This window comes from Streptomyces sp. BK208, from assembly GCF_004364245.1.
In the GTDB taxonomy this organism is placed as follows: Bacteria; Actinomycetota; Actinomycetes; order Streptomycetales; family Streptomycetaceae; genus Streptomyces.
The window spans coordinates 57672-171722 of record NZ_SOAV01000012.1; the positions used below are offsets into that span (position 1 = coordinate 57672).

At 72.3% G+C, this 114051-nt stretch carries 101 protein-coding genes, 3 pseudogenes and 1 riboswitch (2 of these 105 running past the window's edge); of the genes and pseudogenes, 29 read left to right on the top strand and 75 right to left on the bottom strand.

Translation table 11 applies throughout. The features are described 5' to 3' along the window. The 3 genes in view from EV562_RS26665 to EV562_RS26675 are tightly spaced (at most 27 nt apart) and all read right to left on the bottom strand, a layout consistent with a single transcriptional unit that may run on beyond the window. A protein-coding gene (locus EV562_RS26665; protein WP_133889414.1) for a carbohydrate ABC transporter permease crosses the window boundary here: on the bottom strand, positions 1-61 show its beginning. Its footprint begins 911 nt before the window's first position; only the first 61 of its 972 coding nucleotides appear in the window; its start codon is at positions 59-61; its stop codon lies beyond the left edge, outside the window. Further along, on the bottom strand, positions 58-1092 hold the full coding sequence (locus EV562_RS26670; protein ID WP_133889415.1) for an ABC transporter permease subunit: 1035 nt from the start codon (positions 1090-1092) through the stop codon (positions 58-60). Before EV562_RS26670 ends, EV562_RS26665 begins: the two co-directional genes overlap by 4 nt. A 27-nt stretch (positions 1093-1119) precedes the next feature. Next, positions 1120-2805 (bottom strand): extracellular solute-binding protein, encoded by a 1686-nt coding sequence (locus EV562_RS26675; RefSeq protein WP_133889416.1) that lies wholly within the window; start codon positions 2803-2805, stop codon positions 1120-1122. Positions 2806-3148: 343 nt separating this feature from the next. On the opposite strand from EV562_RS26675, the gene EV562_RS26680 reads away from it, so the two are divergent. After that, positions 3149-6019 (top strand): glycoside hydrolase family 3 C-terminal domain-containing protein, encoded by a 2871-nt coding sequence (locus EV562_RS26680; RefSeq protein ID WP_133889417.1) that lies wholly within the window; start codon positions 3149-3151, stop codon positions 6017-6019. A 47-nt stretch (positions 6020-6066) separates the two neighbouring features. Here EV562_RS26680 and EV562_RS26685 read toward each other — a convergent pair whose 3' ends face one another. Then, positions 6067-6777, bottom strand: a complete 711-nt coding sequence (locus tag EV562_RS26685) for a response regulator transcription factor (protein ID WP_133889418.1) — start codon at positions 6775-6777, stop codon at positions 6067-6069. Continuing rightward, a complete protein-coding gene (locus EV562_RS26690; RefSeq protein WP_133889419.1) occupies positions 6774-7988 on the bottom strand; it encodes a sensor histidine kinase in 1215 nt (404 codons plus the stop codon). The genes EV562_RS26685 and EV562_RS26690 overlap by 4 nt, the downstream gene beginning before the upstream one ends. Positions 7989-8133: 145 nt before the next feature. Here EV562_RS26690 and EV562_RS26695 point away from each other — a divergent pair, with 145 nt between their 5' ends. Both EV562_RS26695 and EV562_RS26700 read left to right on the top strand, forming a co-directional pair. Continuing rightward, on the top strand, positions 8134-9261 hold the full coding sequence (locus EV562_RS26695; protein WP_243860196.1) for a glycosyltransferase 87 family protein: 1128 nt from the start codon (positions 8134-8136) through the stop codon (positions 9259-9261). Then, positions 9258-10436: a glycosyltransferase family 4 protein gene (locus EV562_RS26700; protein ID WP_133889421.1), complete on the top strand. Its 1179-nt coding sequence runs from the start codon at positions 9258-9260 to the stop codon at positions 10434-10436. Before EV562_RS26695 ends, EV562_RS26700 begins: the two co-directional genes overlap by 4 nt. A 58-nt stretch (positions 10437-10494) precedes the next feature. Here the strand turns inward: EV562_RS26700 and EV562_RS26705 are convergent, their stop codons facing one another. The 3 genes from EV562_RS26705 to EV562_RS26715 form a co-directional block, all read right to left on the bottom strand. Continuing rightward, positions 10495-11940: an aldehyde dehydrogenase family protein gene (locus EV562_RS26705; protein ID WP_133889422.1), complete on the bottom strand. Its 1446-nt coding sequence runs from the start codon at positions 11938-11940 to the stop codon at positions 10495-10497. Positions 11941-12249: 309 nt separating this feature from the next. After that, positions 12250-13908, bottom strand: a complete 1659-nt coding sequence (locus EV562_RS26710) for a PucR family transcriptional regulator (RefSeq protein WP_133889423.1) — start codon at positions 13906-13908, stop codon at positions 12250-12252. Between the two features lie 371 nt (positions 13909-14279). Further along, positions 14280-16406: an ATP-binding protein gene (locus tag EV562_RS26715; RefSeq protein ID WP_133889424.1), complete on the bottom strand. Its 2127-nt coding sequence runs from the start codon at positions 16404-16406 to the stop codon at positions 14280-14282. A 295-nt stretch (positions 16407-16701) separates the two neighbouring features. Here EV562_RS26715 and gabT point away from each other — a divergent pair, with 295 nt between their 5' ends. The 3 genes and pseudogenes from gabT to EV562_RS26730 all read left to right on the top strand — a co-directional run bounded on the left by gabT (position 16702) and on the right by EV562_RS26730 (position 19290). After that, positions 16702-18036: a 4-aminobutyrate--2-oxoglutarate transaminase gene (gene gabT, locus EV562_RS26720; RefSeq protein WP_133889425.1), complete on the top strand. Its 1335-nt coding sequence runs from the start codon at positions 16702-16704 to the stop codon at positions 18034-18036. Between the two features lie 156 nt (positions 18037-18192). Then, a pseudogene (locus tag EV562_RS35710) lies at positions 18193-18362 on the top strand (phosphoesterase); the annotation flags it as partial. A gap of 214 nt (positions 18363-18576) precedes the next feature. Beyond that, a complete protein-coding gene (locus tag EV562_RS26730; protein ID WP_166662007.1) occupies positions 18577-19290 on the top strand; it encodes a phosphatase PAP2 family protein in 714 nt (237 codons plus the stop codon). Here EV562_RS26730 and EV562_RS26735 read toward each other — a convergent pair. The 8 genes from EV562_RS26735 to EV562_RS26770 form a co-directional block, all read right to left on the bottom strand. Beyond that, a complete protein-coding gene (locus EV562_RS26735) occupies positions 19229-21046 on the bottom strand; it encodes a glycoside hydrolase family 18 protein (RefSeq protein WP_133889427.1) in 1818 nt (605 codons plus the stop codon). The genes EV562_RS26730 and EV562_RS26735 overlap by 62 nt on opposite strands. Before the next feature lie 96 nt (positions 21047-21142). After that, positions 21143-21601, bottom strand: coding sequence for a hypothetical protein (locus EV562_RS26740; protein WP_133889428.1), 459 nt, complete (start codon positions 21599-21601; stop codon positions 21143-21145). A 123-nt stretch (positions 21602-21724) separates the two neighbouring features. Next, positions 21725-23152: an FAD-dependent oxidoreductase gene (locus EV562_RS26745; RefSeq protein ID WP_133889429.1), complete on the bottom strand. Its 1428-nt coding sequence runs from the start codon at positions 23150-23152 to the stop codon at positions 21725-21727. A gap of 34 nt (positions 23153-23186) precedes the next feature. Beyond that, complete coding sequence (locus EV562_RS26750) at positions 23187-23987, bottom strand: ABC transporter permease (protein ID WP_133889430.1); 801 nt, start codon at positions 23985-23987, stop codon at positions 23187-23189. Further along, positions 23988-24917: an ABC transporter permease gene (locus EV562_RS26755; protein WP_133889431.1), complete on the bottom strand. Its 930-nt coding sequence runs from the start codon at positions 24915-24917 to the stop codon at positions 23988-23990. Beyond that, positions 24917-26110, bottom strand: coding sequence for an ABC transporter ATP-binding protein (locus tag EV562_RS26760; RefSeq protein WP_133889432.1), 1194 nt, complete (start codon positions 26108-26110; stop codon positions 24917-24919). The genes EV562_RS26755 and EV562_RS26760 overlap by 1 nt, the downstream gene beginning before the upstream one ends. 5 nt (positions 26111-26115) lie before the next feature. Beyond that, positions 26116-27363 (bottom strand): spermidine/putrescine ABC transporter substrate-binding protein, encoded by a 1248-nt coding sequence (locus EV562_RS26765; RefSeq protein ID WP_133889433.1) that lies wholly within the window; start codon positions 27361-27363, stop codon positions 26116-26118. A gap of 63 nt (positions 27364-27426) precedes the next feature. After that, complete coding sequence (locus tag EV562_RS26770; protein WP_133889434.1) at positions 27427-28962, bottom strand: gamma-aminobutyraldehyde dehydrogenase; 1536 nt, start codon at positions 28960-28962, stop codon at positions 27427-27429. Between the two features lie 202 nt (positions 28963-29164). Here EV562_RS26770 and EV562_RS26775 point away from each other — a divergent pair, with 202 nt between their 5' ends. After that, positions 29165-29779 carry an NADAR family protein gene (locus tag EV562_RS26775; protein WP_208298430.1) on the top strand — a complete coding sequence of 205 codons (615 nt, stop codon included), beginning with the start codon at positions 29165-29167 and terminating at the stop codon, positions 29777-29779. Between the two features lie 160 nt (positions 29780-29939). Here the strand turns inward: EV562_RS26775 and EV562_RS26780 are convergent, their stop codons facing one another. Both EV562_RS26780 and EV562_RS26785 read right to left on the bottom strand, forming a co-directional pair. Further along, entirely contained in the window at positions 29940-30398 is a 459-nt protein-coding gene (locus tag EV562_RS26780; protein WP_133889436.1) for a DUF4190 domain-containing protein, read from the bottom strand. A gap of 58 nt (positions 30399-30456) precedes the next feature. Beyond that, positions 30457-31170 (bottom strand): DUF4190 domain-containing protein, encoded by a 714-nt coding sequence (locus tag EV562_RS26785; protein ID WP_133889599.1) that lies wholly within the window; start codon positions 31168-31170, stop codon positions 30457-30459. Positions 31171-31327: 157 nt separating this feature from the next. Between EV562_RS26785 and EV562_RS26790 the strand changes: the two genes are divergently transcribed. From EV562_RS26790 to EV562_RS26800, 3 genes are all read left to right on the top strand, one after another. After that, positions 31328-32389 carry an adenosine deaminase gene (locus EV562_RS26790; protein ID WP_133889437.1) on the top strand — a complete coding sequence of 354 codons (1062 nt, stop codon included), beginning with the start codon at positions 31328-31330 and terminating at the stop codon, positions 32387-32389. A 14-nt stretch (positions 32390-32403) separates the two neighbouring features. Further along, positions 32404-33111: a glycerophosphodiester phosphodiesterase family protein gene (locus EV562_RS26795; protein ID WP_133889438.1), complete on the top strand. Its 708-nt coding sequence runs from the start codon at positions 32404-32406 to the stop codon at positions 33109-33111. A gap of 156 nt (positions 33112-33267) precedes the next feature. Continuing rightward, entirely contained in the window at positions 33268-34434 is a 1167-nt protein-coding gene (locus EV562_RS26800) for a serine hydrolase domain-containing protein (RefSeq protein WP_133889600.1), read from the top strand. 40 nt (positions 34435-34474) lie between these two features. Here the strand turns inward: EV562_RS26800 and EV562_RS26805 are convergent, their stop codons facing one another. From EV562_RS26805 to EV562_RS26815, 3 genes and pseudogenes are all read right to left on the bottom strand, one after another. Next, the gene (locus EV562_RS26805) at positions 34475-35014 is read right to left on the bottom strand and encodes an HXXEE domain-containing protein (RefSeq protein ID WP_133889439.1); all 540 of its coding nucleotides are present in this window, start codon (positions 35012-35014) and stop codon (positions 34475-34477) included. A gap of 12 nt (positions 35015-35026) precedes the next feature. Then, positions 35027-36217, bottom strand: a pseudogene (locus tag EV562_RS26810) (extracellular solute-binding protein). 294 nt (positions 36218-36511) lie between these two features. Then, positions 36512-37951: a gamma-aminobutyraldehyde dehydrogenase gene (locus tag EV562_RS26815; protein ID WP_133889440.1), complete on the bottom strand. Its 1440-nt coding sequence runs from the start codon at positions 37949-37951 to the stop codon at positions 36512-36514. A gap of 164 nt (positions 37952-38115) precedes the next feature. Here EV562_RS26815 and EV562_RS26820 point away from each other — a divergent pair, with 164 nt between their 5' ends. The 7 genes from EV562_RS26820 (at position 38116) to EV562_RS26850 (ending at position 45064) form a co-directional block, all read left to right on the top strand. Then, a complete protein-coding gene (locus tag EV562_RS26820; protein WP_133889441.1) occupies positions 38116-38631 on the top strand; it encodes an Lrp/AsnC family transcriptional regulator in 516 nt (171 codons plus the stop codon). Positions 38632-38633: 2 nt separating this feature from the next. Then, on the top strand, positions 38634-40007 hold the full coding sequence (locus EV562_RS26825) for an aspartate aminotransferase family protein (RefSeq protein ID WP_133889442.1): 1374 nt from the start codon (positions 38634-38636) through the stop codon (positions 40005-40007). Positions 40008-40260: 253 nt separating this feature from the next. Continuing rightward, positions 40261-41037: an ATP-binding cassette domain-containing protein gene (locus EV562_RS26830; protein ID WP_133889443.1), complete on the top strand. Its 777-nt coding sequence runs from the start codon at positions 40261-40263 to the stop codon at positions 41035-41037. Then, positions 41019-42485, top strand: a complete 1467-nt coding sequence (locus EV562_RS26835; RefSeq protein WP_133889444.1) for a hypothetical protein — start codon at positions 41019-41021, stop codon at positions 42483-42485. The genes EV562_RS26830 and EV562_RS26835 overlap by 19 nt, the downstream gene beginning before the upstream one ends. A gap of 117 nt (positions 42486-42602) precedes the next feature. Beyond that, positions 42603-43010 (top strand): VOC family protein, encoded by a 408-nt coding sequence (locus EV562_RS26840; RefSeq protein ID WP_133889445.1) that lies wholly within the window; start codon positions 42603-42605, stop codon positions 43008-43010. A gap of 74 nt (positions 43011-43084) precedes the next feature. Then, positions 43085-44203 carry an LOG family protein gene (locus EV562_RS26845; protein WP_166662022.1) on the top strand — a complete coding sequence of 373 codons (1119 nt, stop codon included), beginning with the start codon at positions 43085-43087 and terminating at the stop codon, positions 44201-44203. A 156-nt stretch (positions 44204-44359) separates the two neighbouring features. Continuing rightward, positions 44360-45064 (top strand): LAETG motif-containing sortase-dependent surface protein, encoded by a 705-nt coding sequence (locus EV562_RS26850; protein ID WP_133889446.1) that lies wholly within the window; start codon positions 44360-44362, stop codon positions 45062-45064. Positions 45065-45126: 62 nt separating this feature from the next. Here the strand turns inward: EV562_RS26850 and EV562_RS26855 are convergent, their stop codons facing one another. The 7 genes from EV562_RS26855 to EV562_RS26885 form a co-directional block, all read right to left on the bottom strand. Further along, positions 45127-45963, bottom strand: coding sequence for a maleylpyruvate isomerase family mycothiol-dependent enzyme (locus tag EV562_RS26855; protein ID WP_133889447.1), 837 nt, complete (start codon positions 45961-45963; stop codon positions 45127-45129). A gap of 25 nt (positions 45964-45988) precedes the next feature. Next, entirely contained in the window at positions 45989-47017 is a 1029-nt protein-coding gene (locus tag EV562_RS26860) for an ABC transporter ATP-binding protein (protein ID WP_133889448.1), read from the bottom strand. A 1-nt stretch (position 47018) separates the two neighbouring features. Beyond that, positions 47019-48620, bottom strand: a complete 1602-nt coding sequence (locus tag EV562_RS26865; RefSeq protein ID WP_133889449.1) for an iron ABC transporter permease — start codon at positions 48618-48620, stop codon at positions 47019-47021. A gap of 92 nt (positions 48621-48712) precedes the next feature. Beyond that, positions 48713-49840 (bottom strand): thiamine ABC transporter substrate-binding protein, encoded by a 1128-nt coding sequence (locus EV562_RS26870; protein ID WP_166662009.1) that lies wholly within the window; start codon positions 49838-49840, stop codon positions 48713-48715. 78 nt (positions 49841-49918) lie between these two features. Further along, positions 49919-50024, bottom strand: a riboswitch (TPP riboswitch). A 38-nt stretch (positions 50025-50062) separates the two neighbouring features. Then, positions 50063-51169 (bottom strand): 23S rRNA (adenine(2503)-C(2))-methyltransferase RlmN, encoded by a 1107-nt coding sequence (gene rlmN / locus EV562_RS26875; RefSeq protein ID WP_133889450.1) that lies wholly within the window; start codon positions 51167-51169, stop codon positions 50063-50065. Positions 51170-51381: 212 nt separating this feature from the next. After that, positions 51382-51672, bottom strand: coding sequence for a hypothetical protein (locus tag EV562_RS26880; protein ID WP_133889451.1), 291 nt, complete (start codon positions 51670-51672; stop codon positions 51382-51384). 36 nt (positions 51673-51708) lie between these two features. After that, positions 51709-52191, bottom strand: coding sequence for an ArsI/CadI family heavy metal resistance metalloenzyme (locus tag EV562_RS26885; RefSeq protein ID WP_133889452.1), 483 nt, complete (start codon positions 52189-52191; stop codon positions 51709-51711). Positions 52192-52270: 79 nt separating this feature from the next. On the opposite strand from EV562_RS26885, the gene EV562_RS26890 reads away from it, so the two are divergent. From EV562_RS26890 to EV562_RS26900, 3 genes are read left to right on the top strand one after another with little or no spacing between them, the layout of a single operon-like run. Then, the gene (locus tag EV562_RS26890) at positions 52271-52678 is read left to right on the top strand and encodes a metalloregulator ArsR/SmtB family transcription factor (RefSeq protein ID WP_133889453.1); all 408 of its coding nucleotides are present in this window, start codon (positions 52271-52273) and stop codon (positions 52676-52678) included. Then, positions 52675-53775 (top strand): ACR3 family arsenite efflux transporter, encoded by a 1101-nt coding sequence (gene arsB, locus EV562_RS26895; protein ID WP_279588514.1) that lies wholly within the window; start codon positions 52675-52677, stop codon positions 53773-53775. The genes EV562_RS26890 and arsB overlap by 4 nt, the downstream gene beginning before the upstream one ends. Continuing rightward, on the top strand, positions 53768-54232 hold the full coding sequence (locus EV562_RS26900) for an arsenate reductase ArsC (RefSeq protein WP_133889454.1): 465 nt from the start codon (positions 53768-53770) through the stop codon (positions 54230-54232). Before arsB ends, EV562_RS26900 begins: the two co-directional genes overlap by 8 nt. A gap of 433 nt (positions 54233-54665) precedes the next feature. Here the strand turns inward: EV562_RS26900 and EV562_RS26905 are convergent, their stop codons facing one another. The 5 genes from EV562_RS26905 to rpsB all read right to left on the bottom strand — a co-directional run bounded on the left by EV562_RS26905 (position 54666) and on the right by rpsB (position 59396). Next, positions 54666-55841, bottom strand: coding sequence for a phosphatidate cytidylyltransferase (locus EV562_RS26905; RefSeq protein ID WP_133889455.1), 1176 nt, complete (start codon positions 55839-55841; stop codon positions 54666-54668). After that, positions 55841-56398: a ribosome recycling factor gene (gene frr / locus EV562_RS26910; protein WP_133889456.1), complete on the bottom strand. Its 558-nt coding sequence runs from the start codon at positions 56396-56398 to the stop codon at positions 55841-55843. The genes EV562_RS26905 and frr overlap by 1 nt, the downstream gene beginning before the upstream one ends. Before the next feature lie 177 nt (positions 56399-56575). Next, complete coding sequence (gene pyrH / locus EV562_RS26915) at positions 56576-57334, bottom strand: UMP kinase (RefSeq protein ID WP_133889457.1); 759 nt, start codon at positions 57332-57334, stop codon at positions 56576-56578. Positions 57335-57540: 206 nt separating this feature from the next. Then, positions 57541-58377: a translation elongation factor Ts gene (tsf, locus tag EV562_RS26920; RefSeq protein WP_133889458.1), complete on the bottom strand. Its 837-nt coding sequence runs from the start codon at positions 58375-58377 to the stop codon at positions 57541-57543. Between the two features lie 95 nt (positions 58378-58472). After that, positions 58473-59396: a 30S ribosomal protein S2 gene (gene rpsB / locus EV562_RS26925; protein WP_133889459.1), complete on the bottom strand. Its 924-nt coding sequence runs from the start codon at positions 59394-59396 to the stop codon at positions 58473-58475. A gap of 474 nt (positions 59397-59870) precedes the next feature. Here rpsB and EV562_RS26930 point away from each other — a divergent pair, with 474 nt between their 5' ends. Then, a complete protein-coding gene (locus tag EV562_RS26930) occupies positions 59871-60413 on the top strand; it encodes a M23 family metallopeptidase (protein ID WP_133889460.1) in 543 nt (180 codons plus the stop codon). On the opposite strand, the gene EV562_RS26935 is transcribed toward EV562_RS26930, so the two are convergent. From EV562_RS26935 to EV562_RS27015, 17 genes and pseudogenes are all read right to left on the bottom strand, one after another. Continuing rightward, a complete protein-coding gene (locus EV562_RS26935) occupies positions 60367-60924 on the bottom strand; it encodes a TetR/AcrR family transcriptional regulator (protein ID WP_133889604.1) in 558 nt (185 codons plus the stop codon). The genes EV562_RS26930 and EV562_RS26935 overlap by 47 nt on opposite strands. A 129-nt stretch (positions 60925-61053) precedes the next feature. Beyond that, positions 61054-61896 (bottom strand): RNA polymerase sigma factor WhiG, encoded by an 843-nt coding sequence (whiG, locus tag EV562_RS26940; protein WP_133889461.1) that lies wholly within the window; start codon positions 61894-61896, stop codon positions 61054-61056. Positions 61897-62177: 281 nt separating this feature from the next. Beyond that, complete coding sequence (gene dprA / locus EV562_RS26945) at positions 62178-63347, bottom strand: DNA-processing protein DprA (RefSeq protein ID WP_133889605.1); 1170 nt, start codon at positions 63345-63347, stop codon at positions 62178-62180. Positions 63348-63556: 209 nt separating this feature from the next. Further along, positions 63557-65182, bottom strand: a complete 1626-nt coding sequence (locus EV562_RS26950; RefSeq protein ID WP_133889462.1) for a YifB family Mg chelatase-like AAA ATPase — start codon at positions 65180-65182, stop codon at positions 63557-63559. Next, a complete protein-coding gene (locus EV562_RS26955) occupies positions 65182-65544 on the bottom strand; it encodes a YraN family protein (RefSeq protein ID WP_133889463.1) in 363 nt (120 codons plus the stop codon). The genes EV562_RS26950 and EV562_RS26955 overlap by 1 nt, the downstream gene beginning before the upstream one ends. 170 nt (positions 65545-65714) lie before the next feature. Continuing rightward, positions 65715-66023 (bottom strand): DUF2469 domain-containing protein, encoded by a 309-nt coding sequence (locus tag EV562_RS26960; protein WP_005311352.1) that lies wholly within the window; start codon positions 66021-66023, stop codon positions 65715-65717. A 56-nt stretch (positions 66024-66079) separates the two neighbouring features. Further along, entirely contained in the window at positions 66080-66604 is a 525-nt protein-coding gene (locus EV562_RS26965) for an NUDIX hydrolase (RefSeq protein WP_166662010.1), read from the bottom strand. Next, positions 66594-67370, bottom strand: a complete 777-nt coding sequence (gene lepB, locus EV562_RS26970; protein ID WP_133889464.1) for a signal peptidase I — start codon at positions 67368-67370, stop codon at positions 66594-66596. The genes EV562_RS26965 and lepB (EV562_RS26970) overlap by 11 nt, the downstream gene beginning before the upstream one ends. Positions 67371-67515: 145 nt before the next feature. Then, on the bottom strand, positions 67516-68568 hold the full coding sequence (gene lepB, locus EV562_RS26975) for a signal peptidase I (RefSeq protein WP_243860183.1): 1053 nt from the start codon (positions 68566-68568) through the stop codon (positions 67516-67518). Continuing rightward, positions 68462-69541 (bottom strand): annotated as a pseudogene (gene lepB / locus EV562_RS26980) (signal peptidase I); the annotation flags it as partial. The pseudogene lepB (EV562_RS26980) and the gene lepB (EV562_RS26975), both read right to left, overlap by 107 nt. Further along, positions 69534-70298, bottom strand: coding sequence for a signal peptidase I (gene lepB / locus EV562_RS26985; RefSeq protein ID WP_133889467.1), 765 nt, complete (start codon positions 70296-70298; stop codon positions 69534-69536). The pseudogene lepB (EV562_RS26980) and the gene lepB (EV562_RS26985), both read right to left, overlap by 8 nt. A 45-nt stretch (positions 70299-70343) precedes the next feature. Continuing rightward, a complete protein-coding gene (gene rplS / locus EV562_RS26990; protein ID WP_016432403.1) occupies positions 70344-70694 on the bottom strand; it encodes a 50S ribosomal protein L19 in 351 nt (116 codons plus the stop codon). A gap of 136 nt (positions 70695-70830) precedes the next feature. Then, positions 70831-71664 (bottom strand): tRNA (guanosine(37)-N1)-methyltransferase TrmD, encoded by an 834-nt coding sequence (trmD, locus tag EV562_RS26995; RefSeq protein WP_133889468.1) that lies wholly within the window; start codon positions 71662-71664, stop codon positions 70831-70833. Then, positions 71664-72284, bottom strand: a complete 621-nt coding sequence (gene rimM / locus EV562_RS27000; RefSeq protein WP_133889469.1) for a ribosome maturation factor RimM — start codon at positions 72282-72284, stop codon at positions 71664-71666. The genes trmD and rimM overlap by 1 nt, the downstream gene beginning before the upstream one ends. Positions 72285-72412: 128 nt before the next feature. Then, positions 72413-72652 (bottom strand): RNA-binding protein, encoded by a 240-nt coding sequence (locus tag EV562_RS27005; protein ID WP_005479813.1) that lies wholly within the window; start codon positions 72650-72652, stop codon positions 72413-72415. Positions 72653-72654: 2 nt separating this feature from the next. Further along, positions 72655-73074, bottom strand: coding sequence for a 30S ribosomal protein S16 (gene rpsP / locus EV562_RS27010; protein ID WP_007444852.1), 420 nt, complete (start codon positions 73072-73074; stop codon positions 72655-72657). A 255-nt stretch (positions 73075-73329) separates the two neighbouring features. Further along, positions 73330-73926, bottom strand: a complete 597-nt coding sequence (locus tag EV562_RS27015) for a hypothetical protein (protein WP_133889470.1) — start codon at positions 73924-73926, stop codon at positions 73330-73332. Positions 73927-74597: 671 nt separating this feature from the next. On the opposite strand from EV562_RS27015, the gene EV562_RS27020 reads away from it, so the two are divergent. Beyond that, positions 74598-75506 carry an SAM-dependent methyltransferase gene (locus EV562_RS27020; RefSeq protein WP_133889471.1) on the top strand — a complete coding sequence of 303 codons (909 nt, stop codon included), beginning with the start codon at positions 74598-74600 and terminating at the stop codon, positions 75504-75506. A gap of 252 nt (positions 75507-75758) precedes the next feature. Then, positions 75759-76364, top strand: coding sequence for a hypothetical protein (locus EV562_RS27025; RefSeq protein ID WP_133889472.1), 606 nt, complete (start codon positions 75759-75761; stop codon positions 76362-76364). Between the two features lie 12 nt (positions 76365-76376). Here EV562_RS27025 and ftsH read toward each other — a convergent pair whose 3' ends face one another. From ftsH to EV562_RS27055, 6 genes are all read right to left on the bottom strand, one after another. Beyond that, complete coding sequence (ftsH, locus tag EV562_RS27030) at positions 76377-78323, bottom strand: ATP-dependent zinc metalloprotease FtsH (RefSeq protein ID WP_133889473.1); 1947 nt, start codon at positions 78321-78323, stop codon at positions 76377-76379. Positions 78324-78441: 118 nt separating this feature from the next. Continuing rightward, positions 78442-79992: a signal recognition particle protein gene (ffh, locus tag EV562_RS27035; protein ID WP_133889474.1), complete on the bottom strand. Its 1551-nt coding sequence runs from the start codon at positions 79990-79992 to the stop codon at positions 78442-78444. Positions 79993-80118: 126 nt separating this feature from the next. Continuing rightward, complete coding sequence (locus tag EV562_RS27040) at positions 80119-82566, bottom strand: [protein-PII] uridylyltransferase (protein ID WP_166662012.1); 2448 nt, start codon at positions 82564-82566, stop codon at positions 80119-80121. A gap of 26 nt (positions 82567-82592) precedes the next feature. After that, a complete protein-coding gene (locus EV562_RS27045) occupies positions 82593-82931 on the bottom strand; it encodes a P-II family nitrogen regulator (RefSeq protein WP_133889476.1) in 339 nt (112 codons plus the stop codon). Next, positions 82928-84274 carry an ammonium transporter gene (locus tag EV562_RS27050; protein WP_133889477.1) on the bottom strand — a complete coding sequence of 449 codons (1347 nt, stop codon included), beginning with the start codon at positions 84272-84274 and terminating at the stop codon, positions 82928-82930. The genes EV562_RS27045 and EV562_RS27050 overlap by 4 nt, the downstream gene beginning before the upstream one ends. A gap of 308 nt (positions 84275-84582) precedes the next feature. Continuing rightward, on the bottom strand, positions 84583-86079 hold the full coding sequence (locus tag EV562_RS27055; RefSeq protein ID WP_133889478.1) for a hypothetical protein: 1497 nt from the start codon (positions 86077-86079) through the stop codon (positions 84583-84585). Between the two features lie 445 nt (positions 86080-86524). On the opposite strand from EV562_RS27055, the gene EV562_RS27060 reads away from it, so the two are divergent. Next, entirely contained in the window at positions 86525-87196 is a 672-nt protein-coding gene (locus tag EV562_RS27060; RefSeq protein ID WP_133889479.1) for a bifunctional DNA primase/polymerase, read from the top strand. Positions 87197-87313: 117 nt separating this feature from the next. On the opposite strand, the gene ftsY is transcribed toward EV562_RS27060, so the two are convergent. Continuing rightward, positions 87314-88522 (bottom strand): signal recognition particle-docking protein FtsY, encoded by a 1209-nt coding sequence (gene ftsY, locus EV562_RS27065; RefSeq protein ID WP_166662013.1) that lies wholly within the window; start codon positions 88520-88522, stop codon positions 87314-87316. 183 nt (positions 88523-88705) lie between these two features. On the opposite strand from ftsY, the gene EV562_RS27070 reads away from it, so the two are divergent. Continuing rightward, positions 88706-90157, top strand: a complete 1452-nt coding sequence (locus EV562_RS27070) for a cytosine permease (protein ID WP_133889481.1) — start codon at positions 88706-88708, stop codon at positions 90155-90157. A 169-nt stretch (positions 90158-90326) separates the two neighbouring features. On the opposite strand, the gene EV562_RS27075 is transcribed toward EV562_RS27070, so the two are convergent. The 4 genes from EV562_RS27075 to EV562_RS27090 all read right to left on the bottom strand — a co-directional run bounded on the left by EV562_RS27075 (position 90327) and on the right by EV562_RS27090 (position 96666). Next, the gene (locus tag EV562_RS27075; protein ID WP_133889482.1) at positions 90327-91745 is read right to left on the bottom strand and encodes a sugar porter family MFS transporter; all 1419 of its coding nucleotides are present in this window, start codon (positions 91743-91745) and stop codon (positions 90327-90329) included. Between the two features lie 194 nt (positions 91746-91939). Then, positions 91940-95494 (bottom strand): chromosome segregation protein SMC, encoded by a 3555-nt coding sequence (gene smc, locus EV562_RS27080; protein ID WP_133889483.1) that lies wholly within the window; start codon positions 95492-95494, stop codon positions 91940-91942. A gap of 299 nt (positions 95495-95793) precedes the next feature. Next, positions 95794-96006, bottom strand: coding sequence for a hypothetical protein (locus EV562_RS27085; RefSeq protein ID WP_003973418.1), 213 nt, complete (start codon positions 96004-96006; stop codon positions 95794-95796). Positions 96007-96384: 378 nt separating this feature from the next. Continuing rightward, the gene (locus tag EV562_RS27090; RefSeq protein ID WP_007444898.1) at positions 96385-96666 is read right to left on the bottom strand and encodes an acylphosphatase; all 282 of its coding nucleotides are present in this window, start codon (positions 96664-96666) and stop codon (positions 96385-96387) included. Between the two features lie 176 nt (positions 96667-96842). On the opposite strand from EV562_RS27090, the gene EV562_RS27095 reads away from it, so the two are divergent. Beyond that, on the top strand, positions 96843-98057 hold the full coding sequence (locus EV562_RS27095) for a CAP domain-containing protein (protein WP_133889484.1): 1215 nt from the start codon (positions 96843-96845) through the stop codon (positions 98055-98057). 84 nt (positions 98058-98141) lie between these two features. Continuing rightward, positions 98142-98546, top strand: coding sequence for a helix-turn-helix domain-containing protein (locus tag EV562_RS27100; RefSeq protein ID WP_166662014.1), 405 nt, complete (start codon positions 98142-98144; stop codon positions 98544-98546). On the opposite strand, the gene mutM is transcribed toward EV562_RS27100, so the two are convergent. The 9 genes from mutM to EV562_RS27145 form a co-directional block, all read right to left on the bottom strand. Next, a complete protein-coding gene (gene mutM, locus EV562_RS27105) occupies positions 98536-99396 on the bottom strand; it encodes a bifunctional DNA-formamidopyrimidine glycosylase/DNA-(apurinic or apyrimidinic site) lyase (RefSeq protein ID WP_133889486.1) in 861 nt (286 codons plus the stop codon). The genes EV562_RS27100 and mutM overlap by 11 nt on opposite strands. A gap of 130 nt (positions 99397-99526) precedes the next feature. Further along, positions 99527-100357, bottom strand: a complete 831-nt coding sequence (gene rnc / locus EV562_RS27110; protein WP_208298432.1) for a ribonuclease III — start codon at positions 100355-100357, stop codon at positions 99527-99529. Positions 100358-100364: 7 nt separating this feature from the next. After that, the gene (gene rpmF / locus EV562_RS27115; protein WP_003951102.1) at positions 100365-100538 is read right to left on the bottom strand and encodes a 50S ribosomal protein L32; all 174 of its coding nucleotides are present in this window, start codon (positions 100536-100538) and stop codon (positions 100365-100367) included. A gap of 2 nt (positions 100539-100540) precedes the next feature. Further along, positions 100541-101194 carry a YceD family protein gene (locus tag EV562_RS27120; protein WP_133889488.1) on the bottom strand — a complete coding sequence of 218 codons (654 nt, stop codon included), beginning with the start codon at positions 101192-101194 and terminating at the stop codon, positions 100541-100543. A gap of 166 nt (positions 101195-101360) precedes the next feature. Further along, a complete protein-coding gene (locus tag EV562_RS27125; protein ID WP_133889489.1) occupies positions 101361-102482 on the bottom strand; it encodes an ATP synthase F0 subunit B in 1122 nt (373 codons plus the stop codon). Positions 102483-102603: 121 nt separating this feature from the next. After that, positions 102604-103083 (bottom strand): pantetheine-phosphate adenylyltransferase, encoded by a 480-nt coding sequence (gene coaD / locus EV562_RS27130; RefSeq protein ID WP_133889490.1) that lies wholly within the window; start codon positions 103081-103083, stop codon positions 102604-102606. A gap of 26 nt (positions 103084-103109) precedes the next feature. After that, positions 103110-103697, bottom strand: a complete 588-nt coding sequence (gene rsmD / locus EV562_RS27135; protein ID WP_133889491.1) for a 16S rRNA (guanine(966)-N(2))-methyltransferase RsmD — start codon at positions 103695-103697, stop codon at positions 103110-103112. Positions 103698-103752: 55 nt separating this feature from the next. Then, positions 103753-105990 carry an ATP-dependent DNA helicase RecG gene (gene recG / locus EV562_RS27140; protein ID WP_133889492.1) on the bottom strand — a complete coding sequence of 746 codons (2238 nt, stop codon included), beginning with the start codon at positions 105988-105990 and terminating at the stop codon, positions 103753-103755. A 60-nt stretch (positions 105991-106050) separates the two neighbouring features. After that, positions 106051-107772, bottom strand: a complete 1722-nt coding sequence (locus EV562_RS27145; RefSeq protein ID WP_133889493.1) for a DAK2 domain-containing protein — start codon at positions 107770-107772, stop codon at positions 106051-106053. A gap of 266 nt (positions 107773-108038) precedes the next feature. Here EV562_RS27145 and rpmB point away from each other — a divergent pair, with 266 nt between their 5' ends. Then, positions 108039-108224 carry a 50S ribosomal protein L28 gene (gene rpmB / locus EV562_RS27150; protein ID WP_003993230.1) on the top strand — a complete coding sequence of 62 codons (186 nt, stop codon included), beginning with the start codon at positions 108039-108041 and terminating at the stop codon, positions 108222-108224. A gap of 383 nt (positions 108225-108607) precedes the next feature. Here the strand turns inward: rpmB and thiD are convergent, their stop codons facing one another. Both thiD and EV562_RS27160 read right to left on the bottom strand, forming a co-directional pair. Next, a complete protein-coding gene (gene thiD / locus EV562_RS27155; RefSeq protein ID WP_133889494.1) occupies positions 108608-109405 on the bottom strand; it encodes a bifunctional hydroxymethylpyrimidine kinase/phosphomethylpyrimidine kinase in 798 nt (265 codons plus the stop codon). Beyond that, positions 109402-110370 (bottom strand): thiamine-phosphate kinase, encoded by a 969-nt coding sequence (locus tag EV562_RS27160; RefSeq protein ID WP_133889495.1) that lies wholly within the window; start codon positions 110368-110370, stop codon positions 109402-109404. The genes thiD and EV562_RS27160 overlap by 4 nt, the downstream gene beginning before the upstream one ends. Before the next feature lie 245 nt (positions 110371-110615). Between EV562_RS27160 and EV562_RS27165 the strand changes: the two genes are divergently transcribed. Further along, entirely contained in the window at positions 110616-110849 is a 234-nt protein-coding gene (locus EV562_RS27165; protein WP_133889496.1) for an Lrp/AsnC ligand binding domain-containing protein, read from the top strand. 192 nt (positions 110850-111041) lie between these two features. Here EV562_RS27165 and EV562_RS27175 read toward each other — a convergent pair whose 3' ends face one another. The 3 genes from EV562_RS27175 to EV562_RS27185 all read right to left on the bottom strand — a co-directional run. Then, positions 111042-112211, bottom strand: a complete 1170-nt coding sequence (locus tag EV562_RS27175) for a D-alanine--D-alanine ligase family protein (protein ID WP_133889497.1) — start codon at positions 112209-112211, stop codon at positions 111042-111044. 115 nt (positions 112212-112326) lie between these two features. Beyond that, positions 112327-113337, bottom strand: a complete 1011-nt coding sequence (locus tag EV562_RS27180; RefSeq protein ID WP_133889498.1) for an NAD(P)H-dependent glycerol-3-phosphate dehydrogenase — start codon at positions 113335-113337, stop codon at positions 112327-112329. After that, on the bottom strand, positions 113334-114051 hold the 3' portion of the coding sequence (locus EV562_RS27185; protein ID WP_133889499.1) for a lysophospholipid acyltransferase family protein. It continues 71 nt past the right edge of the window; only the last 718 of its 789 coding nucleotides appear in the window; its start codon lies off the right edge, out of view; its stop codon occupies positions 113334-113336. The genes EV562_RS27180 and EV562_RS27185 overlap by 4 nt, the downstream gene beginning before the upstream one ends.

Sequence of the window (114051 nt, forward strand, 5' to 3'; positions counted from 1 at the left end):
CCGGTCCGTCGGCCGCGGGGGCGGTCTCGCGTGCGGCGGTCGCTTCGGGTACGGCGGTCACTTCTTGTACACCCCCTGCTCGCCCATGAGGTGGGCCACCTTGTTGGCCGCGAGGACCAGCCCGAGACTGATGACGCCCTTGACGAGGCCGGCCGCGGCCGCGTAGCCGAAGTCCTGGTTGCGTACGCCGTTCCACCACACGAAGGTGTCCAGGACCTCGGCGGCGCCCGGTCCCACGGCGTCGCGTTGCAGGAGGATCTGCTCGAACCCGACGGTCAGGGCGTCACCGACGCGGAGCACCAGGAGCAGGGCGACGACCGGACGCAGGGCGGGCAGGGTGACGTGCCACATGCGGCGCCACCGGCCCGCGCCGTCCATCGCGGCCGCCTCGTAGAGGTCGGGGCTGACCGAGGCGAGGGCGGCGAGGAAGACGATGATCCCCCAGCCGGCGTCCTTCCACACGCTCTGCGCGGTGATCAGGAACTTGAAGGTCTCGGGGTCGGTCATGATGTCGAGCCCGTCGTACCCGTGCTGCCGCAGCAGCTGGGAGAGCAGCCCGGCGCCGCCGAGCAGCTGCTGGAAGACGGCGACCACCAGCACCCACGAGAAGAAGTGCGGCAGGTAGAGGATGGCCTGCGAGACCGCGCGCACCCGGGGCCTGACCACGCTGTTGATGAGCAGGGCGAGCAGGATCGGGATGGGGAAGTACAGCAGGAGCTGGAGGACGAAGAGCACGAGGGTGTTCCGGACCGCGTTCCAGAAGGCGGAGTCCTCGAAGATCCGCTGGAAGTTCTCCAGGCCCACCCACGGGCTGTGCAGGATGGAGACGACGCCGTTGTCGCTGAGGTAGGGGTCGTACTCCTGGAAGGCCACCACGTTGCCGAGGATCGGTACGTAGTTGAAGACCAGGAGCAGCACGACGGCCGGCAGCGTCATCAGCAGCAGGACGCGGTCGCGCCGGAACCTCAGCCGCAGGCTCAGCTTTCCGGCGGCCGGCTTCTTCGATGCCTCCGGGCCGCCGCCCCGCGCCTTCGGGAGCTTCTTCTTGACTTCGGCCTCGGTGTCGGTCCGAGGCACCGTGCTGTGGGACACGGCGGTTCTCCTTGCCTCGGTACCTGGTCAGCCGGCCGCCGGACCGTTCTCGTCGAGGATCTTCCGGTACCAGTCGCGCAGCTTGTCCCCGCCCTTGCTCTTCCAGTCGGAGACGGCCTGCTGCACGTCGCCGATCTTCTTGCGGCCGCGGACGACGTCGTCCTCCAGCTGCTCGAAGTCGTTGGAGAGGTTGGTCCAGCGGGCGGGCTCGGTGATCTGCATGCCGTAGAACGAGGGCTTCTTCGTGACGGCGCCCATCCGCTGCTGCCACTCGACCTGCCCCTTGGCGACCTCGGGGAAGTCGGGGTGGGCGATGGTCGCGGCGGGGCTCGCCACCATCACGTAGGCGTTCATCACGTCGATGTTGCCCTGGTCGGTCTTGGTGGGCACGCCGTCCTTGACGGTGTAGTGGGTGCCCTCCAGGCCGTAGTTGGTGGCCATGTACTCCTTGGTGCCGTACGGCGCGGCGGTGACGTTGGCCACGGCCAGCACGTCACGGACGACGGACTCGGACGCCTTCTTGTTGACGAAGGCGAAGATGCTCGCCGGGTTCTGCGCCCACAGGGTGGGGGCGCCGCCGTCGTGCCCGAAGAAGTCCATGCCCCAGATCTTGAACTCGGGGTTCTGCGTGGCCTGTTCGGCGGTGCGGCTCCACCACTGGGAGATGTCCTGGTTGTAGATGATGAACTCGCCGGCGGCGAACTTGGGTCCGGGGTCGGCGGCGTTGCTCTTGCCCAGCATGGCGTCGGGGTGCACGACGCCGGCGGCGAACAGCTTGCGCGTCCACTCCAGGGCCTCGAGGTACTCGTCGGTCTCGATGCGGTGGACCAGCTTGCCGTCGACCTCGTTCCAGCCGAGGGACTTCTCGTTGCCGGAGAGCACACCGAAGGCGTTGAAGGCGGTCCACTTCATGTCCAGGCAGGCCCAGCGCTTGGCCTTGGCGTTGGTGGCCTCCTTGGCCAGTGCCATGAACTCGTCGCAGGAGCGGGGGACCTCGTAGCCCTCCTTCTCGAAGACGTCCTGGCGGTACAGCGGCAGGATGCCGGACACGTACGAGGACGGCATCGGCAGGCCGCGCAGCTTGCCGCCGAAGATCGACCGCTGCCAGGCGTCGGTGGGGATCGCCGCGAGGTTGGGGTACTCCTTGACCGCGTCGCCGGAGAGGTAGGGGCCGAGGTCGGCGAACTTGCCGATGATGGCGCTGGGGATCTTGCCGGTCATGTTCCAGCCGGGCACGACCACGACGTCGGGCACCTCGCTGGAGGCGAGGACGGCGCCGAGCTTCTGGTCGTAGGTGTTGCCGTCCTGGTTCTGCCAGACCACGTCGACGCCGATGAGGTCGTTCATCGCCTTGTAGTAGGCGTTGCCCTCCTTGGGCGGCGAGCCCCAGAACGGCGACATGACGGTGACCTTGCCACCCTTGCCGAGCTTCTCCGGCACCGAGGTCTTCAGACCGGCCAGGTCGAGCTTCCCGGTGAAGCCGACCGCGGAACCGTTCTTGCTCGGGATGTCGGGCGTGACCACGTTGCTCGCCACGTACGCCGGGAGAATCCTCTTGGCGTCCTTGCCCGACGTGGTGCCGTCGCGCGAGCCTCCGTCGGATCCGCCGCAGGCGGAGAGCAGCGGCATCCCTCCGGCCACCGCTGCGGTGGCGACCGCGGTGGAGGCGAGGAAACTTCTCCGGCTGGGTCCGGAGGCGGCGTTCGGCGTCATTTTGCGTCAACCCTTCGTGCCTTCGTGGCGCACCGGAACGCCGACGGGGGCCGTCGGCCGCGGTGACTTGAGGGAACTGCTGAACTCGGCTCGCGTCGAAGCGTCGAAGCGCTTCGATGTTGCAGCGAGGTTAAGTTAACCCCTCGGGGGGCACAAGAGCCGTCCACAAGATTCCTGCACGGTCCCGCCGCGAACGACCTTGGCCGAACTCCTCCGTTCCACGTTGCAATGCTTCCGGTGCCGGATCGCGATCCACCGCAGCGTCTTGACACTCACCTGGCCCTGCGCCGAGCATCGAAGCGCTTCGACGTCCTGACCCGCTCCATCGCAAGGGGACTTCCACGTGACCGCACCCACGCCGCCGTTCCGTGATCCGCACCTGCCGTTCGCGAAGCGCGTCGACGACCTGATGTCGCGGCTCACGCTCGACGAGAAGACCGCCTTCCTGCACCAGTTCGCCCCCGCCGTCGAGCGCCTCGGGATCGCCGCCTTCCGCACCGGTCAGGAGGCGCTGCACGGCGTGGCCTGGATGGGCCCGGCGACCGTGTTCCCGCAGGCCGTCGGGCTCGGCGCCACCTGGAACGAGGACCTTGTGCGCCGGGTCGGCGAGGCGGTGTCCAGGGAGGCCCGGGCGATGCGGGCGCGGGACGAGCGGATGGGTCTCAACGTCTGGTCCCCGACCGTGAACCTGCTGCGCCACCCCCTGTGGGGCCGCAACGAGGAGGGCTACTCCGAGGACCCGAAGCTCACCTCGGCCATCGCCACCGCGTACACCCGGGGGCTGCGCGGCAACCATCCGACGTACTGGCGCACCGCGCCCGTCCTCAAGCACTGGCTCGCGCACAACAACGAGACGGCCCGGGACACCACCTCGTCCTCCGTCCGCCCGCGCGTGCTCCACGAGTACGACCTGCGGGCCTTCCGCGAGACGGTCGAGGCGGGCGCGGTGGCCGGGGTGATGCCGGCCTACAACCTGGTCAACGGCCGCCCCAACCACCTCTCCCCGTACCTCGGGCGTCATCTGCGCGCCTGGACGGAGGACGACCTCCTGGTCTGCTCGGACGCGGGTGCCCCCTCCAACCTGGTCGACTCGGAGCACTACTTCGACACCCACGAGGAGGCGACCGCCGCCGCCCTGCGGGCCGGGGTGGACAGCTTCACCGACCACGGCACGGACTCCTCGAAGATCGTCGCGCGGGTCAGGGGCGCGCTGGAGCAGGGTCTGCTGACGGAGGCGGACGTGGACGCGGCCGTACGGCGGCAGCTGTCGGTCCGCTTCCGGCTCGGCGAGTTCGACCCGGAGCACGACCCGCACGCGGTGCACGACGGGGGCGCCGCCGGAGCCGACTTCGACACGCCGGAACACCGGGCGCTCGCACGGGAGTCGGCGGAGCAGGCGGTGGTCCTGCTGAAGAACGACGGTGTCCTGCCGCTGGCCCCCGACACGCACGTGGCCGTCGTCGGGCTGCTCGCCGACGAGTGCAAGCTCGACTGGTACAGCGGCACGCTCCTCCACCGCTCCACGCCCCTGGAGGGCCTGTACGAGCGGTTCGGTGCCGACCGGGTGAGCTTCGCGGAGGGCGTGGACCGCATCAGGCTCCGCCGGACGGACGGTACGTACCTGCACGTACTGCCGTCGGACGACTCCCCCGCCCGGCCGCACGGCACGGAGGGCGCCCTCGACCCGGCCCTGCTCGCCGGGCGCACCGACCTGCCGCCCCTGACCACCGACGCCGTCGGGACCGAACTGGCGCTCGTCGACTGGGGCGAGGGCGTCCTCACCCTGCGCGCACCCGACGGCCGCTACCTCTCCGTCGCCGAGGACGGCTACCTGCGCGCCTCCGCCGACCAGCCCGGCGGCTGGGTCGTGCAGGAGACCTTCCGGCTGGAACCCCATGCGGGCGGTCACCTCCTGAGGCACACGGGAACGGGTCGCCTCGTCCAGGTCGCCGCCGACGGCGTGAAGGTTGCCGCGGACACCGAGGACGGCACCGTCGCCGCGGACCCCGAGGTCTTCGAGGTGGTCGTCACCGAGCGCGGCGAGGACGCGGTGGCCCGGGCGGCGGCCGCGGCGGACGTGGTCGTGGTGGTCGCGGGTAACGACCCGCACATCAACGGCCGGGAGACCGAGGACCGTACGACGCTCCGGCTGCCCGGCCATCAGGAGCGGCTGCTGCGCGCGGCCCGCGCGGCCAACCCGGCGACCGTGCTCGCGCTGGTGTCCGCCTACCCGTACGCGGTCGACGTGGACACGCTCCCCGCGGTGCTGTGGACCGCGCACGGAGGTCAGGCGGCCGGCACCGCGCTGGCCGCGGTCCTCGCCGGCGACGTCTCCCCCGCCGGGCGGCTCCCGCAGACCTGGTACGCCGACGACGCCGACCTGCCCGGGCTGCTCGACTACGACGTGATCGGCGGCCGCCAGACCTACCTGTACTTCGAGGGGACGCCGCTGTTCCCGTTCGGGCACGGCCTGTCCTACGCGTCCTTCGGGTACGCGGACCTGACCGCGCGGGTGCGGGACGAGACGGTGTCCGTGTCCTTCACGGTCACCAACACCGGCGAGACGCCCGCCGACGAGGTGGCCCAGCTCTACGTCCGCGCCGAGGCCCCGTCCGTCCCGCGCCCGCGCCGCGAGCTGCTGGCCCACCGCCGGCTCCCGCTCGCCCCCGGCGCGTCCGCCCGGGTCTCCTTCGAGGTCCCGCTGTACGCCCTCGCGTTCTGGGACGTCGCGCAGGACCGGTGGCGGCTGGAGCCGGGCCCGTACGCCCTGCTGGTGGGTGCTTCGAGCGAGGACGTGCGCCTGTCGACGACCGTCACCCTCGACGGCGAGCCCGCTCTGCCGCGCCGGGTCCGCGAACACGGTCTGGAGGCGGTCGACTTCGACGAGCAGAGCGGCACGGCGATCGTCGACCGCACCAAGACGGCGGGCGACGCGGTGACGCCCGATTCCGACGCCACCGGCGAACTGCTCTACCGCGACTGCGACTTCGGCGCCGGGGTCCGCGGGGTGACCGTGTCGGTGGCGGGCGGGGGCACGGTCGAGCTCTCCCTGGACGGCGGCCCCGCGGCGGCGCTGCTGTCACCGGACGCGCCCACGGCCGGCCCGTACGACTACGTGGACCTGCACGGCGCCTTCACCGCGGAGGGCGTCCACGACCTCCGCATCGGACTGCGCGGCTCACTGCGGCTCGCGCACGTCGGCTTCTCCGGTTGAGGGTCCGGAGAAGCCCGGCCCGAGGACGGGGCCCGGCACCGGTGTGCCTACCGGTACCGGGCCCCCGACTCACCGCCCGCCCTGACCAGGCCCAGCTCGTAGGCGACGATCACGGCCTGGGCCCGGTCGCGCAGCCCCAGCTTGGCGAACAGCCGGTTGATGTGGGTCTTCACGGTGTGGTCGGTGATGGTGAGACGCTCCGCGATCTCCGCGTTGGACAGCCCCCGCGCGATCAGGGTCAGTACCTCCGTCTCCCGGGCGGTCAGGTCGCCGGCGGCGGGGACGGGAAGCCGCGAACCGCGCGCGTGCACGAACTCGGCGATCAGCCGTTTGGTGATCTCGGGCGACAGCAGGGCGTTCCCGCTCGCCACCACCCGCACGGCGTGCAGCAGTTCGGGGAAGGTGGCGTCCTTGAGCAGGAAGCCGCCCGCTCCGGCCGCGAGCGCGTCGTACACGTACTCGTCGAGGCCGAAGGTCGTCAGCATCAGGACCTTGGTGGCGCCGCCCGAGGCGGTCAGGATCTCGCGGGCCGCCTCGATGCCGTTCTTGTGCGGCATCCGGATGTCCAGGAGCGCGAGGTCGGGCCGGGTCGTGGCGGCCGACAGCACCGCCTGCACCCCGTCCTCCGCCTCGGCGACGACCTCGATGTCCTCCTGGGTGCCCAGGAGGTTCACGAAGCCGGTGCGGACGACCGCCTGGTCGTCCGCGACCAGTGTCCGGATCACGCGCGCCTCCTCCCCCCGCTCCACGGCACTCATCCGCTCCCCCACGGAAGCACCGCCTCCACCACGAAGCCGCCGTCCGGACCGGTCCCGGCGCTGAGCCGGCCCCCGACCAGGGCCGCCCGCTCCCGCATCCCGGTCAGGCCGTGCCCCGTGCCCGTACCGGGACGGGAGCCGGGGCCGGTGACGGCCCCGGCACCGGGACCGTCGTCGCGGACCCGGAGGGTGAGCAGCCGGCCGGCGCCGTAGTCCACCTCGACCACGGTACGGGCGCCGGGGGCGTGTTTGCGGGCGTTGGTCAGCGCCTCCTGCGCGATCCGGTAGGCGGACAGCTCCCACGCGGCGGGCAGCGCCACCCGCTGTCCGGTGATCCGCAGCTCGGCCGTACCGCCCACGGCCCGGTGCTGGTCGACCAGTTCGACCAGGTGGTCGAGGGTCGGCTGGGGGGCGGTGAGGGCGGTGTCGCCCCGGGGCGTGCGCAGGACACCGAGGAGGCGGCGCAGTTCCGCCATCGAGGAACGGGCGGTGGCGGCGATCTGCTGGAAGCCGTCGCGGGCCTCGGCGGTGAGGCCGGGCGTGGTGTACGTGGCACTCTCGGCCTGGACCGCGATCATCGACACCGAGTGCGAGACGATGTCGTGCAGTTCACGGGCGATCGCGGCGCGCTCCGCCTCGGCGGCCTGCTGCCGCTCCATCGCTATCAACTGGGCCTGTGCCAGCGACCGTTCGGTGCGGGTCTCCTCCCGGGAGCGGACCGCGTCGCCCATCATCACCGCGCCGAAGAGGACCACGGTCAGCAGGAAGGACTCGGCGAACAGGCTGAGCGACCCCCGCTCCCACAGCGCGGGCACCGGCAGGTCCATCCGCGACCACGTGTTGATGTGCACCAGGTTCACGCACAGCGCTCCGAGCGCGCCGCCCGCGACGGTGAGGGCCGGGTGCAGCACCCGGTTGCGGCCCAGCGCGTAGCAGCCGGTCAGCCCGCTCACCATGATCGAGACGTACAGGTTGACGTCCCCGGCGAAGCCGATCAGCCCCGCCGCGACCGTGAGCACGGCGACGGGCGGGAAGGAGCGCCGCCACATCAGCGAGGCTGCCGACAGCAGCGCCCCGGCCGTGGTGGTCACCCCGCCCGGGACGACGACCAGCTCCACGACCGCGCCCGCCGTCACGGCGGCGCCGGTGATCCACGGGTAGGCGGGCGCCGCGAACCAGTCGCGCAGCCTCTGTTGGGGCGACGTACTCATCCCCCCATGATCCCGATCGGGGCCGGAGCGCGCGTCGCCGCCCGGGTGGAGTCTGCGGGCCGCCGTCGTACCACGGGTTGACTCCCGGGTGCGGAGCCTCGGTTGACGCCCTTCGACCTGCGGATTCCTAACGTCGACTGACATGATGAAGAGCTTTGGGGAGCGGGTCGCGCCGACCACCCGGCGGCCCGTCGAACGGTATGCGTGGGCCGGGTGTGCGGTGGCGGCGGCGGGTTTCGCGTCGGTGTCCGACCTGGCGGCGCATCAGGTGTGGGGGTGGTCGGCCGGTGCGGGGTACGCCCTCGCGGCGTTACTGGCGACGGGGTCCGCGCCGCGTCCGGCCGCCCGGGCGGTGGCCTTGGCGGGGGCCGCCCTGCTGCCGCTCGTCGGCATGGTGCTGGCGGGGCTCGGACAGTCCGAGGTGTCCGTGGTCGAGCGGTCGGCGCGGCTGCTGACCGCCACCGGCAGCCCCTACGTCACGACGCCCGCGACCGTGGGCGACTTCAACCCCTACCTGCCGGGGATGGCGCTCTTCGGACTGCTGCCCGGAGACCCCCGCTGGTGGCTGGGCGGCGTGTTCACCGCGTCCCTCGTCGCCGCGGGGCTGCGCCGCGTCGGGCTGCTGCTCGCGTGCCCCCTGGTCGCGTTGCCCCTCGCGGTGGGCGGCGTCGACCTGCCGGTGGCCAGCCTGATGTGCCTCGGTCTGGCGCTGGCGGGGCGGGGGCGTCCGGGCAGGTCCGGCCTGGCGCTCGGGGCCGCCGCAGCCCTCAAGTGGACCGCCTGGCCCGCCCTGCCGGTGGCGCTGGCCCTGGTCGCCGTACGGCAGGGCGGCCGGCCCGCGCTGCGGTGCGCGGGCGTGGGCCTGGGCGCCGTGGCGGCGGTGGTCCTGCCCTTCGCCCTCACCGACCCCGCCGGCTTCCTCCGCAACGTCGTCGCCTTCCCCCTCGGGCTGACCGCCACCGCCTCGCCCGCCGGCAGCCCGCTGCCCGGGCACCTGCTCGCGGCTCACGTCCCCGGCGGCACGGTGATCGCGCTCTCGCTCCTGACGGTCGGCGCACTGCTGGTCGGTGTCTCGCTCGCGGTACGCCCTCCGCGTACCCCGGAGGCGGCGGCCGGCCGGCTCGCACTCGGCCTGGGCCTCGCGACGGCCCTGATGCCGGCGACGCGCTTCGGCTACCTGGTCTACCCGCTGGTCCTGGCCGCCCTGGCGCACCGTACGACGCACCGGGGACCCCAGGTCACCGGCCGTCCGGCCGAGAGGACTTCCGCATGACGCGCGACGCCGGTGCCGGTGCCGGTGCCGGTGCCCGCACGCTGATCGTCACCAACGACTTCCCTCCCCGGCAGGGCGGCATCGAGACCTTCGTCCGCGAACTGGCCGACCGCTTCCCGCCCGACGAGGTGGTCGTCCTCACCTCCGCGCCGACGGCCGCGGTCGAGGACGAGCAGCCCTTCCCCTACCCGGTGGTCCGGCACTCGGCCCGCACCCTCCTGCCGACGCCCCGGGCGACCGCGCACGCGGCTGCGGTGGCCCGCCGGTACGGCTGCGACCGGGTGTGGTTCGGAGCGGCGGCGCCCCTCGCCCTGATGGCGGGGCGGCTGCGGCGCACGGCGGGGATCCGCACCGCCGTCGCCACCACCCACGGCCACGAGGTCTGGTGGGCCCGTACCCCGGGCACCCGCGGCCTGTTGCGCCGCGTCGGCGCGCAGGTGGACACGCTGACCTGGCTGGGTGAGAGCACGCGGGGCCCGATCGAGGCGGCCCTCGCCCCGGGCGCCCGGACCGCCCGCCTCGTCCCCGGCGTGAACACCGAGGCCTTCCACCCAGGCGCCGACGGCACCCGGATCAGGACCGGGTACGGCCTGGGCCACCGCCCCGTGATCCTGTGCACGGCCAGGCTGATCCCGCGCAAGGGCCAGGACACCCTGATCAGAGCGCTGCCCTGGGTGCGCAGGGCGATCCCGGACGCCGTACTGCTCCTGGTCGGCGACGGCCCCTACGCGGCCGGGCTCCGGCAGCTGGCGTTGCGCGAGGGCGTCATGGACGCGGTCTTCTTCGCCGGCGGCCACGCCCACCACGCGCTGCCGTCCTTCTACGCCGCCGCCGACGTCTTCGCGATGCCTTGCCGCACGCGCAGGGCCGGTCTCGAGGTGGAGGGCCTCGGGATCGTGTACCTGGAGGCCGCCGCGTCCGGGCTGCCGGTCGTCGCGGGTGACTCGGGCGGCGCTCCGGACGCGGTGCGGGACGGCGAGACGGGGCACGTCGTCGACGGCCGCTCGGTGGCGGCGACGGCGGACCGGCTGATCAGGCTCCTGCGCAGTCCCCGTCTCGCCCGCGCCATGGGCGGCCGGGGCCGCGACTGGGTGCGTACGGCATGGTCCTGGGACCACTCGTACGCGACGCTGCGGGACCTGCTGGCAGCCGGCCCGAGGTCGCTCGGCCCCTGACAGGAGAGTCGCCGAGCCGCTGTCCCGAAGGCACGGCTCGGCGACGGGTGGGGAGGGATCAGAGCGCGAGGTCCGTCAGGACCAGCACGCGCTCGTAGGTGTAGTCGTCCATCGCGAACCTGACGCCCTCGCGGCCGACGCCGGACTGCTTGGCACCGCCGTAGGGCATCTGGTCGGCGCGGTAGGAGGGGACGTCGCCGATGACCACGCCGCCGACCTCCAGGGCGCGGTGGGCGCGGAAGGCGGTCTGGAGGTCGTGGGTGAACACGCCTGCCTGGAGGCCGTACTTGGAGTCGTTGACGGCGGCGAACGCCTCGGCCTCGCCGGTCACCCTCTGCACGCTGAGGACGGGGCCGAAGACCTCCTCGCGGGCGAGGGTGGTGCCGGCGGGCAGGTCGGTGAGGACGGTCGGGGCGTAGGAGGCCCCGTCGCGCTTGCCACCGGTGAGGAGCTTCGCGCCCGCGGCGACGGCCTCGTCGACCCAGGACTCCACCCGCTCGGCGGCGGCCTCGCTGACCAGCGGGCCGACGTCCGTCGCGTCGTCGTTCGGGTCGCCGGTGACCTGGGCCTCGACGGCGGCGACGATGCGCGGCAGCAGCCGGTCGTAGACGGCGGCGTCGGCGATCACACGCTGCACCGAGATGCAGGACTGGCCGCCCTGGTAGTTGGAGAAGGTCGCGATGCGCGCCGCGGCCCGGTCCAGGTCCTCGTCGCTCGCCCAGTCGGCGAGGACGACGGCCGCGCCGTTGCCGCCCAGCTCCAGCGTGCAGTGCTTGCGGGGCACCGAGTCCATGATCGCGTAACCGACCGTCTCGGAGCCGGTGAAGGAGATGACCGGAAGGCGCTCGTCCTGGACCAGGGCGGGCATGCGGTCGTTGGGCACCGGGAGGATGCTCCAGGAGCCGGCGGGCAGCTCGGTCTCGGCGAGGAGCTCGCCGAGGATCAGGCCGGACAGGGGGGTGGCGGGGGCGGGCTTGAGGACGATGGGCGCGCCGGCGGCGATCGCGGGGGCGATCTTGTGGGCGCAGAGGTTGAGCGGGAAGTTGAAGGGCGCGATGCCGAGGACGACGCCCTTCGGGAAGCGGCGGGTGAGGGCGAGGCGGCCCTGACCGCCGGCGTCGGTGTCCAGGCGCTGGGCCTCACCGCCGTTGAAGCGGCGGGCCTCCTCGGCGGCGAAGCGGAAGACCGACACCGCGCGGCCGACCTCGCCGCGGGCCCACTTGACCGGCTTGCCGTTCTCGGCGGAGATCAGCCGGGCGATCTCCTCGGTGCGCTCCACCAGGCGGCGGCTGACGTGGTCGAGGGCGGCGGCCCGCACGTGGGCGGGGGTGGCGGCGAACTCGTCCCGTACGGCGTACGCGGCGGCCACGGCCTCTTCGACCTGGGCGTCGGTGGGGAGGCTCACCGTGCCGACGGTGCTGCCGTCCCAGGGGGAGGTGACGTCGAAGCCGGACTCGCCGGTGGCCTGGCGGCCGGCGAGCCAGAAGGCGTGGGTGGAAGTCATTGTCGAGTCCCGGCCCTTCCGCGTTGAGGTGGAGTGGTGTGCACGGTGCGGGCTCCACGGTAGGGCGGGGCGGGGCAGCGGGCGTTTGTCCGGCGTGTAGTGGTGCGGGGACGGTGTTCGACGCGGCGGCCAGGTGCGCGGGCCGCGACCTCACCGGTCGCAGAACGGGCCGCGACTTTGCCGGTCGGCGGGCGGCGCCTCGACCTCACCGGCCGGTGAGCGGGCCGTGACCACCCCGGCAGGTGGGCCGGACCGCGACCTCACCCGCAGGGTGAGCATGGCCGCGACTCCCCCGGTCGGTGGGCGGGACTACTCGGATGCCGTGGCCTTCAGGGCCAGCCACAGCTCCATGCGGACGTCCGGGTCGTCCAGCGAGCGGCCGAGGATCTCCTCCACCCGGCGCATCCGGTAGCGCAGGGTGTGCCGGTGGACGCCCAGGTCGGCGGCGGCCGCGTCCCACTGGCCGTGGCGGGAGAGCCAGGCGCGCAGGGAGGCCACCAGGTCGCCGCGGCCGGTGGCGTCGTGGTCGCGCAGCGCCCGCAGGAGGCCGTCGGCGAAGGCGCGGACCGCGTCGTCGGCGAGCAGCGGCAGGACGGAGCCGGCCGCCAGGTGCTCGTGCTCCACGCAGACCCGGCCACGTCGGCGAGCCACCGACAGGGCCTGCTCGGCCTGCTTGTAGGCGGTGGTCGCGGCGATGGGCCCGGACGGTGCCGACAGTCCGACGACCAGGCTCTCCTCGTCGCCGCCGGTGCGGGGCTCGGGCGCCGGGCGGCCGGCCTCCAGCGCCGAGGCGTGCTCGACGCAGGCGGCGACGGCCGCGCCCCCGTCGGTGGCCAGCACCACCAGGCGTTCGCCCTCGGGGACCACCAGAACCGCCTCGCCGGCCCGGGCCGCGGCGGACTCCGCCGCCTCGGCGAGCGCGTCGAGGGCGCCGAGCGGGTCGCCGCCGGTGTCGCCGCCCTGGTCTCCGGTGGCCTGGGCGGCCGTGCCGTTCCTGGCCCTGGTCCCCGCCGACTCGGCGACGATGATCCGGAACGGCGCGTCCAGCAGCCCGCCGTACAGGTCGCCGGCGACCGTCCGCGCGTGGTCGGGTTCACCGGCCAGCAGCATGCGCAGTACGGCCCTGTCGATGCGCAGCCCGGCCTCGTGCAGGGAGCGGGAACGCTCCGTGGTGAGGGTCAGCAGGGCGATGGCGGAGTGGACGGCGTACCGCTCGGCGGTGCCGGGGGCGGCGGCCGTACCGACGGCGAGCGCGGAGCGGGGCCTGCGGGAGGTGCCCAGGGAGTGCAGCTCGACCCGGTCGGCGTTCTCGGGCTGCTCGGGGCTGTGGCCTCCGCCGACCACGGAGGAGGCCGGGGCGGGACGCTCGCGCAGCCGCTGTACGTCCGCCGTGAGCCGGGCCGCCCTGCGGCCCGCCCACTCCGGTGCGGTGGCGACGACGGCGCCCGACGCGTCGTACAGCGCCGCCCAGCCGTCGACCTGCGCGGCGAGCGCGGCCAGCAGGCCCTCCGGACCGTCGGCCAGGGCCCGCCGGGTCAGCTCGCGCTGGGCGGCGAAGCCCGCGGTGACGGCGCGGTACTGGTCGGCGGCGATGGCGGCGGAGACGGCCTTGCTGATGGCGAGGAAGGGGGTGCGCCGCGGCACCTCCAGGAGCGGCAGCCCTTCCTTGCGGGCCGCGTTCACCAGAGCCTCGGGGACGTCGTCGTAGTTGACCCCGACGGCGAATCCGAGGCCGATCACTCCGGCGCCCGCCAGCCGCTTCACGTACCGGTGCATCACCTCGGGGTCCTCGGCGTCCAGCTTGAGGGCGGTGATCAGCAGCAGTTCCCCGCCCTCCATGTAGGGCACGGGGTCGGCGAGTTCGCTGACATGGGCCCAGCGCACCGGCACGTCGAGGCGGTCCTCGCCGGCGCGCACGGTCAGCTTGAGCGCCGAGTGGTGGACGAGCGAGGCGAGCGTCGGGGGCATGGGGCCTGGGCCTTCGGGTCTGCGTCAGGGGCGGGGAGGCTGCGCGTGAGGGCGGGCGGTGGCAGGTGGTGGCGGTGGAGCGGTGTGGCGTGGCGTGGTGTGGAGCCGCTGTGATCTTTTGGCCGCCGCGTATGAACGGCCTGTGTCGATTCTGCCTCACTGTACGGTCCCCGGCTGCCCGCCCGGGGACCGAGGGGCCACTCGCCCGGCTGCGTCGCCCGCCCTGAACGAGCGGATACGTCGCCCGCCCGGAGCCGGCGAGTACGTCGCCCGCCCGGAGCCGGCGGATGCGTCGTCCGCCCGAACCGTGGATCACCCGCGCGGGCCCGCCGCCCGTCCGGCGTCCGGGAAGCCGCCCGAACCCGCGCTCCTCACCCGCGCAGGTCCACCAGCAGCGGCGGCGCGTGCTCGCCCTTGACGCTGGTCAGCGACAGCACGGCGTGCCCGGCCGGTACGGCGTGGGCCAGCTCGGAGGCCGACCAGCGTTCCCGCTCGACCTGCCGGACGGTCACCGCGCGCGCGGTGGGCGCCTTTCCGGTGATCACCCGGCGGAGTATGTGCACGGCCTTGCCCGCCGGGGTCTCGGCGATGATCTGGCGGTCGGTGACGTCGCGGGCCTCGGTCCACTCCTTGCCCCACACCTCGGCGAAGTCCTGCCCGTCCCAGGGGGTGAGCCCGGACAGGGCCATCCGGCACCCGATGGCACCGAGCAGCGGCCCGCGCAACGGGCGCGGCACGTCGTCCAGGGTGCGCAGGGTCAGCACCACACCGGCGCCGGCCGAGCGCAGCCGCTGCACCGCCCGTACCGCCTCCGGCGTCACCACGCCGCTGGCGTCGTCCAGCACCAGGCAGGCGAACAGCGACCGGTCCTCCCGCACCGAGACACTGGCCGTGAACTGGGCGAGCACCAGCCGCGCCAGCATCCGGGAGGCGTCGGCGTGGCCGCGCTGGGGCAGGTCGATGCGGACCCGCACCGGGTGGTCGAGGGCCTTGAGGGAGAAGGGCCGCGACTGCCCGGAGGTGTCGAAGAACGGGGCGAAGGCGGGGCGGTCCAGGAGCGCCACCCGGTCGGCCAGGACGCCGCCGACGTCGCCGGGCCGTCCCATCTGCCGCTCGCGCGCGTCCAGCTCCCGCAGCAGGGACTCCTGTCCGGCCGCGCGCAGTCCCTCGCGCAGCTCGGCCAGCGGTCCGGCCGCGCCGTCCAGCAGCTGCCGCAGTTCCGGCACGCCGGGGAAGCGGCCGTGGACCGCGCGGAAGGGGCCGAGCAGCTGGGCGAGGACGGTCGTGGACCGGCGGGTGTCGCCGCCCTGGTGCTGGTCGGTGAGGTCGCCGACCAGGGCTTCCGCGAGCACGACGGCGGCCTCGTCCGGGTCGGTCGTGCCGCCGTACAGGTCCAGGTCGTAGACGGATTCCGGGTTGCCGATCCGTACGACCACGTCGTAGGCGTCGGCCGGGCCGAGGTCCGATCCCGCCGCGCCGACCACGACGACCGCGGCCCGCCCGGCGAGCGCGTGCAGGCACAGCGACTCGGTGAGCGGCCGCACCAGGCTGCCGGTCTTGCCGGAGCCCGCGGGGCCGACGGCGAGCAGGGAGGTGCCGAGCAGATCGGGACCGAGGGCGAGGCCGGCCCCGCGGTAGGCGTAGGGGTTGCGGGCGTCGTCGGCGGCCGTGCCGATGCGCACCTGGCCGGTGACGAGGTCGTGCCGGGCCTGCCGGACGGGCAGGTCGCGGGCGCCGGAGGGGTGCGGGCAGGCACCGGCGCCGTGGCTGAGCACGGCGCCCGTGAAGGTGGCGAGGCTGTGCCGTCCGCGCTGCACGCCCTGCCAGGCGCGGGCGATGCGGGCGTGGTCGACGTCCCGCATGAGCCCCGAGCGGGCGTCGGCGGCGAGCCGCTCCGCCGCGTCGTGGGCACCGGCGGCGCGGAGCGCGGGCCAGGCGGCGGGGTCCTCGTCGGGGGCGGGCTGGGGGACGGCTCCGGGGGCGGCGCCGCGCCAGGCGGGCGGGCCGTAGCGCCGCCAGATCTCGCTCCAGCGGCCGAGCCGGCCGACGCCGACCATGATGATGCCGGCGACCAGGACGTAGTAGGCGTAGACGACCACGACGGAGGAGAAGCTGTGGGGCTCCGCCCAGGAGTCCGGGATCATCGCGAAGAGGGGCAGCAGCCACCAGCCGCCCAGGTATCCGTTCCACAGCAGCGACCAGATCAGCCAGCCGACCAGGAACGCGATCACCGCGCCGCTCAGCAGCTGCCTGCCCGGGACCCGCTCGGGCTCTTCCTCGGGCCGCGGCCGGTGCCCGAAGCGCCACACGCCGGGCAGGGCCTGCGGGCGCGGGGTGCGCAGCCAGGTCAGGAAGGCGGAGCCGTCCGAGGTGCCCGGTGCCCGCGTCGGCCGCGGCGGCACCGTGGGCGCCCGTGGGGGCACCTCGGGCGGCCCCGCCGGACGCGGCACCGGATTCGCGTGCGTGCCCCGTGCGTCCCGGTCGCCGTCGCCGTCCATCGCCCTTGCCCCCTGACCTGCCGCTCCGTCCACCATCAGCGAGCCAATCTAACGCGCTCCCCTGGGGAGTTCACCGTTTACGCGGCCGGGCCCGCGCCGACGTGTCCGGATGCCACCGTTCCCGGCACCTGTCCATGTCGGACAACCGGCTGTCCGGACAACGCCCACATGGAGCATGCCCACCCCACGCCGCCGGTTTTAGCCTGCGAGAAAAGAAGGCAAGCGTCCGTAAGATCCCGCGGATCCCGCAGGTCCACCAGGCCCCGCGGATCCGGCACGACCCCAGGAGCCCCCCATGACCGCACTTCCGCAGGAGCGCCGCGTCGTCACCGCCATTCCCGGCCCGAAGTCGCAGGAGCTGCAGGCCCGCCGTACGGCCGTGGTCGCGCAGGGTGTGGGCTCCACGCTGCCGGTCTTCGTCGCGCGCGCCGGTGGCGGTGTCATCGAGGACGTCGACGGCAACCGCCTGATCGACTTCGGTTCCGGCATCGCGGTGACCTCCGTCGGCGCCTCCGCCGAGGCCGTCGTACGCAAGGCGTCCGCGCAGCTCGCCGACTTCACCCACACCTGCTTCATGGTCACGCCGTACGAGGGCTACGTCGCCGTCGCCGAGGCGCTGGCCGAGCTGACGCCGGGCGACCACGCGAAGAAGTCGGCGCTGTTCAACAGTGGCGCCGAGGCCGTCGAGAACGCCGTCAAGATCGCCCGTGCGTACACCAAGCGGCCGGCCGTGGTCGTCTTCGACCACGGGTACCACGGCCGGACCAACCTGACGATGGCGCTGACCGCGAAGAACATGCCGTACAAGCACGGCTTCGGACCGTTCGCGCCGGAGGTCTACCGGGTGCCGGTCGCCTACGGCTACCGCTGGCCGACCGGTGCGGACAACGCCGGTCCGGAGGCCGCCGCCCAGGCGATCGACCAGATCACCAAGCAGGTCGGTGCCGAGAACGTGGCCGCGATCATCATCGAGCCGGTGCTCGGCGAGGGCGGCTTCATCGAGCCGGCCAAGGGCTTCCTGCCCGCGATCCGCGAGTTCGCCTCCGACAACGGCATCGTCTTCGTCGCGGACGAGATCCAGTCCGGCTTCTGCCGTACCGGCCAGTGGTTCGCCTGTGAGGACGAGGGCATCGTCCCGGACCTGATCACCACGGCGAAGGGCATCGCGGGCGGTCTGCCGCTGTCCGCGGTCACCGGCCGCGCGGAGATCATGGACGCCGCGCACTCCGGTGGCCTCGGCGGCACCTACGGCGGCAACCCGGTGGCCTGCGCGGGCGCGCTCGGTGCCATCGAGACGATGAAGGAGCTGGACCTCAACGCCCGCGCGAAGCACATCGAGGCGGTCATGAAGGCCCGCCTGGGCGCCATGGCCGAGAAGTTCGACATCATCGGCGACGTCCGGGGCCGCGGCGCGATGATCGCGATCGAACTGGTCGAGGACCGTGCCACCAAGAAGCCGAACCCGGCGGCGACCGCCGCGCTGGCCAAGGCCTGCCACGCCGAGGGCCTGCTGGTGCTGACCTGCGGCACGTACGGCAACGTGCTGCGCTTCCTGCCCCCGCTGGTCATCGGGGACGACCTGCTCAACGAGGGCCTCGACATCATCGAGCAGGCCTTCGCCGCCCTCTGAGCGGGCGGGTGCGCGAGGATCCGAACGCGCATCTGAGCCGCGCTTCGCACGCCTGGCGCAGTGAACGGCGGAGCGTGTGAAGAACGTGTGCGAGGTGGATGTCAGGACGCCGATGCCCCTGTCCTGAGCGCACCCCCTGTCGTAGGTTCTACGCAGATGAGAGATGGACCCGCCCACAGGGGACTGTGGGCGGATCATCAGGCGGGGCTTCCCCAGCTTCGACCTGGTCGTGCCTCGCGCACACAACCGGAGCCCGCGGGTTCCGGCTTCCTCACCGATCGGACGGTCGCCCGCCCCAAACCCCCCGGGGCGCGCGGCGTTCCGATCAGGACGGCCGCCTCGGCACTCGGGACGGTGGTTCACCGAAGGGCCGACACACTCCCCCCCTTGTGCCGGCCCTTCGGTGTCTCACCTCCGGTCTCCTCTCGTGATCCCTCGTGTGGTTCCTCCCCGGTGATGCGGGCGGGCTGCCCCGTGCCGTCCGTACGGCGGTCACGGCCGGTGCGACTGCGCGACGGCGGGCCTGCGAAGCTGGGCGTCATGCCGGTCTCCGCCCCTCCCCGCGCACGGTCCGCCCTCGCTCTTCGCGCGCGGTCCGCCCTCGTCGCGCTTCCCGTGCTCCTCTTCGCGCTGATCACCTGGCAGGTCGTCGCCGACGGCCCGCTGGTCGGCGTGGACGAGCGGCTGAGCGCGCGGCTCGTCCACCCCGACCGGTTCTCCGAGCTGCTGTCCGACCTGGGCAATGTGCAGGTGGCCGTGCCCGTCCTCGTGGTGGCGCTGGCGTACACGGCGTGGCGGGGCCGCGCCGCGGGTGCGGACCGCTGGTGGCTGCCGCCCCTGGCCGGGGCCCTGGCGATGGTGCTGGTCCCGGCTCTGGTCGCGCCGCTGAAGGAGTGGACCGACCGCCCCGGCACCCCGGCGGTGCCGCCGGCGACCGGCTACTACCCCTCCGGCCACACCGCCACGGCGGTCGTCGCGTACGGCGCGGCGACGCTGCTGCTGCTCGGGCGGCTGCGTGCGCCGGCCGTACGCCGGGCGCTGGTCCCGCTGTGCGCCGTACTGGTCCTCGGCACCTCCTACGGCCTGGTGCGGCGGGGCTACCACTGGCCGCTGGACGTGCTGGCCAGCTGGTGCCTGGGGGCGGTGCTGCTGGCCGGGGTCGCCCTCGCGGTGGGCCCGGGTCCGGCGGGCGTCAGCCGAAGTACGCGTCGAAGTTCTTCTGGAACTCCCAGTTCGCGTAGCGGTCCCAGTTGATCGACCACGTCATCAGGCCGCGCAGCGCGGGCCAGGTGCCGTGGGGCGCGTACGAGCCGCAGTCGGTCTTCCTGGTCAGGCAGTTCAGCGCCTTGGTGACCTCGGCCGGGGAGACGTGGCCGTTGCCCGCCTGGGTGGAGGCGGGCATGCCGATCGCGACCTGGTCGGGGCGCAGGGGCGGGAAGACGTTGTTCGCGTCGCCCGCGACCGGGAAGCCGGTGAGCAGCATGTCGGTCATGGCGATGTGGAAGTCCGCGCCGCCCATGGAGTGGTACTGGTTGTCGAGGCCCATGATGGAGCCCGAGTTGTAGTCCTGGACGTGCAGCAGGGTCAGGTCGTCGCGCAGGGCGTGGATGACCGGCAGGTAGGCCCCCGCGCGCGGGTCCTGGCCGCCCCACTTGCCGGTGCCGTAGTACTGGTAACCGAGCTGGACGAAGAATGTCTCGGGCGCCATGGTCAGCACGAAGCCGGCGCCGTACCTGGCCTTCAGGGACTTCACGGCGGAGATGAGGTTGACGACGACGGGGGTCTTCGGGTTCTTGAAGTCGGTGTCGTCGGCGTTCAGGGAGAGCGAGTGGCCCTCGAAGTCGATGTCGAGTCCGTCCAGGCCGTACTCGTCGATGATGGCGGAGACGGAGGAGACGAACCTGTCGCGGGCGGCGGCGGTGGTGAGCTGCACCTGGCCGTTCTGGCCGCCGATGGAGATCAGCACCTTCTTGCCGGCCGCCTGCTTGGCCTTGATCGCGGCCTTGAACTCGGCGTCGCTCTCCACGTTCGGGCACTCGGTGACCGGGCAGCGCTCGAAGCGGATGTCCCCCGAGGTGACCGAGGTGGGTTCGCCGAAGGCCAGGTCGATGACGTCCCAGCTGTCGGGCACGTCGGCCATGCGGGTGTAGCCGGAGCCGTTGGCGAAGCCGGCGTGCAGGTAGCCGACCAGGGCGTGCGCCGGGAGGCCCGGGGAGCCGCCGCCGTCGTCGGGGCGCCGGGCGGTGGTCGCGGTGACGGTGGCCGAACGCGCGGACTCACCCGCTTCGTTGACCGCGGCGACCTGGAAGGAGTAGGCGGTCGAGGGGGTCAGGCCGGTCACGGTGGTGGAGGTGCCGGTGACCGTGCCGGCCTTGGCGCCGTCGCGGTAGACGGCGTAGCCCGTCGCGCCCGTCACGGGTGACCAGGACAGGGCGACGCTGGAGGAGGTCACCGCGCCGGCCTTGAGACCGCCGGGAGCCGCCGGGGGCTGGCCGGTCCCGCCGCCCGGGCCGGTCAGGGAGATGTCGTCGGCGTGGTAGGCGCCGGTGCCGTACCAGCCGTGGGTGTAGACCGTGACCTCGGTGGTCGACGGGCCGGTGCGGAAGGTGGTCGTCAGCCGCTGCCAGTCGGGGGCGGACTGGGCCCAGGTGGAGACGTCGGTGGTGCCGGTGCCGCTCGCGCCGAGGTAGACGTAGGTGCCCCGGACGTAGCCGGAGAGCGTGTACTGCGCGTCCGGTTTCACGGACACCGTCTGGGAGCAGCGGGCGTTGTCGGCGCCTGCGGGGGTGGCCTTCAGGGCGGCGGTGCCGCTGTGGACGGGCGAGGTGACGGTCGTGCCCGCCGTACAGGTCCAGCCGTCGAGCGCGGACTCGAAGCCGCCGTTGCGGGCCAGGTCCGCGTCGGCCGCACGGGCGGCCGACGTGAGCGCGGTCAGGCCGGAGGCGGCGAGGGCCGCCGCGGTGAGCAGCGTGACGAGCGGGCGACGGGCGAGGGGTCTGGCGCGTTCCACAAGTGCCTCCGGACATGGGGGAGATGGGGAGGACGGAGCGCGCCCAACTTGGTCCAGACCAATTCCGTTGTCAACCCCTTGCGCACGTCACACCCGCTATCCCGCGCCCTCCTCCCCCGCGAGGGCCGCCGCCGCCTCGTGCATCGCCAGCTCCAGGAGCGAGGGATCCGAGAGGGTGCCGGTCCCGTCCGGCGGGATCAGCCAGCGGGTGCCGCCGGACGACAGCCCGCAGGGGTGGGGCACCACGATCCAGGTGCCGGGACCGGCGGTCCGGATGCCGGTGCCGACCCAGCGCGCCGCCGTGCCGGCCGGCACGAAGAAACCCGTGCGCGCGTCACCGAAGTCGGCGAGTACCGGGCCGGGCTGGTCGAGCACACGGGAGAGCACGTCCAGGGTCGGATAGCCGAGCCTGCTCGGCAGGATGAGCACGTCCCAGGCCTTGCCGGCGGGCAGCAGCGCGACACTCGAGGGGTCGCGCTCCCACTCCCGCCGGCAGGACTCGGGATCCGGTGCGACGGATGCCAGCCAAGCGACCGCCGTCTTCGCACCAGGCATGGAAAACCTCCCTTTCACTCGTGGACGCGGGGTGCGTCACGAGGGAGAGGGAGGTCCGCCGGTGGCATTACGCGGGTTGCGGTGACTCCTTGGGGTGAACCGGATCACACGCCGGCCGGCGGCTCAGCTGTCGAAGCCGAGTCCGAGCCGGTCCATCGTCCGCAGCCACAGGTTGCGCCGGCCGCCCTGCGCGTCCGCGCGGGCCAGCGACCACTTGGTGAGCGCGATGCCGGTCCAGGCGAAGGGCTCGGGCGGGAACGGCAGCGGCTTCCTGCGCACCATCTCCAGCTCGGTGCGCTCGGTGCGCTCGCCCGACAGCAGGTCGAGCATCACCTCGGCGCCGAACCGGGTCGCGCCCACCCCGAGGCCGGTGTACCCGGCCGCGTACGCCACCTTCCCCCGGTGCGCGGTGCCGAAGAACGCGGAGAAGCGGGAGCAGGTGTCGATGGCGCCGCCCCAGGCGTGGCTGAAGCGGACGCCCTCCAACTGCGGGAAGCAGGTGAAGAAGTGCCCGGCGAGCTTGGCGTAGGTCTCGGGGCGGTCGTCGTACTCGGCGCGCACCCTGCCGCCGTACGGGTAGATCGCGTCGTAGCCGCCCCACAGGATCCGGTTGTCGGACGACAGCCGGAAGTAGTGGAACTGGTTGGCGCTGTCGCCGAGGCCCTGCCGGTTCTTCCAGCCGATCGAGGCGAGCTGCGTGTCGGTGAGCGGCTCGGTCATCAGGGCGTAGTCGTAGACGGGAACGGTGTACGAGCGCACCCGCCGGACCAGGTTCGGGAAGACGTTGGTGCCGAGCGCGACCGTGCGGGCGCGGACCCCGCCGTAGGGGGTGCGTACGGCCATGCCGGCGCCGTACGGCCTGAGGGTGAGCGCGGGGGTGTTCTCGTGGACGCGGACGCCGAGGTCGAGGCAGGCCCGCTTGAGGCCCCAGGCCAGCTTGGCGGGGTTGACCATCGCCACGCCCCGCCGGTCCCACAGGCCCGCCCGGAAGGTGGGTGAGTCGACCTGGTCGCGCACGGCGTCGGCGTCCAGGTACTCGATGCCCTCGGCGAGACCCTTGCCGCTGATCTCCTCGTACCACTCCTCCAGCTCCCGGGCCTGGTAGGGCTCGGTGGCCACGTCGATCTCGCCGGTGCGCTCGAAGTCGCAGTCGAGTCCGTGGCGGGCGACCGCCGCCTCGATCGCGTCGAGGTTGCGGACGCCCAGTTCCTCCAGCTTGCGGATCTCTCCGGGCCAGCGGGTGAGGCCGTTGGACAGTCCGTGGGTGAGGGAGGCGGCGCAGAATCCGCCGTTGCGGCCGGAGGCGGCCCAGCCCACCTCGCGGCCCTCGATCAGCACCACGTCCCGGCCCGGGTCGCGCTCCTTGGCGATCAGCGCGGTCCACAGTCCGCTGTAGCCGCCGCCCACCACCAGCAGGTCGCAGGTCTCGGCGCCGGTGAGGGCGGCCTCGGGGCGGGGACGGCCGGGGTCGTCCAGCCAGTACGGGACCGGCTGGGCGTCGGAAAGGGATTTCGTCCAGTCGTTGCTGCGGCTCATGGCGCTCGGGGCCATGATTTCAACTCCCTACGAATACGGCTGAGGCGCTCTATGCCTTGCGGCGGTTCCGGCGGTTGCCGATGACCATGGAGGTCAGGACGAACAGTACGGCGATGACGAACATGGCCGTGCCGACGACGTTGATCTGAACGGGCGTTCCGCGCTGCGCCGATCCCCAGACGAACATGGGGAAGGTGACGGTGGAACCCGCGTTGAAATTGGTGATGATGAAATCGTCGAAGGACAGCGCGAAGGCGAGCAGCGCGCCGGCCGCGATGCCGGGGGCGGCGATCGGCAGGGTGACCCGGACGAAGGTCTGGAAGGGACCGGCGTACAGGTCCTGCGCCGCCTGCTCCAGGCGTGGGTCCATCGACATCACGCGTGCCTTGACGGCCGTCACGACGAAGCTGAGGCAGAACATGATGTGGGCGATCAGGATCGTCCAGAAGCCGAGCTGAGCACCCATGTTGAGGAAGAGGGTGAGCAGCGAGGCGGCCATCACGACCTCGGGCATCGCCATCGGCAGGAAGATCAGCGAGTTGATCGCGCCCCGTGCGCGGAAGCGGTAGCGCACCAGCGCGAAGGCGATCGCGGTGCCGAGGGCGGTGGCGCCCAGCGTCGCCCAGAGGGCGATCTGGAGGCTGAGCGAGAGGGAACCGCACAGCCCGGCGACCCCGCACGGGTCCTTCCAGGCGTCCGTGGAGAATTGCTGCCACTCGTAATTGAAGCGCCCGTTCGGCTTGTTGAACGAGAACACCGTGACGACGACGTTGGGCAGCAGCAGATAAGCGAGTGTCAGCAGTCCGGCGATCACGACCACATGGCGCTTGAACCAGTTGACGAAGGCCATTTAAACGAGATCCTCCGTCCCGGACCTGCGGATGTAGAAGGTGACCATGGCCAGAATCGCGGCCATGAGGATGAACGAGAGTGCCGCCGCCGTCGGATAGTCCAGCACCCTGAGGAACTGGGACTGGATCACGTTCCCGATCATTCCGGTGTCGGCCGAGCCCAGCAGGGAGGCGTTGACGTAGTCGCCGGTGGCCGGGATGAAGGTCAGCAGCGTGCCGGAGACGACGCCCGGCATCGACAGCGGGAAGGTGACCTTGCGGAAGACCGTGGACGGCTTCGCGTACAGGTCCCCGGCCGCCTCGTGCAGCCGGCCGTCGATGCGCTCCAGGGAGGTGTAGAGCGGCAGGATCATGAAGGGCAGGAAGTTGTACGTCAGACCGCAGACCACCGCGAGCGGGGTGGCCAGCACGCGGTCCCCGGAGGTCCAGCCGAGCCAGCCGGTCACGTCCAGGACGTGCAGCGTGTTCAGGGCGCCGACGACCGGGCCGCCGTCGGCGAGGATCGTCTTCCAGGCCAGGGTGCGGATCAGGAAGCTGGTGAAGAACGGCGCGATCACCAGGATCATGATCAGGTTGCGCCAGCGTCCCGCGCGGAAGGCGATCAGGTACGCGAGCGGGTAGCCCAGCAGCAGGCACAGCACGGTCGCGGAGGCGGCGTAGGCCACCGAGCGCAGGAACTGCGGCCAGTACTCGGACAGCGCGTCCCAGTAGGTGGCGAAGTGCCAGGTGACCTTGTAGCCCTCCTCCAGCGAGCCCGTCTGCACGGAGGTGGAGGCCTGGTAGATCATCGGCGCCGCGAAGAAGACGACCAGCCACAGGATGCCGGGCAGCAGCAGCCAGTACGGCGTCCAGCGGCCCCGCTTGCGCGGGGGTTTCTTCTCGGGCGCGGCCGGGGTCAGGGGCGGCGGCGCCTCGGTGAGGGTGGACATCAGGACGCCTCTCCCTCGGCCACACCGGCGTCGCCCGTCGTCCCTGCAAGCACGGACTGGTCGGCGTCGAGCCCGAAGGTGTGCGCCGGGTTCCAGTGCAGGACGACCTCGGCGCCGGGTGCGAGGCGGGGGTCGCGGTCGATGTTCTGGGCGTAGACCTCGAACTCGGGGCAGGCCGCGCAGTCCACGACGTACTGGGTGGAGACACCGATGAAACTGGTGTTGCTGATCCTGCCGGATATGCGGTTGCGGCCCTCGGGGATGGAGCCGGCGTCGTCCGCGTGGGTGAGGCTGATCTTCTCGGGGCGCACGCCGACCAGGACCTTGCCGCCCGCCTTCGCCGGCGCGGTGCACCGTGCGCCGGGCAGCACCAGCTTGTCGCCGGCCGCCTTGACGACGACGTCGTCGCCGCTGCGGGTGTCGACCTCGGCCTCGATGAGGTTGGAGGTGCCCAGGAAGTTGGCGACGAACGTGGTGCGCGGGTTCTCGTACAGGTCGGCGGGGGCGCCCAGTTGCTCGACGCGGCCCGCGTTCATCACGGCGACCTGGTCGGCCATGGTCATGGCCTCCTCCTGGTCGTGGGTGACGTGCACGAAGGTGATGCCGACCTCGGTCTGGATGCGCTTGAGCTCCAGCTGCATCTGGCGGCGCAGCTTGAGGTCGAGGGCGCCGAGCGGCTCGTCGAGGAGCAGCACCCTGGGGTGGTTGATCAGGGCGCGGGCGACCGCGACGCGCTGCTGCTGGCCGCCGGAGAGCTGGTGCGGCTTCTTGCGGGCCTGCTCGCCGAGCTGCACCAGGTCGAGCATCTCGCCGACCTGCTTCTTCACGCTCTTGATGCCGCGCCTGCGCAGGCCGAAGGCGACGTTCTCGTAGATGTCGAGGTGCGGGAAGAGGGCGTAGGACTGGAAGACCGTGTTGACCGGCCGTTTGTAGGGCGGCAGCGCGGTCACGTCGTGGTCGCCGAGGTGGACGGTGCCGCTGCTGGGCTCCTCCAGTCCGGCGATCATGCGCAGGGTGGTGGTCTTGCCGCAGCCCGAGGCACCGAGCAGGGCGAAGAAGGAGCCCTGGGGCACGGTCAGGTCGAGCGGGTGCACGGCGGTGAAGGAGCCGTAGGTCTTGCCGATGCCGGTGAGGCGGACGTCGCCGCCGCCCGTCGCGTCCGGCTGGTTCTTCGTCGGGTTCGTCGTCGTCATCGTCGTCACGCCCCAGTGAGCTTCGCGAACTTTTCTTCGTAGGCCGTCTCTTCCTTCGCGCTCAGGGAGCGGAAGGAGCGCGACTTGGCCTGCATGGCCTTGTCGGGAATGATCAGCGGGTTGTTCGCCGCGTCCTCGTCGATCTTCGCCAGGTCGTCCTTCACGCCGTCGACGGGGCAGACGAAGTTGATGTACGCGGCGAGTTCCGCGGCCGGGCCCGGCTCGTAGTAGTAGTCGATGAGGCGTTCGGCGTTCGTCTTGTGCCGTGCCTTGTTGGGGATCAGCATGTTGTCGCTCGACGTGACGTAGCCGCTGTCCGGGATGACGAAGTCGATGTCGGGGTTGTCCGCCTTGAGCTGGACGACGTCGCCGGCCCAGGCCAGACAGGCCGCGAAGTCGCCCTTGCTGAGGTCGGACGTGTAGTCGTTGCCGGTGAAGCGGCGTATCTGGCCGCGGTCGACGCCCGTCTGGAGCCGGGCGATCGCCGCGTCGTAGTCGTCGTCGGTGAAGCGGGCCGGGTCCTTGCCCATGTCGAGCAGCGTCATGCCCATGGTGTCGCGCATCTCGGTGAGGAAGCCGACGCGGCCCTTGAGCTTCGGGTTGTCGAGCAGGTCGGAGACCGTCCCGACCTCGATTCCGTCCAGCGCCTTCTTGTTGTAGGCGATGACGGTCGAGATGCCCTGCCAGGGGTAGGAGTAGGCGCGGCCGGGGTCCCAGTCGGGGGTGCGGAACTGGGACGACAGGTTGGCGAAGGCGTGCGGCAGGTTGGCCGGGTCGAGTTTCTGGACCCAGCCGAGGCGGATCAGCCGGGCGGCCAGCCAGTCGGTGAGGACGATGATGTCGCGGCCGGTCTCCTGGCCCGCGGCGAGCTGCGGCTGGATCTTGCCGAAGAACTCGCTGTTGTCGTTGATGTCCTCGGTGTAGGAGACCTTGACGCCGGTGCGCTCGGTGAACGCGTCCAGCGTGGGATGCCGGCGGCCGCTCTCGTCGACGTCCATGTACTCGGTCCAGTTGGAGAAGCGGACCTGCTTCTCCTCCTCGGAGTGGTCCTCGGCGGAGACACCGCCCTCGGTCTTGCCGGCCGCCGGGATGCCGCACCCGCTCAGCAGACCGATTCCGCCGGCCGCGAGCACGCCGCCCGTGGAGGCGCGCAGCAGCGAACGCCGGGTGAGGGCGGCCCTGCCGTTCCTGAGACTGCGCCGCACGGCGGCCACTTGGGCCGGGGACAGGCGGTCGGGCTCGTACTGCTCCATGCGCGTGGGTGCCCTTTCGGGTGGGTCGGCCGTGGTCGGCGGCCTGTGTGACGGCTGTCGGTCCTATCGGTCCCCGAAGACGGTGCGGTGCCAGTCCTTGGCCGCCACCGCGGTGTTGTCGAACATGACGTGCTTGACCTGCGTGTACTCCTCGAAGGAGTAGGCGGACATGTCCTTGCCGTAGCCGGACGCCTTGTACCCGCCGTGCGGCATCTCGCTGATGATCGGGATGTGGTCGTTGATCCACACGCAGCCCGCCTTGATCTCGCGGGTGGCGCGGTTCGCGCGGTACACGTCCCGGCTCCAGGCGGAGGCGGCGAGCCCGTACGGCGTGTCGTTGGCCAGCCGGATGCCCTCGTCGTCGGTGTCGAAGGGCAGCACGACGAGGACCGGCCCGAAGATCTCGGACTGGACGACCTCGCTGTCCTGCGCGGCGTCCGCGACGAGGGTGGGCCGGTAGTAGGCGCCGTCCTTCAGGTCGCCCTGCGGTGCCTCGCCGCCGCACACCACGCGCGCGTAGCCGCGGGCGCGCTCGACGAAGGCGGCGACGCGGTCCCGCTGGACGTGGCTGACCAGCGGGCCGAGGTCGGTGCCGGGGGCGAAGGGGTCGCCGACGCGGACGGTGTCCATGAGGGCCGCGGTCCGTTCGACGAACGCCTCGTACAGGGGCCGCTGCACGTACGCGCGCGTGGCGGCCGTGCAGTCCTGGCCGGTGTTGATGAGCGCGCCCGCGACCGCGCCGTGCACGGCGGCGTCGAGGTCGGCGTCGTCGAAGACGAGGAAGGGGGCCTTGCCGCCGAGTTCCAGGTGGAGGCGCTTGACGGTGGCGGTGGCGACCTCGGCGACGCGCTTGCCGACGGCGGTGGACCCGGTGAAGGAGGTCATGGCGACGTCGGGGTGGGCGACGAGGTGCTCACCGGCCTCCCGTCCGGTGCCGCTGACGATGTTGATCACGCCATCGGGGATGCCCGCCTCGGTCGCCGCCCGGGCGAACATCAGGGAGGTGAACGGGGTGATCTCGGCAGGCTTCAGCACGATGGTGTTGCCCGCGGCGATCGCCGGGAGGATCTTCCAGGCGGCCATCTGGAGCGGGTAGTTCCAGGGGGCGATGGAGCCCACCACACCGATCGGCTCCCGCCGTACGTACGAGGTGTGCTCGCCCGAGTACTCCCCCGCCGACTGTCCCTGGAGGTGCCGGGCGGCGCCGGCGAAGAAGGCCGCGTTGTCCACCGTGCCCGGCACGTCGAACTCACGGGTCAGCTTCAGCGGCTTCCCGCACTGCAGGGACTCGGCGCGGGCGAAGTCCTCGGCGCGGTCGGCGAGGACGGCGGCGAACCGGTGCAGGGCGTCGGAGCGCTCGCCCGGGGTGGCGCCGGCCCAGCCGGGGAACGCCTCCCGGGCGGCGGCGACGGCCGCGTCGACGTCGTCGGGGCCGGCCAGCTCGTAGGTCAGGACGGCCTCGCCGGTCGCCGGGTCGACGACGGTGTGCGTGCGTCCGGAGGTGCCCTTGGTCAGACGGCCCGCGATGTACTGGGCCCCGTCCGCGAAGCGGTCCTGGGCCGGGAATCGGTCCGGGGTGGCGTTGCCCGGGTTGTGCATGTCGGCTCTCCTCGGTCTCCCCGTGGTGGGGGCCGGCGTGGCTCAGGCTCGATGTGAGTGCCGATCCTGACAGAGCACTAGGCCTCCAACAAGTGATTCCGTTGTTGCCATTTGGTTACGCAACGGAATCTGTCGACCAGGTGTCGAGTCACCGCGGAAAAGGCCGGACGGAGTGTCCGTGGCGCGTGCCACACTCGCGTGCATGGCGAGAGTCACGGAGACAGAGCAGGTCACGGGGGTGGCGAAGGTGGGGGCGGAGCACTTCGACGGCAGAGAGACGCTGGTCGCGCGGGTCCGGGCCGGTGAGCGGATCAAATACCTCTGCTTCTGGGGACACCGGCCGCTCCCGGACGGCAGGCTCGGGCCGAGCTGTCTGAGCCAGTGGTGGCCGTCGCCGTTCACCGTCGACGGGGTGGAGTACGCGACGGCGGAGCACTGGATGATGGCCGGCAAGGCCCGGCTCTTCGGGGACGCGGAGGCCGAGCGGCGGGTGCTGGCGGCCGGTCATCCCGCCGAGGCGAAGAAGGCGGGCCGGCTGGTGCGCGGCTTCGACGAAACGGTGTGGGAGCGGGAGCGGTTCCGGATCGTGGTGGAGGGCAGCGTCCACAAGTTCGCCGCCGACCCGGCGCTGCGGGCGTTCCTGTTGAACACGGGCGAGCGGGTGCTGGTGGAGGCGAGCCCCCTCGACCGGGTGTGGGGCATCGGCCTGGCCGCGGACGACGGGGCGGCGACCGACCCGGAGCGCTGGCGGGGACCGAACCTGCTGGGCTTCGCGCTGATGGCGGCCCGGGAGCGGCTGCGCGCGAGCGGTGCGTGAGGGACGGCCCGACCAGCCGACGGAGAGGGCGTCCCCGGGACCGCCGACGGCGGGGCGGCCCCGGACCACCGGCTGAGGGGGCGGCCCGGGACCGCCGTTGAGGGGGCGGTCCCGGGCCGCCCCCTCAACGGCCTGGATCAGGCGGGTGGCACGGCCTGGATCAGGCGATGCTCATCAGGCTCGCGAAGGCGAGGAAGCCGAGCAGCGGCAGGATCACGGTGGCCGTGATGCCGAGCACGAGTCCGGCGGTCGCGGAGCCCTTGTTGGTGGCCTCGCCCCGGGTGGCCCGTCCCCGGCCGATCGCGCCGAAGATGATCGCGAGGATGCCCAGGATGACGCCGAAGAACCAGAGGAAGAAGGTCAGGCTGCACACCACGCCGATGATGCCGAGGACCAGCCCCGTGGTGCCCATGCCGTTGCTCGGCTGCGGCGGCATGGCGTAGCCCGGAGCCTGCGGATAGCCCACCGGCGGGGCGGCCGGGTATCCCGCCCCGGCGTTCGGATAGCCGTACCCGGGTGTGCCGGGCGCGGACTGCGGGTACGCGTAGCCGCCGGCCGGCGGCTGTCCCGGCTGCGGCGGTGGCCCGTACCCCTCGGGTCCGGGATTGGTGTGCGACATGAAGTGCTCTCCCCTCGTTGGCGCTTGACATCGTAGAGGCAACCCCGCGGGGAGGAACTCAGCTTTCCGCGGTCACGGCGACCGGCGCGGGGCGCGGGGCCCCGTAGTAAGGGTCGTCGTAGCCCGAATCCTCGTTGATCGCGGCGGTGATCCCGATGGCGAGCAGCACGATCACGGCCACCCCGAGGACGATGCCGACGATGCCCATGACGAACCCGGCCTGCGCCTGCCCGTGGTTGTCGGCCAGGCCGCTCTCCGCCTTGCGGCGGCCCTTGATGCCGAAGACCACGGCGAGGACGCCGAGCACCAGGGAGACCACGCCGTACAGGCAGAACAGGGCGCAGGCGAGGATGCCCAGCACCATCGACGCGGTGCCCAGCCCGTTCTGCGGGGGCGCCTGCATGCCCGGCCAGACGTAGCCCGGGCCGTATCCGGGGTAGCCGTACCCTCCGGGGACCCCGGCGCCCCCGGAGGCACCGGGGTGGCCGTACCCGTCCGGGACGCCCGGGCCGCCGGGCGCGATCGGCGGCGGGGGCACCGCGGCGTCGGAGGGGTCGAACCCGGCGCCGGGCATCGACGTGACCGTGGCCTGGTCGTGGACGCCCGCCGGCGGCGGCCAGGGCGGCGGCGCGTCCGAGGCGGGAGGTGGCCCGAGCGGGTCCCGCGGCTGTGCCGGGCCCGCGCCCTTGTCCAGGGAGGGCCCGCTGCCCGGAGGCGCCCAGGGGTCGCGGTCGCCGGGGGATTCCCCGTCCGGCCGTATCTCGTCCGTCATGTCCTGTCCCCCCGGGTCGTTCGTGCCCGCCATGCTACGGTCCCGGGCCGCCGGCCGTCAGACCGGCCTACGATGATCCCCGAACGACCGATCAGCCGATCACCCGCGTCCCACCGCCGCCTCGTCCGGGGCCGGGGCGCCGCCCTGGGGAGAAACCTTGACCGAGCACCTCGTCGAACCCGACGTCCCGCGCGACCTGCACGCCTTCATCGCCGGACTGCCGAAGGCCGAACTGCACGTCCACCACGTCGGCTCCGCCTCCCCGCGCATCGTCTCCGAACTGGCCGCGCGGCACGCCGACTCCAAGGTCCCCACCGACCCCGAAGCCCTGGTCGACTACTTCACCTTCACGGACTTCGCGCACTTCATCGACGTGTACCTGTCCGTGGTCGACCTGATCCGCACCCCGGAGGACGTCCGGCTGCTCACCTTCGAGGTGGCTCGGGACATGGCCCGCCAGCAGGTGCGGTACGCCGAGCTGACCATCACGCCGTTCTCCTCCACCCGGCGCGGCATCGACGAGGGCGCCTTCATGGAGGCGATCGAGGACGCCCGCAAGGCCGCCGAGGCCGAGTTCGGGACCGTGCTGCGCTGGTGCTTCGACATCCCCGGCGAGGCCGGTCTGGAGTCCGCCGAGGAGACGACGCGGCTGGCCACCGACGACCGGTTGCGCCCCGAGGGCCTGGTCTCCTTCGGTCTCGGCGGGCCGGAGATCGGCGTGGGCCGCCCCCAGTTCAAGCCGTACTTCGACCGGGCCATCGCCGCGGGCCTGCACTCGGTGCCGCACGCCGGCGAGACCACCGGACCGCAGACCGTGTGGGACGCCCTCACCGACCTGCGCGCCGAACGCATCGGGCACGGCACCAGTTCCGCCCAGGACCCGAGGCTCCTCGCCCACCTCGCCGAGCGGCGCATCCCGCTGGAGGTGTGCCCGACCTCGAACATCGCCACCCGCGCGGTGCGCACCCTGGACGAGCACCCGATCAGGGAGTTCGCCCGCGCCGGGGTCCTGGTGACGATCAACTCCGACGACCCGCCGATGTTCGGCACCGACCTCAACAACGAGTACGCCGTCGCCGCGCGGCTCCTCGGCCTCGACGAACGAGGCCTGGCCGACCTGGCGAAGAACGGGGTCGAGGCCTCCTTCCTCGACGCGCCGGGCAAGGCGCGGATCACCGCCGAGATCGACACGTACACCGCCGCCTGGCTCGCCTCCTGAGAGTTGCCGCCACCATGGACACCCCGCGCGCCCTGACCGCCGTCGCCCACCGCGGCGATCCCTACCGGCACCGCGAGAACACCCTCGACTCGCTGCGTTCCGCCCTGGACCGGGGCGCGGACGCGGTCGAGACCGACGTGCGGCTGACCCGGGACGGCGTGCCGGTACTGCTGCACGACGAGACGCTCAAGCGGCTGTGGCAGCACGACCGGCCGCTCCGCTCCCTGTCGGCCGAGGAGGTGCGCGGGCTGACGGCGGGCCGGGTGCCGACGCTCGCCGAGGCGCTCGCCGCGACCGGGGACGGCCGGCTGATGCTCGACCTGCCCGGCGGACCGGGTGAGCGGGCGGTGCGGCGCGTGGTGGACGTGGTGCGCGAGTGCGGGGCGCGGGACCGCGTGTACTACACCGCGGGCGCCGCCGCCATGCTCGCCGTGCGCGCCGCCGACCCCGCCGCCGAGATCGCGCTGACCTGGACCACGGCGGCCCCGCCCCGGCCCGCGCTGCTGGCGGCGGTGCGGCCGCGGTGGCTCAACTACCGGTTCGGCCTGGTGAACCGGTCCCTGGCCGAGCGGGTCCACGCCGACGGTCTCCTGCTGTCCGTGTGGACGCCTGACACCCGCCGCACCATGCGCCGGCTGCGTGACCTGGGCGTCGACTCGATCACCACCAACCGCATCGACGTCCTGTGCGCGCTGCGCGACCGGGCGCGCCGCCTCCCGTAGGGGGCACCCCGCACAACTCCCTTCACTCGTAGGGGTGTTCCCCGACCCCTTGGCCGGGGTGCGGGCCCTCCTCGCCGACGATCCGGTGCGCCGCGCGGCGCGGTGAGGATGATCGACGACCGTCCGCCCCTGAACCTGGAGTCGTCGATGCCGTCGATGCGTGTCCGTACCTCCTCCGTCCTCGCCGCTTCCCTGGTGCTCGCGTTGGCCGCCGGGCCACTGGCGGCCCCCGCGTTCGCGGCGCCGTCCACCGCGACGGCCGGCCCGCACCGGCCGGACGCCCCGGACGTGCCCGACGCGAAGGCCCTGCGCGCGGCCCTCGCCATGGTCCCGGGAGAGGACGCCACGGCCGCTCTCGTACGGGTCGGGCACCGGGACGCCGACTGGCACGGCACTGCGGGGGTGCGCGACCTGGACAGTGGCCGGCCGGCCCGCCCGGACGCCCTCTTCCGCGCCGGTTCGGTCACCAAGGTCGTCACGGCCGCCACCGTCCTGCGGCTCGCGGCCCAGGGCGACATCGACCTGGACGCGCCGGTGCAGGGCTATCTGCCCGGCCTGTTCACCCCGGCCTTCGACAAGCCGATCAGCGTCCGCAACCTGCTCAACCACACCAGCGGCATCAAGGCGGGCGACGGACTCGGCGACGACTTCGCCGAGCTGTACGCGCACCGCTTCGACACGCTCACCCCGCGCCGGGACGTGGCGTCGGCGATCGTGAAGGGACCGGAGTTCGACCCGGGCGACCGGCAGCACTACCTCAACGTCAACTACACGATCCTCGGTTTCCTGATCGAGAAGGTGACGGGACGCTCCTACGCCGCCGAGGCCACGCGCCTGGTCCTGCGCCCGGCCGGGATGCGGCACACGTACTTCCCGGGCACCGACCCGCGCATCCGGGGCCCGCACAACCGGGGGTACCAGGCGGTGGAGCGGCCGGGCGGGACGACGGAGCTGCTCGACGTGACCGAGTGGAACCAGGCGGACCGCTGGGCGGCCGGCGACATGATCTCGACGACGGCCGACCTGGAACGGCTGCTCACCCGGCTGTTCCGGGGCCGCATCGTGCCCGAGCCGCAGCTGGAGGAGATGTTCACGACCCCGCCGAACCTGCCGGACGCGACCCGCAGCGCGGGACTGGAGTACAAGAAGGTGGGCGACCAGGTCTTCTGGGGCAAGTCGGGCTCGCGCTACGGCTACAGCGCGCTCGTCGGCGGCACCCGTGACCTCTCCCGCACCCTGGTGTATTCGGTCAACTCCACCGACGCCAAGGACGCGGAGCCCGACCCGGTGCTCGACGCGATCACCGCGGCCGCGCTGAAGTAGCCCCGCCCCGCGCCGGTCTCCCGTCCGCCGCCGCCCCGCGTCAGCGCCCCGTCAGCCGCCGCGCCGCTCCGTGCGCCACGAACGTCGCCGCTCCCGCGAAGCCCAGCGCCACGGCGAGGTCGCGCGGGCGGGTGGCGCGCAGGACGCCGGCGCGGCGCAGACGGCGGCGGGCCCAGAGGGTGAAGGGGACCACGACCAGCGGCGAGGTGACCGACCCGGGCGTGTAGCCGCGCACCAGTCCCGCCTGGGCGAGATGGACGAGGCCGTGCAGGCCGAAGGCGTTGAGCGCGGTCTGGTACGCGGCCGAGCGGCCGCCGGTCAGCCGCCCCGCGGCGGACGCGGCGGCCACCACCGCGGCCATCGCGCCGACCGCCATCGCGAACTCCCGCCCGTCCACCGACCCGGCCCGCCGCCACACGGCCTCCGGCACGGCCGGGTACCGCTCGCGCAGCGCCGGAAGGTGGCGTCGCCACCAGCCCGGCACGGTCGCCAGCTCTTCGAGGTCGTGGAGGGCCCAGGCGGCCAGCAGGCCCAGGGTGACCGCGCCCTCGATCCGTTCATCACGCGATGAATTCAGCACATGATCAGTCTGCTACACGCCGACGATCCCGTTCCACCGCTTCGCGAACTCCGTCCGGTCCGCCGCCGGGATGTCCCGGGCGATCGCGAGCCGTTCGCGCATCGCCGCGTCCGGGAAGATCAGCGGGTCCTCGGCCAGGGCGGCGGTCTCCTCGTCGTCGGAGGAGGCGAGCACGTCCCGGGCGGCGGGGACGGGGCAGACGTAGTTGACCCAGGCGGCCAGCTCGGCGGCGACCTCGGGCCGGTAGTAGTGGTCGATCAGCCGCTCGGCGTTGGCCTTGTGCCGGGCCAGGTCGGGGATCATGAGGGACTCGGCCCACAGTTCGGCGCCCTCCTCCGGCACCACGAACTCGATGTCCGGGTCGTCCGCCTGGAGCTGGATCACGTCGCCGGAGTAGGCCTGGCAGGCGAGGACGTCTCCACTGGAGAGGTCCTTGATGTAGTCGTTGCCGGTGAAGCGGCGGATCTGGCCGTGGGCGACCTGCTTCTCCACCTGGTCGCAGATCCGGTGGAAGTCGTCCGTCCTCCACCGGGTGATGTCCACTCCGTTGCCCTGCATGAGCAGCGCGAACGCCTCGTCCATGCCCGACAGCAGGGTGACCCGGCCCTTGAGGTCGGCGGCCCACAGGTCGGACACCCGCCGGATCTCCCGGCCGAGCCTGCGCCGGTTGTACGCGATGCCGGTGATGCCCGACTGCCACGGCACGGTGAACTTCCGGCCGGGGTCGAAGGCGGGCGAACGCAGCAGCGGGTCGAGCTACTTGGCGACGTTCGGCTGCTGGGAGCGGTCCATCTCCTGCACCCAGCCCAGCCGTACGAAGCGTCCGCACATCCAGTCACTGATGACGATCAGGTCGCGGTCGGTGGGCTGGTGGTTCATCAGGGACGGGCTGATCTTGCCGAAGAACTCGTCGTTGTCGTTGATCTCCTCGATGTAGTCGACGGAGATGCCCGACTCCTTCTCGAACGCCGCAAGCGTGGGCCGCCGGCTCGGGTGCTCGTCGTCGGTGTCGATGTACAGCGGCCAGTTGGCCCAGGTCAGCCGCCGCTCGGTGGCGGACCGGTCGGTCGTGGACCGGTCGCCGGGCGCGACGTACGCGGCGGGGACACCGCAGCCGGCCAGGGCACCGAGGGCGGCGGTGCCGCCCAGGCCGCGCAGCAGCGTACGACGGGAGAGCGAGGGCGTCCTCGGGAGCAGGGGCATGGCCGCAGGATGCCGGGCGCGCACACACGCGGGCAATCGACGCTGCGTCGAGCGGGCCCGGCCAGGCCCGACACCCTGTCGAGCGCCGGAGTCCCCCACCGCACGGGGCGCGCAGGACGCCGCGGACGGAGACCCGGCACGCATCACGGTCCCGCACGAGGGCGGGCACACACCGCGGGCCTCGTACCCGGGCCCGGCACGCACCGCGGCCCCGCCCGAGGGCCCGGCACGCACCGCGGCCCCGGACGGAGGCTCAGGCCTGCGTCCGGGGCCGCGCACCCGTGTGGGGGTTCGTCACGCGTCCAGCGACGTCATCACGTGCTTGATCCGCGTGTAGTCGTCGAAGCCGTACCCCGACAGGTCCTTGCCGTAGCCGGACTTCTTGAAGCCGCCGTGCGGCATCTCGGCGACCAGCGGGATGTGGGTGTTGATCCACACGCAGCCGAAGTCCAGCTTCTTGGACATCCGCATCGCGCGGCCGTGGTCCTTGGTCCACACCGAGGAGGCCAGCGCGTACTCGACGCCGTTGGCCCACTCGACGGCCTGGTCCTCGTCACGGAAGGACTGGACGGTGATGACCGGGCCGAAGACCTCCTGCTGGATGATCTCGTCGTCCTGCTTGAGGCCGGAGACGACGGTCGGCGCGTAGAAGTAGCCCTTGTCGCCGACCCGGTGGCCGCCCGCCTCGACCTTGGCGTGGGCGGGCAGGCGCTCGATGAACCCGGAGACCTGCTTGAGCTGGTTGGGGTTGTTGAGCGGGCCGTAGGCCACGTCCTCGTCGTCGGGCTGCCCGGTCTTGGTCTCGGACGCGGCCTTGGCGAGGGCGCGGACGAACTCGTCGTGGACCGACTCGTGGACCAGGACGCGGGTGGCCGCCGTACAGTCCTGCCCGGCGTTGAAGTAACCCGCCTCCGAGATGCCCTCGACGGCCTTGGGGATGTCGCTGTCCTCGAAGACGACGACCGGCGCCTTGCCGCCCAGCTCCAGGTGGACCCGCTTGAGATCCTTGGCGGCCGACTCGGCGACGGACATGCCGGCCCGCACCGAGCCGGTGATGGAGGCCATCGCCGGGGTCTCGTGCTCGACCATCAGGCGGCCGGTGTCGCGGTCGCCGCAGACGACGTTGAAGACGCCCTTGGGCACGATCGAGCCGATGATGTCGGCCATCAGGGCCGTGGAGGCGGGGGTGGTGTCCGAGGGCTTGAGGACGACCGTGTTGCCCGCGGCGAGCGCCGGGGCGAACTTCCACACGGCCATCATCATCGGGTAGTTCCACGGCGCGACCTGCGCGCAGACGCCGATGGGCTCGCGGCGCACGAAGGAGGTCAGCCCCTCCATGTACTCACCGGCGCCGCGTCCTTCGAGCATCCGCGCCGCGCCCGCGAAGAAGCGGATCTGGTCGACCATCGGCGGGATCTCCTCGGAGCGGGTCAGCCCGATCGGCTTGCCCGTGTTCTCCACCTCGGCCGCGATCAGTTCCTCGGCCCGCTCCTCGAACGCGTCCGCGATCTTCAGCAGGGCCTTCTGCCGCTCGGCCGGGGTGGTGTCGCGCCACGCCGGGAAGGCCGCCGCCGCGGCCGCCATCGCGGCGTCCACGTCCGCCTGCCCGGACAGGGGGGCGGTCGCGTAAGCCTCGCCCGTGGCGGGGTTGACCACTTCGGTGGTCCGTCCGTCGGCGGCGTCCCGGAACTCACCGTCGATGTAATTGCGCAGACGACGCAGCTCGGTGCTCACTGCCGGCCCTCCAAATTCGCTGTCCAGTGACTGAGACACCCACCCTAGACGGAGTCCCGACGTTTTCAACACCCCCACCGGGCCCCGGGGTGCGATATCCGCAGATTGGGACTCGCCAAACAACGAATTTCATCGATCCGGCCTTGCGAAACTGTCGATACGTCGTGCACAGTGAAGCCGTGGCCAGTCGAAGCGCAGACCAGAAGGACTCCCGCGAGTCCAGGAACGGCGGTCCCCAGTTGGACGCCGTCTCCCTCGCCATCATCGAGCAGCTCCAGGAGGACGGCCGCCGGCCGTACGCCGCCATCGGCAAGGCCGTGGGCCTGTCGGAGGCGGCCGTGCGCCAGCGCGTCCAGAAGCTCCTCGACCAGGGCGTGATGCAGATCGTCGCCGTCACGGACCCGCTCACGGTGGGCTTCCGGCGCCAGGCGATGGTCGGTGTCAACGTCGAGGGCGACGTGGAGTCCGTCGCCGACGCGCTGACGGCCATGTCCGAGTGCGAGTACGTGGTGATGACCGCGGGCTCGTTCGACCTGATGGTGGAGGTCGTCTGCGAGGACGACGACCACCTCCTGGAGGTCATCAACCGACGCATCCGGGCGGTGCCCGGCGTGCGCTCCACCGAGAGCTTCGTCTACATGAAGCTCAAGAAGCAGACCTATATGTGGGGAACCCGATAATCGTGAGCACCGACAGCCCCAAGGACCTCAGCAGGACCGCCTACGACCACCTGTGGATGCACTTCACCCGCATGTCGTCGTACGAGAACGCCCCCGTCCCCACCATCGTCCGCGGTGAGGGCACCCACATCTACGACGACAAGGGCAAGCGCTACCTCGACGGTCTCGCCGGCCTCTTCGTGGTCCAGGCCGGACACGGCCGCCAGGAGCTCGCGGAGACCGCCTCGAAGCAGGCGCAGGAGCTCGCCTTCTTCCCGGTGTGGTCCTACGCCCACCCCAAGGCCGTCGAGCTGGCCGAGCGCCTGGCGAACGAGGCCCCCGGCGACCTCAACAAGGTCTTCTTCACCACCGGCGGCGGCGAGGCGGTCGAGACCGCCTGGAAGCTCGCCAAGCAGTACTTCAAGCTGACCGGCAAGCCGACCAAGTACAAGGTCATCTCCCGCGCGGTGGCCTACCACGGCACCCCGCAGGGCGCCCTGTCCATCACCGGCCTGCCCGCCCTGAAGGCCCCCTTCGAGCCGCTCGTCCCGGGCGCCCACAAGGTGCCGAACACCAACATCTACCGCGCCCCGATCCACGGTGACGACCCCGAGGCCTACGGCCGCTGGGCCGCCGACCAGATCGAGCAGCAGATCCTCTTCGAGGGCCCGGACACCGTCGCCGCGGTCTTCCTCGAGCCCGTGCAGAACGCCGGCGGCTGCTTCCCGCCGCCGCCCGGCTACTTCCAGCGGGTGCGCGAGATCTGCGACCAGTACGACGTGCTGCTCGTCTCGGACGAGGTCATCTGTGCCTTCGGCCGCCTGGGCACGACCTTCGCCTGTGACAAGTTCGGCTACGTACCGGACATGATCACCTGCGCCAAGGGCATGACCTCGGGCTACTCCCCGATCGGCGCGTGCATCGTCTCCGACCGTCTGGCCGAGCCGTTCTACCAGGGCGACAACACCTTCCTGCACGGCTACACCTTCGGCGGCCACCCGGTCTCCGCCGCGGTCGGCATCGCCAACCTCGACCTGTTCGAGCGCGAGGGCCTCAACCAGCACGTGCTGGACAACGAGGGCGCCTTCCGCGCCACCCTGGAGAAGCTGCACGACCTGCCGATCGTCGGCGACGTCCGCGGCAACGGCTTCTTCTACGGCATCGAGCTGGTCAAGGACAAGCACACCAAGGAGTCCTTCACCGACGAGGAGACCGAGCGCGTCCTGTACGGCTTCCTCTCCAAGAAGCTCTTCGAGAACGGCCTGTACTGCCGTGCCGACGACCGCGGCGACCCGGTCATCCAGCTCGCCCCGCCGCTGATCTCCAACCAGGAGACCTTCGACGAGATCGAGCAGATCCTGCGCGCCACGCTGACGGAGGCGTGGACGAAGCTCTGATCCTCCGTCCGATCGCCCCGGTCAGACCCCCGGTCCGATCGCACCGGCCGATCACCGGTCGTCCTGTCGGATGATCATCACGGCCCCGGTGCCGCCCGTTCGAGTGAGACACGGCGGCCCGGGGCGTCGTGCTGTCCGGCCCGTGCGCGGGGACTGCTTAGCGTGCCCAGTGACCGATCGGCCCCGTCTTCGTTCCCCCGGAAGGGGGACGACCCGACCGGGGAAATACGGATCAGAACCGAGGTGTACGCCCATGGAGGCTCCGCCGGACAACGACGTGCTCTGGGCCCGCGCCCTGCACTTCCAGCACCACGACGGCTCCCCCGCGCTGCAAGGCGTGTCGCTCGGCGTGCGCGAGGGCGAGATCCTCGCCGTGAGCGGCCCGCGCGGCAGCGGCAAGACCACGCTGCTGCGCTGTCTGTCCGGCCTGGTCAAGCCGCAGGACGGCGAGGTGTGGTTCAACAGCGTGCCGGTGCACACCATGGGTCCCCTCAGCCGCGAACGGCTGCGCCGCGACCGCTTCGGCTGGATCGACCCCGCCCCGGCGCTCGTCCCGGAGCTGAACGCCTGGGAGAACGCCGCGCTCCCCCTCATGCTGCGCGGCACCGGCCGGCGCCGGGCCAAGACCGCGGCCCTGGAGTGGCTGGACCGCCTCGACGTCGGCGGCAAGGCCCGCAGGCGCCCGCACGAACTCCAGCAGGCCGAGCGGCAGCGCGTCTGCATCGCCCGCGCGCTCGCCGTCGCCCCGACGGTCCTCTTCGCCGACGAGCCGACGGCCCCCCTGCACCGTGCCGACCGCGCCCACGTGCTGCGGACGCTCACCACGGCCGCCCGCTCGCACGGCATCACCGTGCTGCTCGCCACGCACGACGCGCAGACCGCCGCCCTGGCCGACCGCTCGGTGGCGCTGCTCGACGGACGGCGGGTGCGGACCGTGCACCTCCCCCCGCTCGCCGAGACCACGGTGGCCACGGGTGCCGCCGGGACTCCCGGAACGGAAGGCCGGGCGGCGTGCTCGCTCTCCGCCTGACCCGCACCGCCCATCTCGCCGTCCACCTGCGCCGCCTGCTGGTCGCGGTGGCCTCGGCGGGCACGGGCTTCCTGCTGCTGTGCGCCCTCGGCCACGCGCTGAGCCACCCGGACGCGCCCGGCGCCTCGGCCCTCCGCCTGGCCTGGTGCGCGGCGCCGCTCGCCGCCGCGGTGTACCTCGCGGTCGCCGTGGCCCGCACCGATCCCGGCACCCGGCCGCGCTCGGGACTGTCGGCGATCGGTCTGGGTCCCGGCCGGCTGATGGCCGTCTCGGCGACGACGACGGCCCTGTCCGCCGCGCTCGGCTCCGTGGCGGCCCTGCTCGCCTTCCTCCACCTGCGCGGTGACCTGACCGGCGGCCGGCCCTCCGGCCGCGTGGCGGCCGACGCCCTGGCCGTCGGCCAGTCCCTCCCGGCCCCGGCCGCCCTGACCCTGCTGGTCCTCGTACCGGCCGTCGCCTCGGCCGCGGTCGCCCACACGCTGCGCCCCCGCGACCCCCGGCCCGCCACCGGCGCACCCCGCGGCTACGGCCGGTTCGGCGCGTACGGCTGGGGCAAGGCCCGCGAGACCTTCGGCGCCTACGGCCGCTTCGGCGCCCGCACCGCCCCGGCCGCCGTGACCGCGAACGCCCACACCGCCCTAGCCGCGGACGCTCAGGCCGCCGCAGCCGCGGGCAGTCGTGCCGCCGGGGCGGCACGGGTGGGCGCGGGCGGCGCCCTGCTCACGCAGGCGGGTGACCCCCATCCCTCCGCCCCGGCGGACGGCGCCACGCACGCGCCGGCCGCCACCGCCCCGTCGGCCCCGGCGGACGCCATCCCGCAGACGCCGGGCGCGCGCCCCGACCCGGCCCCCCGCCCCCAGAGCCTCACCGCCCTCCCCTGGGGCATCGCCGTACTCGCCGCGGGCCTCACCGTCGAGACCTACACCGGCAACGCGTCCGCCGCCCCCGCACCCGGCACCGCCCCCTCCGCCGGCGTCCTGATCGGCTGGGCCCTCACGGCCCTGGGTCTCGCCCTGGCCGGGCCGGGCCTCACCCACTGGTGCGGCCGCCTGCTCCAGGCCGCCCGGCCCGGCGCGCTGCGCCTGCTGTCCGGTCGCGTCCTCATGGAGGAGTCGCACCGCGTCGGCCGCCCCCTCGGCGTCGTGGCCGCCGTCGCCGCCGCGGCCTACGTGGCCGCCACGGTGTACGACGGGGACGGGCCGGCCTTCGGCCCGCTCGCCGGACTGGGCGCCCTCCTCGTGGCCGGCTGCACGGTGGCCACCCTCCTGACCGCCGCCGTCGAGGCCAAGCACGCCCGGGCCGACACCACGGACGCCCTGCTGCGGCTGGGCGCGCCCCCGGCGACCCTGCGCGCCGCCGCCGCCGTGCGCGCCGCCGCCCTGCTCGCCCTGTTCGGTCCGCTGACCCTGCTCGTCGCGGTGCTCGCGGCGCTGCCGCTGGACCACTGAGCGGCGCGAAACTCTTTTCGGGAAAGTCCGCCGAGCGCCGATGACTTCCGGAGCCGTCCCCCGTCTACCTCTTCGAACGGCACGACATCGGCAGCACCTCGAACGGGAGAGACCCCCATGTACCAGCAGATGATCTTCGTGAACCTGGCCACCGGCGACCTCGACGCCGCCAAGAAGTTCTTCACCGGACTGGGCTGGGAACTCAACGCCCAGTTCAGCGACGACTCCACCGCCTCGTTCCCGGTGAGCGACACCATCGTCGTGATGGTCCACACGCCGCAGAAGTACCGCCAGTTCACGAAGAAGGACATCGCCGACTCGACGCAGTCCAGCGAGGTGCTGATCGCACTGAGCGCCGAGAGCCGCGAGAAGGTCGACGAGCTGGTGGAGAAGGCGGTCGCGGCCGGCGGTTCGGTCTCCGGCGAGACCCAGGACCACGGCTTCATGTACGGCCGGGCCTTCGACGACGTCGACGGCCACACCTTCGAGGTCGTGTGGATGGACCCGGCGGCGGTCCAGGGCTGACCGGGGCGCATGCCTAGCATGGGCGGGTGGATCCGATACCCGCCCAGCGCAGGGCCCGGCCAGAGCACGGGCCGCTGTCCCAGTTCCAGTCCCACCACGCCTCCCACGACCGCGAGATCGAGAGCCTCGACGCATTCGACGCCGTCGTCTCGGCGCACGGCTCCCTCGCCCGTCACCGCGTCCAGGCCGTCGACCTGACGGGCCGTACGGACGTCCTGCTCGCCACGGACACCGAGGGGGCCGTCTTCCTCGGCTGCCCGATGGACCCGGGTGCCGCCGCCCGGGTGCGCGCCGCCGGCGCCCTGGTCTTCCCGCCCGTACCGGGCCTCCCGTTCGACCCCTACCGGGGCCACGTCTACTCCCCCGGCGAGCTGTTCGCCCGTCTCGGCGAGGGCTACCCGGCGACACCGGACGCCCTGGCCTACGACTGGTTCCAGCAGACCAGGGCCGACGGGGACGTGTTCGCCTCCATGCTGCGCGCCATTCACGACGACTCGGTCTCGGACGCCCTGGACGAACTCGTCGCCGGGGACCGGGTGGTGGGCGTCATGGGCGGCCACGCCATGGCCCGGGGCACCGTGGAGTACGCGGGGGCCGCGCGCCTGGGCCGTGAACTGGCCCGCGCCGGGCTCACGGTGGCAACGGGCGGCGGCCCGGGCGCGATGGAGGCGGCCAACCTCGGGGCGTACGCCGCCCCCTTCGCGGACGGCATGCTGGACGACGCCCTGACGCTGCTCGCCAAGGTCACCTCGTTCACACCGTCGGTCACCGACTGGGCGCGGGCCGCGTTCGAGGTGCGCGAACGCTGGCCCGGCGGCGGGGCGTCGGTCGGCATCCCAACCTGGTTCTACGGCCACGAGCCGCCCAACGCCTTCGCCGCGCACATCGCCAAGTACTTCGCCAACGCCACCCGCGAGGACGGCCTGCTGGCCCGCTCCACCGCGGGCGTGGTGTTCCTGCCGGGCGCGGCCGGCACCCTGCAGGAGATCTTCGACAACGCGACGCCCAACTACTACGAGTCGCGCGGCGAACCCACCCCGATGGTGCTCGTGGACCGGGAGCACTGGACCAGGACGCTGCCCGCGTGGCCGCTGCTGCGGTCGCTCGCCAAGGGGCGGGCGATGGAGTCCCGGATCGCGTTGGTCGACCGGATCGAGGAGGCGCCCGAGGCGCTGAAACGCGTCGGCGGTTAATAAGAAGGCAAAGTCAACGTCCGTGGCGGGCATATGCGTTGACACTTCTTACGCGCCGCTTATAGACCTGTGAGGCTCATGGGTGTGCTGATGCCGCGCCATCGAGCGTCGGCACTCTCTCCACCCCCCGCATCCGCGCTCCCGTAAAGGACAAACGTGGCAGCCCTGTCCATAATCAGCCGTACGGCATCACGCCGTGGCGTCCGCGCCCTCGGCGTCGTCGCCGCCTCCGCGGCCCTGGCGCTCAGCGCCTCGGGTTCCGCCCTCGCCTGCAACATCGGCGAGTTCTCCGCCGAAGCCATCTGCGACGGGGACAACGGTGTCATCACCGTCACCGACGTGGACCCCGCCGGCGTCCCGGCCACCGTCACCGTCACCCTGAAGAGCACCGGCGAGCAGGTCGGCCAGGAGACGGTCAAGGGCTCCAAGGAGGGCACCACCGTCTCCTTCGCCGTGGACTGGAAGCCGAACACCGAGTACCGCGTGCACGTCAAGGCCGACCGGTACGTCGACGAGTACATCAAGCCGGACGTCACGACCCCGTCGACCCCGTGCAAGACCGAGGAGACCCCGTCTCCGACGCCGACCCCGTCGGAGAGCTCCTCCACCCCGTCCGACGAGTCCCCGGCGCCCGAGCCGTCCACGTCGGCGCCCGCTCCGTCGCAGCCGGAGAGCAGCGCCCCGGCGGCCGCGCCGAGCGAGAACGCCCCGTCCCCTGCGGCCGGTGACTCCAACCTCGCCGAGACCGGTGCCAACTCCAACACCGGCATGATCGCCGGTATCGCGGCGGCCCTGGTCGTCGTCGGTGGCGGCGCCGTCTTCTTCGGCCTGCGCCGTCGCGGAGCGAACAGCAACGGCTGACGCCCGCACCCCGCTCGCGCACCGCGGTGGCCCGTCCCTTTCCGGGACGGGCCACCGTCGTGTCAGCCGAACGAGGTCCGCTCCAGCCAGAACTCCAGCAACTCCCGCTCCCCGAGCACCTCGAGACCGGGGGCGTCCAGCGGCAGCCTGCGGTAGAAGGCGAGCAGGACGTCCGTAAGAGGCCCCCGCAGAGCGACGGTCGCCTTCTCGTGGCCGCGGCGCCAGGTGAAGCCGTCCTCACCGAACTCGATCGTCCTCCCCCAGCCTTCGGCCGGGGGGACCCCCACCTCGCTTCGCTCGGCGTTCGGCCCGGGAGCCGCGTCGGTGGCGTGCAGATGGATGCTCAGGCCGGGCCCGCGCAGTTCGCCGGCCTCGGGGTCCGTGCCGGTCCGCTGCGCGAAGCGCACGAGCTCGAGCCACTCGTCGATCGCGTCGGCGGCCACGTCCGGCGCGACCCGGTAGGGCCGTCCGGCGGTGAGGACGGCGTCCGCGCGGTGGACGGTGACCTCGTGCGTCATCCGGCGCGCCCAGAAGCCCGCGTCGTGCCTCGGGCCCCACGACCACACCTTCGCGTCCGGCCCGGCCTCGCGCAGCGCGCCGACGACCGTGTCGCCCGACTCCGCCAGCCAGGCGCCCAGTGCGCCGGCGTCGTTCCGGGCATCGGGCCCTGCCGCGCCCGGCACCCGCTCGTCGGGGACGTCCTCCCGGGCCCGGGTGCGCACCAGCAGAGCCGCCCACCGCAGGGCGCCACCCGTGTGCCGGACCAGGTCCTCCAAGGACCAGTCCGGGCAGGTCGGGACGGTGGCGCAGAGGTCGGTGCCGGAGACCACCAGGTCCCTCAACTGCCGGACCTGGTGGGCGATCTCGTCGCAGTAGCGCTCGTGTGCCGGTGACGTCATGCCGGGCATCCTAGAAGCGGGACGATCACCCGAGCACGACGATTTCCGCCCCGTCGAACTCCACCCCGACCGCGTCCCCGACCTCCGGCGCGTCCCGCAGTGCGCACGCCGCCTCCAGGCGGGGCGCGTCCTGCGGCTGGAGGTGCACGGCGACGTGGGTGCCGCGGAAGGTGCGGGCCGTGACCGTGCAGCGCAGGCCCTCGTCGGCGAGGACGACGCGGACCCCGGCCGGCCGTACGAGCACCGTCCGCGTGCCCTGCGGGGCGCCCTCGGGGACCGGCACCTTGCCCCACGGGGTGTCCGCGGCCTGTCCGGTGACGGACGCCTCGGCCACGTTGTCGAAGCCGAGGAAGCGGGCCACGAAGGCGTCGGCGGGCCGCTGCCACACCTCCAGGGGCGTCCCCGACTGGGCGATCCGCCCCTCCCGCATCACCACGACCCGGTCGGCGAGCGCGAACGCCTCGCCCTGGTCGTGCGTCACGGCGAGCACCGTGGTGCCCAACCGCCCGAACAGCTCCCGGAGTTCGACCACGAGACGCTCCCGCAGCGAGCGGTCCAGCTGGCCGAGCGGCTCGTCCAGCATCAGCAGCCGGGGGCGGGGCGCGAGGGCGCGGGCCAGCGCCACCCGCTGCTGCTCCCCGCCGGAGAGCGCGGCGACGGACCGGCGGGCGGCGCCCGGCAGTCCGACCAGTTCCAGCAACTCCGCCACCCGCGTCCGCTGCTCGGTCCGGGACGCGCCGCGCATCCGTGGTCCGAAGGCGACGTTCCCGGCCACGTCGCGCTGCGGGAACAGCTGGTGGTCCTGGAACATCAGCCCGAGCTCACGCCGGTGCGCGGGCACTCCCGACTGATCCCGCCCGTCCAGCGTCACCCGTCCGGCGTCCAGCGGCTGGAGTCCGGCGACCGCCCGCAGCAGCGTCGACTTGCCGCTGCCGCTGGGCCCGAGCACGCACACCACCTCGTGCTCGGCGACCTCGAGGTCGACGGCGTCGAGCACGGCCCGCCCACCGAAGCGGACGGTGGCGCCTTCAAGACCCAGCAGGCTCGGCGGCATGTCAGAACTCCCCGCTCCGGTCGGTCCGCAGTCGCTCCAGCACCACCAGGGCCACGGCGCACACCAGCATCAGAATCGTCGAAAGGGCCATCGCCTGGCCGTAGTTCATGTCCCCGGGCCGGCCGAGCAGCCGCGCCACGGCCACCGGCAGGGTGGGGTTGTCCGGCCGCGCGATGAACACGGTCGCCCCGAACTCCCCCAGCGACACCGCGAAGGCGAACCCGGCCGCGACCAGCAGCGCCCTCCGCACCATGGGCAGGTCCACCTCGCGCCACACCCGCCACGGCGACGCGCCCAGCACCGCCGCCGCCTCCCGCAGCCGCCCGTCCACGGCCCGCAGCACCGGCAGCACGGTCCGTACGACGAAGGGGACGCCCACCAGCGCCTGCGCGAGCGGCACCAGGATCCAGGAGGACCTAAGGTCCAGCGGGGGTTCGTCCAGCGCGATCAGGAATCCGAAGCCGACCGTCACGGCCGACACCCCGAGCGGCAGCATCAGCAGCGCGTCGAAGCCGCGCACGAAACGGCCCGCGTCGCGCCGGGTGAGCGCGGTCGCGGCCAGCGCGCCGATCACCACGGCGATGGCGGTGGCGGCGACGGCGTACTGGAGCGAGTTGCCGATCGCCTCGATCGGCGGGACGAGGAAGGCACCGCCGTCCTCGTCGGCCAGCGCCCGGTAGTAGCCGAAGCCGGACGCGCCCAGCGACCGCTGCACGAGCACCGCCAGTGGCAGCACCAGCAGCACGAGCACGATGCCGAGGACCCCGGCGAGCAGCGCCCACTGCCCGGCTCCGCGCGGCCGGCGCGCGGTGGTGGACGCGTCCACCAGCCGCAGAGCCGTCTCCCGCCGCCGTACGGTCCAGGCGTGCACGGCGAGGATCGCGGCGACGGCCGCGAACTGGACCATCGTCAGCACGGCGGCCGTGGACAGGTCGAAGAGCTGCGAGGTCTGGCGGTAGATCTCCACCTCCAGGGTGGAGAAGGTGGGCCCGCCGAGGATCTGGACGACGCCGAAGGAGGTGAAGGTGAACAGGAAGACCATCAGCGCGGCGGCGGCCACGGCGGGCGCCAGCGCGGGCAACGTGACCTGCCGCCAGGCCCGAAGCCGGGAGGCGCCGAGCATCCGCGCCGCCTCCTCCTGCCGCGGGTCGAGCTGCGCCCACAGGCCGCCGACGGTGCGGACGACGACGGCGTAGTTGAAGAAGACGTGCGCGAGCAGGATCGCCCACACCGTGGTGTCCAGGCGTACGCCCCACAGCTCGTCCAGCAGCCCGCCGCGCCCGACCAGGGCCAGGAACGCCGTACCGACCACGACCGTGGGCAGCACGAACGGCACGGTCACCACGGCCCGCAGCAGCTGCTTGCCGGGGAAGTCGAAGCGGGCGAAGACGTACGCGCCGGGCAGCGCGACCAGCAGGGTGAGCGCGGTGGACGCGAGCGCCTGCCAGCCGGTGAACCACAGGACGTGCCGCACGTCGGACTGCGCGAGCACCTCCCCGATCCGCCCGAGCCGCCAGACCCCGTCGGTCTTCAGTCCGCGGGCGACGATCGCGGCGACGGGATAGGCGAAGAACACCGCGAAGAACGCGACGGGCACGGCCATGAGGCCGAGCCGAGCCGCGCCGCCGCGCGCGGTCCGCGCCGGCCTCACCGGCCCTCCTACCGCCTGCTTCACCGCCCGCGTCCTTTCGTGGCTCACTTCAGTACGAGCGAGGTCCACGACTTGACCCACTGGTCACGGTTGTCGGCGATCTTCGCCGGGTCCAGGGTCTGCGGGTCCTTCGCCTGCGACCCGAACTTCGTGAACACCTCGGGGACCCGCGCGCCCTCCCGCACCGGGTGGACGAACATGTTCAGCGGCATGTCCTCCTGGAAGTCCTTGCTCAGCAGGAAGTCGAGGAGTGCCTTGCCGCCCTCGGGGTTCCCGGCGTTGCTGAGCAGGCCGGCGTACTCGGTCTGGCGGAAGCAGGTGCCGTCGGCGACACCCGTCGGAGCGGTGGCTGGCTGCGGGTCGGCGTAGACGACCTCGACGGGCGGGGAAGAGGCGTAGGAGACGACGAGGGGGCGGTCGCCCTTGGCCTTCTTGCCGCCGGCCGAGCCGGAGAACTCCTCGTTGTACGCCTGCTCCCAGCCGTCGACGACCTTGACCCCGTTCGCCTTGAGCTTCTTCCAGTAGCCCTCCCACCCTCCCCCACTCTCGGCTCCGTTCGAGCGGGAGGTGCCCCCATCGCCGTACTTGGCGGCGGTGCCGAGCAGGAAGCCCAGGCCGGGCGAGGACGTGCCGGCGTTCTCGGTGACGAGCAGGTTTTTGTACTCGGGCTCGACCAGGTCGTCGAAGGACTTCGGCGGGGTCAGGCCGTGCCGGTCGAAGTACGCCTTGTCGTAGTTGACGCAGATGTCGCCGGTGTCGATCGGAGTGACCCGGTGCTCCTCCCGGTCCGCCTGGTACCCGGCGGGCACCCGGTCCAGGCCCTTGGCCTCGTACGGCTGGAACAGGCCGTTGTCGAGGGCGCGGGACAGCAGGGTGTTGTCGACGCCGAAGAAGACGTCGCCCTGCGGGTTGTCCTTGGTCAGGATGGCCTTGTTCACGGCCTGCCCGGCGTCGCCGTCCTCCAGGACCTTGACCTTGTAGCCGGAGCTCTTCTCGAAGGCGGCGATGACGTCCTTGGACGCGGCCCACGAGTCGTGGCTGACCAGGGTCACGGTCTTGGAGTCGCCGGAGCCGCTGCCGCCGGCGTCGCCGGACGACGATCCGCAGGCGGCCAGCGTGCCGACCATGCCGAGTCCGACGGCCAGGACACTGACCTTCTTGGTGATGCTCACTGGATTCCTCCTGGGTGACCAGGAGAAGACGCGGCCCCGCCCGGGCCTCTCGCGAGGGTCCCGGGCAGGGCGCAACAGCTCGAGTGGTGACCGATCTCCCTACCCAGAATGACCTGGGCCAGGTTCGGAGGGTCTGCGGCCGGTGCCGCACTCTCAGCGCTGTGGCGCTCCCCTGTCGGAATATGAAGATGTGACTGTGCTGACGTACTTCCGCCGGTCAGGTTACCGCTCGCTCGCGGCCAGCTGACCACACGCCCCGTCGATCTCCTGCCCACGGGTGTCCCGGATGGTCACCGGCACACCGTGCGCGGCGATCGCCTCCACGAACGCCTTCTCGTCCTCGGGCCGCGATGCGGTCCACTTGGAGCCCGGCGTGGGGTTGAGCGGGATCAGGTTCACGTGCACGGGCCTGCCCTTGAGCAGCCGCCCGAGACGGTCACCGCGCCATGCCTGGTCGTTGATGTCGCGGATCAGCGCGTACTCGATGGACAGCCGGCGCCCGGACTTCGCCGCGTACTCGAACCCGGCGTCCAGCACCTCGCGCACCTTCCACCGCGTGTTGACGGGCACGAGGGTGTCGCGCAGCTCGTCGTCGGGGGCGTGCAGGGAGATGGCGAGGCGGCACTTGAAGCCCTCGCCGGTGAAGCGGTGGATGGCGGGGACGAGACCGACCGTGGAGACGGTGATCCCGCGCTGGGAGAGTCCCAGCCCGTCCGGCTCGGGGTCGGTGAGCCGGCGGATGGCGCCCACGACCCGGTTGTAGTTGGCGAGGGGCTCGCCCATGCCCATGAACACGATGTTGCTGAGCCGCGCGGGACCGCCGGGGACCTCGCCGTCCCTGAGGGCCCGCATGCCGTCCACGATCTGGTGCACGATCTCGGCGGTCGACAGGTTCCGGTCCAGGCCGGCCTGGCCGGTGGCGCAGAACGGGCAGTTCATGCCGCAGCCGGCCTGGGAGCTGATGCACATGGTCACCCGGTCCGGGTAGCGCATGAGGACGGACTCGACCAGCGTCCCGTCGAACAGCTTCCACAGCGTCTTGCGGGTGGTCCCCTGGTCGGTGGACAGGTGCCGCACGACCGTCATCAGCTCGGGCAGCAGCGCTTCCCTGAGCCCCTCCCGCGCACCGGCGGGGATGTCGGTCCACTGCTCGGGGTCGTGCGCGTACCGCGCGAAGTAGTGCTGCGAGAGCTGCTTCGCACGGAACGGCTTCTCACCGATCGCGGCGACAGCCTCCTTGCGCTCGGCAGGCGTGAGATCGGCAAGGTGCCGCGGCGGCTTCTTGGCTCCGCGCGGCGCGACGAATGTGAGTTCTCCGGGCTTAGGCATGGCTGTACCAGTGTCGCAGATCGACTCCGGGGCCCGGGCCGGTGCGGGGTGGGGGTGGTCACCCGTGCGTGCCGGCTGTCGGCGCCCGTCGTCCTCCGGCGGCCCGGGGACGGCCCAGGTGCGGTCGCGTTCGAGAGGGGAGTCACCCCCTGTCCGCGCCCTCCAAGAGACAGCCCGGGCACAAGCATGCCGACGATCGCAGTGTTCTCCGCTTACGCCTTCAGCCAGGTGACCCAGGTCGGCAGGGCCTCGCGCATCACGGCCATCGCGTTCACCGATTCCCTGAGTCTCTGAGCGAAACCGGCCCGGTACGCCGGACTCCCGCCCCGGTGACCACAGGCCACCCACAGCTCCCAGGCCGCCACTCCCACGTGTCCGGCGAACATGCCGGTGAACGCCGACTCGTCGACCGCCCCGGATGAGGGGGCGCTTGATCCTGCTTCCGGCTGGTTCGGCAGTTCCGATCGCGTGACCTGCGGCGCCCGCGAGTGGGACCCGGTCATGGCCGCGACCGGGTCCCTCACCCGCTCCCCGCACGCCTAGCCGCAGGCACAGCCCGCGGCCTCCGGGGCCTCCCCGGCGGTCCGACCGGTGCAGCAGCCGTCACCGCCGGCGCCGGGGGCGGCGTCGGGGGCGGCGCTCTTGCCGAGGGTGTCGGCGTCGGCCTTCACGACGTAGACCTCCCAGGGCTCCTTCCCGGGGCCGTGCACCCACACCTTGTCCTGGCGGGCGTAGCAGCAGGAGGTGTCGTTCTCCTCGAAGGTGGCCAGGCCGGCGTCCTTGAGGCGGGTGGCGGCCGCGGTGACCCGGTCGGTGGACTCGACCTCCACGCCGAGGTGGTCCAGCCGGGTCTCCTCGCCTGGCTCGCCCTCGATCAGGACGAGCTTGAGCGGGGGTTCGGCGATGGCGAAGTTGGCGTAGCCCTCGCGCCGCTTGGCCGGGTCGGTGCCGAACAGCTTCGAGTAGAAGGTGATCGACGCTTCCAGGTCGCTGACACGCAGGGCGAGCTGAGCGCGGGACATGGCAGGGCTCCCATCGGTTTGTTTCGATGTCCTTCGATGCAAGATTGCGCGTTGCATCGAGGGATGTCAACATAGAGGCATGTCGAATCAAGACGTCGTGATGCTCGGCGGGACCGACGAGCCGGGGTCCTGCTGCCCCGGGCTGCTGACCGCTCCCTTGGACGAGGACCAGGCCGTGGACCTGGCGAAGGTGTTCAAGGCACTGGGTGACCCGGTGCGGCTGCGCCTGCTGTCGATCATCGCCTCCCGGGCGGGCGGTGAGGTGTGCGTCTGTGATCTGACCCCGGCCTTCGACCTGTCCCAGCCGACGATCTCGCACCACCTGAAGCTGCTGCGGCAGGCCGGACTCATCGACTGCGAACGGCGCGGCACGTGGGTCTACTACTGGCTGGTCCCGGAGACGACCGACCGGCTGGCGGGCATCCTGTCCCGCCCCATGGGGGAGCCTCTGCCCGATCGCACCGCGTCGGCCGGGGCCGCTTCGTGAGCACTGCCGCACCTGAGCGGGGCGTGGCGGGGCGCCTTTCCTTCCTGGACCGCTTCCTCGCCGTCTGGATCCTGGCCGCCATGGCCGCCGGACTGGGCCTGGGCCGCCTGGTCCCGGGCCTGGGTGATGCACTGGCCGAGGTGACCGTGACGGGGGTGTCCCTGCCGATCGCCCTGGGACTTCTCGTGATGATGTATCCGGTGCTGGCCAAGGTCCGCTACGACCGCCTCGACACCGTCACACGCGACCGCCGTCTCCTGCTGCCGTCCCTGCTGCTCAACTGGATCATCGGCCCGGCGCTCATGTTCGCCCTGGCCTGGCTGCTCCTGCCGGACCTGCCCGCCTACCGCACCGGGCTGATCATCGTCGGCCTGGCCCGCTGCATCGCCATGGTCGTCATCTGGAACGACCTCGCCTGCGGCCACCGCGAAGCCGCAGCCGTCCTCGTCGCCCTGAACTCCGTCTTCCAGGTCATCGCGTTCTCGGCACTCGGCTGGTTCTACCTCTCCGCCCTGCCCGGGTGGCTCGGCCTGGAACAGACCGGCCTGGACGTCTCCGTGTGGGAGATCACCCGCAGCGTGCTCGTCTTCCTCGGCATCCCGCTCGCGGCCGGCTACCTCACCCGGCGCATCGGCGAGCGAACCAAGGGCCGCACCTGGTACGAAGCCACGCTCATCCCGCGCATCGGCCCCTTCGCCCTGTACGGGCTGCTCTTCACGATCGTCATCCTCTTCGCGCTGCAAGGCGACGCCATCACCTCGCAGCCCCTGGACGTCGCCCGCATCGCCCTGCCGCTTCTGGCCTACTTCGCGATCATGTGGGCCGGATCAATGCTCCTGGGACGCGCCGTCGGCCTGGACCACCCGCGTGCGACGACGCTGGCCTTCACGGCTGCGGGCAACAACTTCGAACTGGCCATCGCGGTCGCCATCGCCACCTTCGGCGCCTCCTCCGGGCAGGCCCTCGCCGGCGTCGTCGGCCCCCTCATCGAAGTGCCCGTACTGATCGGCCTCGTGTACGTCGCCCTGCACGCGCGCCGCTGCTTCGCCACCCCGGCCACCGCCCCCGCGCCCCAGGAAGACGCCGCCCATGCCTGACACCGCCGCCCCGTCCGTCCTGTTCGTCTGCGTCCACAACGCCGGACGCTCGCAGATGGCCGCCGCCTTCCTCACCCACCTCGCGGGGGACCGCGTCCAGGTCCGCTCCGCCGGCTCCGCTCCCGCCGACACCGTCAACCCGGCCGTCGTCGAGGCCATGGCGGAGGTGGGCATCGACATCGCCGCCGAGGTGCCCAAGGTGCTCACGACCGACGCGGTCCAGGCGTCCGACGTCGTGATCACGATGGGCTGCGGCGACACCTGCCCCGTCTTTCCCGGGAAGCGGTACCTCGACTGGGACCTCCCCGACCCGGCCGGGCAAGGGGTCGAAGCCGTCCGCCCGATCCGCGACGCGATCGAGAAACGCGTCCGCGACCTGGTCGACGAGGCGAACCTCTCCGGGGCGTCGTCGGCCGGACCGGCGGATCCGAGCGCCGACCGTCAGCGCCGCCCCTGAGCAGGACGGAACGGCCCGTACGCCCGCTACGCGCGGCTGCGTGAGACCAACGCCGTCCACTACGACGAGCGGGGTCGGCGCATGGATCGTCACGCGGTACGAGGACGTGGAGCGGATCCTGCGCGACGCCTCGTTCTCGTCGGTGATCACGCCGGGCGCCGCCGAGCACACCCGTGACACCCGGCACCTGTACGCATTCGTCCACTCCAGCCTCGTCCTTCTCCGACCCTCCCGACCACACGCGGCTGCTTTCCCTGGTGAGCCGTGCCTTCACACCGGCGCGGGTGGGACGGCTGCGGCCGTGGGGCCCGTAGGGACGGGCGGGCCGCCCCGGAACGCACCGCGCCCCTCCCGCGGGGGCGGCCACGAGTCGTGCGGCCGCGGATGCGGAAGGGGCGGGGGCGCCGGTACGCCGGCGGCGGCCGGCCCGGCGTCAGCCGGATCCGACGAAGATCACCAGCAGCAGCCACACCACCGGCGCCGTCGGCAGCAGGGAGTCCAGCCGGTCCATGATGCCGCCGTGGCCCGGCAGGAGGGTGCCCATGTCCTTGATGCCGAGGTCGCGCTTGATCATGGACTCGCCGAGGTCGCCCAGGGTGGCGCTGACGGCGACGGCGAGGCCGAGCAGCAGACCCTGCCACCAGGTGCCGTCGTCGATCAGGAACTGCGTGCACAGCGCGCCCGCCGCCATCGCGAACCCCACCGCGCCCAGCAGGCCCTCGCGGGTCTTGCCGGGGCTGATGCGGGGGGCGAGCTTCTTCCTGCCGAAACGCCAGCCGACGGCGTACGCCCCGGTGTCGCTGACCACCGTCAGTATCAGGAAGACCAGGACCCGCCAGGCACCGTCGTCCGCCATCAGCATCATGGTGACGAACGTGGCCAGGAACGGTACGTAGAACGCGGCGAAGAGGCCGGCCGTGACGTCCCTCAGATAACCCTCGGGGGGCTCCGTCATCCGCCAGACCAGGACCGCGAGCGCCGTGAGCGCCATGGCGACCCACGCCCCCTCGGCGCCCCGGGCGTAGCCGGCGACCACCATCGCCGCACCGCCGACGGCGAGCGGCACGAGGGGCGCCTTGATCCCCTTGCGCTCCTCCAGCCGCTTGGTCAGCTCCCACAGGCCCACCACGACAGCGACCACGACCACACCGACGAAGACGGCCTTCACCACGAACAGCGACGCGATGATCACCACGCCGAGGCCGACGCCGACTCCTATCGCGGACCCCAGGTCGCGCCCCGCGCTCTTCTTCTGCGGCGGCGGGGAGTGCGCCGGCTGCGGGGCGTCGGGCATGGGCTCCGGATTCTGCGGCACCACCGCATACGGCTGCGCCGGCGGGGGCTGGTCGCGGTACGGCTCGTCGCGAGCGGGCTGGGCGTGGAACGGCTCGTCCCGGAACAAGGGACCGCTCAGCCGAGCGGTCCCCTGGTCGTCGTCCTGGTCACCGCCGTGTTCGGGTACGTCGGGCACGATGGGCATGGGGCGAGTCTGCTGCGCGTAGTGCGCATCGTACGCGGGACCCGCCGGGTCGGCGCCCTGGGCGGGTCCCCGGTCGGACGGCCCCCAGTACCCGGCTTGTGGCGGCGCTCCCCAGGAAGAGTCGTTCATCAGACCTCGAGCAGCTCCGCTTCCTTGTGCTTCAGGAGCTCGTCCACCTGTGCGACGTACTTGGCGGTGGTGTCGTCGAGCTCCTTCTCCGCACGGCGGCCCTCGTCCTCGCCGACGTCGCCGTCCTTGACCATCTTGTCGATGCCGTCCTTGGCCTTGCGGCGCACGGAGCGGATCGAGACCTTGGCGTCCTCGCCCTTGGCCTTGGCGACCTTGATGTACTCGCGGCGACGCTCCTCGGTGAGCTCGGGGAACGTCACCCGGATGATGTTGCCGTCGTTGCTCGGGTTGACGCCCAGGTCGGAGTCGCGGATCGCCTGCTCGATGTTGCGCAGGGCGCTCTTGTCGAAGGGCGTCACGACGGCCATGCGCGGCTCGGGCACGGAGAACGAGGCCAGCTGGTTGATCGGCGTCAGCGCGCCGTAGTAGTCGGCCACGATCTTGTTGAACATCGCCGGGTGCGCACGGCCGGTGCGGATCGCGGCGAAGTCCTCCTTGGCGACCACGACGGCCTTCTCCATCTTCTCCTCGGCCTCGAGGAGGGTCTCTTCGATCACCACTTGCTCCTGCGTGTCTTGAGTAGGCCCGGCTGCGGTTCCCTGGGGACGGCGGCCGGCTGCGTCGCGTTCTTCCTGCACGGTTCCCGACCGGTGGGACATTGTCCATCCCCCGGCCCGGTCCCGTCCCGTCCGTCCCCCGGACAGGGGGCGTCCGCGGACGGGGGTGTTCTCCGGTCAGTCCCGGCTGCCCTGGTCCCCCACGAGCGTGCCGATCTTCTCACCCTTGACGGCGCGGGCGATATTGCCCTCCTTCAGCAGCTCGAACACCACGATCGGGAGGCTGTTGTCGCGGCAGAGGGTGACGGCCGTGGCGTCGGCGACCTTCAGCTCGCGGGTGATGACCTCGCCGTAGCCGAGCGCGTCGAACTTCACCGCGTCCGGGTTGGTCTTGGGGTCGGAGTCGTAGACACCGTCCACGCCGTTCTTGCCCATGAGCAGGGCCTCGGCGTCGATCTCGAGGGCACGCTGGGCGGCGGTGGTGTCGGTGGAGAAGTAGGGCATGCCCATCCCGGCGCCGAAGATGACCACGCGCCCCTTCTCCAGGTGGCGCACGGCGCGCAGCGGGATGTACGGCTCGGCCACCTGGCCCATGGTGATGGCGGTCTGCACGCGGCAGTCGACGCCCTCCTTCTCCAGGAAGTCCTGGAGGGCCAGGCAGTTCATCACGGTGCCGAGCATGCCCATGTAGTCGGAGCGGGCCCGGTCCATGCCGCGCATCTGCAGCTCGGCGCCGCGGAAGAAGTTGCCGCCGCCGATGACGATCGCGATCTCGGCGCCGTCCCGGACGACGGCCGCGATCTCACGGGCGATGGCGTGCACCACGTCGGGGTCGACGCCCAGGCCCCCACCGCCGGAGAAGGCCTCTCCGGACAGCTTCAGCATGAAGCGGCCGCGTACTTTGCCGTCGTCGCTCTTCTCGGCCTTGGTGGTCATGGAGATCTCGCCTCTTTTACGTGGGTCACACACACGAAGAAGGCCACTGCCGGTGGGGGCGTGTTTCGCATCCCATACGCGGCAATGGCCTCCTCGTCAGATCTGCTGTCGTCCGCCGCCACGCGCGTGTACGCAACGGCATACGCGAACGGCGCCGACGACTGCTGTCGACCCTACCGGGGTCGCACGTCCGTCGCGGTACGGACTCAGATGCCGACCTTGATGCGCGAGAAGCGCTTCAGGCTGACACCGGCCTCTTCCAGCACCTTCTGGACGGACTTCTTGTTGTCCAGGGCGTAGGGCTGGCCGAGCAGGGTGGCGTCCTTGAAGAAGCCGTTGAGGCGACCCTCGACGATCTTCGGCAGGGCGGCCTCGGGCTTGCCCTCGGCGCGGGTGGTCTCCTCGGCGACGCGGCGCTCGGACTCGACGACGTCGGCCGGCACGTCCTCCTTGGAGAGGTACTTCGGCGCGAAGGCGGCGATGTGCTGGGCGACGCCCTTGGCGATCTCGGCGTTCGGCTTGTCCAGCTCGACGAGGACACCGATCTGCGGGGGCAGGTCGGGCATCGTGCGGTGCATGTACGCGGTCACGAAGCCGCCGGAGAACTGCGCGAAGCGGTCCAGGACGATCTTCTCGCCGAGGTTGGCGTTGGCCTCGTCCACGTACGCCTGGACGGTCTTGCCGGCCTCGATCTCCGAGGCGAGCAGGGCCTCCAGGTCGGCCGGGGCGACCTTGGCGACGTGCTCGGCGATGGTCTTGGCGACGGTCTGGAACTTCTCGCCCTTGGCGACGAAGTCCGTCTCGCACTTCAGCTCGACGAGGACACCCGAGGTGTTGTCGTCGGCGATGATCGAGACGACGGCGCCGTTCTCGGCAGAGCGGCCCTCGCGCTTGGCGACGCCCTTCTGACCCTTGATGCGGAGCGCCTCGACGGCCTTCTCAACGCTGCCCTCGGCCTCGTCCAGCGCCTTCTTGCAGTCCATCATGCCGGCGCCGGTGAGCTCGCGGAGCTTCTTGACGTCGGCGGCGGTGTAGTTCGCCATGATTCCGGAATCTCTCTCGAAGTCTGAAGATCTACGGGCCGGACGGCGGGGGCTTCGTGGGCCCCCGCCGTCCGGCACCCGAAGGTGGTGAGGGGTCAGGCCTGCTCGGCGTCCGCGGCCGGAGCCTCGGTGGCCGGAGCCTCGGCGGCGGCCTCCTCGGCGGCGGGCTCCTCGGCGGCAGGGGCCTCGGCAGCCGGAGCCTCGGCGGGCTTCTCGGCGGTCTCGGCGTCGTCCTTCTTCTCGGCCTTCTCGCCCTCGAGCAGGTCGCGCTCCCACTCGGCGAGCGGCTCGCCGGCGGCCTTCTCGCCCTTGGCGCCACCGGCGGCACCGGAGCGGGCGATGAGGCCCTCGGCGACGGCGTCGGCGATCACGCGGGTGAGCAGGGTGACGGAGCGGATCGCGTCGTCGTTGCCCGGGATCTTGTAGTCGACCTCGTCGGGGTCGCAGTTGGTGTCGAGGATGGCGACGACCGGGATGTTGAGCTTCCGGGCCTCGCCGACCGCGATGTGCTCCTTCTTGGTGTCCACGATCCAGACGGCGCTGGGCACCTTGGACATCTCGCGGATACCGCCGAGGGTCTTCTCCAGCTTGGCCTTCTCGCGGGAGAGGACCAGCAGCTCCTTCTTGGTGAGGCCGGAGGCGGCCACGTCCTCGAAGTCGATCTGCTCGAGCTCCTTCAGGCGCTGCAGGCGCTTGTAGACGGTCGAGAAGTTGGTGAGCATGCCGCCCAGCCAGCGCTGGTTGACGTAGGGCATGCCGACGCGGGTGGCCTGCTCGGCGATGGCCTCCTGCGCCTGCTTCTTCGTGCCGACGAACATGACCGTGCCGCCGTGGGCGACGGTCTCCTTGACGAACTCGTAGGCGCGGTCGATGTACGACAGCGACTGGAGCAGGTCGATGATGTAGATGCCGTTGCGCTCCGTGAAGATGAAGCGCTTCATCTTCGGGTTCCAACGGCGGGTCTGGTGACCGAAGTGGACGCCGCTTTCCAGCAGCTCCCGCATCGTGACGACGGCCATGGCCGTATCTCCTTGATTTTCTCGGTTGTGCCGCGCGAGCCGGACGGCTCCCGCGCCTGACGCCCGGATGCGCCTGCCGCAAGGGACCGAGGGGCGCTGACACGGACCGGTAAGGGCCTCGTGTCGGGGCGTGCGAAGTCGACCCGGTGACCCGGATCGCCACCAGAAGTGTACGGGACCCGCGGGGTACCGGGTGACGCGGCTGTCCACAACCGGAGCGCGGTCCACAGGGCGGCGCGGCGACGGGCTCCGGCGCGGCACGGTGCTCGTATGCGAACGACGCGATGGACGAGTGCGCGCAGGTGGCCGGTGATGCTGCTGGCCGGTCTGACGCTGCTGACCGGGGGGCCACCGCACCCGGCGCCGGCAGTGGCCGCGGAGGCGGGGCGGAGGGGGCCGGCCGGGTCGGCGGCACCGGGGCCGGAGGCGGCGCGAACGGCTCCCGAGGGTGCACGGAGGCTGCTGCCGGAGGCGATGCCGGACCCTGTGGCGCCGGACCCTGTGGTGCCGGATCTGGCCCGCTACTGGCCGGTCGGCGACCGGCCCGCGGTCGTCCGGGGCTGGGAGCCCCCGGCGACGCCGTACGGACCGGGCCACCGCGGCGTGGACCTCGCCGCGGCGGGCGGGACTCCGGTGCGGGCGGTGGCCGCGGGGCGGGTGTCGTTCGCGGGGCCGGTGGGGGGCCGGGGCGTGGTCTCGCTGGAGCTGGCGGGGACGGGTGAGCCGCCCCTGCGCACGACGTACGCATCCGTCGGGCCGACGGTGGAGAAGGGCGACCGGGTCGCGGCCGGCGACGTGCTCGGCACGGTGCGGCCGGCTGGCTCGCACTGCCCGGCATGTCTGCACTGGGGCCTGCTGCGGGGCGAGGTCTATCTCGATCCGCTGTCCCTGCTCCCGCCGTGGCTGCTGGACACGGGCCCGTCGAGGCTGCTGCCGGTCCTCGGGGTGCCGCTGCCCGGCCGCACCGAGGTCAGCCCCGCACTCCCCGCAGCGCCATGGAGACCGCCGCCCGCGTGATCGCCTCGGGTTCCTCCGCCGCGCCCAGCTCGATCCGGCGCACGGCCGCGTCCACGACGCCCTGGAGGAGCATCGCCGCCAGCCGCGGCTGCTCGTGCCCCATCTCTCCCAGCGCCTCGACGATCATCGCGACCAGCCCACCGTGCGCCGCCCGGATCTTCTCCCGCGCGCCGGCGTCCAGCTCGCTCGCGGAGATGGCCACGACGGCCCGGTGCCGCCGGTCCCCGACCAGGTCGAGCTGGCTGCGCACATACGCCTCGACCTTGGCCTCGGGAGCCGTCTCGCGCTCCATCGCCGCCTCGACCTCCGCCGCCCAGACGGGGAAGTCGACGGCGCACAGCTCCTCGACCACGGCCGCCCGCGACCGGAAGTACTCGTAGACGGACGACCGGGCGAGACCCGTCCGCTCGGCGAGGGCGGGGAAGGTCAGCGCCTCCGTCCCGCCGTCGGACAGCAGGGATCGTGCCGCGTCCAGCAGGGCGGCACGCTGCATCGACCGGTGCTCGGCCACAGAGGCCGCTCGAATCCTTGGCACGTCACCACTTTACGGACGCGGCACCCGGTACGGGAGTCACTCACCCGGCCGCACGACCGCCCGGCCGGGTCACCGGCGGCGCCGATCCGCCTTCGGGTGACCGGGTCAGCGGCCGAAACCGGCCAGCTTGGCGCGCAGTTGCAGCACGGACTTGGTGTGGATCTGGCTGACCCTGCTCTCGGTCACACCCAGTACGTTGCCGATCTCGGCGAGCGTGAGGCCCTCGTAGTAGTACAGCGTGACGACGGTCTTCTCGCGTTCCGGCAGTGTGTTGATCGCCCGGGCCAGCAGCCGGCGCAGCTCCCGGCCCTCGGCGACCTCCACCGGGTTGTCGGCGGCGGTGTCCTCCAGCGTGTCCATCAAACTCAGCCGGTCGCCGCCCTCGCTGCCCGCGTGCAGCAGCTCCTCCAGGGCCACCACGTTGGCCAGGGACAGCTGGCTGAAAACCGCGTGGAGGTCCTCCACCGCGATCCCCATCTCCGCGGCCACCTCGCTCTCCGACGGGGTGCGGCGCAGCCGTGCCTCCAGCGTCGCGTACGCGCGCTCGACGTTGCGCGCCTTCTGGCGCACCGACCGCGGGATCCAGTCCAGGGCGCGCAGTTCGTCGATCATCGCGCCGCGGATCCGGGTGATCGCGTACGTCTCGAACTTGATCTCGCGGTCGACGTCGAACTTCTCGATGGCGTCGATCAGGCCGAACACTCCGGAGGAGACGAAGTCGGCCTGCTCGACATTGGACGGCAGTCCCACGCTGACCCGGCCCGCCACGTACTTCACGAGGGGCGAGTAGTGCAGGATCAGCTGTTCCCGCAGCCGCTCGTCGCCGGTCGCCTTGTACGACCGCCACAGCTCGTCGAGTGTCGAGGGGGCGGACGGTCGCACGCTGCCACCGTCGCGGGCGGCTGGGGGGATCGCCGCCCGGTCGGACCCGGAGGTGTGCTGGGGCATTCGTCGCCTAGTGCCGTTTCTGCCGTGTCGTGGTCTGTCTGAGGCCGCCGGTCTGCTCTCTGGTCGTCGCCCCGTGGTCGGCCGTCCGCGTGGGGCTCCGTGAGCGTAGCGTGACTGAGCCGTCGCGGTGTGCGAAGGAGAGGGTGGTGACCCTACGCAGATACGTTCCGCTGAACGCTCCGCAGGGGAGATGATGATCGCTCTGAGTGATCACTCGAATACCTCAACTACCCGAATCCCCACGGGCGTCGGGGATCCCCCGGACGGCCGAACACGGTGCGTCAGCACGGGCTGCGACCACCGCGAACCGAGATCATCGCCTGGCGTGTCAACTTCCAGCCGTCGCCGTGTCGTTCGACGTAACCAAGTGCGCGAAGCTCGTACAGCCTCGCGATCGCGTCGTCCTCGGTGGTCTGCGCGCGGCTCGCCACCTGGGCCGCCGTCGCCGTCCCCCGCCCGGGGAGCCCGGCCAGCACGTGGCGGGTCCTGGGCTCCAGGAGGTCGGTGGGCAGGACGGGCCCGCGCCGCTCCGGAGGCAGCTCGCCCATGTCCCCGACCAGCTCGACCACCTCCGCGGCGTCGCCGACGAGGACCGCGTCGGCGCGCAGCAGTTCGTGCACGCCCGCGGAGAGCGCGCTGGTCGCCGGCCCCGGTACGCCCATCACGTGCCGGCCCAGACGCCGGGCGGCCCGGGCGGTCACCAGCGAACCGCTGCGGTAGGCGGCCTCGACGACCACGGTGCCCCGGGTGAGCGCGGCGATGACCCGGTTGCGCAGGATGAATCTGCTGGGCGTCGGGTGGTCGCCCGGTGGCAGCTCCCCGACGACCAGGCCCTGTTCGGCGATCCTGGTGATCAGGGCGGTGTGCCCGGGCGGGTAGGGGCGGTCGACCCCGCAGGCGAGGACCGCCGCGGTGGCCCCGTCCGCGCCGAGGGCGCCGCGGTGGGCGGCGCCGTCCACGCCGTAGGCGCCGCCGGACACGACGACCCACCCCCGCTCGGCCAGGCCGGCGGCGAGGGTGGCGGCCATGTGGGCGCCGTACTCGGTGCAGGCGCGGGCGCCGACGACGGCGACCGACCGCAGCGCCCACATCCGCAGACTGGGTCCGCCCCGCACCCACAGTCCGAGCGGCCGGGCGTCACCGAGGTCGTCGAGCTGTCCCGGCCACTCGACGGTCCCCGGCGTCACGAACCGCGCGCCCGCGGACCGCGCGACGGCCAGGTCCCGTCCCGGGTCGGCCGTGCTCGCCCGGGCACACAGGCCCGCCCACCGCTTCGCGCTGATCCCCGGCAGGGCGCGCCCGCCCTCGCGCAGCCGCCGCGCCACTTCCAGGACACCGTGCTCCCGCACCCACCGCCCGACCGTCTCGTCACCGGGCTCGGTCACCCGGGCGAGGAAGACCCGGCCGAGCGACTCGCCGTCGGCCGGTCCGCCGCCGTGGGCGCCGCTCACACCCGAGCAGGAGCCCCGGACGCCCTGCTCGTCGGTATCACGGGCATCACGGGCATCACGGACGTCACGGATGTCACGGATGTCACGGACGTCACGGGCAGCGGCACCGTCACGGAGCCCGTCCGTGCCGTCTTCGGCCGCCTCAGCGCCGAGGGCCACGGCGTCGTCGCCGAACAGGGCGCCGTCCCCCGCCGGCACACGGTCCCCGCTCACGTCAGCGCTCCCAGGGCCATCGGGACGCCCCGCGGCACCCCGGTGCGCAGCTGCAGGGCGAGGGCGACGTCCCGCGCGTCGGGACGGTCCCGGCCGACGAGGTCCGCGACGGTCCAGGCGACGCGCAGCACCCGGTCCAGCCCGCGGGCGGTGAGCACGCCGCGTTCCAGACTGCGCTCCGCCTCCTCCATCGCGCCGGGAGCCGCGCGCCAGCGACTGCGCAGCTCCCGGCCGGGCACCTCGCTGTTCGACCGCCACGGGGTACCCGCGAGGCGGGCGGCGGCCCGCTCCCTGGCCGCGCGCACCCGGTCGGCGACCGTCGCGGTGGCGTCGCCCCGGGGGCCGTCGCCCGCCAGTTGGCCGCGCGTGACCCGGTCCACCTCCACCCTCAGGTCGACCCGGTCGAGCAGCGGCCCGGAGAGCCTGGCCTGGTAGCGGCGGACGGATGCGGGCGAACAGTCGCACAGCTCGTCCGTCCGGGAGAACCGCCCGCACGGGCAGGGATTGGCGGCCAGCACCATCAGGAACCGCGCCGGGAAGCGCACCACCCCCGCACTGCGCGCGATGACGACGTGCCCCGCCTCCAGCGGCTGACGCAGGGCGTCCAGGGCGTGGCCGCTGAACTCCGGAGTCTCGTCCAGGAACAGCACGCCTCGGTGTGCCAGCGACACGGCTCCCGGCCGAGCGACGCCGGGACCGCCCCCGACGAGGGCCTGCATCGTGGCGGAGTGGTGGGGAGCGCAGTAGGGGGCCGCGTCGATCAGGGGCTTGCCCGGCGGCAGCAGTCCCGCCACCGAGTGCACGGCGGTGACCTCCAGGGACTCCGTCCGGCAGAGCCGGGGCAGGATGGCGGGCAGCCGCTCGGCGAGCATCGTCTTGCCGGCACCCGGCGGCCCCTCCAGGAACAGGTGGTGGCCTCCCGCGGCGGCCACCTCCACCGCGGTGCGCGCCGACTCCTGGCCAACGACGTCGGCGAGGTCGTGGCCGTGGTCGTGCTGCGCCGCCCCGATGCTGTGCATGCCGGTGGCCGCGCCGGTGCCGGGCATGCGCAGGCCGGCCAGGAGCGGATCCGGGCGGCCCGGCGGGTCCTGCTCCTCCTCCGGCACGGGTTCGTCGGCGAGGACGGCGATCAGCTGGCGCAGGCTGCGCACGCCGAGCACGGACACGCCCGGCACCAGGGACGCCTCGGCCGCGGCGCACTCCGGTACGACCACCTGTTCGTAGCCGGCCTCGGCCGCGGCCAGGACGGCCGGCAGGATGCCGCGCACGGGCCGCACCCGGCCGTCCAGCCCCAGCTCACCGATCATGACGATGTCGGCGAGCACCCGCGGGTCGATCCGCTCCGCTGCGCCCAGGACGCCGGCGGCGACGGCGAGGTCGAAGCCGCTGCCGCTCTTGGGCACCGACGCCGGGCTGAGTCCCACCGTCAACTTCTTCTGGGGCCACTCCGCGCCCGAGTTCACCACGGCCGCCCGTACCCGGTCCCGGCTCTCCGTCAGGCTCTTGTCCGGCAGCCCCACCAGCGTGAAGGCGGCCACGCCCGGTTCCAGGTCGGCCTGGACCTCGACCACCACGCCCTCGACGCCGACGAGGGCCACCGAGCACGTACGCGCGAACCCCATCACGCCACCCCCCGGGCGTGCTCGACCACGGGGGCGCCGCGCTGCGGGAGGAGCACGCCGACCAGGTCGATGCGGACACCGCCGGGCGGGGCTCCCCCGTGGGTCTGGATCCAGCGCTCGGCGAGCCGCCGCAGCCGCTCCGCCTTCTCGGGGGTCACGGCGGCCATCGGGTGCTCGAAGGAGCCGCTCCTGCGCGTCTTGACCTCGCAGACGACCAGGACGTCCCCGTCCCGGGCCACGATGTCGATCTCACCGGTCCTGCCACAGCGCCAGTTGCGCTCCAGGACGGTCATTCCGGCCCCGGTCAGCCGGCGGGCGGCGAGCGTCTCGCCGTACCTGCCCATCGCACCTCGTGCGTTCATGTCGGCACCACCTCCGGCGCCAACGATGAGGGCGGTTCAGCAAGCTGTTGGATCTTGGTGGACGGCCGCGGGACTGTGGACAACCCCGCCACCCGCACGGGTGAAAAGCGGTGCCTTCCTGGCCGATCGGCCAGGAAGGCACCGGGCAAGCCGCGGGTGGGGTGCGTCGCTCAGCTGCCGGGAAGCTCCAGGTCGCTCTTGTTCAGCTCCTCGATGTTCACGTCCTTGAACGTCAACACCCTCACCTGCTTGACGAACCGGGCCGGCCGGTACATGTCCCACACCCAGGCGTCAGCCATGGAGACCTCGAAGAACACCTCGCCCTGGACCGAGTGCACCTGCATCTCGTAGTCGTTGGTGAGGTAGAAGCGCCGCTCGGTCTCGATCACGTATTTGAACAGACCGACGACATCGCGGTACTCCCGGTAGAGCTTCAGCTCCATCTCGGTCTCGTACTTCTCGAGGTCCTCGGCGCTCATGGCATGTTCCCCTTCAGCCGTACGGTCTCCCCATTGTGCGCCAGTCCCGTGCACCCCTAGACGATTTCGGTGTCCAAGGTCACCGGCCCGGCCGGGGGACCTTCGTCGAGCAGCGTGCGCAGCAGCCCGGCGAGTCTGGTCGGATACACCGTCTCACGGGCCCGGGCCAGTTCCTGACACGTCCACCAGCGCGCTCCGGCGACGCTGCGCCGCTCCAGTTCGGTCAGGCCGGCGGCCTCGGTGGCGGTCTGGCTCGTGCGGGCCAGGTAGTACCACTCGTCCTGGTTCCAGCGGCGGCCCGCGAAGGGGAAGGAGCACCTGCGCCGCCACAGCACCGGGCCCAGCTCGACCTCGGTGATGCCGGTCTCCTCCAGCAGCTCGCGCCGGGCGGCCTCCTCCCGGGTCTCGTCGCCCTCCACGCCTCCGCCGGGGGTGAACCACCAGTCGTCGGCCGGATCGTCGGGCTCGTGCCCGTGCAGCAGCAGGATGCGGTCCTCGGGGTCGAGCAGCACGACCCGGGCGACCCGGCGCACTCCGCCCTCGAAGGTGTCCTCTCCCGCCGGGGTCACCTCATCGGCCACCGGCCGGCCCCGCTCCCCGCCGCGCGCGGGAGGCCCCGGTCCGCTTGGCGAGGGGGCCGTAGGCGGCACCGCCCAGGATCAGCACGGCACCGGCGATCACCAGCGCGATGACCGTCCGCAGCGGTCCCGGCGACGAGAGGCCGCCCAGGGTCTCGAAGCCGGTCGGCCGCTCCAGCATGCCGTTCATCGGCCAGGCCACGGCGTCGACGCGGGCGTTCACCGCACCGCGCGACACGGTGCCGCCGGCCGCGTCGGTCAGGTGGGCGGTGGAGTCGACGGAGTTGTCGCGCTCGTCGCCGAGCAGGAACAGGCGTCCCTCGGGGACGGTCACGGTCTGGAAGTCGCTGATCTCGGCCGGCGTCCCGGCGGGCAGGTACGGCTCGTCGATCACCTTGCCGTTGACCTTCAACTTGCCCTGCTGGCAGCAGGAGACGGTGTCCCCGCCGACGGCGACGACCCGCTTGACCATCGGGGCGTTGGCCCAGGTGGCGTCCTTGAACACCACGACGTCGCCCCGGCGGACGTCGGCGCCGTCGATGCGCTCGGCCAGGACCCGGTCACCGGCGTCGATCGTCGGCGTCATCGAGCTGGTCGGCACGGTGTAGGGCCGGTAGACCACCGCTCCCCAGGCGAAACCGCCGAGGAACAGCACCAGGCCCAGCGCCACGGCGATGCCGGACAGCCGTTGCCCGGTCCGGCCGCCCCCCGTGCTCTTGTTCGCTCCACCGCCGCGCGGGACCGTACGTGTCGTGCTCTCGCCACCCATGGAGCCGCACCTTACCCGGCGGTACGCCGACGGGGCAGCCCCCTCCCGGAGGCCGGAGAACGGCCGGGAGGGGGCTGCCCCGTCGGGAAGCGGCCGAGGAAACGGCCGAGGAGCCGCGACCGGGATGCTCAGGACGTCGGGATGCTCAGCGGGTCTCGGTCCGCGTGGAGGCGTCCGAAGCGGCAGACGCGGCGGACGCGGCAGACGCCGTGCGACGACGGCGCCACCACACGACAGGGACCACGCCGGCGACGGCCATGCCCTGGGGGGCGACCGACAGTGCGGCGGCGGCCGAGGACCGGGCCTGCAGGCCGTCCTGGTCGAAGGTGTCGGGGATCGACAGGGTGCTCCAGCGGTTCATCGGCCAGGCGACCACGATGGCGCGGCCGACGACCTCGTCCACCGGGACCATGCCGCCGTTCTTGTCGGCCTGGTTGTAGCGCGAGTCCCGGGAGTTCTGCCGGTGGTCGCCCATGACCCAGATTTTGCCCTCGGGCACCGTGATCTTGAACCGTCCGCCCTGGTCGTCGTCCGAGCACGGCGTGTTGCCCGGGTAGACGTACGGCTCGTTCAGCGCCTTGCCGTTGACCTTGAGCGGGCCGGTCTTGTTGCACTCGACCGTGTCACCCGCGACACCGATGACCCGCTTGATCAGGTCCTTCTCGTCCGCGGACGGCATCAGGCCGATCCAGCTGAGGACCGTCTGCAGGGCGTTCGGGTCGGCCGTCGGCTCGCCCGCCAGCCAGTCGTCCGGGTCGTGGAAGACGACGACCTCGCCGCGCTCGGGCTCCGAGCCGAACCAGGGGGTCAGCTTGTCGACCAGGACCCGGTCACCGATCTGAAGGGTGTTCTCCATCGAGGACGACGGGATGGAGAACGCCTGCACCAGGAACGTCTTGATCAGCAGGGCGAGCACCAGCGCGATGCCGATCAGGATCGGCAGTTCCTTCCAGAAGGAACGCTGCTTCTTCTCCGCGGGAGGTGTCGCGGGCGGTGTCCCGCCGACTCCCTCGTCCTCGGTCCCGCCGTTGTGCGCGTTCCCGCCGCTCTGTCCGTTCGTCACCCTGCCGTCCTCGGTTCCGGAGCCGTACCCGGAGTCCGGGGCGTCGGCCCGGGCCGGGCCGGCCGTCTCCACGGGGCGTCCGCGGTTCTCCTCGCCGTCGTGTCCGGACCGTGCGCCAACCGCCACATCCCCCACGCCAACTCCTTACTCTCTGCCGCCGCCCGCCCCGGAAACGGCGCAGGCCCACCACTCCCATAACGAGCGGGAGTTCCGCAGGGGTCGGGAGTTCCATCATCGCGTTCGGATCGTAGGGGGCAACCCTATGCGACACGTCGGGAGCGGCGGTCGCACCGGGAGCCGCGTCGGACACGGTCGCGTAGGTTTTCGGCTCGTCCAGGGTGGTCCAGTGACCGAACGGCCACGCGATCACCATGGCCCGGCCCACCACCTCGTCCTCGGAGACGGTGCCGAAGTCGGTGTCCTGGTGGAAGCGGGAGTCGGCGGAGTTGGACCGGTGGTCGCCCATCACCCACAGCCGTCCCTCGGGGACGGTGACGTCGAACGGGGTCCGGGAGGGGCTGTCCCCCGGGTACAGGTAGTCCTCGTTCAGGGGAACGCCGTTGACCGTGACGCGGCCCTGTGTGTCGCAGCACTTGACGTGGTCCCCGCCCACGCCGACGACGCGCTTGATGAGGTCCTTCTCGTCGTCGGACGGCAGCAGCCCGATGAAGGCGAGGCCCTCCTTGACCTGCTTGACGCCGACGGGGTCGTCCTTCTTGGTGGTCTGCTCGCCCGCCAGCCAGCCGCCGGGGTCGCGGAAGACGACGACGTCCCCGCGTTCCGGCTCGGAGCCGAACCACGGGGTGAGCTTGTCCACCAGGACCCGGTCTCCGATCCGGATGGTCTGCTCCATGGAGCCGGACGGGATCACGAAGGCCTGGACGAGGAAGGTCTTGAGCACCAGCGCTATCAGGACGGCGACGCCGATGAGGAGCGGGATCTCCTTGACGGCGCCGCGTCTGCGCCGCCGTTTGACCTTGCGCTGGAGCTTGCGGCGCTCGGCGCGCGAGCGGCCGCCGGACGGCGCGGCGGTGCGCCTCGAACCGGTGGGCAGGAGGTTCTCCGTGGGGCTGCCGGCCGCTCCCCTCGGCTTGCCCCGGCTACCCATCGGCGTCCCCGGCGTGCGCCGCCCCGGTCCCGGCGCCGGACGCGCCGGCGTCGGCCTCCGCGTCCGGCACGCGCGCGTAGGCGTCGGGGCGGTCGATGCGGGTGGCGTGTCCGACCGGCCAGACGATCCAGTCGGCGCGGCCGATCACGGCGTCCAGCGGGACCATCCCGCCGCCCGGGGAGCCCAGGTGGTCGCGGGAGTCGCTGGAGTCGGCGCGGTGGTCGCCGAGGACGAAGAGGGTGCCGTCGGGGACGACGACGTCGAAGGGGACCGTGGACGGGCGGTCGCCGGGGTGGAGGAAGGCCGACTCGTCGACCGACTGGCCGTTCACCCGGACCCTCCCCTCCTTGTCGCAGCAGACGACGTGGTCCCCGCCCACACCGACGACGCGTTTGATGTAGTCGCCGTCCCCGAAGAGCCCGGTGCCGTCGAAGACGACGATGTCCCCGCGTCGCGGCCGACCGTCGAAACGGTACGCCAACTTGTTTACGAGAACGCGGTCGCCGATCCTCAATCCCCGCTCCATCGATCCGCTGGGGATCTGGAACGGCTGCAGCACGAAGGTGCTGAGCAGGAGCAGGAACAGCATCAGGACCAGCAGGGTCACGGTGATCCGGCCGCCCGGCACCCAGCGCGAGATCCCCCCGGTGAACGCGGAACGCGACCGTCCCTCCGGGCCCTCCGCGTCCGAGGGGTGCTCGGAGTCGGAGGTACGGGAGGAGCGGTCGCGCTCCGTGTGCTGTGCTTCGGTGTCCATCGGGGCCAGATGCTATCCGGCCCCGGCACGGACCTCGGAGGGCGCTCAGCTCTCGCGCTTCTCCTTGATCTTCGCGGCCTTGCCGCGCAGCTCGCGCAGGTAGTACAGCTTGGCGCGGCGGACGTCACCGCGGGTGACGAGCTCGATCTTCTCCACGATCGGGGTGTGCACCGGGAAGGTGCGCTCGACGCCGACGGAGAAGGAGACCTTGCGGACCGTGAAGGTCTCGCGCACGCCGGCGCCCTGACGGCGGATGACGACGCCCTTGAACTGCTGCACACGAGAGCGGTTGCCCTCGATGACGCGCACGTGGACGTTGACGGTGTCGCCGGGGCGGAAGGCCGGGACGTCGCTGCGCAGCGACGCGGCGTCGACGGAGTCGAGCAGGTGAGACATTTCGTCTGCTTTCCTCGCTGATGCCACAGGTCATCAGCGGAAACTAGGTGTTTCGGAATCAGGGTCGTGCGGGTCGGGACGGGCGTCGTCTCCCCCTGTGGCAGGGGCGCGCTCCGGACGGACGCACAACAGCCGCCTATTCTTCCATGCCCGGGGTCCTGCGCCAAAATCGGCCGTACGGTTCCCCGTCCGGGTCGGGCTGCCAGCCCAGGATGGAGAGCATCTCGCGGTCCTTCTTGTCGAAGGCGGCGGGCTCGCACCGTTCGATCAGGTCGGGCCGGTTGGCCGTGGTGCGCCGCAGGGCCTCGTCGCGGCGCCAGCGGGCGATCCTGCCGTGGTGGCCGCTGAGCAGCACGTCCGGGATGCCACGCCCGCGCCACTGCGGCGGCTTGGTGTGGACGGGGCCCTCCAGCAGGTTGGCCATGGCGCCGGGGGCGAAGGAGTCGTCGCGGTGGGACTCGGCGTTGCCGAGCACGCCGGGCAGCAGCCGGGCCACGGCCTCGGTGACGACGAGGACGGCCGCCTCGCCGCCGGCCAGGACGTAGTCGCCGATGGACACCTCGTACACCGGCATCCGGGTCGCGTACTCGTCGACGACGCGGCGGTCGATGCCCTCGTAGCGGGCGGGGGTGAAGATCAGCCAGGGCCGCTCGGAGAGCTGGACGGCGAGTTCCTGGGTGAAGGGCCGGCCGCTGGGCGTGGGCACGACGAGGGCGGGCTCGCCGGAGCCGCGCTCGTAGCCGTCGGCCAGGACGGAGTCCAGGGCGTCGCCCCAGGGCTCGGTCTTCATGACCATGCCGGGGCCGCCGCCGTAGGGGGTGTCGTCGACCGTGTTGTGGCGGTCGTACGTCCAGTCGCGCAGGTCGTGCACGTGGACGCCGAGCTGTCCGCGCGCGCGTGCCTTGCCGACCAGGGAGACGTTCAGCGGTTCCAGGTACTCGGGGAAGATCGTGACGACGTCGAGCCGCATTACGCGCCGTCCCTCTCGTCGCCGTCCCTCTCGTGGTCGTTCCCCTCGCCGTCCGCCGCGTCGCCGTCCGCCTCGTCACCGGCGGCGTCGCGGGCGGAGGCGATCTCCGCGCGGTCGTCGATCAGGCCGGGCGGCGGGTCGATGACCGCGCGCTGCTCGTCCAGGTCGATCTCGCTGACGATCTCGGAGACGAACGGCACGTAGACCTCGCTGCCGTCGGGACGCTCCACGACGAACAGGTCCTGCGTGGGCAGGTGGGAGATCTCGGTGATCCGGCCGACCTCGGTGCCGTCGGCGGTCACCACGTCGAGGTCGATCAGCTGGTGGTCGTAGTACTCGTCGTCGTCCTCGGGCCGCTCGTCCGGGTCCACGTCGGCGATCAGGAGGGTGTTGCGCAGGGCCTCGGCCCCGGTGCGGTCGTGGACGCCGGCGAAGCGCAGCAGGAGGCGGCCGCTGTGCACCCGGCCGGTCTCGATGGTGAGCGGCCCGACGGAGGCGGGGTCGGTGGCCAGTACGGCACCGGGCCCGAGCCTCAGCTCCGGCTCGTCCGTGCGGACCTCGACGGTCACCTCGCCCTTGATCCCGTGGGCGCGGCCGATGCGCGCGACTACCAGCTGCACTGTGCTTGATCTCCTGTCGGAACTGCGGACGAACCGCTCGGGGCCGTACGGCTCCGGGGCTCACAACGACTGCGGGCCGGGGACGGCCCAGTGGCCTTCCCCGGCCCGAGCCGGTGCTGCGATCGCCGTCAGCGGACGTGGTCCACGTCGACGAGGTCGACACGGACACCGCGGCCGCCGATGGCGCCCACGACGGTGCGCAGGGCGCGTGCGGTGCGGCCGTTGCGGCCGATCACCTTGCCGAGGTCGTCGGGGTGCACCCGGACCTCGAGCACCCGCCCGCGGCGCAGGTCGCGCGAGGCGACCTGCACATCGTCAGGGTTGTCGACGATGCCCTTCACGAGGTGCTCGAGAGCCTCCTCGAGCATGCTCAGGCCTCGGACGCGGAGGACTCGGCGGCGGCCTCGTCCTTCTTGTCGGCCTTCTTCTTCTGGGTGATCGCCTCACCCTTGCCCTCGTCCTCGCCACCGATCGCCTCGAAGGACGGGCGGGCCGCCTTCTCGGCCGGCTGCAGCAGCGGAGCCGGGGCGGGCTCGCCCTTGAACTTCTGCCAGTCGCCGGTCTTCTTCAGGATGGCGAGCACGGGCTCGGTCGGCTGCGCGCCGACACCGAGCCAGTACGCGACACGCTCGGCGTCGACCTCCATCACCGACGGGTTGTACGTCGGGTGGTACTTGCCGATCTCCTCGATGGCCCGGCCGTCACGGCGGGTACGGGAGTCGGCGACGACGATGCGGTAGTGAGGCGAACGGATCTTGCCCAGACGCTTCAGCTTGATCTTGACTGCCACGGGAGTGGGTTCTCCTGGTTTTGACGTGGTTGGGCACGGCGAGAGAGCCGCGTGGGGTTGCGGTACCCGAGTGCCCGATGGACGCGTCAGCCGGAGGAGAGAGGGGTCCTGTGCGACTGTCGAGTACAGCTAGCCATTGTGCCACACGCGGGCGGGCCCGCCGGACCGAGGGCTCCGGGCCCGCCCGGGGGGCGGACCGCTCGGCCCCGGACGACGGGCCCCGGCCGGCTCCGGCTGCCACGAGCAGCCGGACGCTCAGCCCACTCCCGCGCCGACCACCTCCGGAATCCGGAACGGCTTGCCGCAGCCGCCGCACATGATGGGGGCCTGGGCCAGCACCGACGGGACGACGCGCACGTTGCGTCCGCAGTCGCAGACCGCCTTCACGCGCACCCCTCCCCCGGAGGAGCCGTGACGCGCGGCCGGACCGCGGAAGCTGCGGGCCGTGTCCGTCGCGGTGGCGACGGTGTGCGCCTTCAGCGCGCGCTGGAGGCGTTCGATCGTCGGACGGTAGCGGCGCTTCGCCTCGGGGGTGAGCGTGACCAGCGAGAAGCCGCTGCTGGGATGCGGCTCCTCGGGGTGGTCCAGGCCCAGCTCCTCGGCGATCGCCAGGAATCGACGGTTGTGATAGCGCCCCGCGCGGGAGGTGTCGCGTACTCCGCGCGCGGCGGCGATGCCGTGGACTGCCTCGTGAAGCAGTCGCTCGAAGGAGAGTTCGTGCCCGCACGCGGACGACGATTCTCCGATCAGGGACTCGGGCGCGGCAAGATCGGGCAGCTCGGTGTGGTGCCGCTGAATGTCGGCCCACGCCTGCGCCAGCTCTGCGGCGAGAACAGGTGGTGTCGTGCTCACGTAATGACAACGAGCCGGGGTGCCGCTGTGTTCCTATTCCGGGGCATCCCAAATAATTTGCACGTACCAGTCAGTTGCCGCTGATGCGTCCCGACGAGGGCGGGTGCGCTGATCTGCGGAGAAGCCTCGCAGCTCGTACCAAGCTGGTGCGTAGTCCGACGTACGCGCCGGCGCGTAGCCGCCGTCCACGCGCCGGGGCGGGTGGGATCCGCGCGGGCGCAAGAGGCGTTTCGGCCGCCGTCGCGCCGGAGGAAGGCGCTCCGAGCGGGGGCGCCGGCGGAGGTGACGTTACCCGGTGCGCCGCAGGCGTCCGGCACCGCCCCGCCCCACGGCGCTTCCCGGCCCCCGGCGGCCACCGCCGGGCCGGCCGACCTTGGCCGGAACCGCCCCCTCGGCGCCCCGGCCACCCACGGTCATCGGCCGGCGACACGATCCGGCCATCCGGCCGGGGCCGCGGAACGGGGCTACTCGGGGTACCACGCGGCCAGGCCCATGTTGCCGGGAAGTGAATTCTCGCCACGGTGACCGGGACCGGGCAAACCGGGCCCCGCTACCACTGGACGCCACGGCGAGCCCGGAGTTTCCTGGCATACGGGGGGAGTGCGAGCGCACTGCACGGGGGCCATGGAATCGGGCACGGCGGCAACACTCGGCGATTGGGGCGCTTTCCTATGACACCTACGCTCGTGCGGCAGCACACATCTCACGCGGGGGCGACGCCTCACGTGGACCTGCGTGCACGCGCGCGTGACTGGTCCGAGATACAGGAACGGATGCTCGTACCGCTCTACGAGGCCGTCCACCAACGACTGAACGTCGGCGAGGGCACCCGCGTGCTGGGCCTGGGCTGCGGTTCCGGTCTCGCGCTGCTGATGGCCGCCTCGCGCGGCGCCGCGGTGACCGGGGTCGACTCCCGCTCGCCGGAACTCCTGGCCCTGGCCCGCCGGCGCCTGCTGCCCGGGACGTCCGGGGAGCCCGGCGAGCCGGGGACGTCCGAAGGGCCGCGGTACCCCGGGGCGGGCGCCACGGGCGGGCCGGGCGAGGAGCCCCGGATCGTCGAGGGCCCGCCCGAGGACGCGGCGGACCCGACGGCACCGGCGTTCACCCTGGTGACCGCCTTCGAGCCCATCGGGTGCCTGGCGGGCGACTCGGAGGGACTCGGTGACCTGCTCACCCGGGCGACACCGCTCGCCGCGCGGGGAGCGGCCGTGGTGCTGGCCGGCTGGGGCCCGCCCGAGCGGTGTGCCACGACGTCGGTGCTGCGGGTGGCCACCAAGCTCTCCGACCCGCTGCGCGGCAGCTGGCGCCCCGCCCTGCGCGACGACCTGGAGGAGGTCGCGCAGCGGGCCGGTCTCCGGCCGGACGGCTCGGGACGGGTGGCGTGCCCGTTCGGCTACGCCGACACGGACAGCGCGGTGCGCGGGCTGCTGTCGACCGGGCTGTTCGACGCGGCGGTCGCGGCGACCGACCGGGTACAGGTCGACAAGGAGCTGACGGAGGCGCTGCACCCGCACCGGAGGCCGGACGGCACCGTGTGGATGCCGAACGTGTTCCGCTACCTGATCGCCCGGGTCCCGTGAGGACCGACCGTCCGGACCCGTGATGACCGACCGTCCGGGTCCGTGACGACCGACCGTCCGGGTCCCGCGACGACCGGTTCCGACCGGGTCGGTGCGAAGCGTGACCGCCTCGTGGTGCGCTGTGGCCGATGCAGGTGTGAATGATGTGAAGGAGCCCGTCCGGGGTTCCTGCGGTTCCCCCTGGTGGATCACGGACCTCTAACCTGATCCACCGTTCGGGGGAACCAACACATCTGCATACAGGAGCCTTTCGTGCCGCACCGCAAGACCGCCCTGCGCCTCGCCGCGCCCGTCGCCGTCCTCGCCCTGGCCCTCACCGCCTGCGGCGGCGGGGACGACGACTCCGACGCCGACGCGAAGGGCGGGACGGCCGCCGCGGCCTCGCCCTCGCCCTCCGCGCCCGTCTCGGGAGGCGACATGGCGCAGGGCGAAAGCGCGACGGGCAAGGTCGCGGAGGACCCCGGCCAGGTGACCTACGACGTCGTGGCGCAGAAGGTCGAGGTGGGCACGGAGGCGGAGGCCGCGAAGGCGGTGGCGGACGCCGCGGACGCCAAGGGCAAGGTGCTGGCCACCGCGTACGTCGAGTACACCCACAGGAGCGGTCCGGCCCTGACCGAGGGCTCCGACGTGCACGACGCCACCACCGTCTTCGCCGACGGGCAGCGCGGCGGCGTCCTGATCGGCGCGTCCGAGGACGCGCCGGGCTGCGAGGACCCGTACGACGTCGACGGCTGGAAGCAGGGCGAGAGCCACGTCTTCTGCGAGACCTACGTGATCCCCGCGAACGCCACGAGCGTCGAGGTCCACTGGTCGGAGGAGGACGGCGAGCCGTACGTGTGGACGTTCCCGCAGAAGTAGCGCGCAAGGCGCTCACGCCTCGGTGTCGTCCTTCGTCAGCCGGGTGATCCCGGCGATGCGGTACGCCTCCGCCTCGTCCAGCGTCTCGTTCGCCAGCAGCGACCCGGCGAGCGCGTCGAGCTGTCCCCGGTGGTCGCGCAGCTTGCGCACGGCCTCCTCGTAGCAGGAGTCCACGACCCTGCGCATCTCCCCGTCGATCGCGTCGAGCGTCTGGGGTGCGGCGGCGAGGCCGTACGCCTGCTGGGCGTCGCCGGGGAGGGCGGAGAGCCGTCCGACCCGCTCGCTCATGCCCCAGCGCGCGACCATGCCGCGCGCGATGTTGGTGACCTGTTCGAGGTCGCTCTCCGAACCGGTCGTGATCACCCCGTACACCACGTGCTCGGCCGCCATGCCGCCGAGCGCGCCGATGATCCGCCCGCGCAGGTACTCCTCCGTGTACGCGTACTTGTCCGCGTCCGGCGTCGAGAGCGTCACCCCGAGTGCCCGGCCGCGCGGCACGATGGTGATCTTGCGTACGGGGTCGGCGCCCGGCTGCAGCATGCCCAGCAGGGCGTGTCCACTCTCGTGGTAGGCGGTGCGCCGGCGTTCCTCCTCGGGCATGACCAGCGGGCGCTCGGCCCCCAGCTGGACCTTCTCCAGCGCCTCGGAGAGGTTCGCCTGCGTCACCCGGTCCTGCTTGCGCTTCACCGCGAGCAGCGCCGCCTCGTTGGCGAGGTTGGCCAGTTCCGCGCCGGTCATGCCCGGCGTCGTACGGGCGACCTGGGCGAGGTCGACGTCCGGGGCGAGCGGGATCTCGCGGGTGTGGATCTCCAGGATCGCCTTCCGGCCGCTCCTGTCCGGCGGCGAGACGCTGACCACCCGGTCGAACCGGCCGGGGCGGGTCAGGGCCGCGTCCAGGATGTCCGCCCGGTTCGTGGCGGCGATGACGATCACCCCCTCCGAGCCGGAGAAGCCGTCCATCTCGGTGAGGATCTGGTTGAGGGTCTGCTCGCGCTCGTCGTGGCCGCCCATGCCGGAGCCGCCGCCGCGGGCCCGGCCGATGGTGTCGATCTCGTCGATGAAGATGATCGACGGCGCCACCTTGCGCGCCTCGGCGAACAGCTCCCGCACCCGGGAGGCGCCCACCCCCACGATCATCTCGATGAACTCGGACGCCGAGGCGGAGAAGAACGGCACGCCCGCCTCGCCCGCGACCGCGCGCGCGAGGAGCGTCTTCCCGGTACCGGGCGGACCGGTCAGCAGCACCCCGCGAGGCATCTTGGCGCCCATGCGGCGGTAGGCGTCGGGGTTCTTCAGGAAGTCGACGACGTCACTCAGCTCGCCCTCCACCTCGTCGATCCCGGCGACGTCGGCGAAGGTGGTGCGCGGCTCCCCGGCCTCCAGCTCGACGGGCTTGGGCGGCGCCTTGCGGCCGAGCATCCCGCCCGCCCCGCCGCCCAGGGCGCCCCGCATCCGCCGCGCGATGAAGATCCACAGCACCACGAGGATCAGCATCGGGGCCAGCGCGATCAGCAGGTTGGACAGGAAGCTGCGGTGCTGCACGACGGGCTCGGCGGTGACGGTGACGTCGTTCTTCGTCAGCTCGCTCCAGAGCCGGTCGTCCGCGAAGGTCGGCCGCTCGGTGGTGAACTTGGTGTACGTGCCGTCGCCCTCGGGATTGTCCCGGGCCTTCTTCAACTGCCCCTGGATCGCGTCGCCCTTGGCGTAGATCTTGCTGACGTTGCCCTCGTCGACCTGCTTGCTGAACTCCGTGTAGGAGATGGTCGGCTCGTCGCCCTCGTTGAAGAACGAGAGCACGAGGTTGGCGATGAGGTAGACGATCAGCGCGGCCAGGACCAGGTTCCACCAGCCGCCGCGCATCCTTCTGCCGCCGGACGGCGGCTTGGGCGGCTCGTCGGGTGTGCCCTCGGTGCGCCAGGGCGGCTCGGGGGCCTTGCGCGGCGGGGACGGATTGGTCATATCCGGACGCTACGACAGGAAAGCCGCGCGGGCATGTGGGTGTACGACGTCGGGGCGCCCTCCCTTGCGGGAGAGGCGCCCCGACGACGTGCCGGTACCGAACCGGACGAACCGGCCGTCAGCCCATGAACTTCTTGAACTCGTCCGGCAGCTCGAAGTCCTGCCCGCCCTGCTGCGGCAGGCCGAGGGCGCCCCCGTTCTGCGCGGCGGCGGCACGGCGGGCGGCCTCCTCCTGCTCCTGCTGCTTGCGCTTCATCGGGTTGCCGGAGCGCTGCTTGCCCTTGGCCTTCTTCTGCTGCTTCTTCTGCCGGCCGGGCCCGCCTCCCATGCCGGGCATCCCGGGCATGCCCGGCATGCCGCCGCCCTGGGCCATGCGGGACATCATCTTGCGGGCCTCGAAGAACCGCTCCACCAGGTTCTTCACCGCGCTGACGTCGACGCCGGAACCCTTGGCGATGCGGGCGCGGCGCGAGCCGTTGATGATCGTGGGCTCCTGGCGCTCGGCCGGGGTCATCGACTTGATGATGGCGGCCGTGCGGTCGACGTCGCGCTCGTCGAGGTTGTTGATCTGGTCCTTCATCTGGCCCATGCCCGGCAGCATGCCGAGCAGCTTGGAGATGGAGCCCATCTTGCGGACCTGCTCCATCTGGGCCAGGAAGTCGTCCAGGGTGAAGTCCTGGCCCTTCTTGGACGCCAGCTTGGAGGCCATCTTCTCGGCCTCTTCCTGGCTGAACGTCTTCTCCGCCTGCTCGATCAGGGTGAGCAGGTCACCCATGTCGAGGATGCGGGAGGCCATCCGGTCAGGGTGGAAGGCGTCGAAGTCCTCGAGCTTCTCGCCGTTCGACGCGAACATGATCGGCTTGCCGGTCACCGAGGCGATCGACAGGGCCGCACCACCGCGGGCGTCACCGTCGAGCTTGGACAGCACCACGCCGTCGAAGCCGACGCCGTCGCGGAAGGCCTCCGCGGTGTTCACCGCGTCCTGACCGATCATCGCGTCGACGACGAAGAGGATCTCGTCGGGGCTGACGGCGTCACGGATGTCCGCGGCCTGCTGCATCAGCTCCTGGTCGATGCCGAGGCGGCCGGCGGTGTCGACGATGACCAGGTCGTGGACCTTGGTCTTGGCGAACTCGATGGAGTCCTTCGCGACCTTGACCGGGTCGCCCACGCCGTTGCCCGGCTCGGGCGCGTAGACCGCGACGCCGGCCCGCTCGGCGACGACGCTCAGCTGGTTGACGGCGTTGGGGCGCTGGAGGTCACAGGCCACGAGGAGCGGCGAGTGGCCCTGCTCCTTGAGCCAGCGGCCCAGCTTGCCCGCGAGGGTGGTCTTACCGGCACCCTGCAGACCGGCCAGCATGATCACGGTGGGCGGCTGCTTGGCGAAACGCAGGCGCCGGGTCTCGCCGCCGAGGATGCCGACCAGTTCCTCGTTGACGATCTTGAGGACCTGCTGGGCCGGGTTGAGCGCCTTGGAGACCTCGGCGCCCAGGGAGCGTTCCTTGACCTTCTTGATGAACGCGCGCACGACGGGCAGGGCCACGTCCGCCTCGAGGAGCGCGATGCGGATCTCGCGGGCCGTGGCGTCGATGTCCGCCTCGGACAGCCGCCCCTTGCCGCGCAGGCTCTTGAAAGTCGCTGAGAGGCGGTCGGAGAGAGTATCGAACACGGCGGCGTAGGTCCTCGCGTCGGCGTTGGTGTGGGTCGCCCTCCAGGGTATCCGGCCCGGCAAGCAAATCATCCCTGCCCGTCGCAGAGAGCGGGCGGGGACCCGGAGGGCTCACCGGCGGCGCGGTCACGCCCGCAGCGACTCCTCCAGCTCCCGGGCCACCGACGCCGCCTCGTCGCCCGGCAGCGGCGCGCCCCCGTCCCGCGTCACGTAGAAGGCGTCGACGGCGTTGGCCCCCAGCGTCGACACGTGGGCGCTGCGCACCCGCACCCCCGCCGCCTCCAGTGCCCGCCCGAGCCGGAAGAGCAGCCCCGGGGCGTCCTGGGCGCGCACCTCGATCACCGTGGCGAGGCGGGACGCGGCCGGGGCGACGGTGACGCGGGGCGGGGGCGGCTCGACGCCCCGGCGCCGTGGGTGGGCCGCGTCCCGTTCGGCGAGCCGCGCGGCGATGTCCAGAGTGCCGTCCAGGGCCCTGACCAGGTCGGCACGGAGCCGGGCGGCCTGGGGCAGGGAGCCGTACTGGGCCGCGACGCGCCAGTCGAGGAGCAGGACGGAGCCGTCGACGCCGTCCGGCAGCGGGAGCGTGCGCAGTTCGGCGGTGCGGACGGTGAGGCGGTGCACGGCCAGGACCCCGGCGACCGCGGGGAGCACACCCGGCTGGTCCGGCACGGCGATCAGCAGCTCCACGCCGAGCGGCTCCGGGCCGTCCGCCGGTGCCGAACCGGCCGGCGGTTCGGTCTGCGCCCGCAGGGCCAGCACCGGGCCGCCGGTGCGGGAGGCCTCGACCGCGAGCCGCTCCTGTTCCGCGGTGGGCGCGGCGGCCGCGGGCTCGGGCTGCGGCTCCCCGGCCAGCACCCCGGTGACCCGTTTCACCAGGTCGGCGACGAGGGAGGCGCGCCAGGACGACCAGGCGGCCGGTCCGGTCGCCAGCGCGTCGGCCTCGGTCAGGGCGTGCAGCAGCTCCAGCGTGTGCTCCGTGCCGACCGCCTCCGCGACCGCGCGCACGGTGGCCGGATCGTCCAGGTCGCGCCGGGTGGCGGTCTCCACGAGCAGCAGGTGATGGCGTACGAGGGTGGCGAGGACGGCGGCGTCCGCGCGGTCGAAGCCGATGCGGGCGGCGACGTCCCGGGCGATGGTCTCCCCCGCCACGGAGTGGTCGCCGGGCCAGCCCTTGCCGATGTCGTGCAGCAGCGCGGCGACCAGGAGCAGGTCGGGGCGGTGCACGCGGCGGGTGAATCCGGCGGCGCGGACGGCGGTCTCGATCAGGTGCCGGTCGACGGTCCACAGGTGCACGGCGTTGCGCTGCGGGCGGCAGCGGACCCGCTCCCAGTCCGGCAGCAGCCGCGTGACCAGGCCCTCGGCCTCCAGCGCCTCCCAGACCTGCACGGTGGGGCGGCCCGAACCGAGCAGGGTCACCAACTGCTCACGGGCCTCGGCGGGCCAGGGCGCCGGCAGGGGGCGCGCGGTGGCCGCCAGGCGCCGTACGGCGTGCAGGGAGAGCGGGAGTCCGGCCTGTGCGGCGGCGGCCGCGGCACGCAGCGGGAGCACGGGGTCGCGTTCGGGGCGCGCGGTGCGGGCGAGGACGACCTCGCCGTCCTGCTCCACGACCCCCTCGGCCAGCGGGGAGCGCTCGGCGACCGGTTTCCCGCCGCCGATCATGGCGCGCAGCCTGGGCCGCACGGACCGCGAGCGCAGCACGCGCCCCACCTCGCGCCAGGTGACGTCGCCCGCGTAGGAGACGACACGGGCCGCCTCGTACACCTGCCGCAGCAGCGCGTCGGCGTCCAGCAGGCCCAGCTCGGCCGCCACCTGGTCCTGTTCCTGCAGCGCCAGCCGGTCGGTGGCCCGGCCCGTCGCCAGGTGGAGGGCGTCGCGTACGTCGAGCAGCCGGCGGCGTGCGTCGGCGAGGCCCTCGCGCGGGGCGTCGGCGAGCCAGGAGGCGGCGACGGCACGCAGCGCGGTCGCGTCGCGCAGGCCGCCCCGGGCCTCCTTGAGGTCCGGTTCCAGCAGGAACTGCAGCTCGCCCTGGCGTTCGGCGCGCTCGGCGCACAGGTCGCGGAGTTCGGGCAGGCGCTTGGGTGCCTGGTTGCGCCAGTCGGCGAGGACGGCGGTGCGCAGGGAGGCGGTCAGCCCGAGGTCCCCGGCGAGGTGGCGGGCGTCGAGCAGGCCGAGGTGGACTTTCAGGTCCTCGCCCGCCGTCTTCCGGGCCTGCTGCGGGGTGCGGACGGAGTGGTCGAGGTCGAGGCCGAGGTCCCAGACCGGGTACCAGAGGCGGTCGGCGAGGGCGGCGACCGCCTTGTCGTCGCGGCCGTCGTGCAGCAGGAGCAGGTCCAGGTCGCTGCGCGGGGACAGCTCGCCGCGCCCGTACCCGCCGACCGCGACGAGGGAGACCCCCGCGGCTCCCCCGGTGCCCGCGCCGAAGAGGCCCGCCAGCCAGTCGTCCGTGAGGTCGGCCAGCGCCCTGCGGCGCGGCGGCCCGGACCGCGCCCCCTCGGTGAGGAGGCGCAGCCGGGCCGCCGCGTAGCCGCCGGGTTCCGAGTCCTCTGCTTCGTGCGTCACGTGCGTACTCGTCACCCGGCGACTCCTGTTCGTTGGTCGTGTCAGAGCGCGTCGGGGCCGCGCTCGCCGGTCCTGACCCGTACGGCCGTGTCGACCGGGACCGCCCAGACCTTGCCGTCGCCGATCTTGCCGGTGCGGGCCGCCTTCACCACGACGTCGATCAGCTGCTCGGCGTCGCCGTCCTCGGCCAGGACCTCGATGCGAATCTTGGGCACCAGGTCGACGGTGTACTCGGCACCCCGGTAGACCTCGGTGTGTCCGCGCTGGCGGCCGTAGCCGCTGGCCTCGGTGACGGTCAGGCCGTGGACCCCGAAGGCCTGGAGGGCCTCCTTGATCTCGTCGAGCCGGTGCGGCTTGACGACGGCGGTGATGAGCTTCATGCGTCCACCTTCTTGCTCGGGGCCGACGCCGCCGCCGAGGCGGCCGGCGTGGCGGTCGTCCGGGCGGCACCGCCACCGGCACCGCTGAAGTCGTATGCGGTCTCGGCGTGCTCGGCCTGGTCGATGCCGGCCACCTCGACGTCCTCGGATACCCGCATGCCGATCGTCTTGTCCAGCAGGAAGGCGAGGACGGCGGAGACCACCAGGGAGTAGGCGAGGACGCCGAAGACACCCGCGCACTGCTTCCAGAACTGGTCGAGGCCACCGCCGTAGAAGAGGCCCTCGACGTCGGACTGGCCCTTGCCGCTGGCGAAGAAGCCGATGAGCAGCGAGCCGAGGATGCCGCCGACCAGGTGGACGCCGACCACGTCGAGGGAGTCGTCGTAGCCGAGCTTGTACTTCAGGCCGACGGCCATGGCGCACACCACGCCGGCGATGAGCCCGACGGCGATCGCTCCGAGCGGGGAGACGGCGCCGCCCGCCGGGGTGATGGCGACCAGGCCGGAGACGGCGCCGGAGGCCGCGCCGAGGGTGGTGAAGGCGCCGTGCCGGATCTTCTCGTAGGCGAGCCAGCCGAGGACGGCGGCGCCGGTGGCGACCTGGGTGTTGACGAACATCAGCGCGCCGACGCCGTCGTCGTTGCCGAGCCAGGAACCGGCGTTGAAGCCGAACCAGCCGAACCAGAGCAGACCGGCGCCGAGCATGACCAGCGGCAGGCTGTGCGGGCGCATCGGGTCCTTCTTGAAGCCGACGCGCTTGCCGATGACCAGGATCACGCCGAGCGCGGCGGCACCGGCGTTGATGTGCACGGCCGTGCCGCCCGCGAAGTCGATCACGCCCAGTTCGAAGGCCCAGCCGCCGGTGCCCCAGACCCAGTGGGCGACCGGGAAGTACACGATGGTGACCCACAGAGCGATGAACAGGGCCCAGGCCGTGAACTTCACGCGGTCCGCGAGGGCGCCGCTGATCAGGGCCGGGGTGATGACGGCGAACATCAGCTGGAAGACCAGGAAGACGAAGACGGGGATGGTGTAGCCGTCCCACAGCTCGGTCAGGCCGATGTCGCTGAGTCCGACCCAGTCGGAGTTCCAGCCGACGACACTGCCCGAGTCGGTGCCGAACGCCATGGAGAAGCCGTAGAGCACCCACAGGACGGTGACGATGCCGAGGCTGATGAAGCTCATCATCAGCATGTTCAGGGTGCTCTTGACGCGGACCATGCCTCCGTAGAAGAAGGCCAGGGCCGGCGTCATCAGCATCACCAGGGCGGAGCAGATGAGCATGAAGCCCGTGTTGGCGGCAGAGAGCTCCGTCTCTGCGGCGAGCGTGATGGCTGGAGCCATCGGCGTCTCCTCGTCGTTGGTACGGCCCCGTGCGGGCGAAGCCTGGCGGGCGGGCGGTGAGGGGTGGGCCGGTTATGCGCCACGAGATTGACGCAGCGCGGTTTCGGTGGAAGCCCCTCGTTGTTTCACCGCCGTGACGAAGGCGCGGTGCGTGTTACGCGTGGGTGAACGACCGGGGGCGGTCGCCGTCACGACCGAGCCGTCCGGGCCGGGACGCAAGCCGGCCGCGGCGGCCTCCGAATGACCTGGCATGGGGGAGCCGAGTCGGGCAGTTCGGGAGGGCCGGCCGCGGCCGGGGCTGGTGGGTTTCAGACCGCTTCGGCGGTCTCCGGCAACTCGACGGCGAGCCGCTCGGTGAGGTCGACGACCTCACCGAGGTCGCCGAAATCGCGTACGGCCGTGTCGACGGTCTTGCGGATGCGGGTGTTGACGCGTTCGGAGCGGACCTTCTTGGCGATGCTCATGGCCTCCATGGCCAGGACGGTGCTCTCCTCGGGCTCGCGGCGCAGCAGGTGCACGGTGGCCATGCCGATCAGGTTGAGCGCGTAGGAGCGCTGGTGTTCCTCGTCCTTGGCGAACAGCTCCACGGCCCGACGCATGAGGGGGTCGGCCAGCGAGGCGTAGGCGGGGCTGCGGCCGGCCACGTAGGCGAGGTCGCGGAAGGAGTGGCTGTTCTCGCCGTACAGCTCGGCCTCGGAGAAGAAGCGGATCCAGTCGGGGTCCGGCTCGTCCCACTCGTCGGCCTCGGCGAAGATGTCCTCCGCCATGCGCACCGCGCGCTTGGTGCGGCCGGGCTGCCCCATGTTGGCGTAGGCGCGGGCCTCCATCGCGTACAGCATCGACTGGGTGCGGGGGCTCGCGCAGTCCCGGCTGCCGTACTGCGCGAGATGGATCAGCTCCAGGGCGTCGTCGGGCCGGCCGAGGTGGATCATCTGGCGGCTCATGCTGGAGAGGATGTACGAGCCGAGCGGCCGGTCCCCCGCCTCCTTGGCGGCGTGCAGGGCGAGCACGAAGTACTTCTGCGCGGTGGGCTGGAGCCCCACGTCGTACGACATCCAGCCGGCCAGCTCGGCCAGCTCGGCGGCGACCTTGAAGAGCTTGGCGCGGGTGGTCTCGGCCTGGGGTTCCTGGAGCAGGTCGGTGACCTCGTGCAGCTGGCCGACCACGGCCTTGCGGCGCAGACCGCCGCCGCACTGGGCGTCCCAGCGGCGGAACATCACGGCCGTGGACTCCAGCAGCTCCAGCTCCGGCCTGGACAGGCGCCCGCGCGCGCGGGAGGCGGGCGCGGTGTCCTGGCCGGCGGACGGGGCGGCCGCGGGCGTGGGGACGAGCCAGCGCTGCATGGGCTCGATGAGGGACGGTCCCGCGGAGAGGGCCAGCGAGCTCCCGAGGAAGCCGCGCCGCGCCAGCATGAGGTCGCTGCGCGAGAACTCGCTGAGCAGGGCCACGGTCTGCGGGCCCGTCCAGGGGAGGTCGACGCCGGTCGCGGAGGGCGTGGGGCGGGTGGAGCGCAGGCCCAGGTCCTCGACGGAGACGACGACGCCGAAACGCTCGGAGAACAGCTCGGACAGGATCCGCGGGATCGGCTCGCGCGGGTTCTCCCCGTCGAGCCAGCGGCGCACGCGCGAGGTGTCCGTGGAGATGTGGTTGGCGCCCAACTGGCGGGCGCGGCGGTTGACCTGGCGGGCCAGCTCGCCCTTGGACCAGCCGCTGCGGGCGAACCAGGAGGTGAGCAGCTCGTTCGGGCGCTTGTCGGCGTGCGACGCGCTCCCCGCGTTCGTACTGCTTCCGCCGTTGCCGCTCACTGGAACGCCCCCATCCCTGAGACCACCTGTCGCCGAGTGCGCCAAGCCCTATCAGAATGCCGGTGGTTACAGCCCCCCGTCCGGCGGTTGACACCCTTCGAACGGAGAACCGAGTTGCCTCCGGCATACCCACAAGTGCATGTGCCCCACGGCTCCATGCACACAAAGTAGTCCCGCGATCACTCGTTCAGCCATGGCGATTGCGGAATCGCCACCATTCGCCACCCCTTCGAATGAACTCACGGTGGCGGGGACGCGATTCACTTGACATAGGCCAACCAGGCGCCGGTGCAACGGTGCGGAACGGGGCGCGCGCGGACGGACGCACCACCCGGGACGCCTCCGGACGCCGTCTGAACCGCGTCGGACCGGGGAGTTGGAAGCAGAGAGTCACGTTTCACGTCCGCTGCGTAACCGCCGCTGCGTCGGACCCGTTGGAGGGGGCATGGGCTTCACGATCGGCATCGGCAGCACCCGGGGCATGCGGGACATCCGGTCCGGCGCGCGTCGCCGCGGCCGCACCGGCGACTGCACCGTGGTGGCGGAGTACACCGGACTGTGGGGCTGGGACGTGGTCCCGGGCGCCAGGGCCGTGGCGGGCGCCTGCTCCTGCGGCCTGTCCGACTGCCCCGCGCCGGGCGCGCATCCCCTGGACTTCGCACCCGAGGTTCCCGCCGGGGCGAGGCTGGACGAGGCGAGCGAGGCGTGGGCCCGCTTCCCGGGTGCCGCGGTGATGCTGGCGGTGGGGCGGGCCTTCGACGTGATCGAGGTGGCCGAGCCCGTCGGCGTACGGGCGCTTGCCCGCCTGGAGCGCATGGGCCTGCCGCTCGGCCCGGTCGCGGCGACGCCCGAGGGCCGCGCCCAGTTCTTCGTCGCGCCGGGTGCCGCGGCCGAGCTGCCCCGGCTGCTGTACCGCATGGGCTGGGACGATCCGTCCGCCCTCGACCTGCGCGGTCTCGGCCCCGGAGCGTACGTCACGGCACCGCCCTCCGACCGCGGCGGCCGCGGTCCGGTGCGCTGGCTGCGCCCGCCGGCCCTCGACTCGACCACGAGACCCCCGGCGGCACGGCTCCTCCTGGGAACCCTGGCCTACGTCGCCCATCGGTCCCGGGCGTGACCCTGCTCCGACGCCGACGGCCCCTCTGACCCCCGGCATCACGCGAAGAAGCGCCCGCCCCCCGAGTGGGGGACGGGCGCTTCTCGCTCGCGCGGGCTGCGTGGGACGCAGGCCGTGTCACTCGCCGATGAGCGCGTCCACGAAGGCCGCGGGCTCGAACGGTGCCAGGTCGTCCGCACCCTCGCCGAGTCCGATCAGCTTGACCGGCACGCCCAGCTCGCGCTGCACGGCGACCACGATGCCGCCCTTGGCCGTGCCGTCCAGCTTGGTGAGGACGATGCCGGTGATGTCGACGACCTCGGCGAAGACCCGGGCCTGGATCAGGCCGTTCTGGCCGGTGGTGGCGTCGAGGACGAGCAGGACCTCGTCCAGGGGCGCGTGCTTCTCCACGACGCGCTTGACCTTGCCCAGCTCGTCCATGAGGCCGGTCTTGGTGTGCAGGCGGCCGGCGGTGTCGATGAGCACGACGTCCGACCCGATCTCCTTGCCCTCCTTCACCGCGTCGAACGCCACGGAGGCCGGGTCGCCGGCCTCCGGTCCGCGCACCGTGTGGGCGCCCACCCGCTCGCCCCAGGTCTGGAGCTGGTCGGCGGCGGCGGCACGGAAGGTGTCGGCGGCACCGAGGACGACGCTGCGGCCGTCGGCGACCAGGACGCGGGCGAGCTTGCCGGTGGTGGTGGTCTTGCCGGTGCCGTTGACACCGACGACCATCACGATGCCGGGCTTGCCGGTGGCGGGCTCGGTCTTGACCTCGCGGTCCATGTCCGGGCCGACGAGGTTGATCAGCTCCTCGCGCAGCAGCCCGCGCAGCTCGTCGGGGGTGCGGGTGCCGAGCACCTTCACCCGCTCGCGCAGCCGCTCGACCAGCTCCTGGGTGGGCTGGACGCCGACGTCGGCGGTGAGCAGCGTGTCCTCGATCTCCTCCCAGGTGTCCTCGTCGAGGTGCTCCCGCGACAACAGGGTCAGCAGGCCCTTGCCGAGGGCGTTCTGCGAGCGGGAGAGGCGGGCACGGAGCCGGACCAGTCGGCCGGCGGTGGGCTCGGGAACCTCGATCTGCGGGATCTCGAGCTCTTCGACGACGGGCGGCTCCTCGACGGTGGCGGTGCCGCCGTCCGGGAGGTCGACCTCCTCTATCGTCCGGCGCGTTTCGTCGCGCGGCGTCTCGGCCTCGTCGCCGACGTGCGGCTCGGCCGGAGGGGCGGTGATGTCGGGCGTCGACGGAGGCGGCGGAGGCAGCTGCTTCTTGCGGCGACTGCCCACGACCAGCCCGCCGAGCGCGCCGATCACGACCACGGCGATGACTACAGCAAGGATGACGATTTCCATAACGGCTCCAGTATGCGGGACCCCCGGCACGGCGCCCCTCTGTCGGTCCCTTGTGGTTTCGTCCGAAGGACAAAGGTCCCTGGAAGGCACGAGTCGGAGCAAAGTACGATGGAAGAGGACGCGTCAACGCGCGTAGAGTCCCGACCGCCCCTCTTCCCCACGATCGAGGCACGGACCCCCCACATGAGCAAGACCGCCGAGAACGAAGGCGCCCTGGAGACCCGGGGCATCGAGCAGGTGCCCGACCACGAGCGCACCGCCCGGATCCGCGAGCTGTTCCCCACCTGGGTCGGCGCCAACATCAGCGTGCTGCTGCTCACGATGGGCGCGAGCCTCGTCGTGGCGTACCGGCTCAACTTCTGGCAGGCCCTGGTCGTCGCGGCCGCGGCGCCCGTCGTGTCGTACGGCCTGGTGGGCCTGATCGGCATCGCGGGCAAGCGGGGCGGCGCGCCCGGCATGGCGCTGTCGCGTGCCGTGTTCGGGCAGCGGGGCAATCTGCTGCCGGGCTCGCTGATCTGGGTGGCCCGCTGGGGCTGGGAGACGATCAACGCGGTGACCGGCGCCTATGCCGTGCTCACCGTGCTCGACATCGTCTTCGGCATCCGTGCGAACAGCGTGCTGGACATGGTGACGCTGCTCGCCTTCGTCGTGGCGACGTTCGCGATCTCGGGTCTGGGCATCAACGCCGTGCAGAAGTGCAACAAGTACGCGACCTACCTCTTCGGCGCCTTCTCGGTGCTGGTGCTGGGCTACCTGGTCGTCGACACCGACTGGTCCGCGGTCTTCGACCGGCCCGCCGGTACGGTGGCCGCGATGATCACGGGTGTGGGCCTGATCGCGGCCGGCGGCGTCAGCTGGATCCCGTCCGCCCCGGACTTCACCCGGTACCTGCCGCGTACGGCCTCGTCGAAGGGGATCGTGGGGGTCACCGTCGGCGGTGCCGGCATCGTCGTCCTGCCCATGGTCCTGATGGGCATGATCATGGCCGTCTCCACGCCGGACCTGGCCTCGGCCGCCGACCCGGTCTCCTTCCTGGGCGAGATCCTGCCGACCTGGATCGCGGTGCCCTACCTGCTGATCGCCCTGATCGGCATGCTGCTGATCAACTCGATGTCGATGTACTCGGCGGGCTTCACCGCGCAGACCCTGGGCTTCAAGGTCCCGCGGCACTGGGCGGTCTCGGTGAACGCCGTGATCTCGCTGGTCTTCGGCGGTGTGCTGATGCTGGTGGCGACCAGTTTCATGGGGTCCTTCATCGCCTTCCTGTCGCTGCTAGCGGTCGCCTTCTCCGCCTGGGTCGGCGTCTTCGGCGCTGACATGCTGCGCGGCCGGGAGTACGACGGCGAGGCCCTGGCCGACACCGGCCGCACCAGCGCCTACTGGTACCGCGGCGGCTTCTCCCCCGCCGCCGTCGCCGCCTGGGCGGTGGGCCTGGCCGCCGGTCTGATGTTCACCACGTCCGACTGGTTCACCGGCCCCCTCGCCGCGAACAACGTCGTCGGCGAGTACGGGCTCGGCTGGGTGGCCACGGTGGTGGTCTCCGCGGTGCTGTACGCCGTGCTGCCGAAGCCGGCGCTGGTGGTTCCCGCGGCGCCCCGGGAGCGGGCCGGGCAGCCCGAGGCCGTGGCCGTCTGACGTACACCGACGGCGCCCCCGCTCCCGAGTGCCCGGGAGCGGGGGCGCCGTTCGCGTCCCGTCACACCGCGGCCCCGCTCGGTCGAGGACCGGGCGGGGCCGCGGACGGTACGGGGAGAGGGGCAGCGGGGACTTGGCCCTCCTCCCCGGGTTCGGGAGGGCGGGCCGGTCAGCCCATTTCCTCCAGGGCCTTGCCCTTGGTCTCCTTCACGAACTTGAGCACGAAGGGGATGGAGAGGGCGGCGAAGACCGTGTAGATCACGTAGGTGCCGGAGAGGTTCCAGTCGGCCAGCGACGGGAAGCTCGCGGTGATGGCCCAGTTGGCGATCCACTGCGCGGAGGCGGCCACGCCCAGGGCGGCGGCGCGGATCCGGTTGGGGAACATCTCGCCGAGGAAGACCCACACGACCACGCCCCAGGACAGGGCGAAGAAGAGGACGAAGACGTGGGCGGCGATCAGGGCGACCCAGCCCTGGGTGGCCGGGAGCTTGCCGTCGACCAGGTGGAAGGAGAAGGCCCAGGCCTCCAGCGCCAGGCCGATCACCATGCCGACGGAGCCGACCAGGGCGAGCGGCTTGCGGCCGACGCGGTCCACGAAGATCATCGCGATCACGGTGCCGACGATGTTGATGATCGACGTCGTGAACGAGTAGAAGAACGAGTCCGCCGGGTCGACGCCGACCGACTGCCACAGCGTCGAGGAGTAGTAGAACGCGACGTTGATGCCGACGAACTGCTGGAAGACGGAGAGGCCGATACCGATCCAGACGATCGGCTTGAAGAAGAAGCTGCCGCCCAGGAGGTCCTTGAACGAGGACTTCTCCTCGCGGTGCATGGCGTGCTCGATCTCGTCGACGCGGGCGTCGAAGTCGACGTTCTTGCCCTCGACCTCTTCCAGGATCTGCTTGGCGCGCTCGCGCTTGCCCACCGAGATCAGGAAGCGGGGCGACTCGGGGATGGCGAAGGACAGCAGGCCGTAGAGCACGGCCGGGATCACCATGACGCCGAGCATGACCTGCCAGGCCTCCAGGCCCATCAGCTCACCGCGCTGGTCGCCGCCCGCGGCGTTCAGCAGGCCCCAGTTGACCAGCTGGGAGACGGCGATGCCGATGACGATCGCGGCCTGCTGGAAGGAGCCGAGCCGGCCGCGGTAGGCGGGCGGGGAGACCTCGGCGATGTAGGCGGGGCCGATCACCGAGGCCATGCCGATCGCGAAGCCGCCGATGATGCGCCACATGGCCAGGTCCCACAGCGCGAAGGGCAGTGCGGAGCCCACGGCGCTGACGGTGAACAGGACCGCCGCGATCTGCATGCAGCGGATACGGCCGATCCGGTCGGCGATACGGCCGGCGGTGGCCGCGCCGATCGCGCAGCCGATCAGCGCGACGGCGATGACCTGGGCCAGCACCGCGGAGCCGACGTCGTAGCGGTCCCGGATGGCCTCGACGGCACCGTTGATCACGGAACTGTCGTAACCGAACAGGAAACCGCCCATCGCGGCCGCCGCCGCGATGAAGATGACGTGCCCGAGATGATCGGGATGAGCCGTGCCGGCTCCTGGACTGGGTGCCTGCGATGTGCTGGCCACGTGTACTCCTCGGGCTACCGGCAACGCTGCCGGGGCGGTTCGCCCTTCGAGGTGCCACTGAAGGGACCTGAAGGTAAAAGCAACGTTGCAGAGACTATGCCTTCAAGTTTCGAAGTCAATAGGACGAGACGTGTGAGATTCGGAGCGAAGAACCGGTCTACTCGTTCAAGACTTGAAGCTGAAAGGGGCAGCGACTAGCGCAGCCGCTGACTGATGACCTTCGACACACCGTCGCCCTGCATGGAGACGCCGTAGAGCGCGTCGGCGACCTCCATCGTGCGCTTCTGGTGCGTGATCACGATCAGCTGCGACGCTTCCTGCAGCTCCTGCATGATCCGGATCAGCCGCTGCAGGTTGGTGTCGTCGAGCGCCGCCTCGACCTCGTCCATCACGTAGAACGGGCTCGGCCGGGCCTTGAAGATCGACACCAGCATCGCCACCGCGGTCAGCGAGCGCTCCCCGCCGGAGAGCAGCGAGAGCCGCTTGACCTTCTTGCCCGGCGGCCGGGCCTCGACGTCCACACCCGTGGTGAGCATGTTGTCGGGGTCGGTCAGGATCAACCGTCCCTCGCCGCCCGGGAAGAGCCGGCCGAAGACGCCCTCGAACTCCCGGGCCGTGTCCCGGAAGGCCTCGGTGAAGACCTGCTCGACGCGCTCGTCGACCTCCTTGACGACCTGGAGCAGGTCGGCGCGGGTCTTCTTCAGGTCCTCCAGCTGCTCGCTGAGGAACTGGTGCCGCTCCTCCAGCGCCGCGAACTCCTCCAGTGCCAGCGGATTGACCTTGCCGAGCTGCTGGTAGGCGCGTTCGGCGGCCTTCAGGCGCTTCTCCTGCTCGGAGCGGACGAACGGCCGCGGGCGATTGCGCGGGTGGTCCGGATCCTCGGGGAGCACCTCGCCCTCGGCGGGGGGCGAGGGCGGCACCTCTTGATGGGGGCCGTACTCGGCCGCGAGTCCCGCCGGTTCCACACCGAGTTCCTCCAGCGCCTTGGTCTCCAGCTGCTCGATGCGCAGCCGCTTCTCGGCGCCGAGTACCTCGCCCCGGTGAACTGAATCCGTCAACTTGTCCAGCTCCGCCTTGAGGTCGCGCCCGGCGGTGCGCGCGGCGGCCAGTTCCTGTTCGCGCCGGGCCTTGGCGGCCTCGGCCAGGCCGCGCTCCTCGTCGGCACGGGTCAGCGAGACCTCGACGTGGGCGAGCAGCTGCCGGGCGCCGGCGGCGACCGCCTCGGCCACGGCCGCCTCGTGCCGAAGCCTGGCCCGCCGCTGCTCGGCACGCGCGCGTGCCTCGCGTTCGGCGCGCGCGGCCCGGTCCAGGGAGTCGGCCCGCCCGGCGAGCCCCTTGACCCGCTCCTCGTGCGTACGGACCTGGAGGCGGGCCTCCATCTCGGTCTGGCGGGCGTTGGCCCCGTCGGCGGCGAGCCGGTCGCGGGCACCGGTGTCGGGCTCCTCCTCGACCGGCATCTCCTCGGCGACCGCGAGCCGCTCGGCCAGCTCCTCGACCTCCATGAGCGCCTTGTCCAGCGCTTCCTGGGCCCGGGTGGCCGCGGCGGCGGACCGTTCCGCCTCCCCGGCGGCGCCGCGCGCCTGCCCCGCGAGCCGGCCCAGCTGCTGGGCCACGGACGACTTCTCCCGGTCGGCCGCCCGGCGCCGCTCCCCCAGCTCCTCGACCAGCGCGGCGCACTCCCGGCGCCGCGCCACGGCCGCGTCCTGGGCCCCGGCCAGCTCCTCGCACCGCACGCCCAGCTCCGCCAGCCCGGCGGCGGCCTGGTCCACGGACGCCTGGACCTCCAGGAGGCTCGGCACCCCGGCGGAGCCGCCCTGCGCGAAGTGGGCCCCCAGCAGGTCGCCCTCGGCGGTGACGGCGGTCAGCCCGGGGCGGGCGTAGACGAGGTCCTCGGCGTCCTCCAGGGTGGCGACGACGACGATCCCCCGCAGCAGCCGCCGTACGGCGGGCATCAGGTCGGCGGGCCCCCGGACCAGGTCGGCGGCGTACGGCGGTCCGTCGTCGCGCGGCTCGTGCGGTACGTCGTCGGGAGCGCCGGCCAGCAGCAGGGCGGCCCGGCCCGCGTCCTGCTTGCGCAGCAGGCGGATGGCGTCGGCGGCGGCCGCCGGGGAGGTCATCGCGAGGGCGTCGGCGGCCGCGCCGAAGGCGGTGGCGAGGGCCACCTCGTGGCCCGGCGCCACGGTGAGGAGCGAGGCGGCCGGGCCGAGCAGGCCGGTGAGCCGGTCCTCGGCGGCGAGCAGCGCGCCGGTGCCGTCCTTGCGGCGCAGGCCGAGCGCGAGAGCGTCGTGCCGTGCCTGTGTGGCCGCGCGCTCGCGTTCGGCCGCGGTGGCGGCTTCGCGGGCGGCGCCGAGGGCCGCCTCCGCCTCGGTCAGCTCGCGCCGGGCGGCGTCGTGCCGCTCGGCGAGTTCCCGGTCGCCGGCGTCGAGCCCGTCGACCTCCGCCTGGAGAGTCTCGTACTCCTCCTGGGCGGCGGCGGCGCGTTCCCGGGACTCGTCACGGGCGGCGGCCAGCCGCTCGATCTCCGCCTGGGCGGAGGCCGCGCGGGAGCGGGCGGCGCCGACCTGACCGCTGAGCCGGGCCAGCCCCTCGCGCCGGTCGGCGATCGCGCGGGCGGCGTCCTTGAGGCGGCGCTCCTCCAGGGCCAGTTCGCGTTCGAGGTCCGCGCGGTGGGCGACCGTGTCCTCCAGGGCGTGTTCGGCCGCCTCCAGGGCCGCTTCGAGCTCGGCCTCCTGCTCACGGACGCGGGCGGCCTCGCGTTCCAGCTCCTCCGGGTCGCGGCCCCGGCGCTCCTCGGGCGGCGCGGAGGTGGCGCTCTTCACCCGGGCGTCGGCCAGCGAGATCGTGCCGCGCACGCGTTCGGCGAGCTGGGACAGCTCGTACCAGGTCTGCTGGGCGCGCTGGAGGCGCGGCGCGAGCCGGCGCACCTCGTCCTCCAGGTCGGCCTCGCGGCGCAGCGCCTTGCCGAGCTCCTGTTCGGCGCTCTCCTTGCGTTCCTTGAGCGCGGCCTCGTCGGCGATCTCGGCCTGGAGCGCCTCCCGCATGCGCACGAGGTCGTCGGCGAGGAGCCGGAGCCGGGCGTCCCGGAGGTCGGCCTGGATGACGGCGGCCCGGCGGGCGACGGCGGCCTGACGGCCGAGCGGCTTGAGCTGGCGCCGCAACTCGTCGGTGAGGTCCTGCACGCGCGCGAGGTTGGCCTGCATCGCGTCCAGTTTCCTGAGCGCCTTCTCCTTGCGCTTGCGGTGCTTGAGGACGCCGGCGGCCTCCTCGATGAAGGCCCGGCGGCCCATCGGGTCGGCGTGCAGGACGGAGTCCAGCTGGCCCTGGCCGACGATGACGTGCATCTCGCGGCCGATGCCGGAGTCGGAGAGGAGTTCCTGGATGTCGAGGAGGCGGCAGGTGTCGCCGTTGATCTGGTACTCGCTGCCGCCGTTACGGAACATGATCCGCGTGATGGTGACCTCGGCGTACTCGATGGGCAGGGCGCCGTCGGAGTTGTCGATGGTCAGCGACACCTCGGCCCGGCCGAGCGGCGGGCGGCCGGTGGTGCCGGCGAAGATGACGTCCTCCATCTTGCCGCCGCGCAGCGACTTGGCGCCCTGTTCGCCCATGACCCAGCTGAGCGCGTCGACGACGTTGGACTTGCCCGAGCCGTTCGGGCCGACGACACAGGTGATGCCCGGTTCGAACCGGAGCGTGGTCGCCGAGGCGAACGACTTGAATCCGCGGAGGGTCAGGGCCTTCAGGTGCACGCCGTCGGACTCTACCTCTCGGGTGTGTCTCACTCCATGAACCGGTGAACCGCCGCGGTTTCGCGGGTGAACGCGCAGGGCACATCAGACGTTGAAGAGGGTGAAAGGTTGCGCGGGGCAGTGCCGGTGGCCGCAGACGGGGGCGCGGAGCGAGGCCGGCGGGGACGGCGAGGCCGACGGGGACGGGGGCCGCGGAAAAGAAAGAAGGGACGCCGAAGCGTCCCTTGCAGACTCTGACACCTGAGCGGTTGTACGGGCGGGCCCGACCACTGCTGTGCCGTGATGGAGCGATGCAGTGATCAGGTGAGCGCAGGCTCCGCCTGGTGTGCGTCAACGCTCTCCATGCTCTCCATGATCCTGTCGTGAGAAGCGGCAGCCGCCAGCGCGTCGTTCTCCGCCTGGATTCGTCCGAGCTCGGATTCCAGGTCCTGGACGCGCTGCTGGAGCCGTCGCATCTCGGCGAGGAGTCGCGGGTCGGAGCCGCCGACGTAACCGAGAAGCGCCTTTGCCATGATGGATGGTCCTCCACAATGAGTGACGACCGAAGCGGTGTGGGTCGTGAGGGAATCGCACCCGCGGTGCTTGGCACTCTTGAGTTTTTACTGCCGTTCAACCATGCCAAACAGCTAAGGTGCGCGGGGCTTTCAGCGTCTCACCAAAAAGTTTGACGGTCAACACGATCACACCCCGTGCTGGCGGGCGCCCGGGGGCATGCGGCCGGGAAGCGGCGACGATGCGACTCCTGCGGGCCCCTCGGGGCGTGGCGATCATTCTGCGTGCGGAGCCTGCCACGAGCCGCCGCACTTGGCAACTACCTGCCCGTTTTCGCCCCGGCCACCCCTGTGGGGCGGGCCGGACCCGCCCTCCGCCGGGCCTCCCGCGGCCGGAACTCAGCGGATGGCGAAGCCGTCGTAGCCCCCGCGGGGTGTGTCCCAGATCTCGGTGACTCCGTCCACACGTCCGGGCGTGTCGTCGCCGCGCAGCCAGTCGAGCAGCCCCTCGCAACGCTCGCGCGGGCCCTCCGCGACGACCTGGACGCGGCCGTCGCCCAGATTGAGAGCAAAACCACTCATCCCGCCGAGCTCCAGTGCCCTGGCCCTCGTGAACCAGCGGAAACCCACGCCCTGGACCTGTCCGCGCACCCATGCGACCAGCCGTACATCCTCGCTCATGACGGCAACCTAACCAGTCAATGTCTCGCGGGACACTTCACCCCCTTGCGTCATGCGGTACCGTCCCGACCCAATGAATCCCACCTGAAACTCACTCGATGGTGTGAGTTCCGTGTGGATCGTGAGCACAGTCGACCGCAGGGCACGCCCAGCGCGAGGACGAGGAAGGCCAGGACATGGGACGCCACCGACGCTCCGCCGCCGACCGCGCCGCCACGGGCCGCGCCGCGCAGGACGGGCAGCCGGACGGCACGACGGGGCGGGACCGCGGCCGGGCGGCGGGCCCGGACGAGACCCCCACCACGATGGGGATCGCGCCCTACCTGAACCCCGAGGCCTACGCCGAGGCCCGGGCCAGGAGCGACGCCTACCTCTTCGCGGACGGCCCGGACGGCCCGGGGGCCCCGGACGGCGGCGAGGGCCCGGAGGCCGGCCGCACCGTCGCCTTCCCCAGCCACGGCTACACGCCCGACGGCGGTGCGCAGCCCGGCGGCAGGCGTCGCCGACGCCGTAGGAAGCTCGCCACTCCGGTCCGCACCGGCCTGCTCGGTGTGTCCGCCGCGGTCGCCATCGGCACGGTGGCGGTGGCCACGGGCGTGGTGCCCGGTCTGGACAACTACCGGATCGGCGGCAGCACCGGCGGGGGCGACCGGGTGCAGGCCCAGGACGTCCCGACGAACAGCCCCTCCCAGCAGGGCGGCACCTCGGGCAGCGCCGAGACGGGCCGCGGCGACGACGCCGCCACGAGCCGCGGCACCGACCGCTCCGCCTCGCCGCCCCGGTCCTCCCAGTCGCCGTCCGAGGAGGGGTCCGCCAAGGACGCCCGGCCTCCTTCCTCGTCCGCCGCAGCTCCCTCCACCTCTGCGCCGGCCTCCGAGCCCGCGGCCCCGGCGCAGACGCCGTCGAAGACGAAGAAGCCGAAGACGACTCCGAGCACCGACCCGAAGCCCACGCCCTCCCGCACGGCCACCGGGAAGCCCGCCGAGCCCAGCGCGCCCGCCGCCGTCTCGGAGGCGGCCGTCGCCCAGGCACAGGTGCTCAAGCTGGTCAACGACGAGCGGGCCAAGGTGGGCTGCAGCCCGGTGGCCGCCAACAGCGCCCTGCGCGAACTGGCCGAGGACTTCAGCCAGGACATGGCCACCCAGGGCTTCTTCGACCACACCGACCCGAGCGGCGCCACCCCCTGGGACCGGGCGGCGGCAGCGGGCATAAGCGGCCTCGGGGGCGAGAACATAGCCCGCGGCCAGGCGGACGCCCAGGCCGTGATGGACGCCTGGATGGCCAGCCCCGGCCACCGCGCCAACATCCTGAACTGCGACTTCAAGACCCTGGGTGTCGGAGTCCACTTCGGCGCCGGCGGCCCCTGGTGGACGCAGGACTTCGGCTACTGACCACCCCCGGGCGGCGCTCCTCCCGCGCTGTTTGCCGCTCTGCGCAACCTGCGGCACAGCGCTGTGCTCACGTACGCTGGTGGCATGTCGACCACGCAGGAGTGCACCCAGGAGCAGGACCTGCCGTTCGACGTGTTCTCCCGGGCCTGTCCCTCGCGCGGCACCCTGGAGCACGTCACGGGGCGCTGGGGCGCGCTGACGCTCGGCGCGCTGTACGAGGCGTCCTTCCGGTTCAACGAGTTGCGGCGCCGGGTGGACGGCGTCAGCGAGAAGATGCTGGCCCAGACCCTGCACGCGCTGGAGCGCGACGGGCTGGTGCACCGCGAGGCCCAGCCCACCAATCCGCCCCGCGTGGACTACGACCTCACGCCGCTGGGGCGTGAGGTGGCCGAGCGGCTGACGGCGCTCATCCAGTGCCTGGAGGGGCGGATGGACGAGGTGCTGGCGGCGCGCGAGCGGTACGACGCGCAGCGCACGCCTACGGCGTGATCCTCGGCGGCCGCTGGCACTTCGGGCAGAAGTAGCTGGAGCGGTTCATCCACGGCCGGCGGCGGATCGGTGTGGCGCAGCGGCGGCAGGGCATGCCTTCGCGGCCGTACGCGTCGAGCGTGCGGTCGAAGTAGCCGGACTCGCCGTTGACGTTGACGTAGAGGCTGTCGAAGCTGGTGCCGCCGACGGCGAGGGCCGCGTTCATCACGTCCCGCGCGTGGCCGAGGAGTTCGGTGGTGCGGGGGCGGGTGAGGGTCGCCGTGGGGCGTTCGTAGTGCAGGCGGGCGCGCCACAGGGCCTCGTCGGCGTAGATGTTGCCGACGCCGCTGATCAGGGACTGGTCGAGCAGGGCCCGTTTGATCGTGGTGCGCTTGCGGCGCAGGGCGAGGTGGAAGGCCTCGTCGTCGAAGAGGGGGTCCAGCGGGTCGCGGGCGATGTGCGCGATGACGTCGGGCAGTCCGTCGGGGCTCGTCTCGTGCAGGGACAGGCCGCCGAAGGTGCGCTGGTCGACGAAGCGGAGCTCGGTGCCGAGGGTGTCGGCGAAGCGGACACGGATGCGCAGGTGCTTCTCGGCCGGTGCCTCGTGCGGCTGGACCAGGAGCTGGCCGCTCATGCCGAGGTGGGCGAGGACCGCCTGGTCGGTGTCCTCCAGGGGCAGCCACAGGTACTTGCCGCGCCGGCTGGGGGTGCCGATCCGGTGGCCCTCCAGGCGGTGCGCGAAGTCGTCGGGTCCCGCCACGTGCCGGCGCACCGCGCGCGGGTGCAGCACCTGGGCGTCGGCGACGGTCCGATGGGCGACCCAGCGCGCGAGGCCGCGCCGTACGACCTCTACCTCGGGCAACTCGGGCATGGCTTCCCCTCGGGTGCGCCCTGGACCGGTCCGGTGAGCCGGGCGGGTGGACGGGCCTGGTGGACGGACGACGAGTCCGAACGCCCGCCCCGGATGCGGGGCGGGCGTTCGGGCCGTGCGGTGGGTGGGGTCAGGCGGAGGTGGACGCCTCGTCGGGGTCCACGTCGACGGCGTTCGCCGCCGCCTTGGCGCGCTCGTCCGCCGCGGCCCGGATGGACCGCCACGCGGATTCCGCGGCCTGCTGCTCCGCTTCCTTCTTGCTGCGGCCGGTGCCGGTGCCGTACGAGACGCCTCCGACGCGGGCGGCAGCAGTGAAGGTCTTCTCGTGGTCCGGGCCGGTCTCCGTGACCAGGTACTCGGGGACGCCGAGCCCTTCGGTCGCGGTCAGCTCCTGGAGGCTGGTCTTCCAGTCCAGGCCGGCGCCGAGGTTCGAGGACTTCTCGATCAGCGGGTCGAACAGGCGGTGCACCAGTTCGGAGGCCGCGTCGAGGCCCTGGTCGAGATAGACCGCGCCGATCACCGCTTCGAGGGTGTCGGCGAGGATGGACGCCTTGTCCCGGCCGCCCGTGCCCTCTTCACCGCGGCCGAGCCGGATGAAGGAACCGAGGTCGAGCCCACGGCCCACCTCCGCCAGCGCACGCGAGTTGACCACCGCGGCCCGCAACTTGGCCAGCTGGCCTTCGGGCAGGTCGGGGTGGGTGCGGTACAGCGTGTCCGTGACGACGAGGCCGAGGACGGAGTCACCGAGGAACTCCAGCCGCTCGTTCGTCGGCAGACCGCCGTTCTCGTACGCGTAGGAACGGTGGGTCAGCGCACGCACCAGAAGGGCGGACTCGAGCTGATAGCCGAGCCGCCCTTCCAGAAGCGTGTGGGACGAGGCCTGGGTGTCCGCCTTCTTCTTGGCGGGTGGGTCCGCCTTGGCGTCTTCCGCCTTCTTGGGGACTGACACAGTGCCTCTCACCAGCCGCTCAGACCTCGAGGACCTGGCGCTTGTTGTACGTGCCGCAAGACGGGCACGCGATGTGCTGCTGCTTGGGCTCGTGGCAGCGCTCGCACGCAACCAGGGTGGGGACCGCAGCCTTCCACTGCGACCGGCGGTGGCGCGTGTTGCTGCGCGACATCTTCCGCTTCGGAACAGCCACGGCTACTTCTCCTGCTTCTCGGCGGCGTCCGCGGATTCTGGCCCGTCGCCGCTCATCTCGTCCTTCTCGCCGTCTCCGAGTGAACCGGCGAGTCCCTGCAATGCCGCCCAACGAATGTCGACGGCGTCGTGGTGGTGGTCCGGGTCGTCCGACAGGCGCACTCCGCACTCGGAGCACAGACCCTGGCAGTCTTCCTGGCACACCGGCTGCATCGGCAGTGCGAGCACCACCGCGTCGCGCAGCACGGGTTCGAGGCCGATCAGGCCGTCCTCGACGAAGAACCTGTCCTCGTCGTCCTCGGCGTCGTCGCCCGGTTCCGCCACGGGGCGGCCACGGTCGTCGGCGTCAGGGTACGAGAACAGCTCCTGGAAGTCCGCTTCGAGCTGCTGCTCGAGCGGCTCCAGACACCTTACGCACTCCCCCTCGGCCCTGGCACGGGCGGTACCCGTGACGAGCACCCCTTCCATGACCGACTCGAGCCGGAGATCGAGCTCCACCGGGGCGCCTTCCGGCACTCCGATGACTCCCTGGAGACCGAAGTCCTTGGGAGCGTCGACCGTGCGGGTCAGGCGCTGGAGCGCACCGGGCCGCCGTCCCAGCTCGTGTGTGTCGAACACGAGGGGATCGCGGTGGTCGAGACGCGCGTTCAGAACCATTCCTGCTTTCGGTCTTCGTGGTGGGGGACGCCGCCCTTCGGTGTTCCCGGGCAGCGGCGATCGCGGACGTACGCGCGACCGAAGAGCCAGGATACTGGACCATTCGCTCTCGGCCCAATCCGGTCCCGAGCCGCCCCCGTCACCCTGGCGGCGGCGGTCCCGCTCCTCAGAGTCCGCGGCCCTGTTCGTACGCCCGCAGCTGTTCGGCGCTGATCATGCTGGTGTCGAAGAGGCTGGTCTCGTCGAGCGCCTGCGGCTGGGTCTGCGGGGGCTGCTGCGGCTGCGGGGGGTGGGCGTAGCCCTGCTGCCCTTCGTAGCCGTGCTGCCCGCCGTCGTACGGGTAGGCGTACGGGTCGGCGCCCTGCTGCTGGTAGCCGTAGGGGTCCTGGCCGCCGTCGTAGGCCTGCTGGTAGGCCGCGTAGGGATCGGGCTGCTGCGGGACGTAGCCGTACGCCGGGTCCTGGGCCGGCATCTCCGGCACGGCCTGTGCCGGCACCTGGGCCGCGGCCGGCTGCTGCTCGCCGTACGCGGGCTGTACGGAGTGCTCGGCCGGGGCCGGGGCCGGGGCGTCGGCGAGGCCCGCGAGGCCGGCGAGGTAGTCGGCGTCGCTGGAGTGCTGGACGGTCGTCGGGTCGTCCGCGAGGGCTCCGAGGTCGTCGGTGGCGATCCGGCCGTGCAGCTTCTGGCGGCCCCGGCCGACCGCGTCCAGGGTCTTGGCGAGTACGGCCTCGAAGGCGCCGAGCTTGGTGTCGACGTAGGCGTCGGCGTCGCGGCGCAGGGTCTCGGGGTCGTGGCTGCGCTCGGGGGCGTCCTCGTCCTCGTAGCCGTTCTCGTCGAGGCCGGGTCCGGTGCCGAGGAGCTTCTCGCGGCCCCGGCCCACGGAGCCGAGGGTCTTGGTGAGGACGACCTCGAAGTTGGCGAGCTTGGAGTCGACGTAGTCGTCGGCCTCGGCGCGGACCTCCTCGGCCTCCTGGCGGGCCTCGGCGAGGATCCGGTCGGCCTCGGCCTGGGAACGGCGGGCGACCTCGGTGCCGGCGATCAGGGAGCCGCGCTCGGCGTGCGCGCCCTCGATGATCCGGTCGGCCTCCTGGCGGGCCTGGGCGACCATCTGCTCGCGGTCGCCGATCAGCTCCTGGGCCTGGGCGAGGGAGCCGGGCAGCTCGGCGCGCAGCTCTTCCAGCAGCGAGAGCAGTTCGGCGCGGTTGATCACGCACGAGGCCGACATGGGCATGGCGCGGGCGCCGGAGACCATCGCGGTGATCTCGTCGAGCTTCTTCTGCACGTCCACCGTGTGCTCGCCACTCTCTACAGCTGTGTTGGAGACGGACGGGACGACTGTACGACCCCGGAACGTTCCGGGGACACCGGGTGACGGGTTGTCAGTCTCCGTGCGCCGTGCGAGGTGGCGGTCAGCGGTCCTTCAGGCGCTCCGTGAGGGCTTCGAGGACCAGCGGCGGCACCAGGTGGGAGATGTCCCCGCCCCACGTCGCGACCTCCTTGACCAGGGAGGAGGACATGAAGCTGTAGGTGGGGTTGGTGGGAATGAAGAGGGTCTCCACGCCCGAGAGGCCGTTGTTCATCTGGGCCATCTGCAGCTCGTAGTCGAAGTCGCTGACCGCGCGCAGGCCCTTGACGATCGCCGGGATCTCGCGCTGCTTGCAGAAGTCCACGAGCAGGCCGTGGAAGGACTCCACACGGATGTTCCCGTACTCGGCGGTCACCTGGCGGATGAGGTCGATCCGCTCCTCGATCTCGAACAGGCCCTTCTTGGACCGGTTGATCATCACCGCGACGTAGACCTCGTCGTAGAGGCTGGAGGCACGGGCGATGATGTCGAGGTGTCCGTTGTGGATCGGGTCGAAAGACCCGGGACAGACGGCACGGCGCACTTGAGTTCCCTCGCTCTCCGGTCCGGTCATCGTGCGTCTTCGCACGTAGCGGCGGCGCGACCGTACCAAAACGTTCCCTCGCCGTAGCGACGGGCCCGGATCGCTTCGAAGCCGTCCGGCCAGCGGAATTCGCCGCCCCTGGTGCTGCGCTCCACGGTGACCAGCGCTTCCGCGCCGAGCCAGCCCTGGGTGCGGAGTGTGAGCAGGATCTCCCGGAGATCGTCGTCGGAGACGGCGTACGGCGGGTCCAGGAAGACGACGTCGTACGGCTCGGCCGGCGCCGGGGCGTGGATGATCTGTTCCGCTTTGCCCGTCCTGACCTCGGCGCCGGGCAGACCGACGGCCTTGACGTTCTCCCGGACCGTGCGGGCGGCACGGGCGTCGGCCTCGACGAGCAGCACGTGCCCCGCGCCGCGGGACAGCGACTCCAGGCCGACGGCGCCGGAGCCCGCGTACAGGTCGAGGACCCGCTCGCCGTCCAGCGGGCCGCCGAGCAGCGACTGCCAGGTCGAGAACAGGCCCTCGCGCGCGCGGTCGGAGGTGGGGCGGGTGCCGGTCCCCGGCGGGACGGCCAGGCGGCGTCCGCCGGCCTTGCCGGCGATCACGCGGGTCATTTCAGGGTCCTTGTCGGTGTGCTCGGCTGTGCGGACGGTGTCCGCTGCCAGTCTCTCAGCCCTTCTCCAGGTACTGCTCCCGCTCGTCGTCCAGCAGCGCCCGAAGGGCCGTGCGCAGTCCCGGCAGCCCGCTCAGCTCGGGGTCGGCGGCGACGACGGCGGCCGCCTCCTGCCGCGCCTGCGCGATGATCTCCTCGTCCTCGATGACCGCGAGCACCCGCAGCGAGGTGCGGGCGCCGGACTGGGCCTGGCCGAGGACGTCCCCCTCCCGTCGCTGTTCGAGGTCGATGCGGGAGAGCTCGAAGCCGTCGAGGGTGGCGGCGACCGCGTTCAGCCGCTGCCTGGCCGCGCTCGCCTCGGGCATCTCGCTGACCAGCAGGCACAGGCCCGGTGCGGAGCCCCGCCCGACCCGGCCGCGCAGCTGGTGCAGCTGGGAGACGCCGAAACGGTCGGCGTCCATGATCACCATCGCGGTGGCGTTGGGGACGTTCACGCCGACCTCGATGACGGTGGTGGCGACCAGGACGTCGGTCTCCCCCGCGGCGAAGCGGCGCATGACCGCGTCCTTGTCGTCGGGCTGCATCCGGCCGTGCAGGACCTCCACCCTGAGCCCCCGGAGCGGGCCCTCGGCCAGCTGCCCGGCCACGTCCAGGACGGCGAGCGGGGGCCGCTTCTCGGCGTCGCCCTCGGGCGGCGTGTCCGGTGCGGCCTTCTTCCTCGCGTCCTTCTTCGGGGCGTCGTCCTCGTCGCCGATGCGCGGGCACACGACGTACGCCTGGTGGCCGCCCGAGACCTCCTCGCGGACCCGCTCCCAGGCCCGGGCGAGGAAGTGCGGCTTGTCGGAGGCCGGGACGACGTGGCTGGCGATCGGGGAGCGGCCGGCCGGGAGCTGGTCCAGGACGGAGGTCTCCAGGTCGCCGAAGACGGTCATGGCCACGGTGCGCGGGATGGGCGTGGCGGTCATGACGAGCAGGTGCGGGGGTTGCTTGCCCTTGCCGCGCAGGGCGTCGCGCTGCTCGACGCCGAAGCGGTGCTGTTCGTCGACGACGACCAGGCCGAGGTCGTGGAACTGCACCTTGTCCTCGATCAGGGCGTGGGTGCCGATGACGATGCCCGCCTCCCCGGTGGCGAGGTCCAGCAGGGCGTGCCGGCGGGCGGCGGCGCCCATGGAACCGGTGAGCAGCACCACCTTGGTCGCGTGCTCGGCGCCGCCCAGCATCCCCCCCTCGGCCAGCTCCCCCATCATCTCCACGACGGACCGGTGGTGCTGCTGGGCGAGCACCTCGGTCGGGGCCAGCATCACGGCCTGCCCGCCCGAGTCGACGACGGCGAGCATGGCGCGCAGGGCGACCAGGGTCTTGCCGCTGCCCACCTCGCCCTGGAGCAGCCGGTGCATCGGGTGGTCGGTGGCGAGGTCGTCGAAGATCTCGCGGGAGACCTTCCGCTGGCCGTCGGTGAGGGTGAAGGGGAGCCGGTCGTCGAAGGCGGTGAGCAGGCCGTCGGGGCTGGGCCTCCTGGGGACGGCGGGGAGCTGGGTCTCGGCGTGGCGGCGGCGGGCGAGGGCGACCTGGAGGACGAAGGCCTCGTCCCACTTCAGACGGGCGCGGGCGTCCTCGATGTCGGCCTTGGTGTGCGGCCGGTGGATCTTGACGAGGGCCTCGGGCAGCGGGACCAGGCCCCGGCCCTCGCGCAGCGACCCGGGCAGCGGGTCGACGGCCTCCTGGGCGCTGGGCAGCACGGTCTGGACCGCCTTGGCGAGCTTCCAGGACTCCAGCTTGGCGGTGGCCGGGTAGAGGGGGATGAGGGCGCCCGCCCACGACTCGACGCTCTCGGCGGCGCCGTCGTCGCTGTCCTCGGCGCGCAGCAACTCGTAGGCCGGATGCGCCAGTTGCAGTCGGCGGTTGAAGACGGAGACCTTGCCCGCGAACATCGCGCGGGTGCCCGGCAGGAGTTCCTTGTGGGGCTTGTGCACGCCGTTGCCGAAGAAGACCAGTTGGAGGCGGCCGCTGCCGTCGGTGATGGTCACTTCCAGGCGCTGTCCCTTGCCGCGCGGGGCCTTCGAGGAGGCGAAGGTGTGCAGGCGGGCGTCGGCGACCTGGGCGACCACGGTGACGTGCTCGTCCATGGGCAGGTCGGCGAGGTGGGTGAGCTGGCCGCGCTCCTCGTACCTCCTGGGGTAGTGGTGGAGGAGGTCGCCGACGGTGTGCAGGCCGAGGTGCTCGGCCATCACCTTCGCGGTGGCGGGGCCGAGCACCTTCTTGAGGGGTTCTTGCAGTGCGGGCACGAGATCCATTGCACACCACGCCACTGACAACGGCCCACAAGGGCGCCGTGGCGGGTCCTGCCCGTGCGCCTACTCCACGCCGACCAGCAGCAGGGCGCCCTGCCGTCCGCCCCGGTAGACCACCGTGTCCACGGCGAGGTGGGTCTCCCGGACGCGGGTCTCCAGGTGGTCGGCGACGGTGCGGGGCGCCTCGTCGCCGATGACGAGGGTGACCAGCTCGCCGCCCGCCGACAGCATGCGGTCCAGGACGGTCGCGGCGACCTGGGCGACGTCCGCGCCGATCACGGCCACGTCGCCGTCGATGAGGCCGAGTACGTCGCCGGCCTGGCAGATGCCGGCCGTGGTCCAGGACTGGCGTTCGGCGACGGTGACCTCGGCGTGGCGGGTGGCGCCGGCCGCCGAGGTCATCGCCACCACGTCCTCGTCGAAGCGCCGTTCGGGCTCGTGCACGGCGAGCGCGGCGATGCCCTGGACCGCGGAGCGGGTCGGGATGAGGGCGACGCGGATGCCCTCGGTGCGGGCCTGCTCGGCCGCCGCGGCGGCGGTGTGGCGCAGTTCGGCGTCGTTGGGCAGCAGCACCACCTCGCGCGCGTGGGCCCGCCGGAGGGCCTGGACCAGCTCGCCGCTGGCGGGCGGCTCACCGGGGCGCGCGAGGAGGGTGGTCGCGCCGCCCTCGGAGTACAGCGCCGCCAGCCCCTCCCCCGGTACCACGGCCACCACGGCGCGCTGGGCCCGCTCCCGAGGGGTGCGCACGCTCGCGGTGGTGTGCGCGTCGCCGTGTCCGAAGTGCGTGATGCGGATGCGGTACGGCCGCCCGGCCTCGACACCCGCCTCCACGGCGGCGCCCGCGTCGTCGACGTGCACATGGACGTTCCACAGTCCGTCGCCGCCGACCACGACGAGGGAGTCCCCCAGGGCGTCGAGTCGCTGCCGCAGCCGGGCCACGGCCGCGTCCCCGGCCTCCAGCAGGTAGATCACCTCGAAGGCGGGGCTGTCCCCGGTGTCCGGCTCCGGGCATTCCTCCCCCGGGGCGCGCTCCCCGGCGGGGTGCAGGGCGCCGTGCGCCACGCGCGCGTGGGGCAGGGCGAACGGTTCCGGCGCCCGGCCCGTGAACGTCTCCACCAAGGCCGCCAGGACCGTCACCAGACCGCGTCCGCCCGCGTCGACCACTCCGGCGCGCTCCAGGACGGGCAGCCGGCCGGGGGTGGCGGCGAGCGCGACGCGGGCACCCTCGTAGGCGGCGCGGGCCACCTCGGCGCAGTCGCCCTCGGCACCCTCGGCCGCGTCGGCGGCGGCCGAGGCGACGGTCAGGACGGTGCCCTCCACCGGGTGGGCCACGGCCTGCCGGGCGGAGGTGGCGGCGTGCCGCAGGGCCAGCCGCAGCCCGGGGCCTCCGGTGTGGCCGGAGTCACCTCCCGTGGTGAGCACCTGGGCCATGCCGCGCAGCAGCTGCGCGAGGATCGTGCCGGAATTGCCCCGGGCGCCGATCAGCGCACCGTGCGCCATGGCCCCCACGGCGTCGGCCAGCGAGGGCCCGCCACTCGCGTCCCCGGCCCCCTCGCCCTCGCCCGCGGGCCGGTCGTCCGTCTCGTGCGCCGCGAAGACGGCCTCCACCGCGGCGACGGCCGACTCGACGGTCAGGTAGAGGTTGGTGCCGGTGTCCCCGTCGGCGACGGGGTAGACGTTGATCGCGTCGATCTCCTCGCGCGCCCGGCCCAGCGCGCGCAGCGACAGACCGCACCAGGTACGCACCGCCAGAGCGTCGAAGAACCTCTGCGGCACCTGCGCCACCTGCGCCTCCCTGGACTGCGGACGTGGCTGGCAGCGTAGACCTTGGCGGGCCGGCCCACCGGAAGAGGGCCGGGACGGGCCCCTGAGCTGCCGTGGTAGTTTCGTTGTACGGGAGCAGCCGTTGTATGCTGCTCCGGTTGCCCGATCCCGATCGGGCTCTCCCCCTGGCACCGCCACTCAGATCCCGGACCGTTCGCGACTCCGAGAGCTTGATCCCGGCATGCCGGGATCAACCGTAAGTGCATCTGAAGTCTTTGGAGTGACCCGTGGCTGCCAACTGCGACGTCTGCGGCAAGGGGCCGGGCTTCGGCAACAACATCTCGCACTCGCACCGCCGTACGTCCCGTCGCTGGAACCCGAACATCCAGCGTGTGCGTACCGTGGTGGGCGGGACGCCGAAGCGCGTGAACGCTTGCACCTCGTGCATCAAGGCCGGCAAGGTCTCGCGCTGACGCATCAGCTGAGCGCGCGGCCACTGCCTGGTCCGCTGCATGGAGCCGGTCCACCTCGTGTGGGCCGGCTTTCTGCCGTGCCCTCTTTCCTCGCCGGGCCGGCACACCGGTGCTCCGGCGTGCCGGCCCGGTAGTGCGCTTCGGGGCTCTCTGCCCCCTGCCCATCCGTAGCGGCAGCGGTGTTCCCGCCGACCCCGGCGCCCCCGGTCCCGAGCGCTCCTGACGCTCCCGCTCCCCGACGCCGCCGACCGTAGGGTCTCCCGGCCCGGCCGAGCGGCGGCCTGTACGGCGGCGAGCCGCCCGCCGGTGTCGCGAACGCGCTCCAGCCGCGGGACGGGAAAGCCCCCGGCGGGGCCGGGTACCGCGTGCCGCCCGTCCACCGCTCAGGGAGTGTCCCGCGTCAGCTCCCAGCCGTGGTCCACCGGTCCGATGCCGCCGCCGAGCGCGAATCCGGCCGCGATCGCCCCGGTGACGTACTGCTTGGCGGCCGTCACCGCCTCCGGCACCGGCTGCCCCTTCGCCAGGCCGCAGGCCACGGCCGAGGCGAGGGTGCAGCCCGTGCCGTGGGTGTGCCGGTTGTCGAGGCGGGGGGCGCGCAGCCAGTGCTCCTCCGATCCGTCGGTGAGCAGGTCGACCGCGTCCCCGGCCAGGTGGCCGCCCTTGATCAGCACCCAGCGCGGCCCGTACTCCAGGACGGCCTCCGCGGCACGGCGCAGATCGGTGTCGGACTCGACGCGTACGCCGGTGAGTTGGGTGACCTCGTCCAGGTTCGGCGTGGCGACGGTGGCGACCGGGAGCAGTCTGGTGCGGACCGACTCCAGGGCCGAGGCGGCGAGCAGCGCGTCCCCGTGCTTGGAGACGCCGACCGGGTCGACCACGGCGGGCGCGTCGGTGCCGGCCAGCAACTCGGCGACCGTCTCGACGAGTTCGGCGGAGGACAGCATCCCGGTCTTGACCGCCTGCACCCCGATGTCGTCCACGACGCTGCGGTACTGGGCGCGCACCGCGTCCACGGGCAGTTCCCAGGCACCCTGCACGCCGAGGGAGTTCTGCGCGGTGACCGCGGTGAGGACGCTCATGCCGTGGGTGCCGAGGGCGAGCATCGTCTTCAGGTCGGCCTGGATGCCGGCGCCGCCGCCCGAGTCGGAGCCCGCCACGGTGAGGACCAGGGGCGGCCTCACGACTCCGCGTCCCCGCCGAAGTGGTCCCAGCCGCCCTTGCTGGTCCAGGGGGCGCCGTCGACCGTCACCTGGGGCAGCGCGGAGGGGTTGAGGACCTCGCCGATGACCTTCCAGCGGGCGGGCAGCTTCACGTCCGGCGGGAAGGTCGCCACGATCGCGTGGTCCTCGCCCCCGGTGAGCACCCACTGCATGGGGTCGACGCCGACGGCCTGTCCGATGTCGTTCATCTGGGACGGGATGTCGATCTGCCCGGAGCGCACGTCGATCCTGACCTTGCTGGCCTCGGCGATGTGCCCCAGGTCGGCGATCAGGCCGTCGCTCACGTCGCACATGGCGGTGGCGCCGAGGCCCGCGGCGGCCGGGCCCGCGTGGTACGGCGGCTCGGGACGGCGGTGGGCCTCGACGAAGGCGCGCGGCGAGCGGAAGCCGCGGGACAGGACGGCGAACCCGGCGGCGGACCAGCCCAGCCAGCCGGTCACCGCGACGAGGTCGCCGGGCTGGGCGCCGGCCCGGGTGACCGGTTCCTGGTTGCGCAGGTCGCCGAGGGCGGTGATGGAGACGGTGATGGTGTCACCGCCCACCACGTCGCCGCCGACCACGGAGGCGCCCGCGACCTGGCACTCGTCGCGCAGCCCGTCCATCAGCTCGGTCGCCCAGGTCACCGGCAGTTCGGCGGGCACGACCAGGCCGAGCAGCAGCGCGGTGGGCACGGCCCCCATGGCGGCGATGTCGGCCAGGTTCTGTGCCGCCGCCTTGCGGCCCACGTCGTACGCGGTGGACCAGTCCCGTCGGAAGTGCCGCCCCTCCACCAGGATGTCGGTGCTGGCCACCACCCTGCGGTCGGGCGCGGCCACCACCGCGGCGTCGTCGCCGGGACCGACCCGGACCGCGGGAGTGGTGGTGAGACGGGAGGTGAGCTCCCTGATGAGCCCGAACTCCCCCAGCTCACCAACAGTGCCCTTCATCGCCTTGGCTCCCCTTCTGTCCCAGTCCCTGTCCGTGCCCGTGTCCGTGCCCGGTCGCGCGTCATCTCTGTCCTCGTTACGGTCGACATGACCGTCGCCACGGTCGGCGTGATCGTCGACTCGTGCCCCTCCGGCACCCCGACGCGGGAGGTCCGCGGCCCGCGGGTCTCCCCGAGGAGAGCGGCTACGCGATACCGTGGCGTTCCTTTTCCCCACATGATCCTCGTGGCCGCTCTGGAGGTTCCGTGGTACAGGCGTACATCCTGATCCAGACCGAGGTCGGCAAGGCGTCGACCGTCGCCGAGACGATCGGCAAGCTCCCTGGGGTGATCCAGGCCGAGGACGTGACAGGACCCTACGACGTCATCGTCCGCGCGCAGTCCGACACCGTCGACGAACTGGGCCGCATGGTGGTCGCCAAGGTCCAGCAAGTGGACGGCATCACCCGTACCCTGACCTGTCCGGTCGTCCATCTCTAGCCCCTCGCCGCCCGTTCGCCGCCTGCCTGCTGCCCGCTTGCTCGCCCTGTTGATCGCCGTCGCGGGCTGCTCCTCGGCAGACGACAGCGAGTCGGCGGCGGTTCCCGGACCGGACGGGAAAACCCGCTGATCATACTGCGAGAAGGCGACCCCCGAGGGGATCGCCTTCTCTGCCGTCCGGGAGCGGGGGTGTCAGCGCAGTCCCGTGGACCGCCGCAGCGCCGCCTGGACCAGCCGGTCCACCAGCTCCGGGTAGCTCACACCGGTCGCCTGCCACATCTGCGGATACATGGAGATGGGCGTGAAACCGGGCATGGTGTTGATCTCGTTGATCACGAACTCGTCGTCCTCGGTGAGGAAGAAGTCCGCGCGCACCAGCCCTTCGCAGGAGGCCGCGTCGAACGCCGCCACGGCCAGCCGCCGGACCTCGGCGGTCTCCTCCTCGGTGAGCGGGGCCGGGACGATGCCCGGAGTGGAGTCGATGTACTTGGCCTCGAAGTCGTAGTACGCGTGCTCCGAGGGCGGCGGGATCTCGGCGGGGACGGAGGCCCGGGGGCCGTCCTCGAACTCCAGCACCCCGCACTCGATCTCCCGGCCGCGCAGCGCCGCCTCGACCAGGATCTTCGGGTCGTGGCGGCGGGCCTCCTCGATCGCCTCGTCGAGCCCGGAGAGGTCGTCGACCTTGGTGATGCCGATCGAGGAACCCGCGCGCGCGGGCTTCACGAAGAGCGGCCAGCCGTGTTCCCCGGCGAAGTCGGTGATCTTCCGGCGGGCGGCGGAACGGTCCTGCTCCCACTCCCGGGGCCGGATCACCACGTACGGGCCGACCTTCAGCCCGTAGGAGGAGAACACCGCCTTCATGTACTCCTTGTCCTGGCCGACGGCGGAGGCGAGCACGCCCGCGCCGACGTAGGGGACACCGGACAGCTCCAGCAGGCCCTGGAGGGTGCCGTCCTCGCCGTAGGGACCGTGCAGCACGGGGAAGACGACGTCGACCTCGCCCAGCGCCTTGGGCACCGAGCCTGGTTCGCTGTAGACGACCTCGCGGCTCGCGGGGTCGACGGGGAGCAGCACGCCGCCCTCGGTCGACTCGGCCAGTTCCTCGACGTCGGGCGTACGGCGTTCGGTGATCGCCATGCGCTCCGGTTCGTCGGCGGTGAGGGCCCAGCGTCCGTCCCTGGTGATGCCGATCGGCAGGACGTCGTAGCGCGTCCGGTCGATGGCCGCGAGGACGGCGCCGGCGGTGACCACGGAGATCCCGTGTTCGGAGCTGCGCCCGCCGAACACGACGGCCACACGCGGCTTGCGGGGCGGCCGCTGGGGGCTCTGCTCGGGGTTCTGGGGGAGGTTCTCGGTGCTCATATCGCGTTGAGAGTACCCGCCCTCGGTGCCGCGAGACAGCGTCGGCGGGGCCGCGTGGCGCGGGTCGCGGACGGGCTCCGGGTCCGGTTGCGGTACGGCGCCGGTGGGGTGTCGCTCAGCGTCGTTCGGGCTTCGCGCTGCGCGACATCAGTTCCTTCACGGCGACCACCGGGGACTTGCCCTCGTGGACGATGGCGACGACCGTCTCGGTGATGGGCATGTCGACGCCGTGCCTGCGGGCCAGGTCCAGCACCGACTCGCAGGACTTGACGCCCTCGGCGGTCTGCTTGGTGACCGCGATGGTCTCCTCCAGGGTCATGCCCTTGCCGAGGTTGGTGCCGAAGGTGTGGTTGCGCGACAGCGGCGAGGAGCAGGTCGCCACCAGGTCGCCCAGTCCGGCAAGTCCGGAGAAGGTCAGCGGGTCGGCGCCGAGGGCGACTCCGAGACGGGTGGTCTCCGCGAGGCCGCGGGTGATGAGGGAGCCCTTGGCGTTGTCGCCGAGGCCCATGCCGTCCGCGATGCCGACGGCGAGGCCGATCACGTTCTTCACGGCGCCGCCCAGTTCGCAGCCGACGACGTCGGTGTTGGTGTAGGGGCGGAAGTACGGCGTGTGGCAGGCGGCCTGGAGGCGCTGGGCGACGGACTCGTCGGGGCAGGCGACCACGGCGGCGGCCGGCATACGGGCGGCGATCTCGCGGGCCAGGTTGGGTCCGGTGACCACGGCGATGCGTTCGGCGCCGACCTTGGCGACGTCCCCGATGACCTCGCTCATCCGCATCGCGGAGCCGAGTTCGACGCCCTTCATCAGTGACACCAGGACGGTGTCGGGCGCGAGCAGCGGCGTCCAGTCGGCGAGGCCCGCGCGCAGGGTCTGGGAGGGCACGGCGAGGACGGTGAAGTCGGCGTCCCGGGCGGCCTCGGCGGCGTCGGTGGTGGCCCGCAGGTTCTCGGGGAGCTCCACGCCGGGCAGGTAGTCCGGGTTGGTGCGGGTGGAGTTGACGGCGTCGGCGAGTGCGGCGCGGCGTCCCCACAGGGTGACGTCGCAGCCCGCGTCGGCGAGGACCGTGCCGAAGGCGGTGCCCCAGGACCCGGTGCCGAAGACGGCCGCCTTGAGGGACTTGCTCACGTGCTCCGCCCTTCTGCCCGCGGTCCGCTCGTCCGCGACGACGCCGACTGCGCCTGCTGCGTCCGGCGCCGCTGTTCGATCCGCTCGCGGCGCGGGTCGTAGGGGGTGTCGGGTGCCTTCTCGCCGCGGATCGCCTCCAGCTGGTGGGTGACGGCGGCCATGATGACCTCCGTCGCCTCCCTCAGCACGTCCGCGGTCATCTCCTTGCCGTAGAAGCGCGACAGGTCGACCGGCGGACCGGCGAGCACCTGATGGGTCTTGCGCGGCAGGAGGTTCGGCTTCTTGGCGTACGGCGGCAGCAGTTCGTTGCAGCCCCACTGGGCGACCGGGATCACCGGGCACTTGGTCTGCAGGGCGACGCGCGCGGCACCGGTCTTGGCGGTCATCGGCCAGCCGTCCGGGTCGCGGGTGAGGGTGCCCTCGGGGTAGAAGGCGACGCACTCGCCGCGCTCCACGGCGTCGATCGCGGCCCGGAAGGCGCTCAGCGCGTCCGTGCTCTCGCGGTAGACGGGGATCTGTCCGGTCCCCCGCATCGCGGCGCCGACGAAGCCCTTCTTGAAAAGGCCGCTCTTGGCCAGGAATCGCGGGACGCGTCCGGTGTTGTACTGGTAGTGCGCGTACGCGAAGGGGTCGACGTGCGAATTGTGGTTCACGGCGGTGATAAATCCGCCCTCGGCCGGAATGTTCTCCATTCCCCGCCAGTCCCGCTTGATC

Excerpts from the sequence above, each read along its gene's own strand:
- EV562_RS26690 (WP_133889419.1), bottom strand. The coding sequence starts at position 7,988 with ATGAGTACGTCGCCCCAACAGAGGCTGCGCGACTGGTTCGCGGCGCCC.
- trmD (WP_133889468.1), bottom strand. The coding sequence starts at position 71,664 with ATGCGGCTCGACGTCGTCACGATCTTCCCCGAGTACCTGGAACCGCTG.
- EV562_RS26900 (WP_133889454.1), top strand. The coding sequence starts at position 53,768 with ATGCCTGACACCGCCGCCCCGTCCGTCCTGTTCGTCTGCGTCCACAAC.
- EV562_RS26760 (WP_133889432.1), bottom strand. The coding sequence starts at position 26,110 with ATGACGACGACGAACCCGACGAAGAACCAGCCGGACGCGACGGGCGGC.
- EV562_RS27020 (WP_133889471.1), top strand. The coding sequence starts at position 74,598 with ATGACACCTACGCTCGTGCGGCAGCACACATCTCACGCGGGGGCGACG.
- EV562_RS26765 (WP_133889433.1), bottom strand. The coding sequence starts at position 27,363 with ATGGAGCAGTACGAGCCCGACCGCCTGTCCCCGGCCCAAGTGGCCGCC.
- EV562_RS27005 (WP_005479813.1), bottom strand. The coding sequence starts at position 72,652 with ATGCTCGAGGAGGCTCTCGAGCACCTCGTGAAGGGCATCGTCGACAAC.
- EV562_RS26950 (WP_133889462.1), bottom strand. The coding sequence starts at position 65,182 with ATGGGGTTCGCGCGTACGTGCTCGGTGGCCCTCGTCGGCGTCGAGGGC.
- EV562_RS26755 (WP_133889431.1), bottom strand. The coding sequence starts at position 24,917 with ATGTCCACCCTCACCGAGGCGCCGCCGCCCCTGACCCCGGCCGCGCCC.
- EV562_RS26705 (WP_133889422.1), bottom strand. The coding sequence starts at position 11,940 with ATGACTTCCACCCACGCCTTCTGGCTCGCCGGCCGCCAGGCCACCGGC.
- EV562_RS26865 (WP_133889449.1), bottom strand. The coding sequence starts at position 48,620 with ATGGCCGTGCCCGTCGCGTTCTTCGCGGTGTTCTTCGCCTATCCCGTC.
- lepB (WP_133889464.1), bottom strand. The coding sequence starts at position 67,370 with ATGGGTGGCGAGAGCACGACACGTACGGTCCCGCGCGGCGGTGGAGCG.
- EV562_RS27100 (WP_166662014.1), top strand. The coding sequence starts at position 98,142 with ATGTCGACCACGCAGGAGTGCACCCAGGAGCAGGACCTGCCGTTCGAC.
- EV562_RS26955 (WP_133889463.1), bottom strand. The coding sequence starts at position 65,544 with ATGAACGCACGAGGTGCGATGGGCAGGTACGGCGAGACGCTCGCCGCC.
- EV562_RS27070 (WP_133889481.1), top strand. The coding sequence starts at position 88,706 with ATGAGCAAGACCGCCGAGAACGAAGGCGCCCTGGAGACCCGGGGCATC.
- EV562_RS26700 (WP_133889421.1), top strand. The coding sequence starts at position 9,258 with ATGACGCGCGACGCCGGTGCCGGTGCCGGTGCCGGTGCCCGCACGCTG.
- ftsY (WP_166662013.1), bottom strand. The coding sequence starts at position 88,522 with ATGGAAATCGTCATCCTTGCTGTAGTCATCGCCGTGGTCGTGATCGGC.
- EV562_RS26675 (WP_133889416.1), bottom strand. The coding sequence starts at position 2,805 with ATGACGCCGAACGCCGCCTCCGGACCCAGCCGGAGAAGTTTCCTCGCC.
- gabT (WP_133889425.1), top strand. The coding sequence starts at position 16,702 with ATGACCGCACTTCCGCAGGAGCGCCGCGTCGTCACCGCCATTCCCGGC.
- EV562_RS26750 (WP_133889430.1), bottom strand. The coding sequence starts at position 23,987 with ATGGCCTTCGTCAACTGGTTCAAGCGCCATGTGGTCGTGATCGCCGGA.
- EV562_RS26745 (WP_133889429.1), bottom strand. The coding sequence starts at position 23,152 with ATGGCCCCGAGCGCCATGAGCCGCAGCAACGACTGGACGAAATCCCTT.
- EV562_RS26695 (WP_243860196.1), top strand. The coding sequence starts at position 8,134 with ATGAAGAGCTTTGGGGAGCGGGTCGCGCCGACCACCCGGCGGCCCGTC.
- whiG (WP_133889461.1), bottom strand. The coding sequence starts at position 61,896 with ATGCCCCAGCACACCTCCGGGTCCGACCGGGCGGCGATCCCCCCAGCC.
- EV562_RS26860 (WP_133889448.1), bottom strand. The coding sequence starts at position 47,017 with ATGCCGCCGAGCCTGCTGGGTCTTGAAGGCGCCACCGTCCGCTTCGGT.
- rpsB (WP_133889459.1), bottom strand. The coding sequence starts at position 59,396 with ATGGCCGTCGTCACGATGCGGGAGCTGCTGGAAAGCGGCGTCCACTTC.
- EV562_RS26740 (WP_133889428.1), bottom strand. The coding sequence starts at position 21,601 with ATGCCTGGTGCGAAGACGGCGGTCGCTTGGCTGGCATCCGTCGCACCG.
- EV562_RS26685 (WP_133889418.1), bottom strand. The coding sequence starts at position 6,777 with ATGAGTGCCGTGGAGCGGGGGGAGGAGGCGCGCGTGATCCGGACACTG.
- mutM (WP_133889486.1), bottom strand. The coding sequence starts at position 99,396 with ATGCCCGAGTTGCCCGAGGTAGAGGTCGTACGGCGCGGCCTCGCGCGC.
- EV562_RS26960 (WP_005311352.1), bottom strand. The coding sequence starts at position 66,023 with ATGAGCGCCGAGGACCTCGAGAAGTACGAGACCGAGATGGAGCTGAAG.
- ftsH (WP_133889473.1), bottom strand. The coding sequence starts at position 78,323 with ATGACCAATCCGTCCCCGCCGCGCAAGGCCCCCGAGCCGCCCTGGCGC.
- EV562_RS26710 (WP_133889423.1), bottom strand. The coding sequence starts at position 13,908 with ATGCCCCCGACGCTCGCCTCGCTCGTCCACCACTCGGCGCTCAAGCTG.
- EV562_RS27090 (WP_007444898.1), bottom strand. The coding sequence starts at position 96,666 with ATGAGCGAGGATGTACGGCTGGTCGCATGGGTGCGCGGACAGGTCCAG.
- recG (WP_133889492.1), bottom strand. The coding sequence starts at position 105,990 with ATGGATCTCGTGCCCGCACTGCAAGAACCCCTCAAGAAGGTGCTCGGC.
- EV562_RS26890 (WP_133889453.1), top strand. The coding sequence starts at position 52,271 with ATGTCGAATCAAGACGTCGTGATGCTCGGCGGGACCGACGAGCCGGGG.
- EV562_RS27095 (WP_133889484.1), top strand. The coding sequence starts at position 96,843 with ATGGGACGCCACCGACGCTCCGCCGCCGACCGCGCCGCCACGGGCCGC.
- EV562_RS27175 (WP_133889497.1), bottom strand. The coding sequence starts at position 112,211 with ATGAGCACCGAGAACCTCCCCCAGAACCCCGAGCAGAGCCCCCAGCGG.
- EV562_RS26795 (WP_133889438.1), top strand. The coding sequence starts at position 32,404 with ATGGACACCCCGCGCGCCCTGACCGCCGTCGCCCACCGCGGCGATCCC.
- EV562_RS26780 (WP_133889436.1), bottom strand. The coding sequence starts at position 30,398 with ATGTCGCACACCAATCCCGGACCCGAGGGGTACGGGCCACCGCCGCAG.
- EV562_RS26930 (WP_133889460.1), top strand. The coding sequence starts at position 59,871 with ATGCCGGACCCTGTGGCGCCGGACCCTGTGGTGCCGGATCTGGCCCGC.
- EV562_RS26775 (WP_208298430.1), top strand. The coding sequence starts at position 29,165 with ATGGCGAGAGTCACGGAGACAGAGCAGGTCACGGGGGTGGCGAAGGTG.
- rplS (WP_016432403.1), bottom strand. The coding sequence starts at position 70,694 with ATGTCTCACCTGCTCGACTCCGTCGACGCCGCGTCGCTGCGCAGCGAC.
- EV562_RS26770 (WP_133889434.1), bottom strand. The coding sequence starts at position 28,962 with ATGCACAACCCGGGCAACGCCACCCCGGACCGATTCCCGGCCCAGGAC.
- EV562_RS26715 (WP_133889424.1), bottom strand. The coding sequence starts at position 16,406 with ATGGACGGCGACGGCGACCGGGACGCACGGGGCACGCACGCGAATCCG.
- EV562_RS26730 (WP_166662007.1), top strand. The coding sequence starts at position 18,577 with ATGCCGGTCTCCGCCCCTCCCCGCGCACGGTCCGCCCTCGCTCTTCGC.
- rlmN (WP_133889450.1), bottom strand. The coding sequence starts at position 51,169 with ATGCCTAAGCCCGGAGAACTCACATTCGTCGCGCCGCGCGGAGCCAAG.
- EV562_RS26800 (WP_133889600.1), top strand. The coding sequence starts at position 33,268 with ATGCGTGTCCGTACCTCCTCCGTCCTCGCCGCTTCCCTGGTGCTCGCG.
- EV562_RS27060 (WP_133889479.1), top strand. The coding sequence starts at position 86,525 with ATGGGCTTCACGATCGGCATCGGCAGCACCCGGGGCATGCGGGACATC.
- EV562_RS27160 (WP_133889495.1), bottom strand. The coding sequence starts at position 110,370 with ATGAAGGGCACTGTTGGTGAGCTGGGGGAGTTCGGGCTCATCAGGGAG.
- tsf (WP_133889458.1), bottom strand. The coding sequence starts at position 58,377 with ATGGCGAACTACACCGCCGCCGACGTCAAGAAGCTCCGCGAGCTCACC.
- EV562_RS26855 (WP_133889447.1), bottom strand. The coding sequence starts at position 45,963 with ATGACGTCACCGGCACACGAGCGCTACTGCGACGAGATCGCCCACCAG.
- EV562_RS27045 (WP_133889476.1), bottom strand. The coding sequence starts at position 82,931 with ATGAAGCTCATCACCGCCGTCGTCAAGCCGCACCGGCTCGACGAGATC.
- EV562_RS27120 (WP_133889488.1), bottom strand. The coding sequence starts at position 101,194 with ATGGTTCTGAACGCGCGTCTCGACCACCGCGATCCCCTCGTGTTCGAC.
- EV562_RS26830 (WP_133889443.1), top strand. The coding sequence starts at position 40,261 with ATGGAGGCTCCGCCGGACAACGACGTGCTCTGGGCCCGCGCCCTGCAC.
- EV562_RS26880 (WP_133889451.1), bottom strand. The coding sequence starts at position 51,672 with ATGACCGGGTCCCACTCGCGGGCGCCGCAGGTCACGCGATCGGAACTG.
- EV562_RS26785 (WP_133889599.1), bottom strand. The coding sequence starts at position 31,170 with ATGACGGACGAGATACGGCCGGACGGGGAATCCCCCGGCGACCGCGAC.
- rsmD (WP_133889491.1), bottom strand. The coding sequence starts at position 103,697 with ATGACCCGCGTGATCGCCGGCAAGGCCGGCGGACGCCGCCTGGCCGTC.
- EV562_RS27050 (WP_133889477.1), bottom strand. The coding sequence starts at position 84,274 with ATGGCTCCAGCCATCACGCTCGCCGCAGAGACGGAGCTCTCTGCCGCC.
- EV562_RS27085 (WP_003973418.1), bottom strand. The coding sequence starts at position 96,006 with ATGGCAAAGGCGCTTCTCGGTTACGTCGGCGGCTCCGACCCGCGACTC.
- EV562_RS26840 (WP_133889445.1), top strand. The coding sequence starts at position 42,603 with ATGTACCAGCAGATGATCTTCGTGAACCTGGCCACCGGCGACCTCGAC.
- EV562_RS26885 (WP_133889452.1), bottom strand. The coding sequence starts at position 52,191 with ATGTCCCGCGCTCAGCTCGCCCTGCGTGTCAGCGACCTGGAAGCGTCG.
- pyrH (WP_133889457.1), bottom strand. The coding sequence starts at position 57,334 with ATGACCACCAAGGCCGAGAAGAGCGACGACGGCAAAGTACGCGGCCGC.
- lepB (WP_133889467.1), bottom strand. The coding sequence starts at position 70,298 with ATGGACACCGAAGCACAGCACACGGAGCGCGACCGCTCCTCCCGTACC.
- EV562_RS26905 (WP_133889455.1), bottom strand. The coding sequence starts at position 55,841 with ATGAACGACTCTTCCTGGGGAGCGCCGCCACAAGCCGGGTACTGGGGG.